The sequence below is a fragment of the Bradyrhizobium sp. 149 genome, assembly GCF_023073915.1.
In the GTDB taxonomy this organism is placed as follows: Bacteria; Pseudomonadota; Alphaproteobacteria; order Rhizobiales; family Xanthobacteraceae; genus Bradyrhizobium.
In genome coordinates, this window is the sequence record NZ_JADPKK010000022.1 from 1,403,598 (window position 1) to 1,516,286 (window position 112,689).

Below are 112,689 nucleotides of genomic sequence, written 5' to 3' on the forward strand. Positions count from 1 at the left end.
CCCCGGTCAACGATTTCGATACCTGCCTTGATCTCGTGACCGAGCTGCCGGCGCGGCTGATGAACCTCAGGGATTACGGCATCAAGATCGGAAACCCCGCCGATCTCGTCGTGCTCGATACGCAGGACAGCCGCTTCGCGATCGCCGAGCTGCCGGACATCGTGATGGGATTCAAGAGCGGCCGGCAGACTTTTGCGCGGCAACGGCCCACTCTGTTCAGACCCGGTTCTTGATCTGCTCTCAATGCATATCTGCATTGAGAGCGGCTGGTTTTCGCGCAGCTTCCGTTCGATGTTACCGGCGATCGTTCCAAAATTCCGAATCCGGTAGATTCCCGGATAGCAGTTTCTTGCTGATTCTCGATAGCTGCGCGCATTGCAAGTCCCGCGGTGCCGGCCAATAATAGGGCCTGCACTGAAGTCTGCATTCAACGGGAAGCATCGACATGTTCAGCGCATTCAGCAGCATCGACTCCATTCGCGCGAGAACGCCCAGCGAGGCCGCCGTGAAGCGGCTCGACGGCATCGGGCATGTGCTGTCGGACCTTGATCTGGCAAGCGTCCAGACGCAGGATGACCTGACGCGCATGCTCCTGACGCTCGATACCGCCGACAAGTGCATTCGGTCGATCCGCGCAGAATTCCGTACCGAAGCCGCCAGCGACCGGCTCGCCCGCAAGGCCGAAGACCTGATGGCGCTGATCGAACGCGCCCGCGACGAGCTCACTGGCTGTCGCACGGCAAAGTCCTGAGCAGGCGCCGCCTTATTTCTCGCGATTGATCTTCGCCAGGATTCGGTCCGCCTCGGTGCGCCAGTCGGCGCTGCGTGCGAACTCCTTGGTGCCTTTCGTTCCGAACAGGCCTTCATCGGCAAGGTCCGCCACCCAGGCCTGCCGCTCGGCGGTGCCCTGCGCGGACCACGGCGTCAGCCCCGCTTCACGCACGGTCTCGGCGACCTCCCGGACTTCCTCGGCGCGGCGGCGGCCATGCTCGATCACGCGCTGGAAGCAATAAGCGCCCTGCTTTTCCCAATCGATCGTGGGAAAGGTTTCCGCCAGTGAAGCCAGTACCGCATCCTCGACGCCATAGGCGCGCGCGGTGGTGAAGCTTTCGATGACCATGGCCTCTAGGCCCTTGATCATGATGCTGCGACACATCTTCACCGCCGAGGAAACACCGAGCTCGTCGCTCGCAACCTTTGCCGCAAAACCGATCGCGTTCAAGAGCGGCTCAAGCTCCCTGGCACCGGGACCACCGAGCAGCAGCGGCACCTTGATGCGATAAGGCGGTACCGATGTCATCACCGCGCCCTCGACATAGCGTCCGGCAGCGCCGTCGATCAGGGCCGCGGCGCGCTGCTTGGCGCTGGGAGACGCGGAATTGAAATCCAGGAACCAGGTGCCCTGATTGATCGCGGCCGCGCAAGCCTTTGCCGCCGGCACGGCCTGGCTCGCGGTGACCGCGGAGATGATGAAATCGGATCTGGCGGTCAGTTCGGCGTGCGAGGCTGCGAGCCACACGCCGATTTTTTCCGCATGCTCCTTCAGCGAAGCACCCTGCTCGCCTCCGAGCTTGATGTCATAGGCCGAGACCTTGATGTCCTGTTGGCGTAGATCCTCGGCCAAAATCCTGCCGACCTCGCCGTAACCGACCAGCCCGATCTGCCATCGCTTGGGATCACCCGCCATCAGTTCAGTCCTCGCGTCGTCTCGTCGAACAGCTCCTCAACCGCGTAGCGGCGCGGGATCAGCCCCTGCTGGTACGCGTAGTCGAGGATCAGCTCCAGCGGCTTTCTGTTGGCCTCGAACCCGAACGGCACGAGATCAGGTGTTGCCGCAGTGCCGATCTGTTCCTTGTTCCGCTTGAGCAGATCATAGACCGCCGCGACCACATCAGCGCGCGATCTCGCCAGCTGCTCGGTCACGACCACGAGATGGTTGACCGGCACGACGCCGCGACGCGCGTACCATTTGGCGGCTTCCGCGGCCGGATCGGGGAACAGCGTCTTCAGCTTGGGATCGCTCGAGGCCTCGCCGAGGACGGCGTCGAGCTCGCCGTCGAGCAGCATCTGGAGGATCTTCTTGTCCTTCGGCGCGCGCTCGGTGGTGTCGACATATTCGGCAACATGCGGGTCTTCGAAGGTGATCCAGCGGATCTTGTCGAGGTTGACGCCGCAATCGTTGGCGAGGATGCCCCTGATCCAGGCGCCGGTCGTGGTCGTGAACGATCGAATGCCGACGCGCTTGCCCTCCAGATCGCACGGCGCGAGCGTTCCATGCGCAGGATTATAGAGCGCGTAGGAATGCTGGAAGCGGCCGAGCATGGTGGCAGGCAGCAGCACCAGCGGCTTGTCATGCGCCTTCGCCATCAAATAGGTGACGATCGCCATCTCGCAGACGTCGAAGGCCTGCTCGCGCACCATCGGCTTGAACGCCATGTTGGTCGGCGTATACGCGATGAAGTCGAGATCGAAGCGGTCGGAGCGAAGCTCGCCGCTCTTCACCGCCTGGACATGGGGGTGACTGCCGAGCACGGCTTTCAGCTTGAGACGATCCATCGGCCCACTCCGCTTCTCATCTTGTTCTCTTCTTGGCTTCAGACGTCCTCGGGATTATCGACATAGACGAGCCCGGCCTTCCCCAAGGCCTCGCGCATGCTGTACATGTCGAGGCCCAGCTCGCCCGAAGCCAGCCGCTTGCGCTTGCCGCCTTCGTCCGCGTTGCGCTTCTTCGCCTTGTCGGCGACCTCGGCCGCGTAGCGCTTCGGCACCACCACGACGCCGTCGTCATCGGCCACGACGATGTCGCCGGGGTCGACGTTGACGCCGGCGCAGACCACGGGGACGTTGACCGAGCCGAGCGTGGCCTTCACCGTGCCCTTGGCCGAAACCGCGCGCGACCACACCGGAAAATTCATCTCGTGCAGCGCTCTGACGTCGCGGCAGCCGGCATCGATAATCAGCCCCTGCACGCCACGCGTCTGAAGCGAGGTCGCGAGCAACTCGCCGAACATCCCGTCCGTGTTGTCGGTGGTACAGCCGACGACGAGAATGTCGCCCTTCTTGCACTGCTCGACCGCGACATGGATCATCCAGTTGTCGCCGGGCTGTGCCAGCACGGTGACAGCAGGACCGGCAATCGCCGCGCCCGGCCACACCGGCCGCAGATAAGGCTTCATCAGGCCAACGCGCCCATAGGCCTCGTGCACGGTCGAGACGCCGTACTCCGCCATCCCGGCGGGATCGGCACGCTTGATGTTGCGAACGACAACCGGCTTCATGCCAAAACCTCCGCAACCGTCGGGAACAGGCGCTGATAGGCCTCGCCGTAGGTCATGGGCACGCCGGTGTTGCGGCTGCCCTGGATGCCGCGATTGAGCGCGACGCGCTCGTAATAGCCCCAGAGGTGTTTTTGCGCGGCCAATATCTGGAACGCTTCGTACTTCTCCTTCCAGACCTCGTCGATCTTGAGGAGCAGGTCCGGCTTGTAATTGCACTGCTCAGGCTGGTGCGGCTCGAACAAAAACACCGGCGGCGCCGAATATTGGTACTGCGCGCCGGGCTTATGGCCCATGGCCTGCGCGACCACGCGGGTTTCCTGCGCGAAATGCGCCGCATTGGGATGGTCGAAATTATAGGGGTCTTCCAGCGCGTGCGTCAGCACGAAGCTCGGGTTGAACTCGCGGTAGATGTCGACCATCCGGTCGAAATGCGCCTCGGTCAGCTTCAGCGGATAGTCGCCGCAATCGAAGAACTCGATCTCGGCGCCGAGCAGCTTTGCGGCACGCTCCGCCTCGTCCTTGCGACCGGCCTTGACCGATTCCAGCGTCGCGCCCTTTTCCTTCCAGGCAAACTGGCTCTCGCCGCGCTCGCCGAAGGACATGCAGACGATCTTCATGCGAAAGCCCTTCTTCGCATGCAGCGCGATGGCGCCGCCCGCGCGCCAGACGAAATCGCCCGGATGGGCCGTGATCACGAGACCTGTTTTCATGGGACAAACTCCCCTCTTTTGTTCGTAAGCGTCCTAAGTTCGTCAAGCCGCCGCGGCGGGTTCCTCGCGGTCGAGCACGCGCTTCAGGCGTTCGCCATCGAGCGCGCCTTCCCATTTGGCAATCGCGATGGTCGCGACCGCGTTCCCGATCAGATTGGTCGGCGTCAGCCCCTGCGACATCAGGCGGTGGATGCCGAGCACGAGTGCCACGCTCGTCACCGGGATGCTGCCGGTGGCGGATAGCGTTGCCGCCAGCACGACGAAGGCGGCGCCCGCGATTCCCGCCGCGCCCTTGGAGGTCACGAGCAGGATCAAAAGCAGCTCGATCTGCTCGGCGAGCCCGAGCGGCGTGTTGGTTGCCTGCGCCAGGAACACCGAGGCGGCAGCAAGGTAGAGGCAGGTGCCGTCGAGATTGAAGGAATAGCCGGTCGGGATCACCAGCCCAACGACGCTGCGCTCGCAGCCGGCCTGCTCCAGCTTGGTCAGCATCCGCGGCAGTACCGTCTCCGACGACGTGGTAGCGATGCAGATCAGCAGCTCTTCCCAGATGTAGCGGATCAGCTTGAGCAGCGAGAAGCCGCAGATCCGTGCCACCGGGCCGAGCGCCACGATGATGAAGATCACGCAAGTAAGATAGAAGCCGCCGAGGAGCTTGCCGAGCGAGGCCAGCGAGCCGACGCCGAACTTTCCGACCGTAAAGGCGATGGCGCCGAATGCGCCGATCGGGGCCGCCCACATCACGAAACCGACGACGGCGAACACCATCTTGGCTGCGATGTCGATGAGATTGACCAGCGGTGCAGCCCGCTCACCGAGCTGCACCAGCGCAAAGCCACAAAGCACGGAGATAAACAGAACCTGGAGGATGTTGCCCTCGGCAAACGCGCCGATGAACGTCGCCGGCACGATGTTCATCAGGAACGGCACGAAGCCGATCACGCCGGTCTGCTTGACATAGGGCTCGATCGCGCTGGCATTGATGGTGGCGGGATCGATGTTCATGCCGACGCCGGGCTTGAGCAGATTGACGGCGACGAGACCGATGATCAGCGCGATCGTGGTCATGATCTCGAAATAGACGATTGCCTTGACGGCGACGCGCCCGACACGGGCCATGTCGGCCATATGCGCGATGCCGTGGACGACCGTGCAGAAGATGATCGGCGCGATCAGCATCCGGATCGCCTTGATGAAGGCATCGCCCAGAGGCTGCATCTTGGCGCCCGCCTCGGGATTGACGATCCCAAGCGCGACGCCGGCCGCCATGGCGATGAGCACCTGGATCCAGAGCTCCTTCCACCAGGCGCGGCCGCGCGGCTTGTCGATCGCCAGCGCCGTCATTGGTCGAACTCGAACAGGCGCGCCGGATTATCGACGAGGATCTTCTGCTGATATTCCGGCTCCGGCGCGAACAGCGGGATCAGGTCGACGAGATCGCCGTCATTCGGCATCGCCTTGACGTTGGGATGCGGCCAATCGGTGCCCCAGATGACCCGGTCGGGCGCGGTCTCGACGATCTTTCGCGCGAACGGCACGGCGTCGGTGAACGGCGGGCCGGCCGAGGACACCCGTTCGGAGCCGCAGATCTTGACCCAGCACTTCTCGTCGCGCTCCATCAGCTCGATCAGGATCTTGAACGGCAGTTGATCGAGCCCGTCGGACGCCTTCACCCGCCCCATATGGTCGATGGTGTAACTCAGCGGCAATCTTGCCAGCATATCTGCATATTCAGGCAGATCGATCGCGTCGAAATGCAGATCGATGTGCCAGCCGAGCGGCGCCACCATCGCGATGACCCGATTGAACATGCTCTTGTCGGGAACGCCGCCGAGATGGCGGACGAAATTGAAGCGGCAGCCGCGGAAGCCGCCCTCGTGCAGCACGCGAAGCCCGCGTTCGGTGATGGTGTCGTCGATATTGGCAACCGCGCGATAGGCGCCGTTGCTCTGCGCGATGGCGTCAAGCGCCACCGTGTTGTCGGTGCCGTGCACACTGGCATTCACGATGACGGCACGCTCGACGCCGAGCTTGGCATGCAGCGCACGGAAATCCTCGAGCGGCGCATCCGGCGGCGTGTAGGAGCGGTCCGGCGCGTAAGGGTATTTCGCGCCGGGCCCGAAGATGTGGCAATGCGCATCGCAAGACAGCTTCGGCAGCCTGAACTTCGGCGTGCGCGTGTCCGGATCGGGCGGCGGAATGGTCGGCGTGTACATGATGCTCATCAGCTGAACTTGAACAGGCGCGCCGGATTGTCGACCAGCAGTTTTTGCCGGACCTTCTCATCAGGCGCGTAGTGGGGAATCAGATCGACGAGGTCGCCGTCATTGGGCATGATCTTGACGTTGGGGTGCGGCCAGTCGGTGCCCCAGATGACGCGATCGGGCGCATTGGCGATCAGCGCTTTTGCGAATGGCACCGCGTCGTGGAACGGCTTGCCGACGCTGGAGGCACGTTCGAGCCCGGTGATCTTCACCCAGCACTTCTCGTCCCTCTTCTGGAGATCAAGCAAGGCCGTGAAGCCGGCATCGTCGAGCCCCTTCGCGGCCTGAACCGTTCCCATGTGATCGATCACGTAAGGCGTCGGCAGCGCGGTGAGGATGGGCGCAAATTCGGCGATCGTGCCCGGCTCGAAATAGACGTCGATGTGCCAGCCGAGTTCGGCGACACGATGCACGATGCGCTGAAACTTGGTCATGTCGCCGACGCCGCCGAGGCGCTTGAGGAAGGCGAATCGGCAGCCGCAGATCCCGCCCTTGTCGAGCGCCGCCAGTTCCTTGTCGGTCATTTCGTCGTCGACGTTGGCGATGCCCTTATAGGCACCCTCGCTCTGGGCGATGGCGTCGGTGACGACGCGATTGTCGGTGCCGTGCACGGTCGCATTGACGATCACGCAGCGCTCGACGCCGATTGTCTCGTGCACGCTGCGAAACGCCTCCAGCGGCGCATCAGCCGTGTTGTAGGGACGCTTTTCCGCAAAGGGATAACGAGACGCCGGTCCAAAGATGTGGGCATGGCTGTCGCAGGATTTTGCCGGCAGCTTGAACGACGGCGTCTTCGGATTTGGATCCGGCGGCGCGATCGTCGAGATCGCCTTCGGCTCCGCCCCTTGCGCGTGCGTCTCGCTCACGAGCGTTGCGCCGGCCAGTCCGGTCAAGAGATGCAAGCAATCTCGCCTGTTCATGTCCTCAACACCCCGTCACTTAAGCACGCTTGCACATGGTCCGCTTGCGAGCGGAAGCGCGAGGCCGCGCCTCCTCTTGGGCGGTTTCTTTCAAGTCTTGCTGACGACGGGCCGCCGCCGTGCCGGCGCGGCCTGATCGAGCGCCGGCGCCTGGAACGCAGCGACGGTGGCCTGCACCAGCTGCTCGATGGCGCTGGCGGCATCGCTGCCGTCCGCCTCGCCGCGCGACAGGCGGGAGACGCGATCCGGCGTTACCAGCGAGTAGTAGAGCGCGCCGAGCAGGAAGTGGCTGCGCCAGACGATGTCGGTGCGCGGAACGTGCGGCAGGCTGTCGTGGATAGCATCGATGAAGGCGTGGCTGGTGTCGTCGAAAGTTTGCGCGATAATTTTTCGCGCGACCTCGTTGCCCTCCGCGGACATCACCGCGCGCAGCCGCGTGAACCGCGCCCCGCCCCCGGCAAGATCGCTGCCCGAGGTGAAGGCCGGCGCGACATAGGCCCGCACCACCGCTTCGAGCCGGTCCTGGAGATCACGCACGCGCTTGGCGGCCGCGAGCAGCTCGGAACGGCGCAAGTTCATCGGCCCGCAATGGCGCCGGTAGATCTCCAGCAGCAGGCCGTCCTTGGTCTTGAAATGATAGGTCACGCTGCCGGGATTGGCGCCGGCGGCCTGTGCGATATCGCGCACCGACACGGCGTTGAAGCCGTTGGTGGCGAACAGCTCCTCGGCCGCGGCGAGGATCGCCTCGCGCATGTTCGGCTTGCGGGCCGTTTCCTTGCTGGTGGGCTTGCGTACCATGTGATTTGTACTATCGTACAAAAGATCAGGTCTCGTCAACAAAAACCATGGGCAGCGTCCGGACGGCTCGAAAGACCGACGGTCCGCGCGCAAACGCCCGCAAGGAGTGCTGGAAAATGCTGGGTTTGAACAAGAATATCGGCGGCTTGATGCTGGGTGCCGGTCTGCTGCTGGCGGGCGGCGTCGCGCAGGCCGCTGACAATTATCCGAGCAAGCCGGTTCACATCCTTGTCCCTTATGCCGCCGGTGGCGCGGTCGACGTGCTCGCGCGCACGCTGAGTCAGGCGCTGGCGAAGACCTGGGGCCAACAGCCAGTGGTCGACAATCGCCCCGGCGCCGGCGGCATCGTCGCCTCGCAGGCACTGACGCAGGCCGCGCCCGACGGCTACACGCTTATCCTCGTCGCGAGCGGTCATCCCCTCAATCAGTTCATTTATCCGAGCGTGCCTTACGACACGTTCACGGATTTTACCGCGATCACCGAGGTCGCCTCCTCGCCGCTCGCGATCGTCGTCGCTAAGGACAGCCCCTATAAGACGCTCGGCGATCTCCTCGCTGCGGCGAAAAAGGAGCCGGACAAGCTTTCCTACGGCATGTCCGGCAACGGCACTTCCGCGCATCTCGCCGGTGAGCTGTTGAAGCACATGTCCGGCACCAAGATCGTCGCGATCCCCTATAAGGGCGGCGCGCCCGCGCTGACCGCCGTAATCGCCGGCGACATCCCGCTCAGCATCAATCCGCTTGCGGAAGCCATCGCCCAGCTCGAAGGCGGCCCGGTCCGCGCGCTCGCGGTGACCTCGGCCGAGCGGTCCAAGGCGCTGCCCAACGTTCCGACTGTCGCCGAGGCGGGCGTGTCAGGTTACGACGTCTCGGTCTGGTGGGGTGTTCTTGGTCCGGCCAAGATGCCGCCGGAGATCGTGGCGAAGCTCGAAACCGATCTGAAGGCGGCGCTGCAGGACCCGAACGTGCTGTCGACGCTCGGCAAGATCGGCGCAGCCCCGGTCGGCTCCTCGCCCGGGGATTTCGATGCCTACATGCATGCCGAGGCCACCAAATGGGAGCCAGTGCTGAAGGCCGCCGACATTCGCGCGCAGTGAGGTGCTCCACGCGAAGGATCTCTTTTGGGCACCTCGCGCGCGCCGCTCTGCTCGCGGTCGTGCGCGGCGCCACGAAGGCAGCGCGCGAGTAGGTCAATTGCGTGCGCTCGCCCGCATCTTTTCCGGCGCGGCGGGGCGTCGCACGAAATCAGTATCATCGCCGCCCCCTCCCGACGGGATCAGGATCGCGCGCTCGCGCGGCAGCGCTTCCGGCATCTCGTCGCGGATAAAGGCGATGAGCTTCTCCCTCATCTCGCAGCGCAGGTCCCAGGATTGCGGTGCATTCCTGGCGCTGACGAGGGCGCGAAGCTCGATGGTGCGCGAATCCGCGTTGATCACCTGGAGATTGACCACCTCGCCATCCCAGAGCTTGGACTGCTTCACCGCCTCCTCCAACCAGCAGCGGATCCGCGGCACGTCGGCGCGGTAGTCGACGTTGAGCGCGATCGTACCGATCAGGGACGCTGCGTCCCGGGTCCAGTTCTGGAACGGCTTTTCGATGAAGTAGGACAACGGCACCACCATACGGCGCCAGTCCCACAGCCGGATCACCACATAGGTCGAGGCGATGTCCTCGACCCAGCCCCACTCGTTCTCGATGATCACGGCATCCTCGATGCGGATCGGCTGGGTGATCGCGATCTGCAAACCCGCGATCAGGTTGCTGAGCAGCGGGCGCGCGGCAAGACCAACGATGATACCGGCTGCGCCGGCCGAGGCGAACAGGCTGACGCCATATTGCCTGACCGAGTCGAACGTCATCAGCGCGGTGGAGACCGTGATGATGACGATGATGGTGTCGGTGACGCGCTTGAACACGCGGATCTGCGTCACGTGCTTGCGCGCGACGAGGTTCTCGGTCACGTCGCGAAAGTTCCGCAGATAGCGCGCCGCGCTCATGTCGACGATCCGGATCGATATCCAGCCGATCAGCGCGATGAAGGCGACGATGAACACGCGCACCAGCGGCGTGCGGATGGTGTCATCGAGCGGTGCAAGCGGCAGAGCCAGCGCAACGGCAGCAAGACACATGGCCAGCCGGGCCGGCCCCGCCGTACGCTCGATGAACACGGCCAACAGAGCGAGGCGGGTTCCGAAGGCACGGTTGAGGAGCCATACCGCGACCCGATACAGGAACAATGCGAGCAGGATCGCGACGGCGATCAGGCTGAGACCGACGAACCACGACGGCACCCAGCCGAGCATCTCATCGATGTCGGCCAAAATCGCTTGCAGATTCATCCATGTCCCCGCGTTGCATCAGGCGTCCGCGCTCAACGCCTTCACAGCGGCTTCGCTCCCCCGCTCAGTGCAACGCAGCATCCCTCTGGTGCAACCTTCTCCGAACTGCGCTATCTCTAGACGATCATGACTCGACGGACCGGCAGCGCCGACCTTCCCCTTCACACCGGCCGGGTTCCCCCCTGGCTCGCGACCCGCATGGCTTCGCTAGGCGCGATCGTGACGCAGGCGATCGTGCATCACTACGGCCGCGACGCATTCCTCCAGCGCCTCTCGCATCCGTTCTGGTTCCAGTCGTTCGGTGCTGTCATGGGGATGGACTGGCACTCCTCAGGCATCACGACCTCCGTGATCGGCGCATTGAAGCGCGGGCTAGGCCCGCTCCAGGATGAGCTAGGAATCTACGTCTGTGGCGGGCGTGGTCAGCACTCGCGCAAGACTCCGGACGAACTGATGCAGCTCGGCGACCGCATCGGCTTCGACGGCGCAAAGCTCACGCGTGCGAGCAGGCTGGTGGCGAAGGTCGACAGCGCCGCGGTCCAGGACGGTTTTGACCTTTACCTGCACGGATTCTTCGTCACGGCCGACGCCAAATGGACCGTGGTGCAGCAGGGCATGAACGGCGACAAGCGGCAGGCCCGCCGCTATCATTGGCATTCCGAGGCGCTGAAGAGTTTTGTCGATACGCCGCACAGCGCGATCGACGGGCCGTTGCAAGGCGAGATCGTCAATCTCACCGACCATCGCGCCGCGATCTCGCGCAACGCGCAGCTCGCGCTCCTGAGCGATCTCGGCCCGGATCGCATCCTTTCCGAATTCGAGCGGCTCACCGGGATTGCGCCCGAGCCTGCGCAGGCGATGCTGCCGCATTTGATCATGCCCGCGCACCATGACGTCCGGCCCAAAGATGTGTTCGCGCGCCGCCTGCACGGCACACTCGCGGCCGCGGCCGAGCGCGGCCCGGTCGATTTTCCGGAACTGCTGCTGACGCCCGGCGTCGGCGCGCGCACCGTGCGCTCGCTGGCGATGGTAGCCGAAGTCGTGCACGGCGCGCCCTATCGCTTCAACGACCCTGCGCGCTTCTCGCTCGCCCATGGCGGCAAGGACCGGCATCCCTACCCGGTTCCGATCAAGGTCTATGACGAAACCATTCGCGTGCTCAAAGATGCGATCCAGAACGCAAAGCTCGGGCGCGAGGAAGAGATGCAGGCCATCAAGCGGCTCGACGACCAGGCACGGCGGCTGGAGCGCACCGCGCGCGGGCCATCGGTCGACGCCTACATCGCCGGAGAGCGTGCGGCCTCGCCCGATCTCGACGGCCGCTCCGTGTTCGGCTGGGAGCGCGATCTCGGGCCGACAAAAAAGCGGACCGGCTGAAAACCGGTCCGCAAGTTGCTCGGGAGGAACGCTTCGCTCAGGACTCCTCGCCCTCTTCATCCTCGCCGACGAGGCGGTTGGCCGAGTGATCCTGATATTGTTCGGTCTGGATGGACTTGCCGTCCATGCCGCGAATGTCCGAGTGCTGCGCCTTGTCGCGGTTGGACAGCACCATGTTGTCGCCGATCTTCTCCTTGGGCACATCCGTCATGGCGCCGGTGCCGTCGCCCTTGCCGTGCATACCCGCTCTGAAATGCGTCTTACTGCCATGCCCACCTGGCATCGGTCTCTCCTCTTGGGTTGATCGTCCCTGAAGCTCAATGCTTCTCTTGTGCCGGTGTCGGTTTCGGTGGCTTGTGGCCGCTCTGGCCGGCATCGTTGTGCTTGTTGTGGTCGCTCTCCTGGTTGAGACCGCCCCTGCTCACCGGAAACTCGCTCTGCCGCGCTTGCCGGTTGACGTGATGGACGGCGTTATCCTCGGGGTTCCGGCCGATCGTCTGGTCGAGCTGCCGTTGATCCGGAACGTCATCCTTCCGTTCGAGGATGCGCAGCTGCTGCTCATGCGTCTTGTTGCCTTGCATAGAAACCTCCAGTCGTCAGCGGCGGCGCCGGTGGGAGCCGCTGCGCGCGACGTCCTTGTCGATGCCACCGGCCGCGTTGACGTCGTTTTCGAGATCACCCTCGATCGTGTTCTCGCCCATGATCTCCTCGAGATCCTCAGGCGAGGCGCCCGCCATGGTGACGCCCTTGGATGCGCCGATCAGGGGATTTTCGTGCAGGTCTTTCTCGGTCGGGGTGTATAGCTTGGGCTGCTTGCTGCTCATCGTCGCTTCCTGCATTCATGATGTCGTAACAACAGGGGCCGAAGCTCGCCGTTCCTGTCGAAAGCACGACATCGCTATCATCCGTAAAGGAACGCCAGACATTGATCGCCGCACGCAAGAGCGCGTCGGTCGGTTGGATCTATTGCGCGGGAGACTTAGAGCGGGAGTTGGTCGATCGTCTGGAGATGCAGCACGCCGCGGCAACAAGCCTGCCGGGTCGCATCGCGAACAGAGGGCGGAACAGACGCCACCTTGTCCTTACAGATGGAACGAGGATGAAAGCCTAGCGCCGTTCCGGCAAGCGCGGCCCAGCCTTGCGCTGCCGCTGATTGGTGTAGGCGTCCCAATTGCTCCAGCTGCCGTTGCTGAGGCTTTGCAGGTCGGTGGTGAGCGGACGGCGCGTGCGCTTGTCGTAATCGGCGACGGCGCGCTCGGACTGCGCGATCTTGCGCTTGAGTTCCCCGATCGCCTTCTGGGTCTGGCCGTTCCGCTTCGAAGATGCAATCTCGCCCATCGTGAAGCGCGCGGTCTCGAGCGCCTTCAACTCGGCCCGGTTCTTCTTCAACTGAACCCGATGCCAGGCGATGTTGCTGTCGCTGTCCGCAACCATATGGGAACTCCGCTGATTCGTTCCCCCATAGTATCGCGTGCCGAATCGGCGCCGCAACGGGCGCCCGGCGGCGAAAATGCGATCTTATTGCGCGGGAGTTCCGGACCTAGCGCTCGGCGAAGGCCTTTTCGACCACGAATTGGGCCGGCTCGCCGTGGTTGCCCTCGATAAGACCCCGCTCGCCTAGGAGCACGCGGGTATCCGCCACCAACGCCGGGCTGCCGCAGATCATGACGCGGTCGTGGGCGGCTTCCAGTGCCGGCAGGCCGATGTCGGAAAACAGCTTGCCCGAGGTGATGAGGTCGGTGATGCGGCCGCGATTGCGGAAGGGATCGCGCGTCACGGTGGGATAGTAGATCAACTGATTGCGGATGCAGTCGCCGATCAGTTCGTCCTTCGGCAGCGTCTCGGTGATCATCTCGCCATAGGCGAGCTCCTTCACGTGCCGGCAACCGTGCAGCAGCACGACCTTCTCGAACCGCTCGTAAGTCTCGGGGTCCTTGATCACGCTCAGGAACGGCGCAAGCCCCGTACCGGTGCCGATCAGGTAGAGGTTGCGCCCCTCCTCCAGATTGTCGATGACCAGCGTGCCGGTGGCCTTGCGGCTGACGATGATCTCGTCGCCCTGCTTCAGATGCTGGAGCCGTGAGGTGAGCGGGCCGTCCGGCACCTTGATCGAGAAGAACTCCAGCGTGTCCTCGTAGTTGGCGCTGGCAACGCTGTAGGCCCGCAGCAGCGGCTTCTCGCCGACCTTGAGCCCGATCATGGTGAATTCGCCGTTGCGGAAGCGGAAGGTTGGGCTGCGGGTGGTCTTGAAGGAGAACAGCGTGTTGGTCCAGTGGTGGACGCTCAAAACGGCTTCCTGATTGAAATTGCTCATCTCACCCTTCCGTGGCGCGTGGTGGCGGTTTTCAAGGCGGCAGCTATGCGTCGTTTGTACACGATCATTTGTATACTAATGAATAATCCGGCTTGATCCCGCGGTCAAGGCTGCTCAAGATCGGAAGCGTTGCAGTTAAGGACAAGGACCCATTCCATGGCGCATGACGCACCCCAGGCCACCGGACCCTCGAAGCTCGTGATCCGAAATATCGGCCTGATCCTGTCCGGCGCGCTGGAAAAGCCGATCCTGGACGGCGACACCATCGTCGCCGAGAACGGCAAGATCACCGCGATCGGCCGCTTCAAGGACCTCAACACCGAAGGCGCGACCACCATCGTCGAGGCCAACGGCACCACGGTGGCACCCGGCCTGATCGACAGCCATGTCCACCCTGTTGCCGGCGACTGGACGCCGCGCCAGAACCAGATCGGCTGGATCGACAGCAATCTGCATGGCGGGGTCACCACGATGATTTCCGCCGGCGAAGTGCATATGCCCGGCCGCCCGCGCGACGTCATCGGGTTGAAGGCGATGGCAATCTTCGCCCAGCGCGCATTCTGGAATCTGCGGCCCGGGGGCGTGAAGGTTCATGCCGGTGCGCCCGTGATCGAATGCGAGATGGTCGAGGAGGATTTCCAAGAGTTGGCCGCAGCCGGCGTCAAGCTGCTCGGCGAAGTGGGCCTGGGCGGCGTCAAGGACGGACCCACGGCGCGCAAAATGGTCGGCTGGGCACGAAAATACGGCATCCAGAGCACGATCCACACCGGCGGCCCCTCGATCCCCGGCTCCGGCCTGATCGACAAGGACGTGGTGCTGGAGGCCGACACCGATGTGGTCGGTCACATCAATGGCGGCCACACGGCGCTTCCCGACGACCAGATCCGCTGCATCTGCGAGGGCTGCAAGCGCGGCCTCGAGCTGGTGCACAATGGCAATGAGCGCTCGGCGCTGTTCACGCTGCGCATCGCGCGTGAGATGAACGATCTGCACCGCGTCATCCTCGGCACCGATGCGCCGGCGGGCTCCGGCGTGCAGCCGCTCGGCATTCTGCGCATGGTCTCGATGCTGTCCTCGCTCGGCGACCTGCCGGCCGAGATCGCGTTTTGCCTGGCCACCGGCAACACGGCACGCATGCGCGAATTGGATTGCGGCCTGATCGAGGTCGGCCGCTCGGCCGATTTCGTCGTCATGGACAAGGCGCAGCATTCGGCCGGCAAGAACATCCTGGACAGCGTCCAGCTCGGCGACCTCCCCGGCATCGGCATGACCATCATCGACGGCATCGTGCGCACCCAGCGCAGCCGCAACACCCCGCCGGCCAGCAGGGTGCCGGAGGTGGTGGCGAAGTGAGGCAGCCGGAGCGGCTCGCCGCTCCGCATGGCTCCTCGACGGCGTCGAACGAGTTGCCGGCCTGCCGCCAAATGGTCATGAGACGCGGGAAGCGCGGAGATCAGCGCGGCTTGGCGATCTCACAACGCACGTAGATCTGGCGCTTGGCCTCGCCAACCGGGCCGTTGTCGATCACCAGCTTGCCATCCGCAGCGATGGAAACCCTGGGACTGGAGCGAAACTTTTCGCCTTCGCCTTCGCAGGCGAGCTTCATTTTCCAGCTGAGCTTCCCGTCCGCGATGATCTCGCCGGCGCGGCAACGCGTCTCATACCAGTAGAGGCGATTGCCGCCTTCGATGCTCATGCGGTTAGCGCTGTCCTGATCACGGCAATCCTTTTTGCTCGATGCCCAGAACCCCTCATACGCCTGCGCCGCCCAGGCGGGAGCACACTGGCCCGCCAGCACCGCGCTCATCCCCAGACCCATCGCAAACCGCGTCGCCGCTCGCATACCGACTAACCTCGAGAAGACCTTCATCGAGGTTAGTCGCGCCTCACCGCAGCTTGTTCAACAGCGCCATCAGCATCTCGCGTTCCTTTGCCTCGAGCGGCGCCAGCGTCTCCCGGGTGATCGCGAGCGCATTCGGCGCCACCTTTTCCGCCAGCTGCTGCCCCGCACGCGTCAGGCTGACCAGAAGCCGCCGTCCGTCCTCGGGATCCTGGCTGGTCTCGGTGAGACCGCGCGCCGTCAAACGATCGATCACGCCCTTGATGGTCGCGACGTCCATCGCCGTCAGGCGCCCGAGCTGGTTCTGCGAGCATGGCCCGGACTCGGCGAGCTTCGACAGCGCCGCCCATTGCGTCGGCGTGATATTGGTGCCGATCTCGCGAGAGAAGATCGCGCTGTGGCGCTGCCAGACCTGGCGAAGGATGAAGCCAACCTGCTCGTCGAGCACGTAGGACGACTTTGCCGGTTTGACGCTCTTCTTCACCGCCACGCTTCTCGCCATCCGCTCCCCGCCCCCTACAACGACAAATGCGCGTCGCGGATATCCGGACGCGCGTCGAGCTCGGCCATGGTGCCGCCGAAACAGATGCGGCCGCGCTCGATGATATAGGCGCGATCGGAGATCAGCCGCGCAAAGTGCAGATTCTGCTCGGAGACGACGATGCTGACGCCCTCCTTCTTCATGGTGAGGATGGCCTCGACCATCTGCTCTACGATCTTCGGCGACAGGCCCTCCGAGGGCTCGTCCAGCAGCACCAGCGACGGATTGCCCATCAGCGTGCGTGCGATGGTGAGCATCTGCTGTTCGCCGCCGCTCATTCGTCCACCCGGGCGATTTTTCATCTCACCCAGATTCGGAAACAGCGCGAACAGCTTTTCGCGGGTCCAGTGCGGGGCGTTTGGACGCTTCGGCTGGCGGCCGACCTCGAGATTCTCTTCCACCGTCAGATCGGTGAAGATGCGCCGCTCCTCGGGCACGTAACCAAGCCCATCCCGCACGATCTCATGTGTCGGACGCGCCGAGACGTCGTTGCCTTCGAACATGATCCGCCCCGAGCGCTGCGCGACGAGCCCGACGATCGAGCGGAACGTCGTCGACTTGCCGGCGCCATTGCGGCCGAGCAACGCCACCACTTCCCCCTCGCCGACCTCGAAGCCGATGTCGAACAGGATATGGGCCGGGCCGTAATGACTGTTGAGGTCTTGCACCGTGAGCTTCATGCCGAGGTTCCCTCGCGATGCCCGGCGTCGTAAAGCAGGCCCTCGCCGAGATAGACCGCCTGCACCTGCGGATTGCCGCGCACCTCCGCCGGCGAGCCCTCGGCGATCAGCGTGCCGCGGTTGAGCACGATGATCCGGTCGGCATGCTCGAACACCACGTCCATGTCGTGCTCGGTGAAGAGAACGCCGATCGATTTTTCCCGGGCGATCTGCGCGGTCAGCCGCATCAAATCGACGCGCTCGCGCGGCGCCATGCCGGCGGTCGGCTCGTCCATCAGCAGCAGCTTTGGCTGATTGGCGAGCGCGACCGCGAGCTCGAGCCGCTTGAGATCGCCATAGGCAAGCTCACCGCAGGGGCGATCCGCGTAACCGCCCATGCCGACCAGCTCGAGCAGTCGCCCGGCTTCGTCGCGGTCAAAATTCGGTGCCGAGCCCCAAAGATTGAACAATTGCTTTCCGTGCGAGATTAGTGCGACCTGCACGTTCTCGCGTACCGTCATGGTCGCGAAGGTCGCGGTGATCTGGAAGGTGCGGCCCACGCCCATCCGCCAGATCTCGCGCGGCTTCCTACCGGTTGTGTCCTCGCCGAGAAGGCGGACGTGGCCGGTATCAGGCTTGTTCTGTCCGTTGAGCATGTCAAAACAGGTGCTCTTGCCAGCGCCGTTCGGTCCGATCAGCGCCAGGATTTCGCCTGATCGCAGTGAGAACGAGACGCCGCGCACGGCGTGGACGCCGCCATAGGATTTGGTCAGTCCTTCGACCGCGAGAAGTGGGGGGGCGACGCTCATTCGGCGGACTCGATCGGCTTGGCAAGCAAAGGTGATCCCGGCGGCGATGTCTTCCTGCGACGCTGTGCCAGCATCTCCAACATGCCGACAATGCCCTTGGGGAAGACGACGACGATCAGAACGATGAAGCCGCCCAGCACGAGTTTTGACAGGTCGGTCTGGCTGACCAGCCAGATGTTCAAGGCCTTGTAGACGATGGCGCCGATCACCGCGCCCGACACCGTCTCCACACCGCCGAGCAGCACCATGACAAGCGCATCGACCGAGAGCGAGATGCCGAGATTGTCCGGGAAGACGCTGCCTTTGAGGTAGGCGAACAGCGCGCCGCCGATGCCGGCGGTCGTGCCCGCGATCACGAACGCCGTCCACTGGATGCGCTTGGCGTTGATGCCGACCGCTTCGCTCCGTAGCAGCGAGTCACGCGTCGCCCTCAGCGCATAGCCGAACGGCGAGAACACCATGGCCCGCAGCGCGATCGTCACGAGCGCCGAAACGCCGAGCGCCAGCCAATAGAAATGCGACGGGCTCGCCGCCCATTTTTCAGGCCAGATACTCAAGATGCCGTTGTCGCCACCGGTCACGCTCACCCACTGGAACGCGATCGACCAGACGATCTGCGCAAAGGCGAGCGTCAACATCGCAAAATAGACGCCGGAGAGCTGCACCGCGAAGAATCCGAACACGGCGGCGCCCATGCAGCCGAGCAGCGGACCGAGCAACAGGCAGCCGATCATCGGCAGTCCCGCCATCTTGGCGAGGAAAGCGACGCCGTAAGCGCCGAGGCCGAAATAGGCGGCGTGGCCAAACGAGGCGAGCCCGCCGACCGACATCAGGAAGTGCAGGCTGACGGCAAAGATCACTGAGATCGCGATCTCCGAGCCAACGGTCAGTGCATAGTTGCCGGCGAACAACGGCAACGTCGCCGCGACGACGAGCGCTGCGAGCGCAGCCAGCCGCTCATTCGACGTCAGCGGTCGCCAGGGATTGACGGTGAGCCCCGGCGTCTTGCGCGCCGGCGCCTCGGGCCTGCCGAACAGACCCCAGGGCCGCACGATCAGTACTGCCGCCATCACCAGGAAGACCAGGATGATGGAGATCTTTGGAAAGATCAGGATTCCGAAGGCGTTGAGTTCCGACACCAGCACCGCCGCGACGAAAGCGCCGATGATGCTGCCGAGACCGCCGATCACGACTACGACGAAAACCTCGACGATGATGCGCAAATCCATCGCATGATGCACGGCATCGCGTGGGATCTGGAGCGCACCGCCGAGGGCGGCGAGGAAAACGCCGACCGCAAACACTGATGTGAACAGCCATTTCTGATTGACGCCGAGCGCCGCGACCATGTCGCGGTCCTGCGTCGCCGCGCGCACCAGCACGCCCCAGCGCGTGCGCTGGAACAAGAGCCAGAGAATGCCGAGCACGACGGGTCCGAGCACGATGAGGAACAGGTCATAGCTCGGGATGTTCTGGCCGAAGAAATCGATCGCCCCCCTGAAGCCTGGCGCGCGGCGGCCGACGAGATCGTCGGGTCCCCAGATCAGGACGACGAGGTCCTCGACCATTAGGGTCAGGCCGAAAGTCGCGAGCAGCTGGAACAGCTCTGGCGCGTGATAGATGCGCCGGAGCAGCACCATCTCGACGATGATGCCGATCAGAGCCACCGCAAACGCTGCCGCGACGATTGCACCCCAGAAGCCGAATGCGCCTGAGAGGCGCTCCGTGAGCGTGAAGGCGATGTAGGCGCCGATCATGTAGAAGGCGCCGTGCGCGAAATTCACGATCCGCGTCACGCCAAAGATGATCGACAGGCCCGACGCCACCAGGAACAGCGACGCTGCGCTGGCGAGACCGGTCAGAAACTGTACGACGTAAAAGGCCATCAGCGGTCCGGGTTAAACATAAGTCTCAGTATTGGGCTTCATCCTTCGAGACGGCGCTACGCGCCTCCTCAGGATGAGGTTCGGGAACCTCATGGTGAGGAGCGCGGCAGCGACGCGCGTCTCGAACCACGAGGCCCCGGTCTCTCTTTGCATCAATCCTTCGGACGCAGCTTCTCGACTTCGGCATCACCAGGCAGATAGTCCGCGCCCTTCTTGTAAGACGAGTCCACCATCACGCCCTTGCCGTCCTTCAGCGCGGTCTTGCCGACATAGGCACCCAGCGTGGACTGGTGATCGATCTTGCGGAAGGTGATCTCGCCGAACGGCGACGGCATCGACAAGCCCTCCGCGGCAGCAATCAGCTTCTCCGGATCCGTCGAACCCGCCTTGGCCAGGATCGCTGCTGCAGACTTGATGGTCTGATAGCCGACGATCGAGCCGAGGCGCGGATAGTCGTTGTACTTGGCCTGATAGGCCTTCAGGAACGCGTCGTGCTCGGGCGTCTTGATCGAATACCAGGGATAACCCGTAACAATCCAGCCCTCGGGCGTCTCGTCCTTGAGCGGATCGAGATATTCGGGCTCGCCGGTGAGGAACGAGACGACCTCGCGTCCCTTGAACAGGCCGCGGGTGTTGCCTTCGCGCACGAGCTTTACCAGATCGGCGCCGAAGGTGACGTTGAGGATCGCTTCGGGATTGGCCGCTGCAACGGCCTGTACCACTGGGCCCGCGTCGATCTTGCCCTGCGGCGGCCACTGCTCGTCGACCCACTGGATGTCGGGCCGCTTCTCCGACATCAGCTTCTTGAACACCGCGACCGCGGACTGGCCGTATTCATAGTTCGGCGCGATCGTTGCCCAGCGCTTGGCCGGCAACTTGCTGGCTGCTTCCACCAGCATCGCCGCCTGCATGTAGTTGGAAGGGCGCAGGCGGAACGTGTACTTGTTGCCCTTGGACCAGGTGATGGCGTCCGTCAGCGGCTCGGCCGCGAGGAAGAACACCTTCTTCTGGTTGGCGAAATCGCTGACGGCGAGACCGATGTTCGACAGGAACGTACCCGTCAGCATCGCCACGCCCTCGCTCGACACCAGCTCGTTGGCCGCGGTCTGGGCATCCGCCGGCTTGCCGCCGTCATCCTTGGAGATGACGACCAGCTTCTTGCCGTTGATGCCGCCGGCCGCGTTGATCTCTTCGACCGCGAGCTGCCAGCCCTTGCGATAGGGCTCCGTGAACGCCGGAAGCAACGAATAGCTGTTGATCTCGCCGATCTTGATGTCCTGCGCCAGAGCCGAATGAGCCATGCCGCTCGCCAACAGCGCAAATGCCGCGCCGACGAAATAGTTCTTTGCTCGCATCCCAACCTCCACTTTTCTGAAAAGACTAACGCAGTCCGTCTTCGCCCTTGATCTCCGAAACCGTCAGCCCGCCGACGCGCGGCAGCGGACGGCCGCTGTCGGTGACGGCGACCGCGACCATGATCTCATTGGCGCGCGGCGCGTCGTTGATCTGCACTTCCATGCCGTCGAAATGACTACGCACGAAAGCTGCGTCCTTGTGACCCAGCGGAATGTCCAGCGTCGTGCCGGGTCCGCTGCGCTTCTTCGACGACGGGATCAGCGCAGCGCCCTTGCTCAGTACTTTACGCACCGGCGCGCCCATCTTCGGATGGAGGATGGCGGCCGCATGCTCCAACTCGCCATTCTCGCCGACGGCCGCGGCCTTGCCATAGCTCTGAGCCTTGGAACCGTCGATGCCGAGCGCGGCCACGGCGCGCTTCGACAAGAGCTCGCCGAGCTCCTCGCCGATCGCGATCAGCGGTGATAGGTCCTCCACATATTGTCCGGCAAACGGATTCTCGATCACGGCGATTGCCGCCGCACGCCGGGTCGGCGGCGAGACCTGGCGGCCCATCTCCATCTGCGTCTCTTCGACGACGGTGACGATCTTGCGGATGATCGCGCTCATGATTGTTTCCTTAAGTCTCTTCCCTGTTCAGGCATGAACCGCATTCTCCAGCGTGAGCGGGCGGGATCGCTGCCGTTCAATATCTTTGGTCCCGATGACAAGCATATCACCACAAAGCTGCAACACGGCCCGCTCGATCAATCCGCGATCGAATAATTGCCGTGCACATTCCGCGCCAGATTCGAGCGCGGTCTTGATCTCGTTCTGCGACAGTTCACCAACGTCACGGGTCACCAGCCGCGCGCCGAGATCACTGTCGGGCTGAAGCTCGCTTGCAGGCGTTCGGATGATGGCGGGATGGCCCGGCAGATCGACAGCGTTCGCAACGATCGTCGCAGCCGCATCGGCTTGCGATGCTGATCCCGCCAGCACGGTGACGGCATCGGCGATGCCAAGCGAAAAGCTGCGGCCGTGCCTTCCACTGGTCGCAATGCCACGCACGGGATCATCGAAATCCACCCTGATTGTCCGCATCACACCGTCGCGATCCGGCCGGTCCATCAGGCCAACCGAAAAATGCTCGCCCTCGCCGAGATGCAGGGCGATGTCACCGCCATTGTTGACATAGGCCCGGTCGAGCGATGCCGCGCCCAGAATCGCACCCAACACCTCCTCCGCCACGCTGCCGGCCACGGCGGCCATCGGCGTGACGAAGCCGTCAGCGGCATAGGGCGCCACCGCGGCGTGCATGCGACGCGCCACAACGCCTACCAACGAGGACCGCCCCTCGACGGCAGCCCGCAACTCCGGCAGTTCCGCGCAGAGCTCGTCGAGTAATCCCGTGAAGCGCCGAGCGGCCGCCTCATAGGCTGCACGCACCTCGCTCGGCTCGCCCCTCGCCTCAACGATCAGATCAATCGGTCCATCCTGCAAATGCAGCCGCCGGCCATCAGACAGCAACGCGATTTGCGGGAGCCTAGTCATGCCCGAGGTCCCGGAATCGGGTTCTGCCAAGGCAATTGGCGAACATCGTCGCCGCCCTGCACCTCTGACAGCGGCTTGACATAATCCATGTGCCCGCCGAGCGCAGCGTAATCGGACAATTTCATCGTGAATTCGATCGGCGCGACCAGTGCGGGTGTCGGCACGTAGCCGAACGCCCCCGCCGGCATCTGCGTCACGTCGACCATGTAGGTGATGCCGCCGCCCGGCCAGACATAAACAGGCGCGCCACCACTGGTGACGCGCGTCAGCGCGTCCTTCACCGAGCGCGTCAGCCGCACCGGATTGTCGGTGACGCCCGCCCGCAAGGAACCACCGGCGCCGGCCATGAACAGCACCGTACACAACGCCGGTTCGCAATTCTCCTGAATGCGCTCGACCGAGAACTTGAGGTCATCAGGCATCTCGGTCTCGACCGGCTTCAGGGCTTCGTCGAGCACGTAGTAGGACGAATGCTCTCCGGTCGTGGAGACCATCAGCATGGAGAGACCGGCCCTGGCTTCCTTGGCGTCGAACGGCCCGAGGATCGCGAGCGGATCGGAGATATTGGTGCCGCCCCAACCCGTGCCGGGATCGGCGACCTGGAAATAGCGGCCGGGCGTCGAGCGGCGCCCCTTCAGCTTGATGCCGGTGTCGGCGATGTCGAGCAGCTTGCCGGCCTGGTGCTCCGAGAGCACGCCGGTGATGTGGTCGTCGACCACGACGACCTCGTCGACCTTGCCGTGCCATTGCTTGGCGAACATGCCGATCGTCGCCGAGCCGCAGCCGACGCGCATGCGCTCTTCTTTCATGCCGTTGACGATCGGCGGCTGACCAGCCTGCACCACCACGCTCGCACCGCCGTCGATGGTGAGCTCGACCGCCTTGCAATTGGCGAGGTCCATCAGCGTGTCGCAGGTGATGCGGCCTTCCTTCTTGGAGCCGCCGGTCAGATGATGTACGCCGCCGAGTGACAGCATCTGCGAGCCGTATTCGCTGGTCGTGACATGGCCCACCGCTTCGCCCTGCGCCCGGACGGTCGCGGTCTCCGGCCCGAGATAGCGGTCGGTATCGATCTTCACCTTGACGCCGCAATAGGAGAAGATGCCTTCGGTGACCACGGTCACCATGTCGACGCCATCGACCTCCGCGGAGACGATGAAGGGCGCCGGCTTGTAGTCGGGATAGGTCGTGCCCGCGCCGATCGCCGTCACAAAGGTTGAAGGCTCGTGGACGATCCTGCCGTCCCAATCTTCGGTGCGGTTGAACGGAACGAGCTTTCCGCCATGCGAGACGGTGCGCTCCAGGATCACATGCGGATCGACGCGGACGAGCTTGCCGTCGTGATTGGCATAGCGATCGCAGGCGCCCGCCGCGCCCGGCTTGATGTAGCACATCACCGGACAGGCATCGCAGCGGATCTTGTCGATGGCGGCGCTCGTAGGTTCAGTCACCATGTCAAAGCCAGCCGACAGTGCAGTTATCATTTGTACACGAACGATGTTGCGCGCACTCCCGAAGGCTGTCAAGCGGCGGTGCGACGTAAAAGACAGGCCTGCCGCATAAAACCTCATTTGCCTATCCACTCTGTCCACAAAGAAGGCATTCGCGCTGCACTGCGGCATGCACGGCTTGCACGTTTGTGTACAAACGGTATCGTCGCAACGTAGGTTTTGAGCGTTCTTGGAATTTTCGCGAAGCATTGGCCGCGGCGTTCAACGAGTCGATTTGGGAAAGAGGATGACGCAGACACCGATCCGCCTCACCGTGAACGGCAGGATCCACGAGATCACTGCGGCGCGAGACACGCCGCTGCTCTACGTGCTGCGCAACGATCTCGCGCTCAACGGGCCGAAATACGGTTGCGGTCTCGGCGAATGCGGCACATGCACTGTCCTGATCGACGGCGCCGCGGCGCGCTCCTGCGTCATCCCTATCAGTGGCTGCATCGGCCGCGACATCGTGACGCTCGAAGGGCTCGGCACCCGTGACAAGCCGGATCTGGTGCAGCAGGCCTTCATCGACGAGCAGGCCGCGCAATGCGGCTATTGCCTCAATGGCATGATCATGACCACCAAGGCGCTGCTTGCGATCAACCCGCGGCCCACCGAACAAGAGGCGCTTGCGGCACTGCGCTACAATCTCTGTCGTTGCGGCACCCACGTCGAAATCCTGCGCGCCGTCATGCGCGCGTCTGGCCAGTTCGCCGAGGCCGGTGACTGATGGCCTCCCCTGTCTCGAACGGAGCTGAGCTGCAATCCGGCTCGCTCGTCGTCGTCCGCACCGTGGACGAGTGCACATCCGAGACGTTCGTTCGCATCACCGCGGACGGTTCGGTCACGGCCTACAACGGCCATGTCGATCTCGGCACCGGCATCCGCACGGCGCTTGGGCAAATCGTGGCTGAAGAGCTCGACGTCTCCTTTGCGCGCGTCGTCGTCGTGCTCGGCGACACCGCAATGGTGCCGAACCAGGGCGCCACGATCGCGAGCGAGACCATCCAGATCACCGCCGTTCCCCTGCGCAAGGCCGCCGCGCAGGCGCGACACTTCCTGATCGCGCGTGCGGCCGAGCGATTGGAGCTGCGGGCAGCCGATCTTAGAATCGAAGACGGCCTCGTGCGCGGGGACGACAATCGCAGTGTCAGCTATGGCGAGTTGATCGGCGGCGAGACCATTCGGCTCGAGCTTGCCGACGACGTCGCGGTCAAGGCGGTCGGCGATTACGCCATTGTCGGCCAATCGATGCCCCGCGTTGATCTGCCGGCCAAGGCCACGGGCGAGCTGACCTTCGTGCACGACATCCGAGTATCAGGCATGCTGCACGGCCGCGTGGTGCGCCCGCCCTATGCCGGCGTCGACGCCGGCCCGTTCGTCGGCACCAGCCTGATCGCCGTTGACGAATCTTCGGTGCGGGACATTCCCGGACTCATAGCCGTCGTGCATATCCGCGATTTCGTCGGCGTGGTCGCCGAGCGCGAGGAAGATGCGATCCGCGCAGCAGAGCAACTTGCGGTGAGCTGGAAGCCGACGCCTGATCTGACCGATCTCAACGATGTCGAGACCGCGCTTCGTGCCAACCCGTCGACGCCGCGCACGCTGATCGACAAGGGCGATGTCGGTGCTGCCATTGCCGGCGCGGCCAAGCCGATGCAGCGCACCTACGTCTGGCCCTATCAGATGCATGCCTCGATCGGCCCGTCCTGCGCGGTCGCCGACTTCCAGGACGGCAACATCCGCGTCTGGTCGGGCACGCAGAATCCGCACGTGCTGCGCGGAGACCTGGCGCTGCTGATGGAGCGTCCCGACAGCGAGATCGAGGTCATCAGGTTGGAGGCCGCCGGCTGCTACGGTCGCAATTGCGCCGACGATGTCACCGCGGACGCGCTGTTGCTCTCGCGCGCGGTCGGCCGGCCCGTACGCGTGCAGCTGACGCGCGAGCAGGAACACGCCTGGGAGCCCAAAGGCGCCGCGCAACTCATCGACGTCAATGGCGGCCTGGATGCGGACGGCGGCGTCGCGGCTTACGATCTCGCCACGCGCTATCCGTCGAATGCTGCACCGACCTTGGCGCTGTTGCTGACGGGGCGGATATCGCCGAAGCCGGACGTCCTCCAGATGGGCGACCGCACCGCGGTCCCGCCTTACGATTACGACCACATGCGTGTCGTCGCGCACGACATGGCACCGATCGTGCGCGCGTCCTGGTTTCGCGGCGTCTCCGCCCTGCCGAACACCTTTGCGCATGAATCCTATATCGACGAGGCCGCAGCCGAAGCCGGCGTCGACCCGATCGAATACCGTTTGCGCTATCTGAAAGACCAGCGCGCCGTCGATCTCGTCCATGCGGTCGCCGAGCGCGCGGGCTGGACGCCGCGGCCGGTGCGCGAAGAGAAAGACGGCGAGATCGTGCATGGGCGCGGCTTTGCCTATGCGCTCTACGTTCACAGCAAGTTTCCCGGCTACGGCGCGGCGTGGTCGGCCTGGGTCACCGACGTTGCCGTGAACAAGTCGACCGGCGATGTCAGCGTGACGCGCGTGGTCGCCGGGCAGGACTCCGGATTGATGATCAACCCGGACGGCGTGCGCCACCAGATCCATGGCAACGTCATCCAGTCCACCAGCCGCGCGCTGATGGAGAAGGTCTCGTTCGAGCGCGGCGCAGTCGCGGCGCGCGAATGGGGCGCCTATCCGATCATCCCCTTCCCTGACGTGCCCAAGATCGACGTGTTGCTGCTGCCGCGGGCGGACCAGCCGCCGCTCGGCGTCGGCGAATCTGCCTCGGTCCCGAGTGCGGCTGCGATTGCGAACGCAATCTTCGATGCCACCGGCGTGCGCTTTCGCGAGCCGCCGTTCACGCCCGAGCGCATCCTGAAAGGATTGCGCGGCGACGCACCGGCCACGCCGCAGGCGCTGCCGGCTCCCGCTACGCCACAACCACCCCGCATCTGGAGGAATCCGTTCGCCAAAGGCGCCGGCATCTTCGCGACAGTCGCGGCTGTCTGCACCGCCGCGATCGGCATCGGCGCGGCGCTTGTTCCAGGGCGCGCGATTGCGCCGATCGCGCCGCCCGATGCTTCTGTCTACTCCGCGGCGACGATCGCGCGCGGCCAGCAACTCGCCGCACTCGGCAATTGCGCGGAGTGCCACACCACGACCGACGGTGCGCTCAATGCCGGCGGCCGTGCCCTGGAGACGCCGTTCGGCACGATCTACGCGACCAACATCACGCCCGACGTTGAAACTGGTATCGGCGCCTGGTCCTATCCCGCCTTCGAGCGCGCGATGCGCGACGGGCTGCATCGCGACGGACGGCAACTCTATCCCGCCTTTCCCTACACGCACTTTGCGAAAACTGGCGATGCCGACATGCAGGCGCTCTACGCTCATCTGATGGCGCAGCCGGCGGTGCGCGCGACCCAGCCTGCGAATACGCTCGCCTTTCCGTTCAATCTCCGCCCGCTACTTGCTGGATGGAATGCGCTGTTCCACCGGAGCCGCGAGTTCAAGCCCGACCCTGCCAAGTCCGAGGTCTGGAATCGCGGCGCCTATCTCGTCGAGGGGCTCGGCCATTGCAGCGCCTGCCACTCGCCGCGCAACGCGCTCGGTGCCGAGCAGCGCAACGCCTATTTCGCCGGCGGTTTTGCCGAGGGCTGGGAAGCGCCGCCGCTGAGCTCGTTGTCACACGCACCGATCCCATGGAACGAGGACGAGCTCTACGCTTATTTGCGCACCGGCCATTCGCGCTATCACGGCGTCGCCGCCGGCCCGATGGCGCCGATCGTCAGGGACCTCAAGGCCCTGCCCGATCAGGACATCCGTGCGATGGCGGTCTATCTCAACTCGTTCAATGACACCGCAACCGAAACGCCGGACGCGCTCGCGTCACGTCTCGAAAGCGCGACGCAAGTCACCATCGCGTCCACCAGCGGCGCGCGGATCTATCAGGGCGCCTGCGCCGTCTGCCACGAGGTCGGCGGCCTGCCGCTGTTCGGAAGCCGCCCCTCGCTCGCGCTCAACAGCAATTTGCACAGCGCCACGTCGGACAATCTCGTGCAAATCGTCCTGCACGGCATCGCCGAGCCGGTGTCGAGCGAACTCGGCTACATGCCGGCATTCAAGAACAGCATGAGCGATGCGCAGGTGGAGGAACTCGTCACTTTCCTGCGCAAGCAGTTCGCACCGGACAGGCCGGCATGGACCGGCGTGCGTGAGACGATCGCGCGCGTGCGCACCTCAACTCACTAGGCGTGCTTCTTCACTTCCACCGGCGGCGTGCCGTGGGTGTGGAACGACTCGATCGTTTTCAGACCCCACGCCTGGCCCTTCTTGCGCTCCTCTTCCGTCCACACGATCGGCTTCCAGTCGGGCGCGAGGATGAGGCGCGCGCCGGCATTGGCGACTTCGACACGGTTGCCGCCGGGCTCGTAGACGTAGAGGAAGAAGGTCTGCTGGATCGCGTGCTTGTGCGGGCCGGTCTCGATGTGGATGCCGTTCTCCAGGAAGATGTCGGCGGCGCGCAAAATCTCTTCGCGGCTGTCGAGCGCGTAGGTGACGTGGTGGAAGCGGCCGGGGGTGCCGGAATGGTCGAGCGAATAGGCGAAATCGTAGCTCTTGTTCGACATCGTCAGCCACATCGCCGCTTCGCGGCCGTCGTTCAGCACGATCTGCTCGGTGAGACGGCAGCCGAGATAGTTCTCGAAGAACTCGCGGTTCGCCTTGATGTCAGTGGCGAGGCAGTTGAGATGGTCAAGGCGCCGGACGTTGACGCCGCGCGCGGGAAAGCGCTGCGCCTGGTTCTTCAGTGCGGGCTTCAGCTCGGGCGGCGCCTGATACCATTCGGTCTCGTAATAGAGCTCGACGATGTGGCCGTCAGGATCGCGGCAGCGGAAGGTCGGCCCCTGCCCCATGTCGCCGTCGATCCAGCCGATGTCGAAGCCGGAACCCTTCAGCGCCGCGACGCGGCGCTCCAGCGCCTGCTGGCTGCGCGCGCGCAGCGCCATGTGCTCCATGCCCGATGTCTTCGCCGCCGTCAGCTTGAGCGAGTAGCGCTCGTAATCGTCCCAGCCGCGCAAATAGACCGACTCGCCCTTTTGGCCGCTGACGGTCATGCCCATCACGTCGACGAAGAATTTCAGGCTCTCGTCCGGCTTCGGTGTCAGCAGCTCCATGTGGCCGAGATGAGCAAGATCGAGGATCGGTTCGGGCTGCATGGTGTCCTCCAAGGCGTGGCTTGCGATCCGCTGGTCCGGATCGCGCAATCGGGCTCAGGAACCGGCTCACGCGCCGGTGGGCGGCACTGAGGCCGCCGGTCCATTTGTACTAATGTACAAATGATTAGGTCCCGTCAACAAATCACCCGGGCCGCTGAGATCGAATGACGGGCCGTCCAAGATGACAATCGTCCCCCGACCGGCCTGACCGAGTAGCTGAATGGTAAAATCTTCCTTAACCACTCCCGGGCTCGTCGGACTGCGAAAAGCACCATTTTCCGGCCGCTTCTGCCCAAAAATATGTATTGGGAACAAACCTCGCAGCCGAATTGTCACGGATTTAATGAAGCGCCGGCGCCTGCCGCTTAACCGTTTGTCCAGCGACGGCTGCGCATAGTCGGGCAAAGCCCTTGCTCTTGTCAGGTTCATTCATTGTGACATCCTTTGGACGTGTGATTTCGGTTCGCGGATCGCTCGCCCGGGTCGGGCTGCTGGCTGAAAGCCGGCTGCCGATCTCGGAAGTTCGGGCAACCGTCGGCCGTTTTGTCAGCATCCGCTGCGCCAGCTCGGTCATCGTCGCGATGATCACCGAGGTGTCTTGCGAGAACATGTCGAGCGCCGACAACTTCATCGCCATCGCCTCGGTCGATCTGCTCGGCGAAATTCTCAATGCCGCCGACAAGGCCAAATTCCAGCGCGGCGTCACCAATTATCCGACCATCGGCGATTCCGTCGATCTGATCACGAGCCAGGAGCTGCGCACGATCTACGCGCCGACCGGATCGGACCAGATCAACGTCGGCTTTCTTCAGCAGGACCGCTCCGTCATCGCCTATGTCGACATCGAGGAAATGCTCTCCAAGCACTTTGCAGTGCTGGGGTCGACCGGCGTCGGCAAATCGACCGGCGTTTCGCTGCTGCTCAACGAGATCCTCAAGGCACGCCCGAACCTGCGCATCTTCCTGCTCGATGTGCACAACGAATATGGCCGCTGCTTCGGGGATCGCGCGCTGGTACTCAACCCGCGCAATCTGAAACTGCCATTCTGGCTGTTCAATTTCGAGGAAATCGTCGATGTGCTGTTCGGCGGCCGCGCGGGCGTGCCCGAGGAGCTCGACGTCCTCGCCGAGGTCATTCCGCTCGCCAAGGGCGTCTACACCCAGTACCAGAACGCCGACCGCATCGGCCTGAAGCGCATCGATCCCAAGCAGATCGGCTACACCGTCGACACGCCGGTGCCCTATCGCCTGGTCGATCTGATGTCGCTGATCGACGAGCGCATGGGCAAGCTCGAAAACCGCTCCTCGCGCATCATTTATCACAAGCTGATCTCCCGCATCGAGGCGGTCCGCAACGACCCGCGCTACGCCTTCATGTTCGACAACGCCAATGTCGGCGGTGACACCATGGCCGAGGTGATCAGTCATCTGTTCCGCCTGCCGGCCAACGGCAAGCCGATGACGGTGATGCAACTCGCCGGGTTCCCGGCCGAGGTCATCGATTCCGTCGTCTCGGTGCTCTGCCGCATGGCCTTCGACTTCGGCCTGTGGAGCGACGGCGTTTCGCCGATGCTGTTCGTCTGCGAAGAGGCCCACCGCTACGCCTCCGCCGATCGCAATGTCGGCTTCGGGCCGACCCGCAAGGCGGTGTCGCGCATCGCCAAGGAAGGCCGCAAATACGGCGTCTATCTCGGCCTCATCACCCAGCGTCCGGCCGAGCTCGACGCCACCATCATCTCCCAGTGCAACACGCTGTTCACGATGCGTCTTGCCAACGAACGCGACCAGGCGCTGCTGCGCGCCGCGGTGTCGGATGCGGCCGCGAACCTGCTCTCGTTCGTGCCCTCGCTCGGCACCCGCGAAGTGCTGGCGTTCGGCGAAGGCGTTGCGCTGCCGACGCGGCTGCGCTTCAAGGAGGTACCGCCGCATCAATTGCCGCGCGGCGAAGCCACCATCAGCAGCGTGCCCTCCGTTACCTCCGGTCACGACATGCATTTCGTCGGCGCCGTGCTCGAGCGCTGGCGCGGCGCCACCTCGCAGCGCGACGTGCCGAACGACCCAGTGTTCTCCGCGCCGCCCGCGAAGACGCTCTCCAACGTCGAAGCCCCGATGTTGCAACCGTCGATGGGGCTGGACCCGGACCGCTTCTCGCTGCTGAAGAAGCCGCTGCGGTAGCAGACACCACTTCCGCAACTCCGCTGTCATGCTCCGGCTTGACGGGGCATCCACCCAGTACGCCGCGGCTTCTCGATTAAATCACGACCGTCTCTGGAATACTGGATCGCCCGATTAAAGCGGGCGATGACAGCGAGTGTGTGGCACGCGCCCCCTGCATACTTCAGCACGTTGAGGCGGCCGCTCGCATCGACTATGGTTGCCGCCCCGACCAGGAATGATATCCAATGACAAAGCCCGCGCAACGCTTCCCCGCTCCCGCCCTCGACGCGCTCCCTGACGACATCCGCACGCGGCTTCTCGCCGTGCAGGAGAAGAGCGGCTTCGTGCCGAATGTGTTTTTGACGCTGGCCTACCGCCCGGACGAGTTCCGCGCCTTCTTCGCCTATCACGACGCGCTGATGGAGAAGGACGGCGGCCTCACCAAGGCCGAGCGCGAGATGATCGTGGTCGCGACCTCGGCGGCCAATCAGTGCCAGTATTGCGTGATCGCACATGGCGCGATCCTGCGTATCCGGGCCAAAAATCCGCTGATCGCCGACCAGATCGCGGTGAACTACCGCAAGGCCGACATCACGCCGCGGCAGAAGGCGATGCTCGACTTCGCGATGAAGGTCTCGGCCGATGCGCAGCGGATTTCCGAGGACGATTTCACCGCGCTCGCACCGCACGGCCTCAGTGACGACGACATCTGGGACATCGCCGCAATCTCCGCCTTCTTCGCGCTGTCGAACCGGCTCGCGAATTTTACCGGCATGCGGCCGAACGAGGAGTTCTATCTGATGGGACGCCTGCCGAAGAAATGAGCCCAAAGCTCCGCCCGACGGACGCCTGTGGTCTCACCAGCAAAATGCACGGAGCGTCGCGCCGGACTAGCGCTTCGCCATCAACTCGAGCGCCGGGGCAAAGCGCTCGGAAAACGTCAATGTCTTGGCACGGTGAACTGCGGCAAACGATGCCGAAATCCCTGCTGAAGCGACCACGAGCAAAGCAACGGCGAAAACCAGACGGCGCATTTCTGCCTCCTGTGTGAGCTCGACCACTCAGACAGATGGCACGGCATTGTTTCAGCGCCGCTTCGCGCGGACGAAAGATGGTTTCGCTCAAGAGACTGTGATGAGATTCGGTCGATCGAGCCGCATGTGTGCTGGCGCGAACGTTACGCCTAATCGTCCTCCGCCGGTCCGCACCAGCCGGGCAGATAGATCGCATCCTTGCCCTTGGCTGAGGACATCGCCTTCTCGAGCGCCTTGTCGAAATTGGCATCCACAGCCTTGCGCGACAGCTTTCGGCGCAGATAATCGGCCCACAGGAATTCGGAGAACGGCGTGGTGTCCTTGGCGAAGCCGCCCATGCGGCGCAGCTCGCCGGCGAGGCTCCGGAAGGGATCGTCCTTGAGATCGACGACGGATTTCGGCAAATCGCGGAACGGTCGCCTTTCGCCCTTGGCGTCGTAGGGATAGACCCAACGCTTGTTGTCCATCACGCCCCAGAACGCCTCGCGCTCGACCATCCTGAGATCGCCGACGATGGTGACCAGCACCTCCTTGACGCCCTCGTCGTGCAGCGCGCGGCCGAGATGATGATGGTCGATCACATAATAGCGCTCGTCGGGGCCGTGCACGACGGGGATCATGTGCTTGCCGAGCAGATCGGCCTGCTTCTTCTTGTCGTGCTCGCGCCAGCGCTTGCGCTTCTCCTTGACCTCACGCATCCCGACCGTCATCTGCGTCGGCCGCAGCGACAGGATCGACACCGGATGCACTCTCGGCTCGCGCGTATTGGTCATCGTCGAAGAGCCCTTCACATGGTTGCAACTGCGTGGGTCAGGTTCCCAGGAACTATGCCATTGGCCTCGCGCCGGCAAATGCATTCGGCCAGGCGGAAGTTATTGCATCGCACCCCGATCATTCATTTCGCGCCCCGCAGATAGTGCGAAAGCGCAATGCACGTGCGCGTTGAGAAGATTTTCTGCAACGCGTTCACCACGTATGCTATCTAAAAATCGCTGCTTCGGAGTGATCCCTGCACCATGAAAACCCAGCGGCCCATAAGCTCGGATGACGAGCACCGGGTGCTCCAGTTCAGGCCGCGCACCTCGCCTTCCCCGACGGGCTCCCGCGGCAACGGTGCCGTGCAGCCTCTGCGTGTCGCGCCCGAACCGCTCGACCTGTCGTGCTACGAGCAGCCCCGCACTGAACCGGACGATTTCCGCCATCGCATGCTCGCCAACATCGCGGCGCTGGCCTTCACCATCGCGCTCACCGCGATCGGGATTTGGCTCGCGGTAAGCATCGCCGACCTGCGCCGGACCCAGGATTGCGTGCTGATGGGCCGCCGCGACTGCGTCAAGATCACGACGCCGCACATCTAGGCAAGATTTCTGGCGAGGCCGCCGACGGTCCTTCGGCGGAAAGGGCTCAGCCCGGCATCCCCAGCCCTGTGCCCTGGCCTGTCCGGCTCCATTGAACTCAGGGCGGCGCTCCGATATACGGGCTTTCGACCCGGCCAGAGAGGGGTTGAGGGCGTCATCAGGGGCGCGACGCCCACCCACCGCGCCACTCTGGACAATCTGACAAATATCCGCAATATATCAAAGGCTTAGTGATGTCTTCCACATTCGATCAGGTCGCTACGATCATCGCTGAAACCTGCGACATCCCGCGCGACACGATCACGCCGGATAGCCACGCCATCGATGACCTCGGCATCGACAGCCTCGATTTCCTGGACATCGCGTTCGCGATCGACAAGCAGTTCGGTATCAAGCTGCCGCTTGAAAAGTGGACGCAGGAGGTCAACGACGGCAAGGCGACCACCGAGCAGTATTTCGTGCTGAAAAACCTGTGCGCCCGCATCGACGAACTGGTTGCGGCCAAGGGCGCGAGCGCCTAAGCGCGCGGTCATGCAACTCGAATACTTCCACATGATTGATCGCGTCGTCGACCTCAACGTCGACGCGAAGACGATTGTCGTCGAGGCTCAGGTCCCGATGGAGAGCACCATCTTCGAGGGGCACTTCCCGGGCTACCCTCTGATGCCCGGCGTGCTCCTGATCGAATCGATGGCGCAGGCCTCCGGCTGGCTTCAGCTTGGCGTGCTCAAATTCGAGCGCATGCCGATCCTGGCCGCCGTCAAGGAGGCCAAGGTCCGTGGCTCGGTCTTCCCCGGCGACCTCATGAGCATCGAGGCGAGCCTTGCCCATCAGGGCTCGGGCTACGCAGTGACCGAAGCCAAGATCAAGGTCGGCGGCAAGCTGCGTGCGAATTCGACGCTGACCTTCACGCAGATTCCCTTTCCCAATGCGGATATGCGCTCCCACATGGACGCGGTTGCCAAACGCGTCGGCTTTCCGCAACAGGCCGTATCGCCATGACTGACACCGCTTCGAAGTCCGGCCAGACGGAAGTCTGGATTACCGGCATTGGCCTGGCCACCTCGCTCGGCGAGGGCCTGGACGCCAACTGGGCCGCGCTTCAGGAGAAGCGCATCAATGTCGATGAGAAGGGCTTTGCGCCCTACATCGTGCACCCCCTGATGCCTGTTACCTTCGACAGTCAGATCCCGAAGAAGGGCGACCAGCGTCAGATGGAAGCCTGGCAGCGCATCGGCACCTATGCGGCCGGCCTTGCGCTCGACTCCGCCGGGATCAAGGGCAACAAAGACATCCTGTCGAAGATCGACATGGTGGTCGCCGCCGGCGGCGGCGAGCGCGATCTCAACGTCGACACCGGCGTACTCACGGCCGAGGCCAAGGGTGCCAACGCGCCCGGCTTCCTCAACGAGCGGCTGATGAGCGATCTCCGGCCGACGCTGTTTTTGGCCCAGCTCTCCAACCTGCTCGCCGGCAACATCGCCATCGTGCACGGCATTGGCGGCACCTCGCGCACCTTCATGGGCGAAGAGGTTGCCGGTGCCGATGCCGCCCGCATCGCACTGTCGCGCATCGCCTCAGGCGAGAGCGACATTGCGCTGATCGGCGGCTCGCACAATGGCGAGCGCAAGGACCTGTTGGTCCTCTATGAATTCGGCGACTTCAACTTGAAAGACAAGTTCGCACCCGTGTGGGCGCGCAAGGACCACGCCGGCTTCGCGCTCGGCTCGGCCGGCGCGTTTCTGGTGCTGGAATCGAAGGCGCACGCGGAAGCGCGCGGCGCAAAGCCGTTCGCAAAGCTGTCGAGCGTCGTTGCCGACCTCGCCCGGCGCAAGAGCCGCGGCGACATGGCCGCGACGCTGGAGAAGCTCTGGGCGAAGTTGCCGAAGCGCGATGGCAAGGGTGCGATCATATCCGGTGCGACCGGCGCGGAGCCGGCGACATCGGAAGAGCGAGGCTTCCTGAAGGGCCACGCCGAGTTCCCGGTGCGATCGACCGGTACGATGTTCGGCCACACCATGGAGACGCAATTCCCGCTCGGCATCGCGCTCGCCGCGCTGTCGATCTCGCGCGGCGCGCTGTTTCCGCCGAACGACTCTATGGGCACCGAGATTGAAATGCACGAGGCGCCCACCCAGATCGTGGTGGTGGGGGCCGGACACTGGCGCGGCGAAGGCATGGCGCTGGTCGAGGCGGTAAGCTAAAGCGCGTTGCGCTTTGGCAGGTTATTGTTTGGGCATGATCTCGGAAAACCGCATCACATTTTTCCGGAGCACGCTCCAGCTCAAGCGGGGATCGACATGACTGCACCACGCGACAAACTCGGGCGCCCCGTCGTCGTCGTCACCGGCATGGGCATCATGACTTCGCTCGGCAACGGCAAGGCCGACAATTGGGCGAAGCTCGTCTCCGGCGAATCCGGCATCCGCACCATCACGCGCTTTCCGGTCGACGGTCTGAAGACCACGATGGCTGGCACGGTGGATTTCGTCAGCGTCGATCCGTTCTCCTCCACCGGCCTGTCCGAGCGGATGGCCGAACTGGTGACGCAGGAAGCGCTGGACCAGGCGGGCATCGGCGCCAAAGCGGATTTCCCGGGTCCTCTCTTCCTTGCGGTTGCACCGGTCGAGGTCGAATGGCCGCAGCGCCGCGAGCTCGGCCGCGCCGTCGGCAAGCTCGACTTTAATTACGACGATCTGCTGCGCATCTCCGGCGGCGGCAAATACAGCGCCTATCATCACCGCTTCATGTTCGGCTCGGTCGCGGCCTACCTCGCCGAGACCTTCGGCACCAAGGGCTCGCCGATCTCGCTGTCGACGGCCTGTGCTTCGGGCGCGACCTCGATTCAGCTCGGCGTCGAGGCGATCCGCCGCGGCGAGACCGACGCCGCGCTGTGCGTGGCGACGGACGGCACCGTGAATCCGGAAGCGCTGGTGCGCTTCTCGCTGCTCTCCGCGCTGTCGACCCAAAACGACCCGCCGCAGGCGGCGTCCCGCCCCTTCTCCAAGAACCGCGACGGATTTGTCATGGCCGAGGGCGCAGGTGCGCTGGTGCTCGAAAGCCATGAAGCCGCCACTGCGCGCGGCGCAAAAATCCTCGGCGTGATCGCCGGCTGCGGCGAACTCACCGATTCCTTCCATCGCACCCGCTCTTCGCCCGACGGCAAGCCGATCATCGGCTGCATGAACAAGACGCTGGCCGATGCCGGCATGACGCCGGACCAGATCGACCACATCAACGCGCACGGCACCGCGACGCCCGAGAACGACAAGATGGAGTACAATACGACATCGGCCGTGTTCGGCGAGCTCGTCACGAAGATTCCGGTCACCTCCAACAAGTCGATGGTCGGCCACACCATCTCGGCTGCCGGCGCGGTCGAGGCGATCTTCTCGCTGCTCACGCTCGAACATCAGCGCATCCCGCCGACGATCAACTACGACACTCCGGACCCCACGATCCTGTTCGACGTCGTCGGCAACAAGGCACGCGATGCCCGCGTCACGGCTGTGATGTCGAACTCGTTCGGCTTCGGCGGCCAGAACGCCTCGCTGATCCTGACCCGCGAACCGGCCTGACCGGACGCATGGCGCGGCTTCCTGCGAGCACCAAGGCCCGCGCGCGGGAGACAGCCAAGTCGCTCGGGGGAAGCCTGATCGGCGCTGCCACCGTCGGCATGCTGCGCACCACGCGCTACTTCGATCCGGTCAAGACCTCGGACTTTTTCGCACGCGTCACCAAGCTGATCGGGCCACGCTTGCGCGAGCACCGCATCGGCCGCGCCAACCTCACCGCCGCCTTTCCGGACAAGTCGCCCGAGGAAATCGAATCCATCCTGATGGGCGTGTGGGACAATCTCGGCCGCGTCGGCGGCGAATTCGCCCATATGGACCATGTCTGGGATTATGACCGCTACCATCCAGAGAAGAGCCGGATCACATTGTCGCCGCGCAGCATCGAGCTATTCGATCAGATCCGGGACGACGGCAAGCCGGCGCTGATCTTCGCAGCCCATCTGGCCAATTGGGAATTGCCGGCGCTCGCCGCCGTCGCGCATGGGCTTGATGCGGCGATCCTCTATCGCCGGCCGAACATTGCGTCTGCCGACCGCATCATCCAGGAGATGCGCCAGGTCAACATGGGCACCCTGATCCCGGCGGGCCGCGACGCGCCGCTGCGGCTCGCGCAGGCGCTGAAGGACGGCAAGCACGTCGCCATGCTGATCGACCAGTATCTCACGGGTGGCGTTGAGGTCACCTTCTTCGGCCGCAAGACCCGCGCCAATCCGATGCTGGCGCGCCTGCTCCGCCAGGTCGAATGCCCGATCCACGGCGTCCGCATCATCCGCCTGCCTGGCGGCCGCTTCACGGCGGAGCTGACGGAAGAAGTCCAGCCGGTGCGCGACGCCGACGGCAGGATCGACATCCAGGGCACGACGCAGGCGATCACCAACGTGGTGGAAGGCTGGGTGCGCGAGCATCCGGAGCAGTGGCTTTGGCTGCATCGCAGGTGGCGATAGCAACCGTGGCCCCTCACCGTCCCGTCTTCACCTTCGTCCACAGCCGATTGATGATCCGCTGGGTCGCCGGCTCGCGCGCGGTGATGACGAACAGCTTTGCGAGCGTCGCCTCGTCCGGATAGATGTTCTTGTCGTTCAGGATCTTCGGATCGACCAGCTTCTGGCTGGCGAGATTGCCGTTGGCGTAGGACAGGAAGTCCGTGTTCTTGGCGGCCACGTCTGGACGGTAGAGATAGTTGATCAGCTCGTAGGCTTCCTTGACGTTCTTGGCATCCGCGGGGATCGCGAGATTGTCGAAGAACATCTGCGCACCCTCTTTGGGAATCGCGTAGCCGATCTCGATGCCGCCTTTGGCTTCGGCGGCGCGGGCACGGGCCTGCATGATGTCGCCGGACCAGCCGACCACGAAGCAGATCTCGCCGGTCGCAAGCGCGCTTAGATATTCGGACGAATGAAACTTGCGCACCGAGGGCCGGACCTTGGCCACCATGTCCGCGGCCTTCTCGAGGTCGGCCTGCTTGGTCGAGTCCGGATCGAGCCCGAGATAGTTCAAGGCCGCCGGGAAGATGTCGTCGGCGGAGTCCAGCATGTGCACGCCGCAGTCTTTCAATTTTGCTAAATTCTCCGGCTTGAACACGATGTCCCAGCTGTCGATCTTCGCATCCGCTCCCAGAATCTGCTTCAGCTTGGCGACGTTGTAGCCGATGCCGGTCGTGCCCCACATGTAATTGGCAGCGTAGACGTTGCCGGGATCGTAGATCGCGAGACGTTCGCTCACCACGGGCCAAGCATTGGCGAGGTTCGGCAGCTTCGCCTTGTCGAGCTTCTGAAAGATGTTCGCCTTGATCTGGCGCTGGAGGAAATAGGCCGTCGGCACCACGACGTCATAGCCGGACTTGCCGGCCATCAGGCGGGTCTCCAGCGTCTCATTGGCATCAAAAGTGTCGTAGACCACCTTGATGCTGGTCTCCTTGGTGAAGGCCTCGAGGACGTCAGGCGCCACGTAGTTCGACCAGTTGTAGAAGTTGACGACCCGCTCCTCGGCCCCGGCGAGACCTGGGAGCAACGCCAGCGCCGCGGCGAACGCGAGACCAAGGCGAGCCCCTGAGCGGCTGGCGTTCGTCATCTTTGATCTACCTCTTGCGCCCGCGCACCGCGTCCGACAGCCGCTCCAGTGCGGTGTCGAGCGTCTCGTCCTTCTTGGCAAAACAGAAGCGCACCACCGACGTCACGGGGTCCTGCTCATAGAAGGCCGACACAGGGATGGCCGCGACCTTGTAGTCCTTCACGATCCGCCAGCAGAATTCAGTATCGCTCTCGTTGAGCCCGAGCGGCGACAGGTCGACGGTGAGGAAGTAGGTGCCCTGCGACTTCAGCACGGGGAAGCCGAGGCTCTCCAGTCCCTTGGCGAGACGGTCCCTGCTCCGCGTCAGGTCCTTGCGCATCGAGAGGAAGTACTCGTCGGGCTTGCCGAGGCCGTAGGCGACGGCGGCCTGGAGGTTCGGCGCGGTGGTGAAGGTCAGGAACTGGTGCACCTTGGCGGCAACGCGCAGCAGCGGCGGCGCGGCGCAGACGAAGCCGATCTTCCAGCCCGTCAGCGAGAAGATCTTGCCGGCCGAGCCGACCTTGATGGTGCGCTCGCGCATGCCGGGGATGGTGATCAGCGGGATGTGCTTGTGCTCGTCGAAGGTGACGTGCTCCCAGACCTCGTCGCAGATCGCGATGACGTCGAACTCCTGGCAGTAGCGCGCCAGCAGCTCGAGGTCCTCGCGCGGAAACACCACCGCGGATGGATTCAGGGGATTGTTGAAGAGCACCGCCTTGGTCTTTGAATTGAAGACGCTTTTCAGCATCTCCTCATTCAGCCGCCAGTGCGGCGGCTCGAGCCGGACCAGGCGCGGAATGCCGCCGGCCTGGCGGATGATCGGCAGATAGGAATCGTACACAGGCTGGAAGCAAACCACCTCGTCGCCGGGCTGGACTACGGCGAGGATGGCCGAAGTCAGGGCCTCGGTGCCGCCGGAGGTCACCATCACCTCGCTCATCGGATCGAGCTCGAGGCCGTGCCAATGGCTGTAATGGGTCGCGATCGCCTGACGCAGTTCGGGCAGGCCCATCATCGACGGGTACTGGTTGTAGCCGTTCAACGAGGCGTCGGCCGCGGCGCTGCGGATGTCCTCGGGGCCGGGATCATCAGGAAAGCCCTGCCCGAGATTGATGGCGGCATTGTCGCGCGCGGCCTGCGACATCGCCTCGAAGATCGTGACGGGAAGGTCGGCGAAGACCTTGTTCAGGGAAGAGCTTTTGGACATCGGCCGGTCAGCCACCGACCTTGCTGGGAAGACCCGCCGCCTTCCAGCCCAGCATGCCGCCGGCCAGATGCTTGTCGTAAGGCAGGCCCGCCGCCTGCGCCGCGAGCGAGGCCGTCACCGAGCGCTTGCCCGAGCGGCAGGCGAACACGACCTCCTTGCCGGCGGGATCGGGAATTGCCTTGGGATCGAAGGTCGAGAGCGGCACGACGACGCCGTAGGGATAGGCCTCGGCTTCGACCTCGTTCGGCTCGCGGACATCGACGAGGAGATAACGGCCCTCCGCGACACCCTTGGAGACCTCGTCCGGGGTCAGATCCTGTACCTGGTTTGCCATATCATCCTCCAACGTCGCGGGCCGCATGCCGGGGCGAACCCGGCCGGCGGCAACCTCGCCTCTCGGTGAGCGAAAATCAAGCGCTACAAAGGCTTGGGCTCAGCCCTGCGAGTTAAGGCTAAATTGGAGCAACTTGAAGTGAGACCTCAACTGGAGGATCAGACCGTCGCTTTAGATCGTCGCTTTAGATGGTCACCTGGGTGCCGACCTCGACAACGCGGCCAGAGGGAATCTGGAAATAATCGGTGGCGTCATTGGCGGAACGGCTGAGCGAGATGAACAGCCGGTCCTGCCAGCGCGGCATGCCGGAATGGGCGGCCGGCTTGAGCGCCCTGCGCGACAGGAAGAACGAGGTCGACATGATGTCGAACTGCCAGCCGAGCTTGCGGGCGATCGCCAGCGCCTTCGGCACGTTGGGCGATTCCATGAAGCCGAACTTCAGCGTCACCTTGGAGAAGGTCGGGCTGATCTGCTCCAACCTCACCCGCTCGGCCGGATCGATGCGCGGGGTCTGCGCGGTTTCGATGGTGAGTATGACGTTCTTCTCGTGCAGCACCTTGTAGTGCTTCAGACTATGCATCAGGGCGGTCGGGGCGCTGAGGGGATCGCTGGTCAGGAACACGGCCGTGCCAGGCACGCGTTGCGGCGGCCGCTTCTCCAGCATCGCCACGAGGTCGGCGAGGGGGAATTCGAGCTTGCGCGACTTCTCGAACAGCAACCGGCTGCCGCGCCGCCACGTGTACATCAGGATGATCATGAGAGCGCCGAGTGCCAGCGGCACCCAGCCGCCCTCGAACACCTTGAGCAGATTGGCGGCGAGGAAGGTGAGGTCGAGGAACAGGAACGGAGCGATCAGGGCGGCAGCCGTGAACGGCGACCATTTCCAGACCTTCCAGATCACGACGAAGCCCATCATCGCCGTGACCACCATGGTCCCCGTAACGGAGATGCCATAGGCCGAAGCCAGCGCGCTGGAGGAGCGGAACAAAAGGACCAGCAGCACCACCGCGAGCAGCAGGAGCTGGTTGATGCGCGGGATGAAGATCTGGCCCGAATGGGCTTCAGACGTATGGCGAATTTCGAAGCGCGGCAACAGACCGAGCTGGATTGCCTGGCGTGTCAGCGAATAGGCGCCGGTGATGACGGCCTGGCTCGCGATCACAGTTGCGGCGGTCGCCAGCACGACCATGCAGCCGCGGAAAAAGCCTTGCGGAAAGAGCTGGAAGAACGGGCTCACGATCGCACCGGGATCGCCGAGTACGAGGGCGCCCTGCCCCAGATAGTTCAGCGCCAGCGACGGCAGCACGATGGATAGCCAAGCGATCTGGATCGGCCGCTTGCCGAAATGGCCGAGGTCGGCATAGAGCGCCTCGGCACCGGTAACCGCCAGGAACACCGCGCCCAGCGTCACGAAGCCGATAATGCCGTGGTGGAACATGAAGGACGCGGCGTAGAGCGGGTTCAGCGCGTATAGCACCTGCGGCTGCTCGATAATCGGGTGGATCGCCGCCGCCGCGATGACCGCGAACCAGACGCACATGATCGGGCCGAAGAAGGCGGCGACGCGAGCGGTACCGCGGGACTGCACGGCAAACAGACCGACCAGGATGATCACGGTCAGCGGCACAATGTAGGGCTCGAAGTGCAGGGTGACGTCCTTCATGCCTTCGATCGCCGACAGCACCGAGAGCGCCGGCGTGATCACGGCGTCGCCGTAGAACAGGGCGCCGGAAATAATGCCGAGCAGGACGATGGTGGTTCCGCGCGTGCCGACGGCGCGCTGGGCCAGCGCCATCAGCGCCAGCGTGCCGCCCTCGCCGTTGTTGTCGGCGCGGAGCAGGATCACGACGTATTTGAGCGTCACCACGACAATGAGCGCCCACAGGATCAGCGAGAGCACGCCGAGCACGGCCGCCGGCGTCGGCACCCCCTCCGCACCGGAAGCCGCCATCACCGCCTCGCGGAACGCGTAGAGCGGGCTGGTGCCGATATCGCCGTAGACCACGCCGATGCTGCCGAGGGTCAGCGCACCGAAACGGGCGGTGGTGTGGGCATCGCCATGCCCATTGGCCGCCGCCGTTTCCGGTGCGGAAATCGCTACGTCACTTGTCATGGGAGAGCCTGGTGGCCTCTAAAATGCTTCACTGCACAATGGCAGAAGGGCGCGCGGCTTATAGGCCTGCGCCAAGGGCATAGCCTAGCCTGATTTCGGACCTTAGCCATGCAAATTTGCATGACTCGGCCAATCGCGTTCAAATGGTGACCTGGGTCCCGACTTCAACCACCCGTCCGGTGGGAATCTGGAAGTAGTCGGTGGCGTCGTTGGCGGACCGGCTCAGCGCGATGAACAAATGGTCCTGCCAAAGCGGCATGCCGGACTGCGCCGAAGCCTTCAGCGAGCGCCGCGACACGAAGAACGACGTCGACATGATGTCGAACTGCCAGCCCTGCTTGCGCGCGATCGCGAGCGCCTTGGGCACGTTCGGCTGCTCCATGTAACCGAAGCGCAGGCGGACCTTGAAGAACTTGTCGCTGATCTTCTCCATCCGGAAACGCTCCGATAGATCAACCCGCGGCGTATGCGCGGTCTCGATGGTCAGGATCACGTTGTGCTCGTGCAGCACCTTGTTGTGCTTGAGATTGTGCAGCAGTGCGGTCGGCACGAAGGAGGGATCGCTGGTCAGGAACACCGCAGTGCCCTTGACGATGTGCGGCGGCCGTTTCTCCAGGCTCCGGATCAGATCGTCCAGCGGCACCTCGATCCGGCGCGTTTTCTGGACCAGGATCCCGGATCCTCGCCGCCAGGTCCAGATGGTCCCGGCCATGACCACCCCGAACAGCAGCGGCACCCAGGCGCCTTCGAGCAGCTTCAGAAGATTCGCGCTGAAGAAGCTGATGTCGACCACGACGAAGGGCACGATCACGGCTGCGGCCGTCGCGGCGCGCCAGTTCCACAATTTCCAGATCACGATGAAGCCCATGATGCCGTCGGCAACCATGGTGGTGGAGACCGCAATGCCGTAAGCCGAAGCCAGATTGCTGGGGGTGTGGAACAACAGCACCAGCAGCATCACGCCGATCAGAAGCAGCCGGTTTACCCGCGGCAGATAGATCTGGCCCGCATGAGTTTCCGAGGTGAAGCGCACCTCGAAGCGCGGCAGGAGGCCGAGCTGCACCGCCTGATAGACCAGCGAATAGGCCCCGGTGATCACCGCCTGGCTCGCGATCACGGTCGCCGCGGTCGCAAGTCCGACCAGCGGCAGCACGAAATGCTCGGGCACCATGCGGTAGAAGGAGTGCTCGATCGCGCTGGGATCGGACAGCACCAGCGCGCCCTGACCGAAATAGTTGATCAGGAGCGAAGGCAGCACGAAGAACATCCAGGCCGACTGGATCGGCTTGCGGCCGAAATGGCCAAGATCTGCGTAGAGCGCCTCGCCGCCGGTCACCGCCAGGAACACGGCGCCCAGTGTCACCAAGCCGATCGTGCCGTGCGACAGCAGGAATTGCAGCGCGTAATAGGGATTGATCGCTGCCAGCACCGACGGATCGTCGGCGATGTGAACGATGCCCAGCACGGCAAGAACGGTGAACCACACCACCATCACCGGCCCGAAGGCCGAGGCCACCAGCGCCGTCCCCTTGCTCTGGACGGCGAACAGCAGCGCCAGGATGAGAACCGTCAGGGGAACGACATAGTGCTCGAAGGCGGGCGTTGCGAGCTTCAAACCCTCGACCGCGGACAGCACCGAGATCGCCGGCGTAATCATGGAATCGCCGATGAACATGGAGGCGCCGACCACGCCGAGCGCCATCAGGAACCAGCTTCGTCGCCCGAGCGCGCGCTGACCGAGCGCCATGAGGGAAAGCGTGCCGCCCTCCCCGTTGTTGTCGGCGCGCAGCAGCAGCAGAACATATTTGGCAGTAACGACGATAAGCAGGGCCCAGAGGATCAGCGAGAGCACGCCGAGCACCATGACCCGCGAGACCGGCTGGCCGTGCGCCGCTCCCCTGACTGCCTCATGGAATGCGTAGAGCGGCGAGGTGCCGATGTCGCCAAAGACGACGCCGATGCTCCCGAGCGTCAGGCCCCAGAAACCCGAGGTGACCGGCCCGTCCTGAGCTTCGGTCGATGTGATGCTCGCCGTCATGTGAAACTGGAAACGCTTCTGCCCGAGAATTGATCCGGCGCCTTTTGACGGTTCCGGCGCACCTGTCAATCGGCACACCACCACCATAGCAGGCGCCGGGGCAGATGCTGTGACGGCGGAGCAACGGTCGTCGCCAACGCGACGACGTGCCTCAGGTAAAATGGTAGCACACGAGCCCTGAGCCTTTCCGTTCCGATTGAAGCGGGACGGGCTCTACATTCTTGTTTTGTCGGGTTTTCTTCGCGCGAACCAACGTCCACTTCGCTCAAAACGCTCTACGGCTTCAGATTCGGCGGCAGCGGCGGATCTTCGCGCATCAGGGTGATGGTCACCCGCCGGTTGGCCGCGAGCGAGGGATCGTCCGGAAACAGCGGCTGGGTGTCCGCCTTGCCGGAGACGGCGAAGACGTGGGCGCCCGGCAGGCCCTCGCGTTCGAGGATCTGACGCACGGCATTGGCGCGGTCGGCCGACAGATCGAAGGCGCCGTAATCGCTGCGGGTCGGCACGAATCCAGCCGCGGTATGGCCGGCGATGGAGACGCGCAGCGGCGTCGCCTTGAGCGGGACAGCGAGCTTCTCGATCAGGCGACGGGTGCGGTCATAGGGCACCTTGGAGCCGTCGGCGAACATCGAGCGGCCGTCCTGGTCCACGATCTCGAGGTTGAGGCCCTGCTTGGTCTCCTCGAACATGATGTGCTTTGATATCTCGGTCAGTTCAGGCATGTCCTGCAATGCTTGACGCAGCGAGGCTGCCGCCAGCGCAAAATTGCGATCGACCTTGATCTTGGCCCCGGAGATGCGGTCGTGATCCTCCTGGTCCGGCGTCGGCGTGTTGGAGGACTCCTCAGGCTGGATGTGGTCGACGTTCTTCAGCCGCGCGCGGGTCGGCAGGCCGTCGGATTCTATGATGCCGGCGTAACGCGCTTCGCTCTGGACGCCGAAGGCCTCGCGCATGGAGCCTGCAACGATCTTCAGCTTGTTGGCGTCCTGGGTGGAGAATGCGACCAGCATCACGAAAAACGCCAGCAGCAAAGCCATCAGATCGGCAAACGTCACGAACCAGCCATGGCCGCCATGTGCTTCTTCGCGTTTCTTCTTGGCCATGGGTCAGATCCCGGCGTCTGGCGTTACGCCGGAACCGGCTCGCCTTCGGCGTGGCGGTGCTTCTCGGGAAGATAGGCCAGCAGCATTTCGCGCACCAAAGTCGGGCTCTTGGAGTCGCGAATCATCAGAATGCCGTCGATGATCAGCGTGCGATTGGTTTCCTCGTCGATCAGCTTGCCATGCAGCTTGTCGGCGATCGGCAGGCAGAGCAGGTTCGCGACCAGCGCACCGTAGAGAGTTGCCAGCAGGGCGGTCGCCATGAACGGGCCGAGCTTCGATGGATCGGACATGTTCGAAAACATCTGCACCATGCCGATCAGCGTCCCGATCATGCCGAACGCAGGCGCGCAGTCACCGACGGCGCGGTAGATCTTGCTGCCTTCGTTGAGATGCAACAGGAAATTGTCGCGGTCGCGTTCCATATTGTCCCGAATGAAATCGAGGTCGTAGCCGTCGGCGACGTAGCGGATGCCCTTGGCGAGGAACGGCTCGTCGGTCTCGACCTTTTCCAGCCCCACCGGGCCCTGCTTGCGGGCGATCTCGGCGATGCGGGCGAGTTCGTCGACCAAATCGTGCGCCGACAGCCGGCTCATCGTGAAGGCGAATTTGAGGCCGAGCGGCAGGCCGTGCATCAGCACCGAGAGCGGGAAGCGGATCATGGTCGCTGCGGCCGATCCGCCGAAGATGATGATCATCGCATGCTCGCTGATGAACATGTGCAGATCGCCGCCCAGCAACACCATCGTCGCGATGACGACAATGCCCGCCACGAGGCCGGCGCCTGTCATGATATCCATGGGAGACTCCAACGCGCACACAACAACGGCCGTCCTGGCCGATGGCGCGGCCCAACCCCGAACCGCATCGGAAACCCTAGTGAGCCGCGATTAAAGACGCGTAAAGGTTAAGTTGAGCCGGCGCGCCTGGCGGGCGCACGCGCTGAAAGGTCCCGGCTTTGCTGATCGCCGACGGGAATTTCAACGTTTTACTAACCATAAGGCCCGCGCGCCCCCTTCACTCAAGGCTGTGCGCGCGCGACCCCTTCGGCTGCGGCCCTGCGCCACATCGAGGGCGACGGATCAGTTGGTATTCTGGAGGGGGGCCGGCACGCTCATGGCGGAAGGGATCGCAATGGTGACGCTGTTCAGTCTTCTCACCGCGCTTCCCGCAGTGCTGGCGCTCCACATGCTCGAACCCCAGATCGTCCTGCCGGCGTTCAGCGTGCTGCTGTTTATCGAGGCGGCCTTGGCCGTGATCGCAGCGCGCTTGATCCACATCCCGGACAATGCGGAAGATATCACCCTGTGGGATTTTGCCGGCGGCTTCACCCTGATCGGATGCGCTGCCGCGGTGCTCGGCGAGCCGGATCAGGCCGCCCTGTTCTTGACGGAACAGGGCGGCCCGCGAGCGGGGTCGCAGCCGTAGATCGTTCCAGTCCGGCCGTTAGTGAATCTCCGCCGAGCGCTTCAGCGCAGCCTTCAGCTTCTCCAGCGAGAAGTCGGGGCTGCGGGCGATCTCGAGGATCGGCGTCTCGCGGCGGCCGCAGAGCTCGGCGGCCTCGGGCAGCTTTGCGGCGATGTCGCGCGGGATCACGATGGCACCGTGCTGGTCGGCGTGGATCAGATCGTCGGACTTCACGGTCATGCCGGCGACGCGGACCTCGCCGCCAAAGCTCTCCGCATGCACCCAGGCATGCGACGGACCGATCGAGCCGGCCAGCGCCTGGAAGCCAGGTGCCCATTGCGGGATATCGCGGATCGAACCGTCGGTGATCACGCCCAGGCAGCCGAGCGCCTTGTGCACGTTGCTCTGCACCTCGCCCCAGAACGCACCGTAACCGACGTCGGGACCGTCGATGTCCTGGATCACCGAGATGCGCGGACCGTGGCCGGTGCCGACATATTCGTAATATTCGATGCGGCGCTTGGACTGCTCTTCCGGCGGCAGCGAATTTTTCAGCACCGAGCGGATCGCGACCGTGCGGGCGTAACCGACGATCGGCGGCAGATCGGGGAACGGGCAGACCAGCGGCTTGGTGGTGTAGCCGATCAGCCGGCGCTCCGGCGCCACGATCTCCATGGCATTGCAGATCGTCGGCGTGTCATATCGGCCCAGCGCTTCGAGGACGGAAGCAGGCAGCGGCCCGGTCGCGGTATCGGTCACGGCATTCTCTCCCAGATTGGCGGCCGCTGTTGGCGCGGTACCGCCGGCACCGGGCGATATAGCCGAGATCGGGGCTCAACCCAACTCAGGGCGCTTCATGGCAGATATCCAAGTCTTGCTGTTTCAAGTGTTGCTGTTTCAAGTCTTGCCGCTCAATGCAGGCTTCCGGGCCGGTCATCGCCCTCGTGCGGCGGCTCCGACAGGTTTGCCCGCGTCGGTGCCGATGGCGGCGACGAGACCTCGCCTCCCGCCGGCGCGGTGGCTTCCATCGCGCGCGCCTGGTCGCGATAGGATTTGTAGCCGAGCGGCAAAGCGAGCAGATACAGCACCGTGCCGATCGACAGCACATGCCAGGGATAGGCGATCAGCAGCGCGATGAAGACGATCACCGCGACGAACGCCGGCAGCACCAGTTCGGGCGGCACGCGCATGCGCTTGGTCTTGCCGGAGAACACCGGCAGGCGCGACACCATCAGAAAGGCGATTAGCAGGGTATACGCAGCCGTCACCGCCGCAGGCAGCCGGCCGAGATCGAGGAACGCGACATAGATCGGAAGCAGCACCGTGATCGCGCCGGCCGGCGCCGGCACGCCGGTGAAGAAATTGGCGGCGAAGGCCGGCTTGTTGGGATCGTCCATGGTGGCATTGAAGCGTGCCAGCCTGAGGCCACCGGAGATCGCGAACACCATCGCGGCGATCCAGCCGGCGTTGCCGAGCTCGTGCAGCTGCCAGAAGTACAGCATCAGGCCGGGCGCCACGCCGAAATTGACGAAGTCGGCGAGGCTGTCGAGCTCGGCGCCGAATTTGGACTGGCCCTTGATCATGCGCGCGATGCGGCCGTCGATGCCGTCAAGCGCCGCTGCGAACACGATGGCGTAGACCGCGAGCGACATCCGCCCCTCGATCGAGAGCCGGATCGAGGTCAGGCCTGCGCAGATCGCCAGCAGCGTGATGACGTTGGGCACCAGCATCCGCACCGGGATCGGTCGGAACCGCCGGCGGCGCACATCAGGATCTTTGAAGTCATAGGCCGTCATGGCTCGTCCTCACCTTGGGGCGAGATATAGCAAGCCGCGTTCCCCTCCGCCATTGCGGCGGAAGGTCCCCTGGACCGACTTATTGGTTAATTGGCGCGGTAGGCGCGACTCGGGTCGTCTCCGGCGAGATCGGCCAGAATCGTCTCGCCGGCGATCGCGGTCTGGCCTTCCGAGACCAGCGCCTTGGTGCCCACCGGCAGATACACGTCGAGCCGCGAGCCGAAGCGGATCAGGCCGAAACGCTCACCGGCGCCGATCACCTGGCCCTCTTTGACGAAGCAGACGATGCGCTTGGCGACCAGCCCGGCGATCTGGACCACGCCGACCCGCGCCGTCGGCGTCGTGATGACCAGCGAGTTGCGCTCATTGTCCTCGCTCGCCTTGTCCAGCTCGGCATTGATGAACAGCCCGGGGCGGTAGGCGATACGGTCCACCCGGCCCGCGATCGGGCTGCGGTTCACGTGGCAGTTGAACACGCTCATGAACACCGAGATGCGCGGCAGCGGCCGGTCGCCGAGCCCGAGCTCGGCCGGCGGCAGCGCCATGGTGATCATCGAGACGCGGCCGTCGGCCGGCGACACCACGAGCCCCTCGCGCACCGGCGTCACCCTGACGGGGTCGCGGAAGAACAGCGCGCACCACACGGTCAGGATGGTGCCGATCCATCCCAAAGGCGACCACAGCCAGAACAGGATGAGGCTTGCCAGCGCAAAGCCACCGATGAAGGGATAGCCCTCCTTGTGGATCGGCGGGATCTGACGCTGGATCGAATCGAGAATGGACATCGCTATCTGCCGCTCAGGGTTGATGGCGCAGGTCGTTCCGCGCGGTGGAGTTGTTTAGGCCAGAGTTGGGACCGGAGACAAGGTCACTCCGCCGCCGCAGGTGTCGTCAGGGCGTCGGCGACCAGGGGTGGCTCCCGGTTGGGCGTCTCGCCGGAATCGGCCATCCTGGCCAGTTTCTCGCGCGCCGCCTCCGCCTCGCGCTGCCTGTTCCACATGCTGGCGTAAAGCCCCGCCTCCGCGAGCAGTTTTGCGTGGGTGCCGCGTTCGGCGATGCGGCCCTGGTCCAGCACGATGATCTCGTCGGCGCCGACGATAGTCGAGAGCCGATGGGCGATCACCAGCGAGGTGCGGTTCTTCGCGACGCGCTCGAGCGCGCCCTGGATCTCGTGCTCAGTGTGGGTGTCCAGCGCGGAGGTCGCCTCGTCGAGCACCAGGATCGGCGGCGCCTTCAACACGGTGCGCGCGATCGCGACGCGCTGCTTTTCGCCTCCGGATAGCTTGAGGCCGCGCTCGCCGACCTGGGTCTCGTAGCCCTTCGGCGCCATGCGGATGAAATGATCGATCTGCGCCAGCCGCGCGGCCTGCTCGACCTCGGCATCGCTGGCGTCCCAGCGGCCGTAGCGAATGTTGTAGCGGATGCTGTCGTTGAACAGCACGGTGTCCTGCGGCACCATTCCGATGGAGGCGCGCAAGCTGGCCTGCGTGACTTCCCGAATGTCCTGGCCGTCGATCAGGATCTTGCCGCCGGAAATGTCGTAGAGGCGAAATAAAAGGCGTGAGATGGTCGACTTGCCCGCACCTGACGGGCCGACGATCGCGACGGTCTTGCCGGCCGGCACCTCGAAGCTGATGCCCTTGAGGATCGGGCGCGCAGGCTCATAGGCAAAGCGCACGTCTTCGAAACGCACCGTGCCGGCCGAGACCACCAGCGGCTTCGCGTCCGGCGCGTCCTTGATCTCGGCCTCGCGCCCCAGCACGTTGAACATCTTCTCGATATCGATGATGGCCTGCTTGATCTCGCGATAGACCATGCCCATGAAGTTCAACGGCTGGTAAAGCTGAATCATCATGGCGTTGACCAGCACGAAATCACCGACCGTGTTGGTGCCGTTGCGCACGCCGATCGCGCACATCAGCATGGTCGCAGTGAGTCCCAGCGTGAAGATCACGGCCTGCCCGGTGTTGAGCACGGCAAGCGAGGTATAGGCCTGGACGCTCGACTCCTCGTAACGCGCGACCGATCGGTCGTAGCGCTGCGCCTCACGGATCTCGGCGCTGAAATATTTGACGGTCTCGTAGTTGAGCAGCGAGTCGATGGCCTTGGTGTTCGCCTCGGTGTCGGCATCGTTCATCTTGCGGCGGATGCCGATCCGCCACTCGGTCGCGATGTAGGTGTAGTACATGTAGACCGCGACGGTGACGAGGGTCGCAAGCACGTAACGCCAATCGAACTGCCACAGCAGCACCGCCATCAGCAGCGACACCTCGACGATGGTCGGGATCAGCTGCAGGATCACCATGCGCACGATGACCTCGATACCCTCCCGGCCGCGCTCGAGCACGCGCGTCAGGCCGCCGGTCTTGCGCTCCAGATGAAAGCGCAGCGACAGTTCATGCATGTGGATGAAGGTGATGGTGGCGAGCTTGCGCACCGCGTGCATCGCGACGCGGGCAAAGATGCCGTCGCGCCATTGCGTCAGCACCGCCATCACGATGCGCATCACGCCGTAGCTGGCGGTCAGCAGCAATGGCGAGGCGATCACCCAGAGGTGCCAATTGTCGGCCTGAACCGGCGCGGTGTTGGCGCCGGTCAGCGCGTCGGTCGCCCATTTGAAGCTGAAAGGAACCGTCAGCGTGATCAGCTTGGCCGCGAGCAGCAGCACCATCGACCAGACCACGCGCATCTTCAGGTCAAAACGGTCGCCTGGCCAGATATAGGGCCACAGATGCGCCAGCGTGCCCATCAGCGTGGCCCGCTCCAGCGGTCCCCCGGCAGGATCAGGAACGTTGGGGCGGGCGGGCGATTGAGCTTGGTCCATCAAGAAACCTGAAAAGCCCGCGGAATGCGGGCTGAGTTGCCATTAACGATTTTCCTTCGTCATATAGAGACTTACCGATGCCCATGCACCCCGCCAGATGGCGAATCTTCGATTGTTCGTCGTCGTTTACCGGTAGATTTCCGGAAGTCCCGAATCACCGATTGGGCTTGACGCCTCTTCGCTGCAATGCATCATGACACTAATGAGCATCATCAAAACCGTCTGCGTCTATTGCGGCTCCGGCCCTGGAACCAATCCCCGCTTCACCGAAGGCGCCAAGGCGTTCGGCAAGGCGCTCGCCGAGAACAACATCCGTCTGGTCTATGGCGGCGGCTCGCTCGGCCTGATGGGCTCGGTCGCGACCTCCGTGCTCGATCACGGCGGCACCGTCACCGGCATCATCCCCGACTTCCTGCGGATGCGCGAGAACGCGCTGACGCGCGTGCAGGAGATGATCGTCACCCCCGACATGCACGAGCGCAAGCGGCTGATGTTCGAACGCTCTGATGCCTTCGTGGCCCTGCCGGGCGGCGTCGGCACGCTGGAGGAGCTGGTCGAGCAACTGACCTGGAAGCAGCTCGGCCGTCACGCCAAGCCGGTGCTGCTGGCCAACATCGATAATTTCTGGGAGCCGCTGTTCTCGCTGCTGTCGCACATGCGCCAGACCGAATTCATCCGCGCCGGGCTTTCGGTCGACATCCTCAAGGCCGATCGGATCGAGGAGATTTTGCCGAAGCTGAAGGCGGCCGCGGCACAGATCGAAGATGCGGAAAAGCAGATCGCCCCGGAAATGGCACGCAAGCTTTAGTCCGCAGGAAACGTCACCGCCTCGATCCGGTTGCCATCGGGGTCGATGACGAAGGCGGCGTAATAGCGCACGCGGTCGTGCGGGCGGATACCCGGCGCCCCGTCGGACGCGCCGCCGGCGGACAGCGCGGCAGCGTGAAATGCATCGACCTCGGCGGTCGTCTTGGCCCGCAGGCAGATATGCACGCCGCTCTCCGGCGTGACGTGCGGCATTTCCTCGCGCAGATTGATCCAGAATTCGGGATAGGCCTTGCCAAAGCCGACCGTGCGCGGCCGCGTGACGACGCGCGTGAGCCCGAGGGCCGCGAGTATCGCTTCGTAGAAGCGAGCGGAGCGATCGAGATCGCTGACGCCCACGGAGATGTGGTCGATCATTGTTTATCTCCCCTCTCTCCTCGTCATTGCGAGCGGAGTGAAGCAATCCAGAATCTTTCCACCGAGACAGTCTGGATTGCTTCGCTTCGCTCGCAATGACGGCGTTTGCGGCGCCGTCGACGCCCTACGCCGGCGCGCCCGACTTCACCAGCTTGTAGATCACCGAATCCATCAGCGCCTGGAACGAGGCGTCGATGATGTTGGGGGACACGCCGACCGTGGTCCAGCTGTCGCCGTTCTCGTCCTCGCTCTCGATCAGGACGCGCGTGACCGCGCCGGTGCCGCCGTTGAGGATACGGACGCGGTAGTCGATCAGCGTCAGGCCCTCGATGTATTTCTGGTACTTGCCGAGATCCTTGCGCAAGGCCACGTCGAGCGCGTTGACGGGACCGTTGCCTTCGGCGGCCGAAATCAGATGCTCGCCGGCGACGTCGACCTTGACCACCGCCAGCGCCACGGTGACGCGCTCGCCATGCGAATTGTAGCGCTGCTCGACATTGACGTCGAATTGCTCGACCTGGAAATAATGCGGCACCTTGCCGAGCGTGCGCCGCGCCAGCAGATCGAACGAGGCGTTGGCGGATTCATAGGCGTAGCCCTGCGCCTCGCGCTCCTTCAATTCCTCGACCAGCCGCGTCAGCTTCGGATCGCTCTTCTCATAGGCGATACCGGCGCGGTCGAGCTCCGCAATGACATTGGAGCGGCCGGCCTGGTCGGACACCAGCACCTTGCGGTGGTTGCCGACCAATTCAGGCAAGACGTGCTCGTAGGTCTGCGGATCCTTCAGCACGGCGGAGGCATGAATGCCGGTCTTGGTGACGAAGGCGCTCTCGCCGACATAGGCCGCATGCCGGTTCGGCACGCGGTTGAGCATGTCGTCGAGCGTGCGCGACACCTTGACGAGGGTTGCGAGCTTCTCCGCCGTGACGCCGATCTCGAATGCGCCGGCAAACTCCGCCTTCAGCTTCAAGGTCGGGATCAGCGAGCAGAGATTGGCGTTGCCGCAGCGCTCGCCGAGGCCGTTCAGCGTGCCCTGGATCTGCCGCGCGCCAGCGCGCACCGCCGCGAGCGAATTCGCCACCGCCTGCTCGGTGTCGTTATGGGCGTGGATGCCGAGATGATCGCCGGGGATGTGCTTCACCACTTCGGTGACGATAGCCTCGACCTCGTGCGGCATGGTGCCGCCGTTGGTGTCGCACAGCACCACCCAGCGCGCGCCGGCTTCATAGGCGGCCTTGGCGCAGGCGAGTGCGAACGCCGAATCCTCTTTGTAGCCGTCGAAAAAGTGCTCGCAGTCGAGCATGACCTCGCGGCCGGCGGCCTTGGCCGCCGCGACGCTGTCGCGTATGGAGGCGAGGTTCTCTTCCTTCGTCGTCTCCAGCGCAACGCGCACCTGATAGGCCGACGCCTTCGCCACGAAGCAGATCGCGTCGGCTTTTGCTTCCAGCAGCCCGGCCACACCGGGATCGTTGGAGACCGATCGCCCCGCCCGGCGTGTCATGCCGAATGCCGTGAAGCGCGCATGTGCGAGCTTTGGCTTGGTGCCGAAAAACTCGGTGTCGGTCGGATTGGCGCCGGGATAACCGCCCTCGACATAGTCGATGCCGAGTTCATCGAGCATCTGGGCGATGATCTGCTTGTCGGTCAGCGTGAAATCGACGCCATTGGTCTGCGCGCCATCGCGCAGCGTGGTGTCGAACAGATAAAGACGCTCCTTGCTCATTGCAGCGCTCCCGACGTGGGTCCGTTGCCGAGCGTCTTCTGCATGGTGGTGTTGGCCAGCCACTCGTCATTGACGGTGATGCTGTTGCGCTGCATGGCGACATAGCCGCGCTTGGCGAAAAAGCCCTGCGCGTTGTCGCTGGCGTCGACCGTCAGCTTGTCGGCGCCGCGGCCACCCGCGAGCTTTTCCAGCGCATCGACGAGCATCGTCGCAAGGCCCTGCCCGGCTACGGCCGGATGCACATAGAGCATGCGAATATGATCCTTGCCGCGCAGCGAGGCAAAGCCCACCGGTGATCCCTCCAGCGTTGCGATCAGGGTCAGGTCGGAGGCGAGCCGCTTGCCGAATTCTTCGTCCTCCGCCGCCGCCATCCAGGCCTGCTGCTGCGCCTCGTTATAGTCGTCGCCGGTCAGTTCTTCGATGCTGGCGGTGAAGATCGCGGCGAGAACCGGCACGTCCTCCGCCAGGAAGGGCCGCAAGCCAGGCTTTGGGAGTGCTTGTGCCATCGTCTTCACCACATCCCATAGAGTTTCAGCGCCAGCGCCACGGCGGCGCCGAGCAGCAGGATTTTCAGCGCGATGTAATAGAGCCAGTGCCGCGGAAAAGGCGTGTCGGGCCGCTTCATCGCGCGACCTCCCACGTCGTCCCTTGCTTGGAGTCCTTGATTGCAACGCCCATCGCGGCAAGCAGATCGCGGATACGATCGGACTCCGCAAAATCCTTGCGCGTGCGCGCCGCCGTTCGCTCCGAGATCAGGCGCTCGACCTCCTTGGCATCGACACCGCTCGCCTGCTGCTTGCGTCCTTCCCACTGCGCGGCGCTCTCGGAGAGAAAACCGAGCAGACGCAACGAACCCGCGAGGGCACTCACATCGCTGCCGCGCAGGCCATGCAGTGCCGCGATCGCCAGCGGCGTGTTGAGATCGTCGAGCAGCGGCTCGACCACTGAGGAGGCAGGCTTGCCGGGCGCGACGTCAGCCGCGGCTCGATACCAGTCGTCGAGCGTCTTCGCGCTCTCCTCTAGCGACTTCATCGTCCAGTCGATCGGGGAGCGGTAATGCGTCTTGAGCATGTTCAGGCGCAGCACTTCGCCCGGCCAGTCCGCGAGCAACTCGTGAATCGTGACGAAGTTGCCCAGCGACTTCGACATCTTCTCGCTCTCGACCTGCAGGAAGCCGTTGTGCATCCAGTAGTTCGCCATGCGCTCCCGGTGGAAGGCGCAGCAGGTCTGCGCGACCTCGTTCTCGTGATGCGGAAACACGAGATCGATGCCGCCGCCATGAATGTCGAAGTGCTCGCCGAGATGCTTCCAGGCCATCGCCGAGCACTCGACGTGCCAGCCCGGACGGCCGTGCGCGGCGATGCCGGCCGGCGACGGCCACGACGGCTCGCCGGGCTTGGACGGCTTCCACAGCACGAAGTCGGTGTTGCCCTTCTTGTAGGGCGCGACATCGACGCGGGCGCCCGCGACCATCTCGTCCAGCGAGCGATTGGACAGTGCACCATAGCGCGGCAGCCCGGAATCGGCTGCGTTCATCGCCTGCGGTGAGAACAGCACGTGATCCTCCGCAACATAGGCAAAGCCGCCGGCAACCAACCGCTCGATGATCTCGCGCATCTCGCCGATATGCTCGGTCGCCCGCGGCTCGACAGTGGGCCGCAGGCATCCGAGCGCATCGACGTCGGCGTGAAACTGCCGACCCGTCTCTTCTGTGACCTTGCGAATGGCCTCGTTCAGCGGCAGGCCGGGAAGATCACGCGCGGCGCGGTCGTTGATCTTGTCGTCGACGTCGGTGATGTTGCGGACATATTTGACGTGCGCCGCGCCATAGAGATGGCGCAGCAGCCGGAACAGCACGTCGAACACAATCACCGGCCGGGCGTTGCCGATATGGGCGAAGTCATAGACGGTCGGTCCGCAGACATACATGCGGACGTCCTTCGCATCGAGCGGCACGAAGGTGCGCTTTTCCCGGCCCAGCGTATCGTAAAGGCGAAATTCCATATGGATACCCGTCGGCTGTTGGCCGGGCGTCCAGGGCTCTCAATGGTTTTGAGAAAAGACGGCTCCAGCCAGCGAATCGCTAGCTAATAATCTCGCGGCAGATGGCGCAAATAGCGAGGAGACCGTTCATGGGCGACATATGGGCCACCCAGGACCCTTGCGTCAAGAGAGCCGCGGAAATGCCGGTTTGTCTCCGCAATGCGCGGCGCCCCCGCCTTGATGGTTCATCATCCTTAACCATTTGAGCCCACTCTGGAACCGGCGGTTCCTCCTTTTTTTGCCCCCGGTGTTTTCATGCGATCATTGCTCGCGCTCATTTCCTGCGCCTCCCTCCTTGCGGCATCCAGCGCTCTCGCCGAGACCCGCGTCTTCATCATTCCCAACCAGGCGGACGGCTACGGCGTCGATCAGTGCTTGGCCAGAAGCGACAAATGCGGCGCACAGGTCGCCCGCACCTACTGCCAGTCACGCGATTTTGCCCAGGCTTCGGCCTATCGCCGGGTCGATCCCGACGAAATTACCGGCTCTGTCCCCAAATCCGGCGCAAACTGCTCCCATGGCCATTGCGACGAATATGTCGCAATCACCTGCCAGCGCTGAATTCGCTCGGAACTGGCGTACTTTAGGCCCGATCCTTGGCCTCTGAAACGACGTGACGATGCCGCAGGAAGCGGCTATGGGAGGGCGCGCTTCGGCCCCCCAGATCACGCGGGGCCGTGACCTCGCTAGAATGGCGGATATGCCTGAATTTTTGTCTCTCTCCCGTGCTCGCTCGATCCTTGCCTGCACCGTGCTTCTGAGCACGGTCGTGCTCGCCAACGGTGCTTTCGCACAGGCCGGTCCGCCCGGACCGCCGCCTCAGCCCGGCCAGAACGGGCTCGGACCCAATCCGATGTGCGCGCGCCTGGAGGGCCAGCTCGCCGGCCTCGACCGTGGCGGCGGCGGTGGTGATCCCGCGCGCGAAGACCAGATCCGCCGCTACCAGGAGTCCCAGACCAGGCAGCAGGCCGAGCTCGACCGCGTCACCATGCAGGCCAAGCGCATGGGCTGCGATTCCTCCGGCTTCTTCTCGCTGTTCAACGGCCAGTCGGCGCAATGTGGTCCGGTCAACACCCAGATCCAGCAGATGCGCGCCAATCTGGACCAGATCACCGGCAATCTCGAACGCCTGCGCGGCGGCGGCCCCGGCGGCTTCAGTCCGGAGCGTGACAACCAGCGCCGCTCGGTACTGGCGGCGCTGGCGCAGAACAATTGCGGCCCGCAATATGCCAACGCCGCGCAATCGCAAGGCGGCAACTTCCTGAGCAATCTGTTCGGCGGCAACAATCCCAACAATCCGCAAGGCGTGCCGCCCTCCGATCTCGGTCCGCAATCGGGCACCTATCGCACCGTGTGCGTGCGCACCTGCGACGGCGCTTACTTTCCGGTCTCGTTTGCGACCGTGCCGGCGCGCTTCCCCGATGACGAGAAGACCTGCAAGGCGCTATGCCCGGCCGCCGAAGCCGTGCTCTACAGCCACCGCAATCCCGGCGAAGACATGAACTCCGCCGTCTCCACCAGCGGCCAGCCCTACACGGCGCTGCCGACCGCGTTCAAATTCCGCAGCGAGTTCAACCCGTCCTGCTCCTGCAAGGCCGCGGGCCAGACCTGGGCCGACGCGCTCAAATCCGCCGACGACAAGGCGTCGGCCGAGCAGCAGGGTGACATCATCGTCACCGAGGAGAGCGCCAAGAAGATGCAGCAGCGGCAGCTCACCAAGGGCACGCCCGCCAATGGCAAAAAGGGTGCGACTCCGGCACCGGCGACGGCTGGCGCGCCGGCCGCAACGCCGCCCGCGGATACCGGCACCCCTGCCAGCTCCGAGAACAAGCCGATCCGTTCGGTCGGCCCGAGCTTCCTGCCGCAACAGCAGAAGTAGGATTACCCCTCGAACGCGTCGATCGACGCTTTGCTCCCACGCGACACCAGCGTCTCGTCCGGGGCGGCGAGCTGCTCGCCTTTGTCGCGAAAACGGTTGGTGATGGGATAGCGGCGGTCGCGGCCGAAATTCCTGGCCGTCACCTTGACGCCGGGCGCGGCCTGGCGGCGCTTGTATTCAGCGATGTTGAGGAGATGGTCGATACGGGTCACCGTCTCGCGGTCGAACCCGGCTGCGATGATCTTGTCGAGCGGCTCTTCGCGCTCGATGAGACGCTCCAGGACGGCATCGAGCGCGTCGTAAGGCGGCAACGAATCCTGATCGGTCTGGTTCTCGCGCAGCTCCGCGGTCGGGGGACGCGTGATGATGTCGGGCGGAATGACCTCGCCCGCTGGCCCTAGCGCCCCCTCGGGCTTCCACGAATTGCGCAAGCTTGCCAACCGAAACACCTGCGTCTTGTAGATGTCCTTGATCGGATTGAAGCCGCCATTCATGTCGCCATAGAGCGTGGCGTAACCGACCGACATTTCCGACTTGTTCCCGGTGGTCACCACCATCAGCCCGGTCTTGTTGGAGATCGCCATCAGCAGCGTGCCGCGGGTCCGGGCCTGGAGATTTTCCTCGGTGATGTCAGGCGGAAGGTTCTTGAAGACGCCGGACAGGATGGTCTCGAAGCCGTTGACGGCTTCCGCGATCGGCAGGACCTCGTAGCGGATGCCGAGATGGCCGGCGAGCTCGCCGGCGTCCGCAATCGAGCTCGGCGCGGTGTAGCGATAAGGCAGCATCACGCCGTGCACCTGATCGGCACCGAGTGCATCGACCGCAATCGCCGCGCAGAGGGCAGAATCGATGCCGCCGGAAATGCCGAGCAGCACGCCGGGAAAGCCGTTCTTGGCGACGTAATCACGCAAGCCGAGCACGCAGGCCGCGTAGTCGGCGTGGTCGCCCTCGGGCTGCTCCGCGACCGGACCGGTGCAGCGCCAATCGCCGCCGTTTCTGGTGAAGCGCAGTGTGGTGATGCTCTCAGCGAACGCCGGCAATTGCGCTGCGAGAGAAAGGTCGCCGTTGAGCGCGAAGGAAGCGCCGTCGAACACGAGTTCGTCCTGGCCGCAAACCTGGTTGAGATAGACCAGCGGCAGGCCGCTCTCGGTGACGCGCGCGACCGCGACCGACAAACGCACGTCCGCCTTGTTGCGGGCGTAAGGAGATCCGTTCGGCACAAGGATGATCTCGGCGCCGGTCTCGGCCAGCGTCTCGACCACGTTCTCGTAGTCCTCGGATTCCTCCAGCCAGATGTCCTCGCAGATCGGCACACCGATGCGCACGCCGCGCACGGTGACGGGGCCGGCCGCAGGGCCACGCGAAAACAGCCGCTTCTCGTCGAACACGCCATAATTCGGCAGATTGCATTTGAAGCGCAAGCCAGCGATACGGCCGCCTTCGAGCAGCGCGCAGGCATTGTAGAGCCTGCCGTCCTCGACCCAGGGCGTGCCGACCAGCACGGCCGGCCCGCCATCGGCGGTCTCGCGCGCCAGCGCCTCGACTGCGGCGCGGCAGGCAGCCTGAAAGGAAGGCTTCTGCACGAGATCTTCCGGCGGGTAACCGGCAATGAACAATTCCGGAAACAGCACGAGATCGGCGCCGTCGGAAGCTGCCTGCACGCGCGCCGCGCGCACTTTCGTGGCATTGCCGTCGATGTCGCCCATGGTCGGATTGAGCTGGGCGAGCGTGACCGCGAATTCGTTGAGACGTTCGGTCATGGCCGCCGCGCTCCCATCAAAGCATGATCCGGAAAAGCGTGAAGCGACTTTCCGAAAAGATCATGCTCAAAACAACAAGCTAAAGCGCGCTTGGCGCTTTAGAGGAACCCCAACCGCTCGACGATGGCGACGATCCAGAACGCGCCCGCCATCAGGAGCGCAACACCGACCGCGGCCGAGCCCATGTCCTTGACCAGTCCGATCTGCTTGTCATGATCCAGAGTCAGCCGGTCGGCAAGCTTCTCGATCGCGGTGTTGAGCAACTCGACCACCAGCACGAACGCAACCGCACAGATCAGCTCGACCGCGCGCATCGCGGTCGCGCCGACAAACCACGCGAGCGGCAGCGACAAAAGGAGCGCAACGATCTCCTCGCGGACGGCCTGCTCCGAGCGGAACGCAAAGGCCAGACCGTTACGGGAATTGATCGTGGCCTTCCAGATCCGCAGCAAGGTCTTACAGCCCCGCTGCGACCGGCATCGGCCTGACCTTGCCGGCGCGCTCCTGCTTGAGCAGCTCCGCGACCAGGAAAGCCATGTCGATGGATTGCTCGGCATTGAGCCGGGGATCGCAGACCGTGTGATAGCGGTCGTTGAGATCCTCGTCAGTGATCGCGCGGGCGCCGCCGATACACTCGGTGACGTCCTGGCCGGTCATTTCCAGATGCACGCCGCCGGCGTGCGTGCCTTCTGCCGCGTGGATGGTGAAGAACGACTTCACCTCGGACAGGATGCGGTCGAAGGGGCGCGTCTTGTAACCCGACGTCGACGTGATGGTGTTGCCGTGCATGGGATCGCACGACCAGACCACCACTTTGCCCTCGCGCTTCACGGCGCGGATCATGTTCGGCAGGTGCTCGCCGACCTTGTCGGAGCCGAAGCGGCCGATCAGCGTCAGCCGGCCCGGCTCGTTGTCGGGATTGAGCACGTCGATCAACTTCAAGAGTTCGTCGGGCTTGAGCGACGGGCCGCATTTGAGCCCGATCGGGTTCTTGATGCCGCGGAAATATTCGATATGGCCGTGGTCGAGCTGGCGGGTGCGGTCGCCGATCCAGATCATGTGGCCAGAGGTCGCGTACCAGTCCCCGGTGGTGGAATCGACGCGGGTCATGGCCTGCTCGTAGCCGAGCAGCAGCGCCTCGTGGCTGGTGTAGAAATCGGTGGCGCGCAGCTCGGGGTGGGCCTCGAGATCGAGGCCACAGGCGCGCATGAAGTTGAGCGCATCGGAGATGCGGTCGGCCAATTCCTTGTAGCGGCGGGACTGCGGACTATCCTTGAGGAAGCCGAGCATCCACTGATGCACGCTGCCGAGATTGGCGTAGCCGCCGGTAGCGAACGCACGCAGCAGGTTCAGCGTCGCCGCCGACTGGCGATAGGCCATCAGCTGGCGCTGCGGATCAGGGACGCGCGCCTGCTTGGTGAAGGCGATGTCGTTGACGATGTCGCCGCGATAGCTCGGCAGCTCGACACCATCGATCTTCTCGGTCGACGATGACCGGGGTTTTGCGAACTGGCCGGCGACGCGCCCGACCTTCACCACCGGGACGGCGCCGGCATAGGTCAGCACCACCGCCATCTGGAGCAGCACGCGGAAGAAGTCGCGGATGTTGTTGGCGCCGTGCTCGGCAAAGCTCTCGGCGCAGTCGCCGCCCTGCAGCAGGAAGGCCTCTCCGGCCGCGACCCGCGCCAGCGCCTTCTTCAGATTGCGCGCTTCGCCCGCGAACACCAGCGGCGGAAAGGTCGCAAGCTGCGCCTCGACGTCGGCCAAGGCCTTGGCGTCGGGATAATCGGGCACCTGTAGCACGGGCTTGCTGCGCCAGGACTCGGGCGTCCACCGCTCGGACATCGCAATCTCTCCGTGAAGCAAAAAGTGCAACCTGATCTGTGGGTTGCGAGGGTGGCCTTATACACAGGCTGGCCACCGGCCGCCAGTTGTAAATCCATTTGGCACTGCAAAGCCTTGCGGGGAAAGCCAAATTCGCATTTGCTGGGAAACGGCGAGAAACTGGCAGGATACCTTCTGCCCATGGACGCGGCACTGGAGGACGTTTTCATCGACGAGATCAGCTTCCCGGCGACCGACGGGTATGCGCTGACCGGCACCCTGTTCCTGCCGCGGGGAACCAAGCGCCATGCAGTGCTGATCAACTCCGCCACCGCCGTCCCGCGGAAAATCTATCGCGGCTTTGCCTCCTATCTCGCCCATCGCGGCTGCGCGGTCCTGACCTACGACTATCGCGGCATCGGCGACTCCCGGCTGCCGGCAATGGTCGGCTACAACCAGCCGAAATCGTTGGTCGGCTTCAAGGCCTCGATGTCGGACTGGGCCGCGCTCGACGTCACTGCGGCGGTGCACTGGATGCGCGAGCGTTACACCACCCTCCCCTTGGCCTATGTCGGCCACTCCTTTGGCGGTCAGGCGCTCGGGCTGATCGCGAACAACACGGACATTTCACGCGCCGCGTTCGTGGCCTCGCAAGCGGCGACCTGGCGGCTGATGACGTCGCCGGAGAAATACCGCGTCTTCGCCTTCATGAATTTTGTCGGCGTGCCGCTCGCCCATGCGCTTGGCTATGCGCCGGGCTGGGCCGGCATCGGCGAGGATTTGCCCAAGGGCGTCTTCCTGCAATGGGCCGAGTGGGTCTCGAGCCCGCGCTATCTGTTCGATTCAAAGCTGCCGGCGCTGGAGAATTTTGCCAAATTCAAGGGCGAGCTGCGCACGCTGTGCTTCTCCGACGACCCCTGGGCGACACGGCCCGCGGTCGAGCTGCTCGCGAGCGGATTCACCGCGATCAAGCCGGAGGTGCTGACCGTCAGACCGTCGGAGGTCGGCGCCAAGGGAATAGGCCATTTCGGCTTCTTCCGCCCCGAGCACCGCGACACGCTGTGGCGCGGCGTGGCGGAATGGATTCAGGGCGAGTGAGGCGCTAGCGGATGATCGTCGTCAGAGACGAGTAACGCCTGTTCGGCTTGGCCTCGCCCGGCGCGAACTGCGCGAAGGCCTCGCTGACCCGGACCGCCGGCGGCGTGTCGCCGGCGAAACGAAACTCCTTCGGCCGCGGCGCGTAGAAGCTGGCGCGGTAATAAGTGTCGTCGAAGCGCGCCTCGCCGACCCCGAATAGTGCGTCGCAGGCGAACAGGAGCGCATACACCCCTGCCACCGCGACGACGATCTCCCTGAGAACTGACATGCCGATCCCCATCCTTTTGCAGGCAGGATGCACGCCGGTTCCAAAGCCGGGGTTTAAGGCCGCACGGTTCTTGTGCGCAGGGTTTGCCGCGGCTGAGCGGAATGCAGACAATCTTATCGATCTCGAAAAAAGAGCCCGCCTGACCAGGTGATCAGGCGGGCTCCAGGCTTGGCCGCTCGGGAGGTATCAGACGGCCAGGTTCATCCACACAGCCTTGGGCTCGGTGAAATTGTCGAGCGCGGCGGTGCCGTGCTCGCGGCCGAGGCCGGAGTCGCGCTCGCCGCCCCAGGGCAGGCGCACGTCGGTATAGCCATAGGTGTTCATCCAGACCGTGCCCGCGCGCGCGCGCTTGGCGAAGCGCTGCAGCTTGCCGATGTCGCGGCTCCAGACGCCGGCGGCGAGGCTGTAGGCCGTGCCGTTGGCGATCCTCAGCGCATCGGCCTCGTCCTTGAACTTGATGACGCTGACGACGGGGCCAAAGATCTCCTCCTGCGAGATCCGCATCTCGTGCGCGACATTCGCGAACACGGCGGGGCTGATGAAGTAGCCGCGATCGCCGACCTTCTCGCCGCCGGTGACGAGGGTCGCACCCTCCTTCCGGCCGATGTCGACATAGTCGAGGATCGACTTCATCTGCTTCTCGGAGATGACGGGACCGAGCACCGTCTTGCGGTCGAGCGGATCGCCGATCCTGAGTGACTTCGCGCGCGCCGCAAGTCGCTCGACGACCTCGTCATAGGCCTTCTCCTGCACCAGCACGCGAGAGCCGGCCGAGCAGACCTGGCCGGCATTGAAGAAGATGCCGGAAGCCGCAGCTTTCGAAGCCGCTTCGAGATCGGCATCGTCAAAGATGACGTTGGCCGACTTGCCGCCGAGCTCGAGCGAGACGCGCTTGAAGTTGCTTGCGGCGCCCTTCATGATTCCGCGGCCCACACCGGGAGAGCCGGTGAAGGTGACCTTGTCGACGTCAGGGTGATTGACCAGCGCGTCGCCGACGACGCGGCCGGGGCCACTGACGACGTTGAAGACGCCCGCCGGCAGGCCGGCCTCAAGCGCGAGCTCGGCGATGCGCAGCGCCGACAGCGAGGTCAGCTCGGCCGGCTTCATCACGATGGTGCAGCCGCAGGCCAGCGCCGGCGCAAGCTTCCACATCCCGATCATCAGCGGGAAATTCCAGGGCACGATCGCCGCGACCACGCCGACCGGCTCGCGCACGGTGTAGGTCAGGGCGTCGTCGCGCACAGGCACGACGTCGCCGCTGATCTTGTCAGCCCAGCCGGCGTAGTAGATCAGCGTGTCGACGGCGGCCGGGAAATCCTGGCGCAGCGTTGCCGAAATGGGCTTGCCGGCGTCGATCGATTCGATCTCGGCGATCTCGTCGCCGTGCTGCTTGAGCAGCTCCGCCCAGCGCAGCAGGATCTGACCGCGCTCGGAGGCCCGCATCGTCCGCCACGGGCCTTCAAACGCCCGCCGCGCGGCGGCGACCGCATGCTCGACATCGGCCTCATTGCCTTCGGCGACGATTGCGATGACCTGCCCGGTGGCCGGATTGAGCGACTTGAAGGTGCGGCCGGAACTGGCCGCGACGCGGCGGCCATCGATCAGCAGATGCTGCGGTGGGGACATGAACTCGGTCGCCGGCGAGTGTGCAAAGTCATATGCAACAGACATCATATTTCCTCCAGTTCTGGTATACCAGAGTAGGTGCCTATTGACCGGAGTAAATATGATATGATTTGCAAATGGGCGCCCCATATATGAAGCGTAGTTCATAAGGACAAGAGATGCTTCAGATCGAGATCGAGGCCGTCTGGCGGTTTCGCCGCGAGGGCAATCCGCGTACCGCCATCATCATGCTCGGCGTCCTCAACGAAATCAGGAGGACCGGGAAGATCACCAGCGCGGCCAAGGACGCACACCTCTCGTATCGCCACGTCTGGAATCTGATCGAGCAATGGTCGGAATTCTTCGGCACGCCGCTGGTCGAAACCCAGCGCGGCAAAGGCTCGAAACTCACGCCGTTCGGCGAGCGACTGGTGTGGGCGGGCGAGCGCATGCAGGCCCGGCTCGGACCTCAGCTTGAGAATCTGGCGCAGGAGCTGGCGAGCGAGATCAAGCCATTCCTCGAACAACGCCCGTCGGTGATCCGCGTTCATGCCAGCCACGGCTTTGCGGTCGCAAAACTGCGCGAATTCCTCGACCGCGAGCCCGGCATCGGCGTCGATCTGCGCTATGTCAGCAACCAGCATTCACTGGTCTCGCTGGCGCAGGGGGCCTGCGACCTCTCCGGCCTGCATCTGCCGCACGGCGCGCTACGCGCCCAGGGCATCAAGGCGGCGCGCGAATGGCTCGACCCGCGCGAGGATCGCATCATCAACTTCGTCACACGCGAAATGGGATTGATGGTCGCGCGCGGCAATCCGCTGCGCATCGCTTCGCTGGATGATCTCACCGGACCAAAAGTCCGCTTCGTCAACCGCGACCACGATTCCGGCACGCGGCTTCTGTTCGACCAGCTGCTCGCGGCAAACGGAATTGACGAGAGCCGCATCAACGGCGCGCAGCAGATCGAATTCACCCACGCCGCGGTCGCGGCCTATGTCGCGAGCGGCATGGCGGATGCGAGTTTCGGCGTCGAAGCCGCCGCCCGGCATTTCGGTCTCGATTTCATCCGGCTCCTCACCGAGGATTATTTCTTCGTCTGCAAGCGCGCGTTCCTGGACACCGGGCCGATGCAGCGCATCCTGGAGATCATTCGCAGCGCCGATTTTCGCGCGGCCGTCGCCACCCTGCCCGGCTACGTGCCGTCGGACACGGGCACTGTCACCGGCGTGAAGGCGTTTCTGGAGATGCACGCCGTGCGATGATGCCGCCCGGCGCGCTCGCTTTGTCGGTGCCGGTCAGGTCGCCGGCTCGCCCTTCAGCGCCGAGATCACCTGCTCGCCTTGCGCGGTCAGGCGGTACGTCACCAGCGGACGGCTCGACGGTGGTTTTCGCGCGAGCTCGACGATGTAGCCGCGCACCATCAGGGCTTCAAAGCTGCCGTAATCTCCGTACATGCTGATCTGGTTGTGCCTGAGCAGCTTGAACTCACGCAAGAGACGTATCTCGTTACCCGACAGCAGCGAGCGGCGCACGCGCTGAACGAACCGCGCACGCTGCTCGAACCAGGCCTGGTCCGGCAGTTCGTGCGAGGCCGGTGCCGGGTCCCGTTCGCAGGGACGCGCGTCCTGCGCAATTTCGACCCTAACCTGCGGCAGGCACGGCATGCTGCTGCTGACAACCGCGTCCTTCGCGATGTCGAGCAACGCGAGCGGCCAGCGCCGCTTGTTGTCGACCATCACAGGCGGAGGCACGACGTTGTCGCGCACCAGCTGTTCGAAGCGTCCGGCGGTCACGCCGACATAGGCCGCCGCGCGACGGCGATCGACCAGGCGGGTCTCCCGCGCCACCTCGCAAACAATGTTCTCGTCCACCCCAAATCCCCTGGCGCCTCGTTGCGCAGGCACGGCGCCCCAGCCAAGCCGCGGCGAACCTAGGTGGAACCAGCGCTCTCGAAAAGCACAGAATTTCGTACATGTTGATGCCGTTTCGGCAACAGCTATAGTTCGGCCCGCGGGTCCCATGCGCTTTCACTCACCGGCCATCCAGTACTTCCATGCCGTCCGCCGCACCGGCTCGATCCGAGCCGCGGCGCGCGTGCTGAACGTTGCCTCGTCGGCCGTAAGCCGGCAGATTCTCAAGCTTGAACAAGAGGTTGGATCACCTTTGTTCGAACGCTCGGCGCGCGGCCTGACGCTGACGACGGTCGGCGAGATGTTGGCCCGGCACGTCATGAATGTGCTCCAGACCTCGACCGCTTCCGCTCGGACGTCGCGTCTCTGTCGGGAGCCTGGCACGGCACCGTCAGCATCGCCTGCATCGAGTCGCTCACGAAGTCGGTGCTGCCGGACCTGATCGCCTCGCATCGCACCCGCGCCCGGCGTGTCAGCTTCACCACGGAGGTGAAGGGATCGTCGGATGTGCTGGAAGCCCTGAGCCGCGGCGAGGCGGACATCGGCATCGCCATGGCGCTCCGCCATCCGCCGGACCTGCGGCAGGTCGCCTTGAAACGGTTTCGCCTCGGCGCCGTTGTCGCACGCGAGCATCCGCTGGCGCGCCGCAAGATGGTCACGCTGCCCCAATGTCTCGCCTTTCCCGTCATCCACGCGCTGCCGGAGCTGTCGATCTATCATCTGCTCCAGCCGCTGATCGCGCAGCTCTCCGAGACGCCGGAGCCGGCCATCCAGGCCAACTCGATCGATCTGATGCGCGAGCTCGCCGCGCGCGGCGTCGGCGTCGCGTTCCAGACCCAGCTCGGCATCGGCAGGCTGTCGCGCGACAGCCGGCTCGTCTTCCTGCCGCTCGATAATGCCGGCAGCCCGGTATGGTCCGACCTCGGCATCTACGTTCGCGCCGAGCGCACCCTGCCCGCCTACACGGACTCCTTCCTCCAGGACCTGGTGCGCGAACTCGGCGAGCGCGAGCGGCGGGAAAACGCGGCGCACCCGCAGATCGCCTGAACAAACAAAATCAACTTTCGATGCGCTTCGACGTGATCACGCCGGCAGTAGTTTTCCGGAATATAGCCGATGGGTGACCATTGATACCTTCCTCGGACCTGCTCAACTTTGACGCCGCAAGGATCCCGAAATGCCGCCACGCCGGCTCAAGCCTTCGCGAGTCCTCGGCATCGAGCGTTTCTCGGATTTTGGCGAGTTTCGCGCCAATGAGGTGCTCGGCCTCGGCATCAGCACGCCGCTCCATCCGCGCGAATTCTCTCTGTCTCGCGCCATCCTGCCGCTCCAGGATGGGCTGTTCGTGCTCCAGCGCTCCTTTGCACGGCGGTTCGAGGCCGAGATCGGCACCGACAATGGCGTCGGCCTCGTTGTCCCCCTCACCTTTCACTCCATCGCCAACGGCCGCGAGGTCGATAGTTCAACGATTGCCGTCATGCACGGCAAAGCCCCCGTCAACGCGATCGAGCACCATCCCAACACCTACCTGATGCTGCGCTTCAACTCGGACATGCATCATCGCGGCTGGGCGGATTTCGACAGGGGCATCGCATATGTTCGCGCGCAGGACGATCCGATGGCGCGCTTGCGCGCCGCTATCCTCGAGATGTTCTCGCTGGCCTCGGCGTGCAACGATCCCCGGCAATTCGAGGCGCTCAACCGACCGATCCAGGAGACGCTGCTCGCCTGCCTCGACGACACCCTGGCACCGGCCGGCGGGCTGGCCGCGCGACGCGGATCGTTCGCCAAGCACCGCAAGCTGGTCGCACGCCTCGACGAAATGGTCGTGTGGTCCGGCAGCAAGGCGCTCTACAGTGACGACCTCGCCTCTGCGCTCGGCGTATCCGTGCGCACGCTCCAGACCGCCACGCACGCGGTGCACGGCATGAGCCTGCACCACTATCTGCGCCTCAAGCGGCTGTGGTCCACGCGCATCCAGCTCATGGTCGGAGGCGACGGCATGAGCGTCAAGGCCGCAGCACTCGGCAACGGCTTCTGGCACCTTGGTGATTTCTCGCGCGGCTACAGATTGGCGTTCGGCGAGACACCCTCCGAGACGCTGGCACGGGGCCGACGTCCCTGAGCGCAGCCTTCGGCCTTTGAGAGGCCGTCTGTCACGCTCAGCCGTGGCCGGCTCCCTTGCGTTGACCGCTCTCGCTGAGGCGGTCGACCCAGGCGATGCCGATCGCGGAGATGATGAAGGTCAGGTGGATCAGCACCTGCCACATTACGCCGCTCTCTGTGAAATTGCTCCGCGTCGTGCCGAGATTGCCCGCCTCGATAAAGGTCCTGAGCAGCGAGATCGAGGAGATGCCGATGATCGCCATCGCAAGCTTGATCTTGAGCACGCTGGCATTCACGTGGCTGAGCCATTCCGGCTCGTCCGGATGACCACTGAGGTTCAGGCGCGAGACGAAGGTCTCGTAACCGCCGACGATCACCATCACCAGCAGGTTCGAGATCATGACGACGTCGATCAGCCCGAGCACGACAAGCATGATCTGCTGCTCGCTGGCGTCGAACGAGTGCACGACCAGGTGCCAGAGCTCTTTCAGGAACAGCAGCACATAGACGGCCTGCGCGACGATCAGGCCGACATAAAGCGGGACCTGCAGCCAGCGCGAGCCAAAGATGAGTTGGGCAAACGGGCCGATTTGCGGCGCCGGCAAGGAATCCGCCGAAGGTGCTTTGGGTTCGGACGTCATTGATCACTCCGGATTGCAGGCAAGAAGCGTTGCCTTACAGGCTTGCGATGACGGGCGCGAGCTCGAGCGAGCCGCGATAGATCATCTCAAAGGCGACGTAGACGATGATAGCGAGGCCGACATAACCGATCCAGCGCTGCTTCTGGAGCACGCGGCCGAGCAAATCGGCGGCGACGCCCATCAGCGCGACCGACAGCAACAGGCCGAAGGCGAGGATGTAGGGATGCTCGCGCGCGGCGCCCGCGACCGCGAGCACGTTGTCGAGCGACATCGAGACGTCGGCAGCGACGATCTGCACGGCTGCTTGACCGAAGGTCTTGCGTGGGACAGGAGCAGCGCCGCCGCCGCGGCTGAACGCGAGCTCGTTCGCATGCGCGGCCTGCTCGCGCAGCTCGCGCCACATCTTCCAGCACACCCAGAGCAGCAGCACGCCGCCGGCAAGCAAGAGGCCGATCACTTGCAGAAGCTGGGTCGCGACGCCGGCAAAGACGATGCGTAATGCGGTGGCGGCCATGATGCCGACGACAATGGCGCGCCGGCGCTGCTCGGCCGGAAGGCCGGCGGCGGCAAGGCCGATGACGACGGCGTTGTCGCCGGCGAGCACGAGGTCGATCAGGATGACCTGAAGCAGCGCGGTCAGCGCTTCGGTGGTGATGATTTCAGTCATGATTGATCATTTTTTTGGTGGGGACGGATCGAGCCATTGCGGCTTCTTCCGCTCGACCCAATCCAAAACCTTGGCGCGCGAGGAGCGCAGCGCCGGCACGTCTTCTGCGAGCAAAGCGAGGCCGAGCGGCAGCATCCAGATGCCGAGCACCGGCAGGAAGGAGAGCACGCCACCGACAATGAGCAGTGCGCCCGAAGGGATTCTCACCCAGCGGCTGGACGGCTTGAGCAGATAGGTGACGGTGTCGCCGATGCGCGGCGGCAGGCGATGGACGAGCTTGTCGAGGCGCGGGTCGCCGCCGGCCATCTGGCCGGTGGTGCCCTTGGCCTCCGTGCTATCCTCGTCCGACGCTACACTCATGCTCACTCCTCGGCGGCTATGCGCTGTTCGGCACGTACCGTGCCGGGCGCCACCCGCTTTGCGCGCGGCAGCACCAGCGTTAGCAGGCGCAACAGCTTGATTGCCTGCAGTTCATGGGGATGCACGTCCTCGTCCGCGGCCGCGACGCGCTCCGACAATTCCATGAGATGAGACGACAACGGCAGGTCCGAAACCGGACGCAAATTGTCGATCACCACATTGGCGAAATCCGGCTCCTCGAGTCGTTCGGCAAGCTCGTCGAACGTCGCGTAGAGCCGGTCGTCCGAGATGTGCGGCGCCAGCTTGCGATCCCGGATGAACCGGACGACCTCGTCGCGTTCGACCGGCGAAACTTGCCGGTCGGCGACTGCAACCAGCGCGCCGACGATCACCAGCGCCACCGCTGCCTGCTCGTTCAGGCTGGACGGCTCGGTGATCTCGATCTCGATCGGATTTGAATGCTTGGCGTCAGACATCGTTGCTCCCTTATCTTGCGAAATGACCGCACGGAGCTGCGATGGGGACGATTGGGTCGGAGAGACTCTCAAGAAGGCCCGACGATCGGCCGATCCATCGCATTCGCGCGGGACAGGTCATCCGACATCACGAGGTTTTGCCGACAGCGTCGGCTTCCTCGCCAGAGGGGCCCGGATTCTTGTTCCTTTCACACATAAAGACGGGCCAGTCGGAATCAAGGCGATGAGACTGCGACCAGCCGCCGCATCGGGTTCCGTGTTGGTCTATTTGGCACGCGCGTCGTCATTGCGACGGAGCCGTCTCACCCCACCCGCTCGACAAGATGCGCCCGCGAGGGCGACGGTTCGAACCTGTCGCCGAAATACTGCGTCTCGTGCGCCACCTGACCGTCACAAAATTCCATGATGCTCACCACGTAAGACGGCACCCCGTCATAGGTCAGCACGAATTCACTCACCCAGAGATCGTTGCCGCCGACGATCCGCCGAACCGTGAAGCGCTTCTTGTTCGGCTGCACGAACCGACTCTGCTGGATATTCCTGCGACCGCGGATGCGCTCGCCGGATTGCGGATAGTCGAGCACCGCGTCCTCACGATAAATATCGTGCTCGGCCTCGAAATCATTCGCATCCGAAGCGTCCCAATGGCGCTGGAGCGCGGCCAGCTTGCCCTGATCATCCATCGTGATCTCCCGTCTTTGCGGACTATGTTCCCGTTACGCCATCTCAGATTGGCGCGCAGGCAGCCGGCGACAAGGCTTGCTCGCAACCTCTAACAACGACTAACGAGCCAAAAACCTGGTCCGGATGCAAGGATGACCATAGAGCCGCGCAGTCACGATCGGGAACACGCAATGGCACGTCTGCTTTCGGTCAATGTCGGCCTGCCGCGCGACGTCGCCTGGCATGGTCGGACCGTCCACACCGGCATCTGGAAGTCACGGGTCAAAGGGCCGCGCAGGGTGCGCCGGCTCAACATCGATGGCGACGGCCAGGGCGATACGGCCGGTCATGGCGGCGAACATCGTGCCGTCTTCGTCTATCAGGACGACTCCTATCGTTACTGGCAGGAGCATCTGGGTCGATCGAATCTGGTCCATGGCCAGTTCGGCGAGAATTTTACGGTCGAGGACCTCGCCGACACCAACGTATGCATCGGAGACCGCTACAGGATCGGCGCTGCCCTGTTCGAAGTGACGCAGCCGCGCGTCACCTGCTACCGGCTCGGCATGCGCATGGACGAGCCGAACATGGCTGCGCTGCTCGTCAGGCACGGCCGCCCCGGGTTCTATTTCCGCGTGATCGAGGAAGGCGACGTCGAGGCCGGGGACGAGATCGCGCAGGTCGCCGCCGGGCCCGAGCGCATGAGCGTGTTCGAGATCAACGCGTTGCTCTACATGCCGCCTCATCCGCGCGAACGGCTGGAGCGCGCGTTGCGGATTCCCGCGTTGAGCCGCGGCTGGCACCGTTCCTTCGAGGCGCTGCTCGAGCAGCAGCGCAAGGAGAACAAGGCCGCGGGAAACGCCGGACTTGGGCCGGCGGCGAGCCCATCTCCGGCCTGGCGCGGGTTCCGGCCGTTTCGCGTGGCGCGCAAGATCGCCGAAAGCGGCAACGTGACGTCGCTGATCCTCGAACCCGTTGACGGACAGTCAGTGGCGGCCGCCCTGCCCGGTCAGTTCGTCGTCATCAGGCTCGAGCCTTCCGCTGCGCAAGCGATGACGCGCAGCTATTCGCTGTCGAGCGGCTCCGATGCCGCGTCTTATCGCATTAGCATCAAGCGCGAGGCGCACGGCGCCGCCAGCCATTACATCGCCGACGAGCTGCCCGCCGGCGCGCCCGTGCAGCTCGGTGCACCACGTGGCAGTTTCACGCTACGAGCAGGGGCGCGGCCCGTCGTCCTGCTGAGCGCCGGCATCGGCGTCACCCCGGTGCTCGCAATGCTTCACGCGCTCGCTGCGGAAGCGACGACGCGGGATGTGTGGTGGCTGCACGGCACCCGTAACCGGCGCGAACATGCGTTCGCCGCCGAGGCGCGCGGACTGTTGGCCCGGCTCGCTCGCCATCACAGCCATATCTGCTACAGCGCACCCGATCCGGCCGATCGCCTGGAGGCGGACTTCGACACCGCCGGCCATCTGGATGTGCGCCTGCTCGAGAGGCTCAACGTGCCGCGCGATGCGGACTTCTATCTCTGCGGACCGTCCGCGTTCATGAGCGATCTCACGGCGGGCCTGGCGAATTTGGGCGTCTTGCCCGATCAAATCCACACCGAATTGTTCGGCGCCAGGCCAGCCCTAACGCCCGGCATCGCGGCTTCGCCGTCAACGCCGGCACATATGCCGGTCGGCGTCCCCGGCCCCGGCCCGATGGTTTCGTTCGCCCGCAGCGGCCTCAATGTCTGCTGGGGACCATCCTACGCCAGCCTGCTGGAGCTGGCCGAAGCATGCGACGTCCCCGTGCGCTGGTCGTGCCGGACCGGCGTCTGCCACAATTGCGAGAGCGGGCTGATCGCGGGAGCGGTCAGCTATGCGCCGGATCCGCTCGACGGACCGGCGGACGGCAACGTCCTGATCTGCTGCTCGCGGCCCCGAAGCGATGTCGTGATTGATCTGTGAAACTGGGAGAGCCTTATGCGACCTGACATCATACCGGGAGCAAGCTTCCCGGATTACGAGCTCAGCGACCACACCGGCAAGCACCGAAAGCTCTCCGAGCTGCAGGGTGGCGACCCCATGGTGCTCGTGCTCGGCCGCGGCGGATTTTGTCCGAAGGATCGCCGCCAGGCCGAAGGGTTGCTGCAACTCCATCGCGAGATGGAGGTGGGCTATTGCCGGATGGTCACGATCACCACCGACAACATCACCCAGACCCGCGAATATCGTAGCGGCGTCGGAGCACACTGGCCCTTCCTCTCGGATTCGCGGCGCCTCGTTCAGAAGGATCTCGACGTCGCCGAATACACCGACCCCGTCCACAATCCGATGATTCCGCACGTGATCGTGCTGGAGCCCGGCCTCATCATCCACAAGATCTACAACGGCTACTGGTTCTTCGGCCGTCCGACCGTCGAGGAGCTTCGTCAGGACCTCAGGGCGATCAGCATGAGGTGCCGGCCGGATTGGGACATCGCGGCGCCCGGCCTCAGGGCGCTGTGGGACCAGGGCCGCAAGGAGCATTTTTATCCCTACGGCAAGGCTTACGTCGAAACTCTCGGCGAACGGGATTAGAACCACATTCCGACATCGTCCGCTCGGGCGAATGCCGGCTTGAATGTGGATGATCCGGATGAAGACCAATCCCGCTCCCGGTGCCGGCCGCATGGGCGCGCGCCAGATCTACGAAGCCCTGAGGGATCAGATCATGGCGCGAGTGTACGGGATCGACGGATTGCTGCCGTCCTCGCGCGCGCTGGCCGGCGAGATGGGCGTGGCCCGCTCGACCGTCACCGTCGCCTACGAGCAGCTCGCCGCCGAAGGTTTCATCGAGACACGCCATGGCGCGCGGCCGCGCGTGGCCCGCGCCGTCGTCGAGCGGGGACGCACGCGCATGGCGTCGCGGCCCTCGGCGCGGAAGGTGCGGCTGTCGGCGTTCGGCGAACGGCTGCTTCAAGACCCGCCGCGCTGGACCGAGCCGCCGCGCGGCCACGTCGCGAACTTCCGCTATGGCGAGCTTGCGTCGTCGGATTTCCCGGTGCTGGCATGGAAGAAGGCCGTGACTGCTGCGATGGCCCGCAAGCCCGAGCGGCTGGCCTATGACGACCCCCGAGGCGCGCTGCGGCTGCGGACCGCGCTTCAGGGCTATCTGTGGCGGTCGCGCAGCGTCCGCTGCGAGGTCGATCAGATCGTCGTCGTGAACGGCTCGCAGCAGGGCCTCGACATCTGCGCGCGCCTGCTGCTCGACGCCGGCGACCGCTTCGTGATGGAGGATCCCGGCTACCAGATGGCGCGGCACACTTTTGCGGCGACGGGCGCCGAGACGATCCCGATCCCCGTCGATGCGGATGGACTGGAGACGGCGCGGCTCGACGGCGTCGAAGCCCGCCTCGCCTATGTCACGCCGTCGCATCAATATCCGCTTGGCGGCGTCATGCCGATCGGACGCCGGCACCAATTGCTCGCCTGGGCCAGGACAAACGACGCCTGCGTGATCGAGGACGATTACGACAGCGAGTATCGCTACGACACCAAGCCGATCCCGCCGCTGCATACGCTGGAGGGTGGCCACAACGTGATCTATCTCGGCACCGTCTCCAAGACGCTCTCTCCGACCTTGCGGATCGGCTATCTGGTGGTGCCCGCCGCCCTGCGATCCCTGTTCGCTGCCGCCAAGCAGATCACGGACCGGCACACGCCGCTGATCGAGCAGGACGCCCTCGCTTCGATGCTCGAAAGCGGCGCGTACGACAGCCACGTCAGGCGCGTGCGCCGGCGCAACGCCGAACGCCAGCGGGCGCTGCTCGACGCACTTCGCCGCCGGTTCGGGGATCGCGTCCGGATCGAGGGCACGGCCGCCGGCCTGCACATAGTGGCGTGGTTCGATGATCTGCCGCAGAAGCGTGAGGACGCGTTGATCAAGGCGGCGCGCGCCAGGGGCATTGGCATCTATCCCGTCTCGGCATTGTTCGTCGGACCTCGCCGACCGCGGAAGACAGTCGGCCTCGTTATGGGCTATTCGGCGCTGGAGGTCGCACAGATCGAGCGCGGCTGCAGGCTTCTCGCGCAAGCCGTCGCCGAACTGGACTGATGAAATATACAATAACTGGCAGTTTGTCACAGACCAGATTCCGGCTATCTTCAGACCGACACCAGAGATAGACCATGTACATCCCTCCCGCCTTCCAAGACGACATCGACAGCATCCGGGCGACCATTCGCGGCGCCCGCCTCGCCAGTCTGGTCACGGCCACCATCGAAGGCCCGGTCGCCACGCCGCTACCGCTCTTTCTTGACGAGAGCGAAGGCGAGCATGGAGTGCTGTACGGGCATGTGGCGAAGGCCAACCCGCAATGGAAGCTGCCGCCGATCGGAGATGCGCTGGCAATCTTCAGCGGTCCCGACGCCTATGTGACGCCGTCCTGGTACGCGACCAAGCAGGAGACCGAAAAGGTCGTCCCGACCTGGAACTATGTCGCGGTGCATGCCTACGGCCCGGTCGAATTCTTCCAGGAGCCCGAGCGCCTGCTCGACACCGTGACGCGGCTCACGAACAGGCACGAAGGATCGCGTGCCAAGCCGTGGGCCGTTACGGATGCCCCCGCCGATTTCATCGCCGCGCAGCTGCGCGGAATCGTCGGCGTGCGCATTCCCGTCGTGCGGTTCGAAGGCAAGCGCAAGATGAGCCAGAACCGTCCCGAGGCCGACCGCGTCGGCGTCGCACAAGGTCTCGCGGCGAGCGAGAGCGCGCATGATCGGGAGGTTGCGCCCCTCGTCCCGGTCCCGATATGAGCGAGGTTCGGCGCGCCAAGGCGGGCATGTAAGGAGGACCGGAACCATCCCGGCGTCAGGCTCGTTGGTGCGTCTCAGCATGCATTCACCGCCTGACAGGAACCCTCATGTGCCGATGGATCGCATACCGGGGCGAGACCACGTCTTTCGAGCCCTACGTCACCGAGCCAGAGCATTCGCTGATCGCGCAGAGCATCCGCTCGCTCCAGTCGACGGCGGGCTCGAATGGCGACGGCTTTGGTCTCGGCTGGTACGGCGAGCATCCGGAGCCTGGGCTTTATCGTGAAACACGCCCGGCCTGGTCGGACGAGAATCTCCGCTACCTCTGCCGCCATCTGCGCTCGCATTTGTTCTTCGCCCATGTGCGCGCCGCCACCGGCACGGCGGTGACGCGGCAGAATTGTCATCCCTTTGCCTGCGGCCAGTGGATGTTCATGCACAACGGCTTCGTCGGAAGCTGGAATCGCCTGCGGCGCAAGGTCGAGGCGCTGATCCCCGATGCCTACTACCCCTCGCGGACAGGCACGACCGATTCGGAAGCGGTGTTTCTCGCCATGATGGGCGCGGGTCTCGAGGCCGATCCGCTCGGCGCAACGCATCGTGTGCTGCGATCCCTCGTCGGCCTCGTCAACGAAGGCGAGCTTCGTGAGCGGCTACGCTTCACCAGCGCCATCGCCAACGGCCGGGATCTCTATGCCTTCCGGGTTGCCGTCAACGACGCCGCCAACACGCTCTATTTCCGCGAGGCTGGCGGCCAGGTCATCGTCGCGTCCGAGCCGTTCGACAAGGAAACGGACTGGACGGAAGTGCCCGCGAATCACGCGCTGGTCGCGCGCGCGTCCGAGAGCGCGAAGATTGTTCCGTTCGACCTTGCAATTTCCAGTGTGGCCGACGCGGAACCGGCCCCTGCCAGAAGGATTATCGCCCGCAGGTAGTACTTTCGCCGGGCGGGACGATGACATTTGCTTCAGACGTTTTGAAACTGCTGCGGCTCGATTCCTCGGACGACAAGCAGCACCTCGTCATTCGCTCGGCCGGCGGACGCGGCAAGGCGGCGGAATATTCGTTCGGTATCGAGGAAGAATACTTCCTCGCTGATCGGCGAACTTTCGAAGTTGCGATCGAAACTCCCAACGCACTGTTCGAATCGGCGAACTGGTCGACCGGCGGCCAGGCGATGCGGGAGATGTTGCAGTCCCAGCTCGAGGTCGCCACCAACGTTCACGTCGACGTCACCGACGCGCGCGAAGAGCTTCGCTTCCTGCGCCGCGAAGTCGCGAACGTCGCGGCACAATACGGCTTCGCGATCATGGCCTGCGGCACGCATCCGACGGCGGTCTGGCGCATGTCACAGCCGAGCCCCAAGCCGCGCTACGAGGAGATGATCGAGGATCTGCGCAGCATCGGCCACCGCAACCTGATGTGCGGCATGCATGTGCACGTCCAGTTGCCCGATCCCGAAAAGCGCATGGCGGTGATGCGAGCGATGCTGCCGCATCTGCCGCTGTTCATCGCGCTGTCGGCCTCCTCCCCGTTCTGGAATTCACACAAGACCGGACTGAAGGGCTATCGGCTCGCCGCCTATTCCGAGCTGCCGCGCACCGGCCTGCCCGAATTGTTCGAGAGCAGGCAGGATTACGACGAATATGTCGGCGCGTTGCAGCGCTCCGGCGTGATTCCGGATGAAAGCCACATCTGGTGGGCGATGCGCCCGTCGATGAAGCACCCGACCCTCGAGCTGCGCGCGCCCGATACCTGCACCTTCGTCGACGATGCCGTTGCCATTGCCTCGCTCTATCGCTGCCTGACCCGCTATCTCTACCTGCGGCCTCATCTGTCGAAACAGATCACCGCGGTCGAACGCGCGATTGCGGTGGAGAACAAATGGCGCGCCCAGCGCTACGGCACCGATTGCATCTTTGCCTCCAAGGACGGGCCGGTCACGATCTCCGAGCTGCTCTCCCGCGTGATCGACGACGTCGCCGGGGACGCAGCCGCGCTGAACTGCGCCGACGAGGTCGAACACTGCCGCACCATTGTCGAGCGTGGCAGCTCGGCTGAATTCCAGCTTCGCGCCTTCCGCGACAATGGGGAGGACATCGCCGCCGTGTCGCGCTGGATCGCAGACGCGACCGTCTCGGGGACGAGCGTCCCGGCCGCAGGCGTCCCTGCGCCGTCATAGCGCCCGCGCAAGCTTCAGGAGCAGCAATGTCGTTCCTGAATTCGGAAGGTCGCGGAGAGAAGGCATGAATCCGGTCAAATGTTGCGCTGGCTGCGGTCATGGACTCATTCCGATGCTCTCGGCCAAAGGACGTGCGGAGCTCAGCTGCCTGTGGTGCGAACTCATCGACGCGCGTGCAGTGGACATGGCGAAGTGGGCTGACAGCCCGTACGGCAAGCCCGATCGGACCGTCCGTCGATCCTTCGAATGAACGGCTTCAGACACCCGGCCGCCGGCATTTAATGATCCACGCGGCTGCACGTCCGCGCCAGAATGCCGACAAATTAGACAAGACACGTCTCGTCACCAGGCTTGCAGAATTGGCGAATATGGCCATGCAGGCTGGCGAAGCGTGTCATCTAACCTCAGGTGCAACCTCGATTTTTCCTCCGCTGGCGGCGGGCCGGAGAGCCTGCGTGCCGCGCGGCGCCCCGACTGGCCCAAAAATCGCAAGGCAGCATCAGGCCTGATTCCCTGCTCCCCCACGAATGGAGCAGCAAATTGCGTGCGCCGAGAAACCGGGTGAGCGGCCCAGATCGGACAATGCCATGAACGTGCATGCCGCCGGCGATCTCAAATTCACCGGCCTCACCCGTCCGGACGGCGCGCCCCTTCGCCTCAACGCTCAGGATTTCGTGGCGATCGATCGCGACCGGAATGCGAAGTTCGAGGCGACGTACCGGCCGCAAGCACTCTACAATCGCGCCAACGAAGGCTTTCACGCCAACAACGAAACCTTCCTGCTGCACGAAGTCGCGACCAATCTGCCGATCTACCGTCCGGACACCGGCCCTACCGATTTTCACCTGCATCTTCCGCCGGGCGGCTTTCAGCTCGTGTTGGTCACCTCGGGCGTGTTCACCTTCGACTATGACGGGCGCTTCTACAATGTCGGCCCCGGCGCGGTGATGCTGCAAAGTGCGATCGTGCACCGCCAGCTGTTCTACACCTGGTCGGGACTGTCGACCGAAGAGAACCTGAAGACGCCGCAGACGGTGGTGCCGGATCCGATCTCCATGGGCTATTCGGGCAAATTCCTCGAAGCCTTCATCACTGATCCGACGACTTTTCCAAATCCGACCATCGTCGGTCCGGACCAGATAGACGAAGCCGAGACGCCGCGTGTGGCCTGGAGCCACTCTCTGCACGATCGCCCGGTCGATGCAGGTTTCTGGCTTCAGGACCCCTTGGCGCTCGACGCGCTGTTCAAGCCGCTGACCGACGGCCCGGTCAAATCGCCTATGCCAATCTTTGTGCGCGATATCGGGATCGAGGCTCCGAGCGGCCATCTCGTCACCGGCCACATCATCGCGACCGACCCGCGTGGCCAGTCACTTTTGCCGAAGAGCACATCGACAGCCGCGGACGCCGCCAGTTTTGCCAAGGGCGAGGTTGCAATCTATCGCGTCATTCGCGGCACGGCCGAATTCAGGAACAAGGCTGGTGAGACTTTCGAGCTCGCGGCCGGCGACGTGGTGACGGCGGGCAAGAACGCGATCTGTCTCACAGGTGTCGGTGAGAACACGCAGGTCCTTCGGCTCGGCCTTCTCACAGGCATGAACGACCTCCGCAGCTGGACGCCGACGCAACGCGACGAGATCGACGGCCTCGCCGGTCAAATTATCACGCAGAAGGACATCCGTCCCCTGCGGACCGAGGGCAAGCCGGTGGGGTATCTCTACGGCTGAGCGGGGTTACTCCGCCGCCTGACGCACGTGGCGGGCGGTCGGGGTGCGCATGGTGACGAGCTCCTCGGCCGCGGTCGGATGCAGCGCGATCGTCGCGTCGAAATCGGCCTTGGTCGCCTTCATCTTCACCGCAATCGCGACGGCTTGCGTGATCTCGGCCGCGGCATCGCCGACGATATGACAGCCGAGCACGCGGTCGGTCGAGCCGTCGACGACGAGCTTCATCAGCACGCGGGTATCGCGGCCCGACATCGTCGCCCTGATGGGGCGGAACGTCGTCTTGTAAATGTCGACTTGGCTGAATTGCGCGCGCGCCTCGGTCTCCGTGAGGCCGACGGTGCCGACCTCCGGCTGCGAGAACACGGCGGTGGGGATGTTGGCGTGATCCACCTGCACCTCGCGCTTGCCGAATACGGTGTCGGCGAACGCATGACCTTCGCGGATCGCGACCGGCGTCAGGTTGAAGCGGTGGGTGACGTCGCCGATCGCATAGATGCTGTCGACAGAACTCTTGGAGAAATGGTCGACCGCGATGCCGCCATTCTTCGGGTTGATGGCGACGCCGGCCTTCTCCAGACCGAGGTTGGCCACCGCAGGATGCCGGCCGATCGCGAACATCACCTGGTCGGAGGCGAGGCTCGATCCGTTCGACAGATGCGTGGTGAATTCCTCGCCGTGCCGATCGACTTTCGTCACCGTGCAGCCGGTGAGGATGGTGATGCCCTGCTTCTCCATCTCGGCACGGACGTGCGTGCGAACGTCCTCGTCAAAGCCGCGCAGGATGTTGTCGCCGCGATAGATCACGGTGACGTCGGAGCCGAAGCCGGCGAAGATGCCAGCGAATTCCAGCGCGATATAGCCGCCGCCCTGGATCACGATCCTCTTCGGCAGCTTGGTCAGGTGAAACGCCTCGTTGGAGGAGATCACGTGCTCGATGCCGGGAATCGAAGCGCCGTGATTGGGCGCGCCGCCGGTGGCGATCAGAATGTACTTTGCGGTGATCTTCCGATCGTTCTCGAGCAGGCGGACGGTGTGCTTGTCCTCGATCAGCGCGCGGCTCTTGACGATTTGCGCGCCCGACTTCTCGACATTGGCGGTGTAGGCCGCCTCCAGACGCGCGATCTCCTTGTCCTTGTTGGCGATCAGCGTCGGCCAGTCGAAGCTGGCGGGCGGAACGGTCCAGCCAAAACCGGCGGCGTCCTCGATCTCATGACGGAAATGCGAGCCGATCACGAACAGCTTCTTCGGCACGCAGCCGCGGATCACACAGGTCCCGCCCATGCGGTACTCTTCCGCGATCATCACACGGGCGCCGTAACCGGCCGCGATGCGGGCGGCACGCACGCCGCCCGAACCGCCACCGATGACAAAGAGGTCGACGTCGAATTCAGCCATTGTCCACTCCGACCTCTTTCAAAGATCTCTCATCAGATAGGAACTGTCAGATCTCCTTGCCACGCTTGCGCATCTCGGCGCGGAAGGCCCCCATCACGGTCTCGGAGAAGTTCTGGGCCCAGGAGTTCATGAAAGCCATGCTCAGCCCGATCGCGCGCGGCTCGGCTTCAATCAGCTTCTTGCCCAGCGGCGACTTGTAGAAGGTGACGAGGTCCTTCAGTTCCTGCTCGGTGAACTCGCTGGCATAGACCTGCGCCATACCTTCACCGATCTCCTTTTCGCGGCCGGTCAGCTGCTGGTTGACGATCCCGGCGACCTCGGTGAGATCCTTCTGGTAGTTGAGGTTCTGCTGGATCAGCGCGATCTTGGTCTTATCGACCAGGCCGGGCACGGCGTTGGCGTACATCGCACTGGCGTTCTTAATCGTGAGGATCTCCTTGGCCGCCGCGACCGCTGCCGGCGACGATTTGGCCGGCTGCTGAGCCACGACCGGGACCGCGCAGAAGGCCAGTCCCACAGCAAGGGTCGCGGCCGGCAAGAATCTGAAAACACTCTTCATTCCTAGTCTCCTTTCGGCTTTCGCCGTTCAATCACGCGAATTCCCTCGCCACCCGCCAAAACAGCCGAGCTGGCCAAGCCGATGAACAAACCATGCTCGACGACGCCGGGGATCGCGCTCAACGCCGTGGCGAGGCGGGCGGGATCCTCAATCTTTTCGAGCTGGGCATCGGCGATCCAGTGGCCGCCATCGGTGACGAAAACGTGGCCGTCCGTGCCCTTGCGGACCGCCATCTGCCCGGAAACGCCGCATTGCGCAAACGCCTTCTCGATCGCGCGACGCGTTGCGCCGAGCCCGAACGGGATGACTTCGACCGGCAGCGGAAAGCGGCCCAGTGTCGGCACCCATTTGGTGTCGTCGGCAATCACGATCATGCGATCCGAGGCGGCCGCCACGATTTTCTCGCGCAAAAGCGCACCGCCACCGCCCTTGATCAGATTGAGTTCGGGATCGATCTCGTCGGCGCCGTCGACGGTAATGTCGAGATGATCGATCTCGTCCAGTGTGGTCAGTGGCACGCCGCAGCGCAACGCATCGAGGCGCGTCGCCTCCGAGGTCGGCACGCCGATCACTTTGAGCCCGGCGCGGACCCGCTCACCGAGCAGCTCGACGAAATGTTTTGCGGTCGAGCCGGTGCCGAGCCCGAGCTGCATGCCGTCACGGACATCCGCGAGGGCGCGCGCCGCCGCCTGCCGCTTCAACTGGTCCATATTCACGTTTGCGCCCGCCCCTGAATTACGCGTGTGCTGCCGGAAAGGCTCGCGGCGGCCTGTGTAGCCTCGTTTTCCATCGGAGAACAGGGTCTGGGGCACAGGCCTTTTGAGACGATCTTATAAGGTGATCTTATGGCTTCGGCCCTTGCGCGGGCTAGGCCGGGCCGGTAGCGCTGGACCATGACCTCCTCCCACACCATCGTCTTCGATCTCGACGGCACGCTTGTGGATACGGCGCCCGACCTGATCACCGCGCTCAATTACGTGCTCGACCGCGAAGGGCTGCCGCCCGTGCCGATGGCCTCGGCCCGCAACATGATCGGCGCCGGCGCCCGCAAGCTGATCGAGCGGGGACTGGAGGCCGAGGGTCGCAGCGTCATGCCCGCCGACATGGACCGACTGACGGCCGACTTCATCGCCTATTACGCCGACCATATCGCCGTCGAATCCCGGCCCTTCGAGGGGCTGGAGGCCGCGCTCGACCATTTTGCCGCCCAGGGCCATCGCCTCGCGGTCTGCACCAACAAGCTGGAATGGCTGTCGAAGCGGCTGCTGGACCAGCTCGACCTGAGCCGGCGCTTCACGGCGATCTGCGGCGCCGACACTTTTGGCGTCCAGAAGCCCGATCCGACCATTTTCCGCGAAACGGTGGCGCGGGCCGGCGGCGAGGTCAAAACCAGCATCATGGTCGGCGACGCCGGACCCGATGTCGGGGTGGCCCGCCGCGCCGGAGTTCCCGTGATCGGGGTCAGCTTCGGCTATACGGATGTGCCGATCGCCGAGCTGAAGCCGGACCGGCTGATCCATCACATGCGCGACCTGCCAGCCGCCGTCAGCAGCCTGATGACTGCGCAGACGCCTCTCAAATCGCTGATATAGCTTTGTTATTTCGCGGAACCCTGCGTTAACCATCTACTAACTATGCGCGGCCCGCCGGTTGCTCGCTCGGAACGACGCCCCTAAGTTTGCCCGGGGATGTGGCGGTTCGTCGCAGTAAAAGTGGATGGTCATGCGTCGTGTCATCGCGATTGCGTTAGCTGGGGCAACCCTCCTGGGGCAACAAGTCTTGCCGGCTGCTCTTCGATGTCTTGGGACATGTTCAAATCGGCGCCGCCGACCGTCCAGATCCGGCTCGAATCCAATCCCGCGGGTGCTGACGCCACGACCTCGCTGGGTGCGGGCTGCAAGACCCCCTGCTCCGTCTCGGTTCCCGCCCCCGACGCCCTCCTTCACGGTCGCTTTCGCGCTGCCAAAATACCAGCCGGCGAGCGTGCCGGTGAACGTCATCAAGAATCCCGGCGATTTCACTACGCTCGCCTCGGTCACCACCGATCCGAACCCGGTTTTCGCGGAACTCCAGCCGGCCACGCCAAAACCGGTCCGCAAGCCGCACCGGCCGAAGAAGCCGAAACCGGCGGCGCCCGCCGCTGCCCCGGCGGCTGCCGCCGCACCGGCCGCGGGCTCGCCGTTCCCCGATCCGAACGCGGGCAAGCGCTGACCTCCGTTATCCCCCAATTGTCTCTGACGCCTCCGATGCTTAGATTGCTTCCATGGCACCGCTGAAGCAAAGCTGCGCCCGTCGCCGCAAGTGACAAGGCATTTGGTATGAACGGACTTTCCGCGAACCCCCGCGCCGCGCTGTCGAGCGCGATGACCGATCCGTTCGGACGGACCATCTCGTATTTGCGCGTGTCAGTCACCGACCGCTGCGACCTGCGCTGCTTCTACTGCATGTCGGAAGACATGACGTTCCTGCCCAAGGCGGACCTGCTGACGCTGGAGGAACTTGACCGGCTCTGTTCGGCCTTCATCGCCAAGGGCGTAAAGAAACTCCGCCTCACCGGCGGCGAACCGCTGGTCCGCCGCAACGTGATGACGCTGGTGCGCTCGCTGTCGCGGCATCTTTCGAGCGGCGCGTTGAGCGAGCTGACGCTGACCACCAACGGCACCCAGCTTGCGAAACACGCAAAGGAGCTCGCCGATTGCGGCGTCCGCCGCATCAACGTCTCGCTTGACACGCTGGACCCGCAAAAGTTTCGCGAGATCACCCGTTGGGGCGAGATGGACAAGGTGCTGGAAGGCATCGAGGCCGCACGCGCTGCGGGCCTGGCGGTCAAGATTAACGCTGTGGCGCTGAAGAACCTCAACGAGGACGAACTTCCGGGCCTGATGCGCTGGGTCCACGGCAAAGGCATGGGGCTGACGCTGATCGAGGTCATGCCGATGGGCGAGATCGGATCGGGACGGATCGACCAGTATCTCCCGCTGTCGCTGGTGCGCGCGCGCCTCGCCCAGCAATTCACGCTGACGGATCTGGCCGAGAGCACCGGCGGGCCGGCGCGCTATGTCAGCGTCGCCGAGACCGGCGGCAAGCTCGGCTTCATCACGCCGATGACCCACAATTTCTGCGAATCCTGCAACCGCGTGCGTGTTACCTGCACCGGAACGCTGCACACCTGCCTCGGCCACGAGGATGCCTCCGACTTGCGCAAACCTCTGCGTGCATCGGAAGACGATTCGCTGCTTGCGGATGCGATCGACCGCGCCATTGGGCTCAAGCCCAAGGGCCACGACTTCATCATCGACCGCCGGCACGACCGCCCCAGCGTCTCCCGGCACATGAGCGTCACCGGCGGCTAGCATCGGCTGGCCGGCCGCGGCTTATTCCCCTTAACTATCAACAAACTTCCGATTGACTGGCGGCACGCTCGCTGGTTTGGTGCGGCAGCCTCATGCCTGCGCGGCGAGACAAGCCAACGCGCCACTCGGCGCAGTCAAGACGGCCGGGGCATATCGGGGAGGACCAATCTTGCAAGCGCTCCTGAAGCTGAGCAATGGAATTGACGCGTTCACACGTTGGACCGGCAAGCGTCTGGCTTGGCTGATCCTGCTCGCCGTCGTCATTTCGGCGCTGAATGCGATCATTCGAAAAACGTTGGACACCTCCTCCAACTCGTGGCTCGAGCTGCAATGGGTGCTTTTCAGCATCGTGTTCCTGCTGTGCGCGTCCTGGACGCTGCTCGATAACGAGCACATCCGGATCGACATCTTCAACAGCATGATGCCGAAGAAGGCGCGCAACGTCATCGACTTGATCGGTCACCTGTTCTTCCTCATTCCGCTGACCGTCGTCATGATGGTCACGGGAATTCCCTTCTTCCTGCGCTCGCTCCAGATCAACGAGCAATCCGGCAACGCTGGCGGCCTGCCGCAATGGCCCGCAAAAGCCCTGATCATGGTCGGCTTCGCCCTCCTGTTCGTTCAAGGCATCTCCGAGCTGATCAAGCGAATTGCGATCATGCGCGGCATGATCCCGGATCCTCACGAGTCGCAGGTGTCCGCACTGGAGGCCGAAGTCGAGCACCTCGTTGAAGCGATCGAAAAGAAGTAGCCGTTGGCGACGGTTTAGGGGGAAGTCATGACCGCGTTTCTCATCGCCAATATGGCGCCTATCATGTTCGCGACGCTCGTCGTCGTGCTGCTGCTCGGCTATCCGGCGGCATTTTCGCTCGGCGCCGTCGGCCTGTTCTTCGCCATCATCGGCGTTCAGCTCGGGCAATTCCACCCGGACTTTCTCCAGGCCCTGCCGGAGCGCGTCTATGGGGTCATGAACAACGACACGCTGCTCGCCATTCCCTTCTTCACCTTCATGGGACTGGTGCTCGAGCGTTCCGGCATGGCCGAGGATCTGCTCGACACCATCGGCCAGTTGTTCGGCACGATCCGCGGGGGCCTCGCCTACGCGGTGGTGTTCGTCGGCGCCCTGCTTGCGGCGACGACCGGCGTCGTGGCAGCTTCGGTGATCTCGATGGGCTTGATCTCACTGCCGATCATGCTGCGCTACGGCTATGACCGCCGCGTGGCGACCGGCATCATCGCGGCCTCCGGCACGCTGGCGCAGATCATTCCACCCTCACTCGTCCTGATCGTGATGGCGGACCAGCTCGGCAAGTCCGTCGGCGACATGTATGAGGGCGCGTTCATTCCGGGCCTGGTGCTCGCAGGCCTCTACGCGGGGTACGCTTTTCTCGTCACCCTGATTTTCCCGAACGCCGCCCCGGGCCTGCCGAAGGAAGCTATCGGCTTCCGCGAGGAGAGCGGCGACCGAGGTCTGAAGTCGCTTGGCGTGCTGTTCCTCGCCAGCTGCGTGTTCGGCTGGTTCATGATGCGGAATTCGGAGACTCACGGCGCGGACTTCGTCGTGCTCAGCATGTTCTTCGGCATCCTCTTCGCGTTCTTCGTCGCCCTCGCGAACTGGGCCATCGACAAGCTCACGGGCTTCCGTTTCCTCTCGAAGATGGCGCAACAAACCACCTTCGTCATGGTGCCGCCGCTGTTCCTGATCTTCCTGGTGCTGGGCACGATCTTCATCGGCGTCGCGACGCCCACCGAAGGCGGCGCCATGGGCGCAGCTGGCGCCCTCATTCTCGGCGCCATGAAACGGCGGCTGACCTGGGACCTCGTTCGTCAGGCGGTCGAATCGACGGCAAAGCTCTCCGCCTTCGTCGTCTTCATCCTGGTCGGGGCCCGCGTATTCTCGCTCACCTTCTACGGCGTCAGTGGCCACGTCTGGGTCGAGCACCTGCTGACCTCCCTGCCCGGTGGCCAGATCGGCTTCCTGATCTTCGTCAACGCGTTCGTGTTCGTGCTGGCGTTCTTCCTCGATTTCTTCGAACTCGCCTTCATCGTGATCCCGCTGCTCGGGCCCGCGGCGGAGCATCTCGGCATCGACCTGATCTGGTTTGGCGTCATCCTCGGCGTCAACATGCAGACGTCGTTCATGCACCCGCCGTTCGGATTTGCGCTGTTCTATTTGCGCTCGGTCGCGCCAAAGGAACGTTATACCGATCGCGTCACCGGCAAACGCATGGAGCCGGTCACGACGGGACAGATCTATTGGGGCGCGGTGCCGTTCGTGGTCATCCAGGTCGTCATGGTGCTGCTGGTGATCATGTTCCCGTCGATGGTGATGCACTACAAGGGCGTGCAGTCCACCGTCGATCCCAACAGCATCAAGATCGAGATTCCGCAGATCGATCTGCCGCCGCTCGACTTCGGCCAGCCGAAGCAATAGAGCGTTTTCGAGCGAAGTGGATACCGGTTCACGTGAAGAAAACGTGTCAAACAAGAATCTAGAGCTATCGGTTCTGATTCAATCAGAACCGATAATGCTCTCGCGCCCGTCCCGCCCGCAAAAATGAACCCGGAGCTTTCGCTCCGGGTTTTTTCGTTTGGCGATCGCGCCTGGCGATCAGCTCTGCGAGTTGCGTGCCATGAAATTGTCATAGCCGACTTCGGCGACCTGGAACCACTGATATCCGTTGTTCGAGAACGCGGTCAGCGATTCATACACCTTCTTGAAGTCCGCGTTGCTGGCCGAGACTTCGGTGTGCAGCTCCTTTGCGGCCTTGAAGCAGGCTTGCATGACCTCCGGCGAGAACGGATGCAGCTTGGCGCCGGCCGCGAGCAGGCGCCGCAACGCCTGTGGATTGGCTTGGTCGTACTTCGCCATCATCCAGTTGTTGGCGTAGTGCCCCGCCTGCTCGAGGATGCTCTGATAGTGCTTCGGCAGCGCATTCCACTTGTCCTGGTTGACGAAGGCGAGCAGCATCGGCCCGCCTTCCCACCAGCCCGGGAAGTAATAATGCGGCGCGACCTTGACGAAGCCGAGCTTCTCGTCGTCATACGGTCCAACCCATTCGGCGGCATCGATGGTGCCCTTCTCCAGCGCCGGATAGATGTCCCCTCCGGCGATCTGCTGCGGCACCGCGCCGAGTTTGGCCATCACCTTTCCGGCGAAGCCGCCGATGCGGAATTTCAAACCGTTGAAGTCCTGGGGCGTCTTGACCTCCTTGCGGAACCAGCCACCCATCTGACAGCCGGTATTGCCGGCAAGCAGCGAGACGACGTTGTACTTTTTGTAGAACTCGTTGAGGATATCCCTGCCGCCGCCCAGCATGTACCAGGCTTGGTTGATGCGCATGTTCGGCCCGAACGGCACGGCCGAGCCGAAGGTGAAGGTCGGGTCCTTGCCGAAATAATAATAGGACGCGGTGTGGCCGATTTCGCAGGTGCCGTTCTGCACGGCATCGAGCACCTGAAGGCCCGGCACGATCTCGCCGCCGGCAAATGTCTGAATCTGGAATTTGTTGTCGGTCGCTTCCGCGACCATCTTGGCCATCATCTCGGCGCCGCCGTAGAGCGTGTCGAGTGATTTCGGCCAGCTCGTCGGCATCCGCCATTTGATCTCGGGCATCGACTGCGCGATCGCGGGAGCGGCGAGCGTCGCGGCACCCGCCGCACCAAGCCCGGTTACCTTGATGAAATCTCTTCTTTTCATGATTTCCTACCCTGATGGATTGTGAGGATGGGCCTTCTTGCCGAGGCTTGGAGCCAGCATGGAACAAGTGCCGCCCGATTTCCATCCCGACGATGGTGAGGGACAGAAAATGTCCCGCTCCCCGCCATCCGGTCCTGCGACTTTAGGCCTAGACGGCCAGCGACGCGCCGGGCGCGTGACAAGCGCCGGAAAGGCGGGCATATCGGGCCATCCTCCAGCCCGGAGCCGCCGCGCATGCCTCGATCGCACTTTGTTCCCGCCCTCGCTCGCCCGCTGATCGCATCGCTCTGGCTGGCATATGCCGCAACGATGGCGCATGCCGAGCCGATCGCCGACATCCATGCGCTGGCGCAAAAGGAGCAGCAGCCGTTGCTCGACACGCTACGCGATCTCGTCAACATCGAATCCGGCAGCAAGGACGTCGAAGGCCTGAACCGGATCGCCGAGCGCGTTGCCGGCCAGCTCAAGCAGCTCGGCGGCACGGTGGAGATCCTGCAACCCACCGACGTCTATCGCCTCGACGACACGCCCGAGAAGATCGGCCCTGCCGTGCACGCCGTCTTCAAGGGCAGCGGCAGCAAGAAGATCATGCTGATCGCCCACATGGATACGGTATACCTGAAGGGCATGCTGAAGGATCAGCCGTTCCGCATCGACGGCGACAAGGCCTACGGCCTCGGCATTGCCGACGACAAGCAGGGCGTCGCACTCATCCTCCATAGTGTGGCGCTGCTGCAGAAGCTGGGCTTCCGGGATTACGGCACGCTCACGGTGCTCACCAACGGCGACGAGGAGATCTCCTCGCCGGGCTGGCGCAGCAGCATCACCAGCTTCGCCTCGGATCAGGATGTGGTGTTCTCGTTTGAAGGCGGCGGCACCGACGGCACGCTGCGCCTCGCCACCAGCGGCATCGGCTCGGCCTATCTCACGGTGCAGGGCAAGTCGTCGCATGCAGGCTCCCGGCCCGAGGGCGGCGTCAACGCGCTGTACGAACTCTCGCACCAGGTGCTGCAGATGAAGGACCTGTCCAAACCCGAGCAGGGCCTGAAACTGAACTGGACGGTCTCCAAGGCCGGCACCAACCGCAACGTGATCCCCGCCGAGGCTACCGCCCAGGCCGACGCCCGTGCGCTCAAGGTGGCGGATTTCGACGAGCTCGAGAAGACACTGCAGGAGAAGATCAAGAATCACCTGCTGCCCGAGTCCAAAGTCGACCTGAAATTCGAGGTGCGTCGTCCGCCGCTCGAAGCCAATGACGCCTCACGTCGCGTCGCAGCTTACGGCAAGACGATCTACCAAGAACTCGGGCTGTCCCTCAAGGTCGACGAGAAGGCGACCGGCGGCGGCACCGACGCCGCCTTTGCCGCCCTCAGGACTAAAGGAGCCGTGGTGGAAGGCATGGGCCTGTCGGGATTCGGCGCGCATTCCAATGACGCCGAATATGTGCAGCTCAGCAGCATCGTGCCGCGTCTTTATTTGACCACGCGCATGATCATGGATCTGTCCACCGGCAAGCTGAAATAGCGGCATCCTTCTTCCGCTCCGTCGAAGCCTTGGCCAAGGCGGATGTGGGAGAAAGTGGCGCGTCAGTGCCGCACCGCGTTCAAATCAACGTCGCCTGACTTCTCCGCCAGCCTGAACCGCAGCGTGAACTGCGCCCCGCCGCCCGGAAGATTCTCCACCGCAACCGTTGCCGCGTGATCATCAGCGACGGCGCGCACGATCGAGAGCCCGAGGCCGGCGCCGTCGCTGCGCTGGCGGTCGGCGCGCCAGAAGCGCTGGAAGATCAATTCGCGTTCGGCCTGCGCAATTCCCGGGCCGCAATCGCGCACGCGCACCGAACCGTCTTCGCTCACATCGACATCGACCGACGTGTCTTTCGCCGTGAACTTGATGGCGTTTTCGGCGAGGTTGAAGATCGCGCGCTGGAGCATCACGGAATTGCCGTGGATCAGCACCGGCACCTCGGTGCCCCTCAGCGCAATGTCCTTGTGCTGCGCGATCGCGAACGGCGCAATCGAACCGACCACTTCGGCGCAAACGGCGCGCAAATCCGCGGTCTCGCCGGGATCGAGCACCAGCGTGTCGAGCTCGGCGATCTCCAGCAGCTGGGCGACGATGCGGCTCATGGCTTCGATGTCGGCATGCAGCGCCTGCCGTGCAGCGCCGTCGCCCAGCGTCTCGATCCGCGTGCGCAGGATCGTGAGCGGCGTGCGCAATTGGTGCGCGGCGTCGGCGGTGAACTGCCGCTGGACCCGAAAGCCGTCCTCGAGCCGATCGAGCGCCTGGTTGACCGCGATGACGAGCGGCATGATCTCACGCGGGATCTGCTCCGTCGGCAGGCGGATGTCGGTGCGCGCCGGGCCGATATTGCTCGCCTCCTCGGAAGCCTTCCACAGCGGCGCGATCGCGCGGCGGAAGATGATGATGTCGATGGCGAGCAGGACCAGCAGGATCGGAATGGTGATCCATCCGACCCGCCGGAAGAAATTCGACACGATGTCGTCGATGATGACGTCGCGGTGCGCGAGGTCCTCCGCGACGCGAATGCGTATCACCTTGCCGTCGATGGCGCGGGTGACGCCGGCGCCGGAAATCGTCTCGGAGAGCGGCGGCGCAGCTGCGGCCGTGCCGGTCTTGCGCCGCGACGAGAACAGCAGATGTCCCTCGGCATCGCGAATGTCGTACTGGTAGCGACCATAGGCCTCCGAATAGAGGCCCCTGAGGCTGTCGGGGAGGTTGAACGTCAACAGGCCGTCGGGCTGGGCAACGATGCGCTCGGCCAACACCTCGGCCTGCGCGCGCATGGCATCGCGATGCAGCTGGTCGATCTCGGAATTGAGCAGCCAGAACAGCACCAGCGGCAGGAAGATCGCGACCACCGCGACCGCCACGATGTGCAGGAACACGATGCGCCAGATCAGCGATTTGAACGTCGGCGACCTCGCATGGATCCCGGCGCGGAATCCGGCACGGGATCCGATCTGGCCCACGCTACTTCTCCTCGGCCATGAGATAGCCGACGCCGCGGATGGTGTGGATCACGACCTTGGCGCCGTGCTCGGCGAGCTGCTTGCGCAGCCGCGAGACGTAGACCTCGACCGCATTGGAGGCGACCTCGCCGTCGAGCCCGAAAATGTGATCCTCGACATTCTTCTTCGGCACCACCCGCCCCTGTCGGCGCAGCAGGATCTCCAGCACCGAGGTCTCGCGCGCGGAGATGATGCGCGGCTGGTCGTCGACGAAGATCTGGCGACTTTCGGTGTCGTAGACGAGATTGGCGAGGCGCAGCGAGCGGCCGAGCAACTGACCCGGCCGGCGCAAGATCGCCTCCAGCCGCGCCACCAGCTCCTCCATCGCGAACGGCTTTGCGAGATAGTCGTCGGCGCCGCTGCGCAAGCCGTTGACGCGATCCTGCAAGCCACCGCGCGCGGTCAGCACCAGCACCGGCAGCGGCTCCATCTGCCGGCGCAGCTCGCGCAGCACCGACAGGCCGTCGCCGTCGGGCAGTCCGAGGTCGAGGATCATGGCGGCATAGCTGACGCTGCTCACCGCCTCGCGCGCCTCGGCGGCGCTGCGGACAATGTCGCTCTCATAGCCGGCCGCCGACAGCCCGCCTGCAACGAGCCGCGACAGCTCCGCATTGTCCTCGACGATCAGTAGACGCATGGCATTCCCGTCGGATGCTCCGGTGCAGGCACGGCCCGCGCCGCATCTACGATCTCTTCCACCATCCGCACGATTTCGGCCAGAACAAAAGCGAGCCCGGTTTCGCTTTTAACCCCGTCAGGTTGGTGTAAGCTAGCCCTGCGCGTGCCCATATGGCCGCGCATGTCGGCTGCTGGGCTGCAGGCAAGAATCGGCGGCTCGATCAAACGTTACCGCTTCTGACCCAATCTGGCATCGAGCGTCCCACGGCTATTCGCCGGAACGTGAACCCCTGTCACACTTGCGATCCGCGGCTAGCCCTGGGCTTTTTTGGATAACGATGAAGCTGTTCTCAAAGAGGAGGAAGCTGCAATGCGTGAACCAAACCCTGAAAAGCTGAACGCGCTGGTAGGAAAGCTGGTTGGCGACCTCGGCATCGCGCTTGGCGGCGCAAGCATACTGCTCGGCGATCGCCTCGGGCTCTACAAGGCGATGGCGGACGGTGCCGTGATCACTCCGTCCGAGCTTGCGAAGAAGACCGGCCTGCATGAGCGTTACCTGCGCGAATGGCTGTCCGGGCAGGCCGCCTCCGGATACATCGACTACCATCCGGAAAAGAATGCGTTCTCACTCTCGGCGGAGCAAGCCATGGCGTTCGCCGAAGAGGGTTCGCCAGCCTTCTTTGCCGGCGCATTCGATGTCGTGCAGTCCACCTATCTCGATGAACCCAAGGTGGCCGAAGCGTTCCGAACCGGGAAAGGCGTTGGTTGGCACGAGCATTCGAAGTGTCTTTTCTCCGGCACCGAACGCTTCTTCAGGCCGGGCTATAACGCCAATCTGGTTTCGAACTGGATTCCGACGCTCGAGGGTGTCGAGGCGAAACTGAAAGCCGGCGTGACGGTGGCCGATGTCGGATGCGGCCATGGCGCCTCTACGATTGTGATGGCGCAGGCCTACCCCAATTCAGAGTTTTTCGGGTTCGATTACCACAAGCCTTCGATTGAACGCGCGAAGGTCCTGGCGCAAGAAGCGGGAGTTGGAGACCGCATCACGTTCGCGCAGGCCAGCGCCAAGGACTTTCCAGCGAAGGACTACGATCTGGTGGCCTTCTTCGATTGCCTGCATGACATGGGCGATCCCGTGGGTGCAGGCAAGCATGTCAAGGAAACGCTAGCCAAGGATGGATCGTGGATGATCGTCGAACCGTTTGCTCATGACAATCTCAAGGACAATCTCAACCCGGTCGGATGCGTCTACTATCACGCCTCGACATTCATCTGTACGCCGGCATCACTGTCTCAGGAAGTGGGCTTGGGGCTCGGCGCGCAGGCCGGTGAAAGCAGATTGCGTCAGGTCGCGACCGAAGCGGGCTTCAGGCGCTTCCGCCGCGCCACCGAGACGCCGTTCAACATGATCTTCGAAGTGCGTTCTTGACCGATCCGACAGTCGCTCGGTCCTGCAAGCCGCCGCGCGCTAAGGACAGATGCCCTGGCGTCGCGGCGCGCGCTAGCAACTTCCAAGTCGGTATCGCATTGGTCCGTGCCCTGACGAAGTGAGGAGCTTGCCGGTGATAACGATTCCAGAACTGACGTCCCAGGCGCTCGGTGCGTTCCTGATCTCGGAGACAAGAGGCCGCTTCGGCTCGTCGCATGCCACCTTACCGGAATTGCTCCCCTACGCGGCAAAGCTGGCCCTGGAATGTATCGGCAACAGCGATGCATTATACCACAACGTCGAGCACACAATGTTGGTCACGCTGGTCGGGCACGACATTCTGATCGGCCGCTCCCTCCTGAGGCCAACGACGGCGAGCGATTATGCTCACTTCATCCTGGCGTGTCTGATTCACGACATCGGCTACGTCCGGGGAATAATCCATGGAGACCAAGAGGGAGCCTATGTCGTTGATAGCACCGGCCGAACGGTTGAGTTGCCGATCGGCTCCTCCGATGCAGCGCTTGCACCCTATCACGTGGACCGTTCGAAATTGTTCGCCCTGGAGCGTCTCGACGCAGTCGACCACATCGACGCTGCTCGCGTTGCCAGGGCCATCGAATATACCCGCTTTCCGTATGCAGACGCACCAACGAGCGAACTCAAGGATGACTTGGACGAGGAGGAAGGTTTGCTGCTGCGCGCCGCTGATCTGATTGGTCAGCTCGGCGATCCAAACTACATGAAGAAATCAAATGCGCTCTTTTATGAATTCGAGGAGATCGGACTCAACAAATCGCTCGGATACGCCACGCCCGCGGATGTGGTGTATAAATACCCACAATTCTACTGGACCAAGGTTGCACCCCAAATCCAGGCCGCGATCCGCTGTTTGAATGTAACCTCGAGCGGACGGCAATGGATCAGCAGCCTATATGGCAATGTCCTACGCGCTGAGCGAGAAGTCAGACTGTCTGGCCCACAGCTTTAGATCGGCACTCCCAAAGGATGGTTTGCGGCAAAATGGCCCGCACAGCCTGACACGGCACCGTGATCGGCTACTCGTCCCCTATTGCACGCGCGGGTTTGCCACCGTCGGAGGCCCTTCGCCGGGGGCCCTCGCGCGGACTCGTAGGTCTGCTTTTGATCAAGGAACCAACTCCCCTGCATCTCCGTTTGCTTCGGCTGCAACATTTCTCATTTGCATGGGGCATCGTGCAGACCACCTGAGGTAATGCACATGCGGATTGCACGAGGAACACGTTCCGGCTCGTTTCTGTCCAACTGTCTGACCACCTTCACGCGACATCCGGGTGCCACCGCGTTCGCAGCCGCAGGTGCCCTCCTCGCAGCTACCGCAATCGTAAACCGGCGGCTCGCGAGCAAGGCCCAACGCGATAATCCTCCGCAGGGGCGGTTCATCGACATGGAGGGAGTTCGCCTGCACTATTTGGAACGAGGTAGAGGCAAACCCCTGGTTCTGTTTCACGGCAACGGCAGCATGATCCAGGATTTCGACTCGAGTGGGTTGATTGATCTCGCAGCCGAGAACTACAGGGTCATCGTGTTCGATCGGCCGGGTTTTGGGCATAGCTCGCGGCCGAGGCATGTCGTCTGGACCCCGGAATCCCAGGCGGACCTGTTCAAGAAGGCGCTCGATCGACTGGGCGTCTCTCAAGCAATTGTCTTGGGTCATTCGTGGGGAGCGTCGGTTGCGGTTGCGCTGGCGATCAGACATCCTTCGTTCGTGCAGGCTCTCGTGCTGGCCTCGGGATATTATTTCCCAACTCCCCGCTCGGACAGCGCGGCGTCGGTGCTTTCCGCCATACCGGTGCTCGGGGACGTCATCAGCTACACTATTTCCCCGCTAGCCGGCCGGATGATGTGGCCCGCGCTGCTGCGCAAGCTGTTTGGCCCCCGGCTGGTCCCGAACAAGTTCGCGGGCTTCCCGAAAGAAATGGCGCTCCGCCCGTCACAGATGCGGGCGGCGGCGGCCGAAGCGACGATGTTGATCCCCGCCGCATTCTTAGGCTCGAAGACGTACGGAGAACTCAAGATGCCGACGATCATTGTCGCGGGCCAGGGCGACCGTCTGATCGATATCAAGCAGTCGGTCAGGCTCCATGGCGAGGTCAAGCAGAGCAAATTGCGCCGGATCGACGGAGCGGGGCACATGATTCATCATTCCGCAACTGCTGACGTTATGGCGGCCATCGACGAAGCCGCTGCCGAGGCCGTGTTGATCCATGGGAGGGAAAGCCCCGGCGTACAACACGCCCAAGAGACCTCCGGCGCCTGAGGCGGATTGCTGGCGAGAAAGCGGCAGTCTGGTCACTTCCAAACGCACCGGCGGTACCGAGTTGGTACTAGTCTCGTCATTGGCAAGACGTAGTTACCCCAGAGAGCTCGACGCGATATACTATCTGTCTATCGCCGGTCGGCAGAGGTGCCGATTTGGCTGGATAAGCAGGAAAGCAGAGCACAATGTTTCCTGGCCACGTGACTATGCCCTTGTGGCACGAAAAACACCTCCGGGCTGCAACTCGCGCCGCCGGTGTCGCTCTATGGTCCTGGAACGTTGACACTGACGCCATCACCATGGATGAGCCCGCGTACGACCTTTGGCAGGTATCCAAGGGCGAGCAGAAAATTACGTTTGAGATACTTTCCAAAAACATCCACCCAGCCGATCTCGAGAGGGTCAGATCAGCATTTGCGGCCACTCGCGCAGTCGTAGGCTCTTACGAGATAGATTTTCGTATTCTAACCGGAAGCGATATCCGTTGGATTTCCGCTCGGGGCCAAGGAGACGACGCCGACATAGCGGATCGAACCATGTTCGGTATTTTTCTGGATGTGACCCAACGCAAGCAAGCTGAGGAAGCCAACGAGCTACTAGCGGGCGAGATGAGCCACCGGCTGAAAAACCTTCTCACCGTCGCAACGGCGCTTACGCAAATTACCTCGCGCTCGGCAGCATCAAAAGAAGATATGGCCCAGGAACTGACCAGTCGCCTGATCGCGCTTGGACGTGCTCAGGACCTTGTTCGCCCGGTACCAGGACGAAATAGAGGCGGGACGCTTCTTGGAGACCTCATCTCTGTTCTGCTTGCACCGTACGACGAGAAGGGAGCCAGCGTTCGTATTCGCGTCTCGGTCCCCAAGATGAACGTGGGAGAGGGTTCCAGCACAGCACTCGCCTTGGTGATGCACGAGCTAGCAACCAACTCTGCGAAATACGGTGCGCTGTCGCTTTCGAGTGGCACATTGGACGTATCGTGCAACGCCCACGAGGACGAGGTCGCGGTCAAGTGGACGGAACGGGGTGGTCCCCCTGTTGTCGCTCCAACAAAGCTCGAAGGCTTCGGAAGCCAGTTGGTGCACCGAAGTATGGCCGCCCAGCTTGGCGGCGCTGTAAGTTTTGACTGGTCGGAAGAGGGTGTGGTGGTCATCCTGCGAATGAGTAAAGACCGTCTTGCGAGTTGATGTTCAGCTGATTTCCCGCGCACGCTCCTCTCGCCGGTGTCAGCGACTGGGCTGACCTGACTTCGCACGATGCTCCTGAAGAGCTGCTCTGAGTTCAGCCAGCTGATCGCCTGTTGCACCCAGCTCTGCGTCGGCCCGATCTGTCGGCAAGTCCATGTAAGCGACTGGCTGATCGAACTGACTCGCTGTGAAGTCATACCTTAGGCCGTCGATCCGATTGTAAAAATGGTCGCCGGCCGGCAGAGGCGTCTTCAGCAAGTCGCCGCCGAACAGTTCGTGAACGAGAAGCGAGGTGACGTTGCATTGCCCTGCCGCCAGATTGTTCACCGTCCATTGGCTCGCGGTTGCCAACGACCAGGCTTTGCGCAGCGCGCGTTGAACCTCATCGGGATCGAAGCTCATCGTCACTCCCAGGGATCGGCACCGAAGCAATAATTTCGGATTATACGATTATGCCTTTCTGCCACTGTTTTGCCCGACGAGTCAAACGTCCTGCCTGAAGCACTCGCTTGGTGCTCCCGGGCACACACCCGCCTTGGCTCCCAAAATGCGGAGTTGCCTCCGACCGCGCGATGATCGGGCCTGCCTGCAATTAGCTCCATCGCATCAAGCTGTTGGCTGCACTCACAGCGCCTTGTCTCCTCACCCCTCGTCTACTGTGCATGGGGTTGTTTTTCAGCTTTTTGTTGGACGCCCCGCTCGTACCGGGGACGACGCCGCTCCGCAGGCTCCACGTCCCCTACTCGATCGCGCCAAAGAAAAGCCCGGCCTCGCGAACGAGACCGGGCGTGTCGCCTTCCGACGTCTTGCGAAGATCAGCCGCGGGTGCGCGAGCGGATCATGAAGCTGTCGTAGGTGTATTCGGCGACCTGCCACCACAGATATTCGTCGGAGCGGTAGGCCTGCATGGCGTCGATCGACTTCTTGAAATCAGGATTCTTGGCCGAGATCTCCGCCCACAATTCGTTGGTTGCCTTGAGACAGGCTTCCAGAACTTCGTTGGTGAACGGACGAAGCTGCGTTCCGCCGGCCACCAAGCGCTTCAGGGCGCCGGGGTTCACCATGTCGTAGCGTGCCGCCATCCAGGTGTTGGTGTTGACGGTCGCGTTGGTGAGGATCGCCTGGTAGCTCTTCGGCAGTTCGTTCCACTTGTCGATGTTGGCGAAGGCGTGAACGGTCGGACCACCTTCCCAGAAACCCGGATAGTAGTAGTATTTGGCGACCTTGGCGAAGCCGAGCTTCTCGTCATCGTAGGGGCCGACCCATTCGGCCGCGTCGATGGTGCCCTTCTCCAGCGACGGATAGATGTCGCCGCCGGCGAGCTGTTGCGGCACCACGCCGACCTTCTGGAGCACCTGGCCGGCAATGCCGCCGATGCGCATCTTGAGGCCCGAGAGGTCGGCAACGGTCTTGATCTCCTTGCGGAACCAGCCGCCCATCTGGGTGCCGGTGTTGCCGCAAGGGAAGCCCATCACGTTCGACTTCTTGAAGAACTCGTTGGCGAGCTCGTTGCCGCCGCCCTGGTACAACCAGGAATTCTGCTGGCGCGCGTTGAGGCCGAAAGGCACCGACGCGAAGATTGCGAAAGTCGGGTCTTTGCCGACGTAATAATACGACACGGTGTGGCACATCTCGACGGTGCCCTTCTGCGTCGCGTCCAGCGCCTGCAGGCCCGGAACGATCTCGCCCGCCTGGAAGACCTGGATCTGAAACTTGTTGTCGGTCATCTCGGCGACGTACTTCGCCATCTGCTCGGCACCGCCATAAATGGTGTCGAGCGACTTCGGGAAGCTCGACGTCAGGCGCCACTTGATCTCGGGCGAGGACTGCGCGATCGCTGGCGAGGCCACCGCGGCGGTCGCCGCCGCGCCGGCTGCCGACACTTTCAGGAAATCACGACGCTTCATCTTCAGTCTCTCCTTGTTGGGGCGTTTCCCCTAACTTCCTCTTTGCTGCCGCTCATTCCGGCGACGCGCTTTTGGGCCGCGTCGAACCGAAGGGGCTTGACTGCCGTGGGCCTTTAACACGGAAGCCCCGCTTTCGAAACGCGACATTGGCATGACAGGGCTCTACGAAAGTCGCATGTCCCCAACGAATGGACGCACGGGCCGGGTCAGGCCGCCGCGATGACGCCCTTGAGCTGATCCCGCACCTGTCCCGCAATGGCGCGATAGATCGCCGCATGGGGACCGTCCGGCTCGCTGTCCACGACGGGCGTGCCGGCATCCGAGGTGGCGCGAATCGCCATGTGCAGGGGGACCTCGCCCAGGAACGGCACCCCGAGCTTCTCGGCCTCGTGGCGCGCGCCGCCATGGCCGAAAATGTCGGATTTCGTGCCGCAATGCGGGCATTGGAAATAGCTCATGTTCTCGACGATGCCGAGCACGGGCACGTTGACCTTCTTGAACATCGCAAGCCCCCGCCTTGCGTCGATCAGGGACAGGTCCTGCGGGGTCGAGACGATCACGGCGCCCTTCAAGGGGACGTTCTGTGCGAGCGTGAGCTGGGCATCACCGGTGCCTGGCGGCATGTCGACGACGAGGACGTCGAGCGCGCCCCATGCGACGTCGCGCAGCATCTGCGTTACCGCCGACATCACCATCGGCCCGCGCCAGATCATCGCGGTCTCTTCTTCCACCAGGAAGCCGATCGACATGATGGCCACGCCAAAGCGCTTGAGTGGAATCATCTTGCGCTCGTCGTTCAGCTCCGGCTTGTCGTGCAGGCCCGTCAGCCGCGGCACCGAGGGGCCGTAGATGTCGGCATCGAGCAGCCCGACCTTGAGGCCGAGATCGCGCAGGCCCAGCGCAAGATTGAGCGCGGTGGTGGACTTGCCGACGCCGCCCTTGCCCGAGGCGACCGCGATCACGGCCCCGACGCCCGGAATCTCGGACTGCCGCGCCATCGGCGACTGGGCGCCGCCCTGTGGCGGCGGCTTGTGGGCATGGACCGGCTGCACGCCCGGGGTGCCGCGGCTGGGAGTTGGCGGCGGTGGCGGCGCACCGGCCTTGCGCTCGGCGGTCAGCGCCACCATGACGGTGGTTACACCGGGAATGGCGCGCACCGCGGCTTCGGCCTCGGCCCGGATGGACTCCCAGGCTCGCGCCTCGGCGGCATCGACATTGATCGAGAAGAACACCTTGCCGTCGGCCGCGCTGATCGCGCTCAGCACATCGGCATTGGTGAGCGCGACCCCGCGGGGCGACTTGATCCTGGCGAGGCTGTCGAGAACCTGTTGCTGCGTCACGCTCAAAGCGCATCTCCTGAACAGAGCATGATCCGGAAAAGTGTGGAGCGGTTTTCCGACCAGATCATGCTCAAGGCTTTAGGATGCCCCATTAGAGCGGAAACGCCCAAAAGGCTACTGCCTGCCGATATCGTCAGCCATCTCGGCGGGCGCCGCCCCCTGCTCCAGGGCCGCCTCGTAATTGAGCTCGATCATGACCCCGTTGGGGTCGTGGACGAAGATCTGCCAGAGTTCGCCGCCGGGCACCTGGCGGGAGTCGAACTTCATCCCCTTTGAGGCCAGCCGCTGCTTCATGCCGTCAAATCCGCGGCTGGCGAAGGCGACGTGGTGGACAACGCCGGAATCCGGCTTTTGTGGCTCAGCAGTCGGAGAAATATCGACGAGGTGCACCACCGGCTTGCCCTCGCTGTACATCCAGGCACCCGGGAAGGCGAAATCCGGCCGGGCGCCTTTTTCCAGGCCCAGCACGTCCTCGTAGAAGCTGACGGTCGCGGCCAGATTCCGGGTCCGGATGTTGAAATGATCGAGCACGCCCACGCTTACGCCGCCCATGCCTTCGCTCCCTTTTTTTGAAGTCCTTAGGTCCGCCATCCTAGCACAGGCGCGAGCCAAACGAAGCCGTTGCCCTCCGGCCTCAAGGGTTTATGGTGCGCGCGATCTGCCGCAATGGCGGAACCCGGCGCCCCTCGCCGGGCAAGAACCGTAAAACCCAAACTACGGACAAGGTACTCCAGATGGCTAAAGTCGCTTTCCTCGGTCTCGGCGTGATGGGCTTCCCCATGGCCGGACACCTCGTGAAAAAAGGGGGCCATGAGGTCACCGTCTACAACCGCACCGCGGCCAAGGCGAAGGAGTGGGCGGACAAGTTCGGCGGCAAGACCGCGGCGACCCCGAAGGCTGCGGCCGAGGGCCAGGATTTCGTGATGTGCTGCGTCGGCAACGACAACGATCTGCGCGCGGTCACGATCGGCGGCGACGGCGCGTTTGCCGGCATGAAGAAGGGTGCGACCTTCGTCGACCACACCACCGCTTCCGCCGAGGTCGCACGCGAACTCGATGCAGCCGCCACCAAGGCCGGCTTCAAGTTCATCGACGCCCCGGTCTCCGGCGGCCAGGCCGGCGCCGAGAACGGCGTGCTGACGGTGATGTGCGGCGGCGCCCAGGATGCCTATTCCGGCGCTGAGCCGATCATCACAGGTGCTTATGCGCGGATGTGCAAGCTGCTCGGACCCGCGGGCTCCGGTCAGCTGACCAAGATGGTCAATCAGATCTGCATCGCCGGCCTCGTCCAGGGCCTCTCCGAGGGTATTCACTTCGCCAAGAAGAGTGGCCTCGACGTCGCCGCAGTGATCGAGACCATCTCCAAGGGGGCCGCGCAGTCCTGGCAGATGGAGAACCGCTACAAGACCATGAATGACGACAAATACGATTTCGGCTTCGCGGTAGAATGGATGCGCAAGGATCTCTCCATTTCGCTGGCCGAAGCCCGCCGCAACGGCGCCAATTTGCCGGTGACCGCGCTGGTCGACCAGTTCTACGCCGAGGTCGAGAAGATGGGCGGCAAGCGCTGGGATACGTCGAGCCTGCTCGCGCGACTTAATCGCTGACACCTGACGAAGTGGTCCTGCCTTGCTGATCGCACTCGCCGCAATCTTCGTCCTCGCCTATGCGGCGATCGCGCTCGAGCACCCGATCGGGGTGAACAAGAGTGCGTCTGCGCTACTCGGCGCGGGCGTGCTCTGGACAATCTACGCGCTCGCGACCGGCGACCACACGCTGGTGGGCCGTCAGCTTGACGAGTCCGTCGCCTCCACCGCGCAGATCGTGTTCTTTCTGGTTGGGGCGATGACCATCGTCGAAGTGATCGACGCCCATGACGGTTTCGAAGTCATCACCTCGCGCATCAGCACGACCAGCCAGGTCCGTCTGATATGGCTGATTGGCTTCGTGACCTTCTTCCTCAGCGCAATCCTCGACAATCTGACCACCACCATCGTCATGGTCTCGCTGATCCAGCGGCTGATCGCCAAGCGCGACGATCGCCTGCTGTTCGCCTCCCTCATCGTCATCGCCGCAAATGCCGGCGGTGCATGGACCGTGATCGGTGACGTCACCACGACCATGCTGTGGATCGGCGGACAGATTTCGCCCCTGAAAATCATGGGCGCGGTGTTCCTGCCCTCGCTGCTCAACCTGCTGGTGCCGCTCGCATTCATCAGCTTTTCGCTTCGGGGCAAGACCATCGCACCGCCGCCGAAAGAGGACGGATTGCAGCGCGTCGATCCGTTCGAGCGGAACGTGATGTTCTATCTCGGACTCGGCGTACTGATCGCGGTTCCCGCCTTCAAGACGGTCACACACCTGCCGCCCTTCATGGGCGTCCTGCTCGGGCTCGGCATCGTGTGGCTGGTCGGCGAGATCGTTCATCGCAACAAGGATGAGCATGTCCGCGGTCCGCTCACGCTTGCGAATGCGCTGACGCGGATCGACATGGGCTCGATCGTGTTCTTCCTCGGCATCTTGCTCGCAGTCGCCTGCCTCGAACATGCCGGCCTGCTCTCCATGCTGGCCAAATGGCTGGACGCCGCAATTGGCCGCCAGGACATCATCGTGATCGTGCTCGGGTTGCTCAGCGCCGTCATCGACAACGTGCCGCTGGTCGCCGCGACGATGGGCATGTACGACCTGGCGCATTATCCGGCCGACAGCTTCCTGTGGGAGTTCATCGCCTATTGCGCCGGCACCGGCGGCTCGATCCTGATCATCGGCTCGGCCGCAGGCGTCGCCGCCATGGGGCTCGAGCGCATCGAGTTCCTCTGGTACGCCCGCCGCATCGCCGTTCCCGCGCTCGCCGGCTATCTGGCCGGCGCCGTGGTGTACATCGCGCAGCATGCGGCGCTGCATTGAGCGGCTCAGGCCGGATCCAAAATTAACGCCGGGTTAACGTAATTCTTTAGCTCCTTAAGTCACCTCTTAAGGATTTCTTGCCAGAGATAGACAATGCAGAAGGCCCGTCTCGCGCGGGTAGGAATTGTTGTTGTGCGATGAGTAAACCCGCTGAAAAGCCCGAGGTTGTGCAGCTTCCGGCCGAGCCGGTGAGCGCGCCGTCGGCGAGCCATCGCCGGGCTGCGGCACAGCGAGTGCGCGAGGCGCGCGATAAGTTAACGTCGACCAGTGGAACCCGGCCGGCTTTCGATGCCGAGATGCTGCGCCACTATGCCCAGACGCGGCTGTCGGCCTCCTACGTCGTGATGCTGCTGGTGGTGGCAACGGGCGTGCTGTTCGGGCTGTGGATGCAGCCGATCCCGGCCGCGGCCTGGACCGCCGGCATGCTCTGCATCCATGCCGCCATGATCCGCAGCTGCCACCGCTTCCTGGCCGAACCCGCCTCGCCCGCGGCAACGCGCGCATGGCAGACGCGCTTCGTCGTGCTCGACCTGCTCTATGGTCTTTGCTGGATTGCGATCCTGATCCATCCCGTGCTCGACATGATCACGGAAACGCTGATGATGTTCCTGATGCTGTTGGTAATCGCAGTATCGAGCATGCTGGCCGCCAATCTGCCGATCGCCGCCCTTGCCGCCACCGCGCCGGTCGCGGTCGCGATGGCGCTGAGCTTTGTGATGACCGGCTCGCTGGACAATTACATCCTGGCCGCGCTCGCGCTCGCCGCCGAAGGCTATTTCGTGCTGCTGGCGCACCGCCTGCACTCTTCGACCTTCGCCACGCTCGAGGCGCGCGCCGAGAAGGACGCGCTGATCGGCGAGCTCGAACAGGCCAAGGCGATCTCGGACGAAGCGCGCCATCGCGCCGAATCCGCCAACGTCGCCAAGTCGCGCTTTCTCGCGCAGATGAGCCACGAGTTGCGCACACCGCTGAACGCGATCCTCGGCTTTTCCGAGGTGATGAAGAGCGAGATTTTTGGCGCGCATGCCGTGCCGGTCTACAAGGAGTACTCCGGGGACATCCACAATTCCGGCGTCCACCTGCTCAACCTCATCAACGAGATCCTCGATCTGTCGCGGATCGAGGCCGGCCGTTACGAGCTCAACGAGGAAGCGGTCTCGCTGGTCGGCATTGTCGCCGACTGCCATCATCTGATGAAGCTGCGCGCCTCGAGCCGCGGCATCACCATCCACGAGGTGTTCGAGCAGGCAATGCCGCGGCTCTGGGCTGACGAGCGCGCGATCCGCCAGGTCGTGCTCAATCTGCTCTCCAACTCGATCAAGTTTACCCCGCAGGGCGGCGAGATCTGGCTCAAGGCGGGGTGGACGGCCTCAGGTGGACAATATCTCTCGGTGAGGGATACCGGCTCCGGAATCCCCGAGGACGAGATCCCCGTCGTGCTCGCCTCGTTCGGCCAAGGCTCCAACTCGATCAAGTCGGCCGAACAGGGCGCGGGTCTCGGCCTGCCGATCGCCAAGAATCTGATTGACCTGCATGGCGGTACGTTCACGCTGAAATCGAAGCTGCGCATCGGCACCGAAGTGATCGTCACCTTCCCGCCGGAGCGCGTGATGAGCGCACTGGCGCCGATGTCGGATGATTCTCCGCCACTGCAGCCCGAGAGTTCCGCGGTAGCGGACGAGAAACGCCGGCCCCGTCGCAAGCCGATCATGAGCGCAGGCACGGGCTCGTAACGAGATGCTTGCAGACATGCCCGACTATCTCCCACTATGCCCCAATGAGCAAAGAAACCCCGTGCGTGGCCGTCTGCATGATCGATCCCAAGACCAGGTTGTGCTTCGGCTGCGGACGCACGTTGCCGGAGATCGCGCGCTGGCACGCCATGGCGAGCGCGGAACGGCTCGCGGTCATGGCGCTGTTGTCGGCGCGCATGAGTCAGGCTGGACTTGCGCCGATCGCAGGATCGCCGAAACGCATTTGACCGGCCTGCGCGCATCTGGAGGTGCGCAATGATCCGCTTCCTGCTCGTTCTCATCACGCTCGCCGGCACGGCAGGTGCCGTCGTCGCCTATGGCGATTCCGACCAGATCGCGCGCGCGAGCAGCAAGGTCTCGCATATCTTTCGCACACAGATCGCATCGCCCGCCCCTGCCGTGCAGATTCAGCGCGGCCAGGGCGGCGAATTCGCGCTGCGCGCGAAGATCAACGGCGTGGCCGCACCGATGGTGATCGACACCGGCGCGACCTCGGTGGTGCTGACCTGGGAAACCGCGAAGGCGATCGGGCTGCCGCTCGAGATGCTCGAATACGATGTCGACCTCGAAACTGCGGGCGGCCATACCAAGGCGGCCCGCCTCACGCTCGACCGCCTCTCCGTCGGCCACCTCGTGGAGAAATCGGTGCCGGCCCTCGTCGTGCAGCGCGGGCAGATGAAGACTAATCTGCTCGGCATGAGCTTCCTCGATCGCCTGGAGAGCTGGGGCGTGCGCGCCGACAAGCTGATGCTCACCGGCTATCCGGAGCTCCAGCCCAATCACCGCCGCTCGCGCCTGGCGGTGGACTAGGGTCCTACGAGAGCTACGCCGCCACGTCCGACAGACGCGATCACGCGGGCTGCCATCCACCACGGCTGCAACATCAGGCGGAGCCCTGCGAAAGCGTGTCAGTGTGGCACTTGCCCTATTTACAAACCAACTGGTCGGTTTATAATGAGAGGCGGTCCCGGGCCGGGGTTGGATGAGCGCTGCTCCCATGAGGGAGCTGGCCAAGTGAGAGACTGAGAATCATGATTGCAAGAGCCGTCTTACGCCGCACAATGTGCACCCTGTCCTTTGCCGCGGCGTTCGCCGTCGGCGACACCTGCGCTGCGGACCTGGCGGCGCGCTATGCGGCGCCCTCCTCCGCCTACACGGCACCGCAGCCGGTCTATTCCTGGACCGGCCTCTATGCGGGCCTCAACGCCGGCTATGCCGAGAGCGGCGACGACGCCTTCAACAATCTCGTCGGCACGAGCGGCGGCAAGGTCAAGGGCGCCTTCGGCGGCGCGCAGATCGGCTACAACTACCAGCTCTCGCCGATGTTCGTGGTCGGCATCGAGAACGACTTCGAAGGCGGAGACATCAAGAATCACGACTCGCTCAACAGCGCCGCGGTGAGTCTGCCTTGGTACATGAGCGGCCGCGCCCGCGCCGGCATCGCGACGATGGATTCGCAGCTGCTGTTTTTCGGGACCGCGGGTCTTGCCGCCGGTCAGCTGAAGGATGGCCCGATCAACAAGATGAAGATGGGCTGGACCGCCGGCGGTGGCGTCGAATGGGCATTCCTGCCGAAATGGTCGGCCAAGGCCGAATATCTTTATACCGAGTTCAAGCACGACGATTTGCCGGACTGGAACGCCGCCAAACTCCACACCTTCCGCGTCGGCGTGAACTATCATTTTGATCTGTTCCGCTGAGGCGGATCGCGGAAGAGCCGGATTTTGCGAATCCGGCTCTTCGTATGGACTACGGCTAGGCCGCCGCCGCCTCCGCCGGCGCGCGCGCACCGACACGCGCGATCGCATCGCGCAGCACATCGAGGCCGGCGCCCGGCTTCACCCCTTGCTCGGCAAGATGGCGGCGGAAGGCGCGCGCGCCGGGAACGGCGTGGAATGCGCCAACGAAATGCCTCGTCATGGAGTGCAGCCGCGTGCCCCGCGCGAGCTGCTGTTCGATATAAGGCATCATCGCCTCGAGCGCATCCTGCATCGAGGCATGCGGCGCCGCCTCGCCGAAAATGTCGGTATCGACCGAGAGCAGCCGCCATGGCTCCTGATAGGCGGCCCGTCCGAGCATCGCGCCGTCAACGTGATCGAGATGTGCTTTTGCCTCATCGACGCCGGGAATGCCGCCGTTGATGATGACGGGCACATCAGGCATCGCGCACTTGAGGCGATAGACGCGATCATAGTCAAGCGGTGGGATCTCGCGATTCTCCTTCGGCGACAAACCATTGAGCCACGCTTTCCGGGCATGCACGATCAGCGCATTGCAGCCGGAGGTGACGACCGCGCGCGCAAGCTTGTCGAGCGCGACTTCCGGATCCTGGTCGTCGATGCCAATGCGGCACTTCACGGTGACGGGCACGGCAACCGCACGCTTCATCGCCTCCACGCACCTCGCCACGAGATCAGGTTCCGCCATGAGGCAAGCGCCGAAACGGCCGTCCTTCACGCGGTCGGAGGGGCAGCCGACATTGAGGTTGATCTCGTCATACCCGAACTCCTCGCCGATCCGCGCCGCCAGCGCCAGCTCGCGCGGATCCGACCCGCCGAGCTGAAGCGCCACCGGGTGCTCGACCACGTCGAACCCAAGCAGCCGCTTCCGGTCACCATGAATGATGGCGCCAGTGGTCAGCATCTCCGTATAGAGCAGCGCCCGCCTCGTCAGGTGACGGTGGAACACCCGGCAATGCCGGTCGGTCCAGTCCATCATGGGCGCCACGGAAAAGCGATAATCTTGATATTTCAATCTGTTACTCTAAGTTTTCAATGGACTAGATCAGGAACGTGTGCGCTTTGTGTGCACTCCAAACTAGCCAAAATTACACACGTTTGTACTGCGCTTGATCTCTCGGTGCACACGTAGCGCACACGAAATCGGGGGTGGAGTGCACAGACGATGCCGATCTTTACCAAGCTGGGCTCGGGAAGCTGGCGCGTCCAGGTCAGAAGGAAACGCCAGTACGTCGCGAACACGTTCGTCCGGCGACGCGGTGCCGAGGCGTGGGCCATCGAAGCGAACGTTCCATTATCGAGGAACCCCAATCCGGCGCTCAAAATCCCAGGAGCAACCGCGCATCTTCTCCTTCTCCGGTCTGATCGCACTGCATCTGGACGATCTTGCACAAGTCGGGAAGCCCGTTCGACGATCAAAGTCTATGGTGCTCAAGGCACTCAAGACCTCGCTCGGGCGGGTAAACCTCAAGGACATGACACGCGAGAGATTGATTGAGTTTGGACGGAAGCGAGCGGCGCAAGGCGCAGGGCGGCCACCCTGGCAATTGATTTCTCATTCATTCGCACGATCCTACTCCATGCTGCGGCGGTCCATGGCATCAATGTCTCTGTCGAGAGCGTTGAAGTGGCTCGGGCAGCACTCAAACATCTCGATCTAGTCGGAAAATCAAACGAGCGCGATCGCCGACCCACTCTAGACGAGCTTGATCGACTGATCGGGTACGCAGAGTCTAACCCCCAGCAACTTTCGCTTCGCTGTCGCAGCGGCAATGCGCCAGGCTGAGTGTGCGAGCTGCCAGTCTCAATTCGATGAGATCATCATTCCGAGCCACCGGCGCATTACGGGTGACAGTTCGTTCGAACTGACGCCATCTTTTATCTTCCTGGAAAGCAGGCTCGGTAGGCCCAAAGTTTCGTTTGAGCGCCCATACGTTCGATCTGGTCCAGTGTGCCGAGGCCAACGCGCCCCGACGTCTCGCCATCGCCGGACCGGAACTGATTGATGCCGCAGCACGCGAGGGACCGCCGATCACCTCATAGGTTGCGCCTATCTCGATCCGATTCTTCTTACCGACAGGCTGCAATCGGTTGATCTGCGCTTCCGGCAACTGAAGGCGGGAGACGACGCGCTCGGTCTTGGCCATCGGGCGAAAACGACTTCAGGGCGTTCATTTTGACCGTATCTCCATCGCGTTGCGCGATATGACCATAATTGGCGAGCCGCACCAGCATGCGGGTATCGACGCACAGTCGCAGGCCTGCGCGCAGAGACCGCCGCTCGAGCAAGACGCGGCCCCAGCGCTTCGTCACATCGGTACCATCACAGGGCTCTCGGCGAACGGCTTGTCGTATAGGAAGACTCAACGGTGCCGGCACCGACGCAGTTGATGCGGACTTTCTCGTTGGCATGATCCATCGCCATCGCGCGATCGCCGCCGCGCGCTGGCATCCCGAGGCTAGCTCCTCTGGGCCACTATCTAATTGCTCGCGCTTTCAGCGAAGAACGATCCACCTTGCCTGTTGCGGCCGATGGCAGGTACTCGTTGAGAATAAACCTTTCCGGGATCATGTAGCGCGGCGCTAAGCGAGCCACGTGGTGCCGAAGTGTGGCCTCATCCACTAATTCGCCTGGCCTCCGATTGACGAATGCCACCATCAGATTACCAAACCGAGCGCCTGGCACTGCCACGACGATCGATTGCGCGACGCCGGGCGCGGCTGCTGCGAGACTCTCTACCTCGTTAGGATTTACTCGATAACCTCTCGTCTTGATCTGATGATCCCCTCTGCCCAGCAGATACAGCACACCATCACGGAATTCCGCAAGATCGCCTGTTCGAAAGTATTGCCTGCCCTGCCTTTCGATGAAGAAGTGGGTATTCTCCTGATTGAGATAGCCCTTCATTACTCCTGGGCCAGAGACGCACACCTTTCCCGATTTACCGAGCTGCGGGATAAACTCGCCGGCGCCGTTCAACAGTTCGAGGTCGACAATTGGTAAGATACAGCCGGCCGGAACGTCCTCCTCTTTGCTCAGAAACTCGGGCGTTATTGGAGAATAGGTCAGTTCACGTGCCTCGGTTGAACCGTAAGTCCAGTGAATGCTGCATCGGGGAGCTTGCGGCAGAGCGACCTTATGTGGCCGGCTCTCATCGCCTCACCAGCAAAGCTTACCGGCATTGGTTTCCTGATTGATCAGGCCGTGACCGGCGACGTACAGCACAACAGTGTCGGCGTCACCTTGACGAGCCATCCGATCGGGTGGGCTTCCGGCCGCATGGTGCAAGCCCGCCGGCCGCCTGCAGCCCCGCTGCGCTATCCGCATCGCCTCGCGGATATCCAGGCCCTTCCTCCCAGCCTTGCCCCATTCGCGACCACCGCAAACGGGGCACTTTTTTTGATCGCGTAGTTCGTGGACGACCAGTAGGGAGACGCAGCATCGCGGCGATCCGCCAGCGCGCCGCGCATAGGGCGCACGCTAGCCAGGGCTGGGAGATCGGTCCGCGGAATCACCAACCCGTGCTTGACCCGCGGCCGCGCGTGTGTACGATGAGAGCAATTATAAATTGCAAAATATACTCGGATTTCTTTTGCGGGCGCTTCAACAGCCTGCGGGTCACCTTTTGGATGACGGTTATGATTTCGCGTACTTGCCTGATCGACGGCGTGAGGCTGCGTTTCCTGCAGCGAAGAGCCGGTCGGACTGGAATCCTTCTGATCCATGGGAACTCCTCCTGCAAGGAGGTGTTCGCCAAGCAATTCGCGGATCTCGCCAAGACGGACTTCGGCATCGTCGTGCCCGATCTACCCGGACACGGCGAGTCGGACGATTCCGACCGACCTTCGAGCACCTACAGCTTCCCCGGTTACGCTCGCATCCTGAACTCCTTGATGCGTCGGTTGGGCTACGACTCCTTTCACGCTCTGGGATGGTCCCTCGGGGGACATATCGGAATCGAAATGTGGGCTCGCAATCCGGCAGTAGAATCGTTGCTCATCACTGGAACTCCGCCGGTCCGGCTAAATCCGACGAGCGTAAACGAAGGCTTTCGCTGGACAGGCGCTACGGCCCTAGCAGGCAGAAGGCACTTTCGGTCAGAAGATATTCGCCGCTACACGAAGGCAATGATGGGTGAGCGGCTCGGCTCCGAGCATTTGCTCGCGCGAGCGGCGAAGCGAACCGACGGAAACGCACGCTTTTGGATGGTGACGAATGGCCTGGCGGGGCGCGGGGTCGACGAGATCGAT

The 112,689-nt window shown here is 63.7% G+C and carries 112 protein-coding genes and 2 pseudogenes (2 of these 114 running past the window's edge); 48 read left to right on the top strand and 66 right to left on the bottom strand.

Translation table 11 applies throughout. The features are described from left to right. Together IVA88_RS24405 and IVA88_RS24410 are read left to right on the top strand one after the other, a co-directional pair. On the top strand, positions 1-233 hold the 3' portion of the coding sequence (locus IVA88_RS24405; protein ID WP_247499702.1) for an amidohydrolase family protein. 1,009 nt of this gene lie to the left of the window's left edge; 233 of the gene's 1,242 nt are visible here — the last part of the coding sequence; its start codon lies beyond the left edge, outside the window; it ends in the stop codon at positions 231-233. A 212-nt stretch (positions 234-445) separates the two neighbouring features. Beyond that, complete coding sequence (locus tag IVA88_RS24410; RefSeq protein ID WP_247499703.1) at positions 446-751, top strand: hypothetical protein; 306 nt, start codon at positions 446-448, stop codon at positions 749-751. 12 nt (positions 752-763) lie between these two features. Here IVA88_RS24410 and IVA88_RS24415 read toward each other — a convergent pair whose 3' ends face one another. The 8 genes from IVA88_RS24415 to IVA88_RS24450 form a co-directional block, all read right to left on the bottom strand. Continuing rightward, positions 764-1,687, bottom strand: a complete 924-nt coding sequence (locus tag IVA88_RS24415) for an NAD(P)-dependent oxidoreductase (RefSeq protein ID WP_247499704.1) — start codon at positions 1,685-1,687, stop codon at positions 764-766. Then, complete coding sequence (locus tag IVA88_RS24420; RefSeq protein ID WP_247499705.1) at positions 1,687-2,556, bottom strand: hypothetical protein; 870 nt, start codon at positions 2,554-2,556, stop codon at positions 1,687-1,689. The genes IVA88_RS24415 and IVA88_RS24420 overlap by 1 nt, the downstream gene beginning before the upstream one ends. A 38-nt stretch (positions 2,557-2,594) precedes the next feature. Next, a complete protein-coding gene (locus tag IVA88_RS24425; protein WP_247499706.1) occupies positions 2,595-3,278 on the bottom strand; it encodes a 4-carboxy-4-hydroxy-2-oxoadipate aldolase/oxaloacetate decarboxylase in 684 nt (227 codons plus the stop codon). Continuing rightward, a complete protein-coding gene (locus IVA88_RS24430) occupies positions 3,275-3,988 on the bottom strand; it encodes a PIG-L deacetylase family protein (RefSeq protein ID WP_247499707.1) in 714 nt (237 codons plus the stop codon). Before IVA88_RS24430 ends, IVA88_RS24425 begins: the two co-directional genes overlap by 4 nt. Before the next feature lie 42 nt (positions 3,989-4,030). Continuing rightward, positions 4,031-5,329: a C4-dicarboxylate transporter DctA gene (dctA, locus tag IVA88_RS24435; RefSeq protein WP_247499708.1), complete on the bottom strand. Its 1,299-nt coding sequence runs from the start codon at positions 5,327-5,329 to the stop codon at positions 4,031-4,033. Beyond that, the gene (locus IVA88_RS24440; RefSeq protein ID WP_247499709.1) at positions 5,326-6,210 is read right to left on the bottom strand and encodes an amidohydrolase family protein; all 885 of its coding nucleotides are present in this window, start codon (positions 6,208-6,210) and stop codon (positions 5,326-5,328) included. The genes dctA and IVA88_RS24440 overlap by 4 nt, the downstream gene beginning before the upstream one ends. Continuing rightward, entirely contained in the window at positions 6,210-7,169 is a 960-nt protein-coding gene (locus IVA88_RS24445; RefSeq protein WP_247499710.1) for an amidohydrolase family protein, read from the bottom strand. Before IVA88_RS24445 ends, IVA88_RS24440 begins: the two co-directional genes overlap by 1 nt. Before the next feature lie 90 nt (positions 7,170-7,259). Then, positions 7,260-7,967, bottom strand: coding sequence for a TetR family transcriptional regulator (locus tag IVA88_RS24450; RefSeq protein ID WP_247499711.1), 708 nt, complete (start codon positions 7,965-7,967; stop codon positions 7,260-7,262). Positions 7,968-8,083: 116 nt separating this feature from the next. Here IVA88_RS24450 and IVA88_RS24455 point away from each other — a divergent pair, with 116 nt between their 5' ends. Beyond that, on the top strand, positions 8,084-9,064 hold the full coding sequence (locus IVA88_RS24455; protein WP_247499712.1) for a tripartite tricarboxylate transporter substrate binding protein: 981 nt from the start codon (positions 8,084-8,086) through the stop codon (positions 9,062-9,064). Positions 9,065-9,157: 93 nt separating this feature from the next. Here the strand turns inward: IVA88_RS24455 and IVA88_RS24460 are convergent, their stop codons facing one another. Beyond that, positions 9,158-10,306, bottom strand: a complete 1,149-nt coding sequence (locus IVA88_RS24460; protein WP_247499713.1) for a mechanosensitive ion channel family protein — start codon at positions 10,304-10,306, stop codon at positions 9,158-9,160. Positions 10,307-10,432: 126 nt separating this feature from the next. Here IVA88_RS24460 and IVA88_RS24465 point away from each other — a divergent pair, with 126 nt between their 5' ends. Then, positions 10,433-11,683, top strand: a complete 1,251-nt coding sequence (locus IVA88_RS24465) for a DUF763 domain-containing protein (protein WP_247499714.1) — start codon at positions 10,433-10,435, stop codon at positions 11,681-11,683. A gap of 37 nt (positions 11,684-11,720) precedes the next feature. On the opposite strand, the gene IVA88_RS24470 is transcribed toward IVA88_RS24465, so the two are convergent. From IVA88_RS24470 to IVA88_RS24490, 5 genes are all read right to left on the bottom strand, one after another. Next, positions 11,721-11,966 (bottom strand): hypothetical protein, encoded by a 246-nt coding sequence (locus IVA88_RS24470; RefSeq protein WP_247499715.1) that lies wholly within the window; start codon positions 11,964-11,966, stop codon positions 11,721-11,723. A gap of 34 nt (positions 11,967-12,000) precedes the next feature. Then, positions 12,001-12,264 (bottom strand): hypothetical protein, encoded by a 264-nt coding sequence (locus tag IVA88_RS24475; RefSeq protein ID WP_247499716.1) that lies wholly within the window; start codon positions 12,262-12,264, stop codon positions 12,001-12,003. A 15-nt stretch (positions 12,265-12,279) separates the two neighbouring features. After that, the gene (locus IVA88_RS24480; RefSeq protein WP_247499717.1) at positions 12,280-12,507 is read right to left on the bottom strand and encodes a hypothetical protein; all 228 of its coding nucleotides are present in this window, start codon (positions 12,505-12,507) and stop codon (positions 12,280-12,282) included. A 283-nt stretch (positions 12,508-12,790) separates the two neighbouring features. Beyond that, a complete protein-coding gene (locus IVA88_RS24485; protein ID WP_247499718.1) occupies positions 12,791-13,117 on the bottom strand; it encodes a hypothetical protein in 327 nt (108 codons plus the stop codon). A gap of 106 nt (positions 13,118-13,223) precedes the next feature. After that, positions 13,224-13,997 (bottom strand): ferredoxin--NADP reductase, encoded by a 774-nt coding sequence (locus IVA88_RS24490; RefSeq protein ID WP_247499719.1) that lies wholly within the window; start codon positions 13,995-13,997, stop codon positions 13,224-13,226. A gap of 156 nt (positions 13,998-14,153) precedes the next feature. Between IVA88_RS24490 and IVA88_RS24495 the strand changes: the two genes are divergently transcribed. Beyond that, complete coding sequence (locus IVA88_RS24495) at positions 14,154-15,350, top strand: amidohydrolase family protein (protein WP_247499720.1); 1,197 nt, start codon at positions 14,154-14,156, stop codon at positions 15,348-15,350. Between the two features lie 100 nt (positions 15,351-15,450). Here IVA88_RS24495 and IVA88_RS24500 read toward each other — a convergent pair whose 3' ends face one another. The 9 genes from IVA88_RS24500 to IVA88_RS24540 all read right to left on the bottom strand — a co-directional run bounded on the left by IVA88_RS24500 (position 15,451) and on the right by IVA88_RS24540 (position 24,075). Continuing rightward, positions 15,451-15,840 (bottom strand): hypothetical protein, encoded by a 390-nt coding sequence (locus tag IVA88_RS24500; RefSeq protein WP_346657651.1) that lies wholly within the window; start codon positions 15,838-15,840, stop codon positions 15,451-15,453. A gap of 43 nt (positions 15,841-15,883) precedes the next feature. After that, positions 15,884-16,339: a MarR family transcriptional regulator gene (locus IVA88_RS24505; protein ID WP_247499722.1), complete on the bottom strand. Its 456-nt coding sequence runs from the start codon at positions 16,337-16,339 to the stop codon at positions 15,884-15,886. A 14-nt stretch (positions 16,340-16,353) separates the two neighbouring features. Next, positions 16,354-17,058 carry an ABC transporter ATP-binding protein gene (locus tag IVA88_RS24510; protein WP_247499723.1) on the bottom strand — a complete coding sequence of 235 codons (705 nt, stop codon included), beginning with the start codon at positions 17,056-17,058 and terminating at the stop codon, positions 16,354-16,356. Beyond that, positions 17,055-17,846: an ABC transporter ATP-binding protein gene (locus tag IVA88_RS24515; RefSeq protein WP_247499724.1), complete on the bottom strand. Its 792-nt coding sequence runs from the start codon at positions 17,844-17,846 to the stop codon at positions 17,055-17,057. Before IVA88_RS24515 ends, IVA88_RS24510 begins: the two co-directional genes overlap by 4 nt. Beyond that, a complete protein-coding gene (locus IVA88_RS24520) occupies positions 17,843-19,732 on the bottom strand; it encodes an ABC transporter permease (protein WP_247499725.1) in 1,890 nt (629 codons plus the stop codon). The genes IVA88_RS24515 and IVA88_RS24520 overlap by 4 nt, the downstream gene beginning before the upstream one ends. Positions 19,733-19,884: 152 nt before the next feature. Next, the gene (locus tag IVA88_RS24525; protein WP_247499726.1) at positions 19,885-21,087 is read right to left on the bottom strand and encodes an ABC transporter substrate-binding protein; all 1,203 of its coding nucleotides are present in this window, start codon (positions 21,085-21,087) and stop codon (positions 19,885-19,887) included. Between the two features lie 25 nt (positions 21,088-21,112). Continuing rightward, positions 21,113-21,697, bottom strand: a complete 585-nt coding sequence (locus IVA88_RS24530) for an amino acid synthesis family protein (protein ID WP_247499727.1) — start codon at positions 21,695-21,697, stop codon at positions 21,113-21,115. 27 nt (positions 21,698-21,724) lie between these two features. Next, on the bottom strand, positions 21,725-22,621 hold the full coding sequence (locus IVA88_RS24535) for a UPF0280 family protein (RefSeq protein ID WP_247500404.1): 897 nt from the start codon (positions 22,619-22,621) through the stop codon (positions 21,725-21,727). Next, the gene (locus IVA88_RS24540; protein WP_247499728.1) at positions 22,618-24,075 is read right to left on the bottom strand and encodes a 6-hydroxynicotinate reductase; all 1,458 of its coding nucleotides are present in this window, start codon (positions 24,073-24,075) and stop codon (positions 22,618-22,620) included. The genes IVA88_RS24535 and IVA88_RS24540 overlap by 4 nt, the downstream gene beginning before the upstream one ends. Before the next feature lie 283 nt (positions 24,076-24,358). Between IVA88_RS24540 and IVA88_RS24545 the strand changes: the two genes are divergently transcribed. Beyond that, on the top strand, positions 24,359-24,841 hold the full coding sequence (locus IVA88_RS24545) for a (2Fe-2S)-binding protein (RefSeq protein ID WP_247499729.1): 483 nt from the start codon (positions 24,359-24,361) through the stop codon (positions 24,839-24,841). Further along, positions 24,841-28,365 (top strand): molybdopterin cofactor-binding domain-containing protein, encoded by a 3,525-nt coding sequence (locus tag IVA88_RS24550; RefSeq protein ID WP_247499730.1) that lies wholly within the window; start codon positions 24,841-24,843, stop codon positions 28,363-28,365. Before IVA88_RS24545 ends, IVA88_RS24550 begins: the two co-directional genes overlap by 1 nt. Here the strand turns inward: IVA88_RS24550 and IVA88_RS24555 are convergent. Then, complete coding sequence (locus tag IVA88_RS24555) at positions 28,362-29,330, bottom strand: catechol 2,3-dioxygenase (RefSeq protein ID WP_247499731.1); 969 nt, start codon at positions 29,328-29,330, stop codon at positions 28,362-28,364. The genes IVA88_RS24550 and IVA88_RS24555 overlap by 4 nt on opposite strands. Before the next feature lie 340 nt (positions 29,331-29,670). After that, positions 29,671-29,961, bottom strand: a complete 291-nt coding sequence (locus IVA88_RS24560; protein WP_247499732.1) for a hypothetical protein — start codon at positions 29,959-29,961, stop codon at positions 29,671-29,673. On the opposite strand from IVA88_RS24560, the gene IVA88_RS24565 reads away from it, so the two are divergent. Beyond that, entirely contained in the window at positions 29,939-31,504 is a 1,566-nt protein-coding gene (locus tag IVA88_RS24565) for an ATP-binding protein (RefSeq protein WP_247499733.1), read from the top strand. The two genes, IVA88_RS24560 and IVA88_RS24565, sit on opposite strands and share 23 nt — an antisense overlap. Before the next feature lie 227 nt (positions 31,505-31,731). Then, positions 31,732-32,310 carry a peroxidase-related enzyme gene (locus IVA88_RS24570; RefSeq protein ID WP_247499734.1) on the top strand — a complete coding sequence of 193 codons (579 nt, stop codon included), beginning with the start codon at positions 31,732-31,734 and terminating at the stop codon, positions 32,308-32,310. A gap of 66 nt (positions 32,311-32,376) precedes the next feature. Here the strand turns inward: IVA88_RS24570 and IVA88_RS24575 are convergent, their stop codons facing one another. Together IVA88_RS24575 and IVA88_RS24580 are read right to left on the bottom strand one after the other, a co-directional pair. Then, complete coding sequence (locus IVA88_RS24575) at positions 32,377-32,520, bottom strand: hypothetical protein (RefSeq protein ID WP_247499735.1); 144 nt, start codon at positions 32,518-32,520, stop codon at positions 32,377-32,379. Between the two features lie 149 nt (positions 32,521-32,669). Next, positions 32,670-33,293 carry a ParB-like protein gene (locus IVA88_RS24580; protein WP_247499736.1) on the bottom strand — a complete coding sequence of 208 codons (624 nt, stop codon included), beginning with the start codon at positions 33,291-33,293 and terminating at the stop codon, positions 32,670-32,672. Between the two features lie 243 nt (positions 33,294-33,536). Between IVA88_RS24580 and IVA88_RS24585 the strand changes: the two genes are divergently transcribed. The 6 genes from IVA88_RS24585 to IVA88_RS24610 all read left to right on the top strand — a co-directional run bounded on the left by IVA88_RS24585 (position 33,537) and on the right by IVA88_RS24610 (position 38,397). Beyond that, entirely contained in the window at positions 33,537-33,878 is a 342-nt protein-coding gene (locus IVA88_RS24585) for a hypothetical protein (RefSeq protein WP_247499737.1), read from the top strand. 233 nt (positions 33,879-34,111) lie between these two features. Further along, positions 34,112-34,399, top strand: a complete 288-nt coding sequence (locus tag IVA88_RS24590; RefSeq protein ID WP_007592476.1) for an acyl carrier protein — start codon at positions 34,112-34,114, stop codon at positions 34,397-34,399. Positions 34,400-34,409: 10 nt separating this feature from the next. Then, positions 34,410-34,880 carry a 3-hydroxyacyl-ACP dehydratase FabZ family protein gene (locus IVA88_RS24595; protein ID WP_247499738.1) on the top strand — a complete coding sequence of 157 codons (471 nt, stop codon included), beginning with the start codon at positions 34,410-34,412 and terminating at the stop codon, positions 34,878-34,880. Further along, the gene (locus IVA88_RS24600) at positions 34,877-36,082 is read left to right on the top strand and encodes a beta-ketoacyl-ACP synthase (RefSeq protein ID WP_247499739.1); all 1,206 of its coding nucleotides are present in this window, start codon (positions 34,877-34,879) and stop codon (positions 36,080-36,082) included. The genes IVA88_RS24595 and IVA88_RS24600 overlap by 4 nt, the downstream gene beginning before the upstream one ends. Positions 36,083-36,178: 96 nt before the next feature. Further along, complete coding sequence (locus IVA88_RS24605) at positions 36,179-37,456, top strand: beta-ketoacyl-ACP synthase (RefSeq protein ID WP_247499740.1); 1,278 nt, start codon at positions 36,179-36,181, stop codon at positions 37,454-37,456. Positions 37,457-37,464: 8 nt separating this feature from the next. Then, complete coding sequence (locus IVA88_RS24610) at positions 37,465-38,397, top strand: lipid A biosynthesis lauroyl acyltransferase (protein WP_247499741.1); 933 nt, start codon at positions 37,465-37,467, stop codon at positions 38,395-38,397. A gap of 13 nt (positions 38,398-38,410) precedes the next feature. Here IVA88_RS24610 and IVA88_RS24615 read toward each other — a convergent pair whose 3' ends face one another. The 7 genes from IVA88_RS24615 to IVA88_RS24645 form a co-directional block, all read right to left on the bottom strand. After that, positions 38,411-39,523, bottom strand: coding sequence for a polyamine ABC transporter substrate-binding protein (locus IVA88_RS24615; RefSeq protein WP_247499742.1), 1,113 nt, complete (start codon positions 39,521-39,523; stop codon positions 38,411-38,413). A gap of 7 nt (positions 39,524-39,530) precedes the next feature. Continuing rightward, positions 39,531-40,709 carry an aminotransferase gene (locus IVA88_RS24620; protein ID WP_247499743.1) on the bottom strand — a complete coding sequence of 393 codons (1,179 nt, stop codon included), beginning with the start codon at positions 40,707-40,709 and terminating at the stop codon, positions 39,531-39,533. A gap of 7 nt (positions 40,710-40,716) precedes the next feature. Next, positions 40,717-41,043: a rhodanese-like domain-containing protein gene (locus IVA88_RS24625; RefSeq protein ID WP_015686918.1), complete on the bottom strand. Its 327-nt coding sequence runs from the start codon at positions 41,041-41,043 to the stop codon at positions 40,717-40,719. 184 nt (positions 41,044-41,227) lie between these two features. Beyond that, a complete protein-coding gene (locus IVA88_RS24630; protein ID WP_247499744.1) occupies positions 41,228-43,156 on the bottom strand; it encodes a potassium transporter Kup in 1,929 nt (642 codons plus the stop codon). Positions 43,157-43,295: 139 nt separating this feature from the next. Next, positions 43,296-45,194, bottom strand: a complete 1,899-nt coding sequence (locus tag IVA88_RS24635; RefSeq protein ID WP_247499745.1) for a potassium transporter Kup — start codon at positions 45,192-45,194, stop codon at positions 43,296-43,298. Positions 45,195-45,469: 275 nt separating this feature from the next. Then, positions 45,470-46,297, bottom strand: a complete 828-nt coding sequence (locus IVA88_RS24640; protein ID WP_247499746.1) for a flagellar motor protein MotB — start codon at positions 46,295-46,297, stop codon at positions 45,470-45,472. A gap of 23 nt (positions 46,298-46,320) precedes the next feature. Then, on the bottom strand, positions 46,321-47,094 hold the full coding sequence (locus IVA88_RS24645) for a MotA/TolQ/ExbB proton channel family protein (RefSeq protein ID WP_247499747.1): 774 nt from the start codon (positions 47,092-47,094) through the stop codon (positions 46,321-46,323). 334 nt (positions 47,095-47,428) lie between these two features. On the opposite strand from IVA88_RS24645, the gene IVA88_RS24650 reads away from it, so the two are divergent. Further along, the gene (locus IVA88_RS24650; protein ID WP_247499748.1) at positions 47,429-47,722 is read left to right on the top strand and encodes a hypothetical protein; all 294 of its coding nucleotides are present in this window, start codon (positions 47,429-47,431) and stop codon (positions 47,720-47,722) included. Between the two features lie 18 nt (positions 47,723-47,740). Here the strand turns inward: IVA88_RS24650 and IVA88_RS24655 are convergent, their stop codons facing one another. The 4 genes from IVA88_RS24655 to IVA88_RS24670 all read right to left on the bottom strand — a co-directional run bounded on the left by IVA88_RS24655 (position 47,741) and on the right by IVA88_RS24670 (position 52,321). Further along, on the bottom strand, positions 47,741-48,460 hold the full coding sequence (locus IVA88_RS24655; protein WP_211399723.1) for an RraA family protein: 720 nt from the start codon (positions 48,458-48,460) through the stop codon (positions 47,741-47,743). Positions 48,461-48,612: 152 nt separating this feature from the next. Beyond that, positions 48,613-49,497, bottom strand: a complete 885-nt coding sequence (locus tag IVA88_RS24660) for a phosphatidylcholine/phosphatidylserine synthase (protein ID WP_247499749.1) — start codon at positions 49,495-49,497, stop codon at positions 48,613-48,615. Between the two features lie 86 nt (positions 49,498-49,583). After that, positions 49,584-50,288, bottom strand: a complete 705-nt coding sequence (locus IVA88_RS24665) for a phosphatidylserine decarboxylase (protein ID WP_346657652.1) — start codon at positions 50,286-50,288, stop codon at positions 49,584-49,586. A 77-nt stretch (positions 50,289-50,365) separates the two neighbouring features. Continuing rightward, positions 50,366-52,321: an ABC transporter ATP-binding protein/permease gene (locus IVA88_RS24670; RefSeq protein WP_247499751.1), complete on the bottom strand. Its 1,956-nt coding sequence runs from the start codon at positions 52,319-52,321 to the stop codon at positions 50,366-50,368. A gap of 202 nt (positions 52,322-52,523) precedes the next feature. Between IVA88_RS24670 and IVA88_RS24675 the strand changes: the two genes are divergently transcribed. Next, complete coding sequence (locus IVA88_RS24675; RefSeq protein WP_247499752.1) at positions 52,524-53,129, top strand: TIGR00730 family Rossman fold protein; 606 nt, start codon at positions 52,524-52,526, stop codon at positions 53,127-53,129. On the opposite strand, the gene IVA88_RS24680 is transcribed toward IVA88_RS24675, so the two are convergent. The 4 genes from IVA88_RS24680 to cysS all read right to left on the bottom strand — a co-directional run bounded on the left by IVA88_RS24680 (position 53,126) and on the right by cysS (position 57,230). Beyond that, entirely contained in the window at positions 53,126-53,503 is a 378-nt protein-coding gene (locus IVA88_RS24680) for a VOC family protein (protein WP_247499753.1), read from the bottom strand. The genes IVA88_RS24675 and IVA88_RS24680 overlap by 4 nt on opposite strands. A 124-nt stretch (positions 53,504-53,627) precedes the next feature. After that, positions 53,628-55,226: a citramalate synthase gene (cimA, locus tag IVA88_RS24685; protein ID WP_247499754.1), complete on the bottom strand. Its 1,599-nt coding sequence runs from the start codon at positions 55,224-55,226 to the stop codon at positions 53,628-53,630. Continuing rightward, the gene (locus IVA88_RS24690) at positions 55,223-55,732 is read right to left on the bottom strand and encodes a GNAT family N-acetyltransferase (protein ID WP_247499755.1); all 510 of its coding nucleotides are present in this window, start codon (positions 55,730-55,732) and stop codon (positions 55,223-55,225) included. The genes cimA and IVA88_RS24690 overlap by 4 nt, the downstream gene beginning before the upstream one ends. Positions 55,733-55,847: 115 nt before the next feature. Beyond that, entirely contained in the window at positions 55,848-57,230 is a 1,383-nt protein-coding gene (gene cysS / locus IVA88_RS24695) for a cysteine--tRNA ligase (protein WP_247499756.1), read from the bottom strand. 294 nt (positions 57,231-57,524) lie between these two features. Here cysS and IVA88_RS24700 point away from each other — a divergent pair, with 294 nt between their 5' ends. Continuing rightward, entirely contained in the window at positions 57,525-57,830 is a 306-nt protein-coding gene (locus IVA88_RS24700) for a hypothetical protein (protein ID WP_247499757.1), read from the top strand. A 130-nt stretch (positions 57,831-57,960) separates the two neighbouring features. Next, the gene (locus IVA88_RS24705) at positions 57,961-59,148 is read left to right on the top strand and encodes a DUF2865 domain-containing protein (RefSeq protein WP_247499758.1); all 1,188 of its coding nucleotides are present in this window, start codon (positions 57,961-57,963) and stop codon (positions 59,146-59,148) included. Positions 59,149-59,150: 2 nt separating this feature from the next. Here the strand turns inward: IVA88_RS24705 and IVA88_RS24710 are convergent, their stop codons facing one another. From IVA88_RS24710 to IVA88_RS24720, 3 genes are all read right to left on the bottom strand, one after another. Further along, positions 59,151-60,908 carry an NAD+ synthase gene (locus IVA88_RS24710; RefSeq protein WP_247499759.1) on the bottom strand — a complete coding sequence of 586 codons (1,758 nt, stop codon included), beginning with the start codon at positions 60,906-60,908 and terminating at the stop codon, positions 59,151-59,153. A 98-nt stretch (positions 60,909-61,006) separates the two neighbouring features. Further along, the gene (locus IVA88_RS24715) at positions 61,007-61,360 is read right to left on the bottom strand and encodes a diacylglycerol kinase (RefSeq protein WP_247499760.1); all 354 of its coding nucleotides are present in this window, start codon (positions 61,358-61,360) and stop codon (positions 61,007-61,009) included. A 4-nt stretch (positions 61,361-61,364) separates the two neighbouring features. Beyond that, positions 61,365-62,753: a 3-deoxy-7-phosphoheptulonate synthase class II gene (locus tag IVA88_RS24720; RefSeq protein ID WP_247499761.1), complete on the bottom strand. Its 1,389-nt coding sequence runs from the start codon at positions 62,751-62,753 to the stop codon at positions 61,365-61,367. Between the two features lie 180 nt (positions 62,754-62,933). Between IVA88_RS24720 and IVA88_RS24725 the strand changes: the two genes are divergently transcribed. Beyond that, positions 62,934-63,830 (top strand): alpha/beta fold hydrolase, encoded by an 897-nt coding sequence (locus IVA88_RS24725; RefSeq protein WP_247499762.1) that lies wholly within the window; start codon positions 62,934-62,936, stop codon positions 63,828-63,830. A 4-nt stretch (positions 63,831-63,834) separates the two neighbouring features. Here IVA88_RS24725 and IVA88_RS24730 read toward each other — a convergent pair whose 3' ends face one another. Both IVA88_RS24730 and IVA88_RS24735 read right to left on the bottom strand, forming a co-directional pair. Then, positions 63,835-64,098, bottom strand: a complete 264-nt coding sequence (locus IVA88_RS24730; RefSeq protein ID WP_247499763.1) for a hypothetical protein — start codon at positions 64,096-64,098, stop codon at positions 63,835-63,837. Positions 64,099-64,284: 186 nt separating this feature from the next. Beyond that, on the bottom strand, positions 64,285-65,769 hold the full coding sequence (locus IVA88_RS24735; protein WP_247500405.1) for an aldehyde dehydrogenase family protein: 1,485 nt from the start codon (positions 65,767-65,769) through the stop codon (positions 64,285-64,287). Positions 65,770-65,882: 113 nt separating this feature from the next. On the opposite strand from IVA88_RS24735, the gene IVA88_RS24740 reads away from it, so the two are divergent. Then, on the top strand, positions 65,883-66,965 hold the full coding sequence (locus tag IVA88_RS24740; RefSeq protein WP_247499764.1) for a substrate-binding domain-containing protein: 1,083 nt from the start codon (positions 65,883-65,885) through the stop codon (positions 66,963-66,965). 33 nt (positions 66,966-66,998) lie between these two features. On the opposite strand, the gene IVA88_RS24745 is transcribed toward IVA88_RS24740, so the two are convergent. Next, complete coding sequence (locus IVA88_RS24745; RefSeq protein ID WP_247499765.1) at positions 66,999-67,574, bottom strand: hypothetical protein; 576 nt, start codon at positions 67,572-67,574, stop codon at positions 66,999-67,001. Between the two features lie 148 nt (positions 67,575-67,722). Here IVA88_RS24745 and IVA88_RS24755 point away from each other — a divergent pair. Beyond that, positions 67,723-68,660, top strand: a pseudogene (locus tag IVA88_RS24755) (LysR family transcriptional regulator). 130 nt (positions 68,661-68,790) lie between these two features. Further along, positions 68,791-69,738, top strand: a complete 948-nt coding sequence (locus IVA88_RS24760) for a helix-turn-helix domain-containing protein (RefSeq protein ID WP_247499768.1) — start codon at positions 68,791-68,793, stop codon at positions 69,736-69,738. Positions 69,739-69,775: 37 nt separating this feature from the next. Here the strand turns inward: IVA88_RS24760 and IVA88_RS24765 are convergent, their stop codons facing one another. The 5 genes from IVA88_RS24765 to IVA88_RS24785 all read right to left on the bottom strand — a co-directional run bounded on the left by IVA88_RS24765 (position 69,776) and on the right by IVA88_RS24785 (position 72,546). After that, the gene (locus IVA88_RS24765) at positions 69,776-70,360 is read right to left on the bottom strand and encodes a TIGR00645 family protein (RefSeq protein ID WP_247499769.1); all 585 of its coding nucleotides are present in this window, start codon (positions 70,358-70,360) and stop codon (positions 69,776-69,778) included. A 34-nt stretch (positions 70,361-70,394) separates the two neighbouring features. Continuing rightward, a complete protein-coding gene (locus IVA88_RS24770; RefSeq protein ID WP_247499770.1) occupies positions 70,395-71,027 on the bottom strand; it encodes a TerC family protein in 633 nt (210 codons plus the stop codon). Positions 71,028-71,033: 6 nt separating this feature from the next. After that, complete coding sequence (locus tag IVA88_RS24775) at positions 71,034-71,387, bottom strand: hypothetical protein (protein WP_247499771.1); 354 nt, start codon at positions 71,385-71,387, stop codon at positions 71,034-71,036. A gap of 2 nt (positions 71,388-71,389) precedes the next feature. Next, positions 71,390-71,863 (bottom strand): TerB family tellurite resistance protein, encoded by a 474-nt coding sequence (locus tag IVA88_RS24780; protein WP_247499772.1) that lies wholly within the window; start codon positions 71,861-71,863, stop codon positions 71,390-71,392. Between the two features lie 302 nt (positions 71,864-72,165). Beyond that, entirely contained in the window at positions 72,166-72,546 is a 381-nt protein-coding gene (locus tag IVA88_RS24785) for a nuclear transport factor 2 family protein (protein WP_247499773.1), read from the bottom strand. A gap of 171 nt (positions 72,547-72,717) precedes the next feature. On the opposite strand from IVA88_RS24785, the gene IVA88_RS24790 reads away from it, so the two are divergent. The 7 genes from IVA88_RS24790 to IVA88_RS24820 all read left to right on the top strand — a co-directional run bounded on the left by IVA88_RS24790 (position 72,718) and on the right by IVA88_RS24820 (position 81,216). Continuing rightward, complete coding sequence (locus IVA88_RS24790) at positions 72,718-74,478, top strand: MOSC and FAD-binding oxidoreductase domain-containing protein (RefSeq protein WP_247499774.1); 1,761 nt, start codon at positions 72,718-72,720, stop codon at positions 74,476-74,478. 15 nt (positions 74,479-74,493) lie between these two features. Continuing rightward, entirely contained in the window at positions 74,494-75,090 is a 597-nt protein-coding gene (locus tag IVA88_RS24795; RefSeq protein WP_247499775.1) for a redoxin domain-containing protein, read from the top strand. Positions 75,091-75,139: 49 nt separating this feature from the next. Next, complete coding sequence (locus IVA88_RS24800) at positions 75,140-76,606, top strand: PLP-dependent aminotransferase family protein (RefSeq protein ID WP_247499776.1); 1,467 nt, start codon at positions 75,140-75,142, stop codon at positions 76,604-76,606. A 74-nt stretch (positions 76,607-76,680) separates the two neighbouring features. Then, positions 76,681-77,307, top strand: coding sequence for an FMN-binding negative transcriptional regulator (locus tag IVA88_RS24805; protein ID WP_247499777.1), 627 nt, complete (start codon positions 76,681-76,683; stop codon positions 77,305-77,307). A gap of 107 nt (positions 77,308-77,414) precedes the next feature. Next, positions 77,415-78,242, top strand: coding sequence for a class II glutamine amidotransferase (locus IVA88_RS24810; protein WP_247499778.1), 828 nt, complete (start codon positions 77,415-77,417; stop codon positions 78,240-78,242). Between the two features lie 20 nt (positions 78,243-78,262). Beyond that, positions 78,263-79,489: a carboxylate-amine ligase gene (locus IVA88_RS24815; RefSeq protein WP_247499779.1), complete on the top strand. Its 1,227-nt coding sequence runs from the start codon at positions 78,263-78,265 to the stop codon at positions 79,487-79,489. Between the two features lie 587 nt (positions 79,490-80,076). After that, a complete protein-coding gene (locus tag IVA88_RS24820) occupies positions 80,077-81,216 on the top strand; it encodes a glucuronate isomerase (protein WP_247499780.1) in 1,140 nt (379 codons plus the stop codon). Between the two features lie 6 nt (positions 81,217-81,222). On the opposite strand, the gene gor is transcribed toward IVA88_RS24820, so the two are convergent. From gor to rpiA, 3 genes are read right to left on the bottom strand one after another with little or no spacing between them, the layout of a single operon-like run. Then, positions 81,223-82,611 carry a glutathione-disulfide reductase gene (gene gor, locus IVA88_RS24825; protein ID WP_247499781.1) on the bottom strand — a complete coding sequence of 463 codons (1,389 nt, stop codon included), beginning with the start codon at positions 82,609-82,611 and terminating at the stop codon, positions 81,223-81,225. Positions 82,612-82,657: 46 nt separating this feature from the next. Further along, positions 82,658-83,170 carry a DUF2059 domain-containing protein gene (locus IVA88_RS24830; protein ID WP_247499782.1) on the bottom strand — a complete coding sequence of 171 codons (513 nt, stop codon included), beginning with the start codon at positions 83,168-83,170 and terminating at the stop codon, positions 82,658-82,660. A gap of 2 nt (positions 83,171-83,172) precedes the next feature. Beyond that, complete coding sequence (gene rpiA, locus IVA88_RS24835) at positions 83,173-83,886, bottom strand: ribose-5-phosphate isomerase RpiA (RefSeq protein ID WP_247499783.1); 714 nt, start codon at positions 83,884-83,886, stop codon at positions 83,173-83,175. Between the two features lie 177 nt (positions 83,887-84,063). Here rpiA and IVA88_RS24840 point away from each other — a divergent pair, with 177 nt between their 5' ends. The 5 genes and pseudogenes from IVA88_RS24840 to IVA88_RS24860 all read left to right on the top strand — a co-directional run bounded on the left by IVA88_RS24840 (position 84,064) and on the right by IVA88_RS24860 (position 88,957). After that, a complete protein-coding gene (locus tag IVA88_RS24840; RefSeq protein WP_247499784.1) occupies positions 84,064-84,762 on the top strand; it encodes an HAD-IA family hydrolase in 699 nt (232 codons plus the stop codon). Between the two features lie 130 nt (positions 84,763-84,892). Next, positions 84,893-85,381 (top strand): annotated as a pseudogene (locus IVA88_RS24845) (hypothetical protein). Between the two features lie 107 nt (positions 85,382-85,488). After that, positions 85,489-86,523: a GTP 3',8-cyclase MoaA gene (moaA, locus tag IVA88_RS24850; protein WP_247499785.1), complete on the top strand. Its 1,035-nt coding sequence runs from the start codon at positions 85,489-85,491 to the stop codon at positions 86,521-86,523. Positions 86,524-86,692: 169 nt separating this feature from the next. Beyond that, positions 86,693-87,274 (top strand): TRAP transporter small permease subunit, encoded by a 582-nt coding sequence (locus IVA88_RS24855; RefSeq protein WP_247499786.1) that lies wholly within the window; start codon positions 86,693-86,695, stop codon positions 87,272-87,274. 27 nt (positions 87,275-87,301) lie between these two features. Next, complete coding sequence (locus IVA88_RS24860; RefSeq protein WP_247499787.1) at positions 87,302-88,957, top strand: TRAP transporter large permease subunit; 1,656 nt, start codon at positions 87,302-87,304, stop codon at positions 88,955-88,957. A gap of 177 nt (positions 88,958-89,134) precedes the next feature. On the opposite strand, the gene IVA88_RS24865 is transcribed toward IVA88_RS24860, so the two are convergent. After that, positions 89,135-90,223, bottom strand: a complete 1,089-nt coding sequence (locus IVA88_RS24865) for a TRAP transporter substrate-binding protein (protein WP_247499788.1) — start codon at positions 90,221-90,223, stop codon at positions 89,135-89,137. A 234-nt stretch (positions 90,224-90,457) separates the two neighbouring features. Here IVA88_RS24865 and IVA88_RS24870 point away from each other — a divergent pair, with 234 nt between their 5' ends. Further along, the gene (locus IVA88_RS24870; protein WP_247499789.1) at positions 90,458-91,747 is read left to right on the top strand and encodes a M20/M25/M40 family metallo-hydrolase; all 1,290 of its coding nucleotides are present in this window, start codon (positions 90,458-90,460) and stop codon (positions 91,745-91,747) included. Between the two features lie 62 nt (positions 91,748-91,809). Here IVA88_RS24870 and IVA88_RS24875 read toward each other — a convergent pair whose 3' ends face one another. Together IVA88_RS24875 and IVA88_RS24880 are read right to left on the bottom strand one after the other, a co-directional pair. Beyond that, a complete protein-coding gene (locus IVA88_RS24875) occupies positions 91,810-93,216 on the bottom strand; it encodes an ATP-binding protein (protein ID WP_247499790.1) in 1,407 nt (468 codons plus the stop codon). Position 93,217: 1 nt separating this feature from the next. Next, positions 93,218-93,892, bottom strand: a complete 675-nt coding sequence (locus IVA88_RS24880; protein WP_247499791.1) for a response regulator transcription factor — start codon at positions 93,890-93,892, stop codon at positions 93,218-93,220. A gap of 351 nt (positions 93,893-94,243) precedes the next feature. Here IVA88_RS24880 and IVA88_RS24885 point away from each other — a divergent pair, with 351 nt between their 5' ends. The 4 genes from IVA88_RS24885 to IVA88_RS24900 all read left to right on the top strand — a co-directional run bounded on the left by IVA88_RS24885 (position 94,244) and on the right by IVA88_RS24900 (position 98,791). Then, positions 94,244-95,305 carry a class I SAM-dependent methyltransferase gene (locus IVA88_RS24885; protein WP_247499792.1) on the top strand — a complete coding sequence of 354 codons (1,062 nt, stop codon included), beginning with the start codon at positions 94,244-94,246 and terminating at the stop codon, positions 95,303-95,305. 133 nt (positions 95,306-95,438) lie between these two features. Further along, the gene (locus tag IVA88_RS24890; RefSeq protein WP_247499793.1) at positions 95,439-96,296 is read left to right on the top strand and encodes a metal-dependent phosphohydrolase; all 858 of its coding nucleotides are present in this window, start codon (positions 95,439-95,441) and stop codon (positions 96,294-96,296) included. 249 nt (positions 96,297-96,545) lie between these two features. Beyond that, the gene (locus IVA88_RS24895; protein ID WP_247499794.1) at positions 96,546-97,604 is read left to right on the top strand and encodes an alpha/beta hydrolase; all 1,059 of its coding nucleotides are present in this window, start codon (positions 96,546-96,548) and stop codon (positions 97,602-97,604) included. Positions 97,605-97,810: 206 nt separating this feature from the next. Next, positions 97,811-98,791, top strand: coding sequence for a sensor histidine kinase (locus IVA88_RS24900; protein WP_247500406.1), 981 nt, complete (start codon positions 97,811-97,813; stop codon positions 98,789-98,791). 39 nt (positions 98,792-98,830) lie between these two features. On the opposite strand, the gene IVA88_RS24905 is transcribed toward IVA88_RS24900, so the two are convergent. The 4 genes from IVA88_RS24905 to IVA88_RS24920 form a co-directional block, all read right to left on the bottom strand. After that, complete coding sequence (locus IVA88_RS24905; protein ID WP_247499795.1) at positions 98,831-99,193, bottom strand: hypothetical protein; 363 nt, start codon at positions 99,191-99,193, stop codon at positions 98,831-98,833. A gap of 413 nt (positions 99,194-99,606) precedes the next feature. Beyond that, the gene (locus tag IVA88_RS24910; protein ID WP_247499796.1) at positions 99,607-100,698 is read right to left on the bottom strand and encodes a TRAP transporter substrate-binding protein; all 1,092 of its coding nucleotides are present in this window, start codon (positions 100,696-100,698) and stop codon (positions 99,607-99,609) included. 206 nt (positions 100,699-100,904) lie between these two features. Further along, a complete protein-coding gene (locus tag IVA88_RS24915; RefSeq protein WP_247499797.1) occupies positions 100,905-102,044 on the bottom strand; it encodes an Mrp/NBP35 family ATP-binding protein in 1,140 nt (379 codons plus the stop codon). 108 nt (positions 102,045-102,152) lie between these two features. Beyond that, positions 102,153-102,590, bottom strand: coding sequence for a VOC family protein (locus tag IVA88_RS24920; protein ID WP_247499798.1), 438 nt, complete (start codon positions 102,588-102,590; stop codon positions 102,153-102,155). A gap of 182 nt (positions 102,591-102,772) precedes the next feature. Between IVA88_RS24920 and IVA88_RS24925 the strand changes: the two genes are divergently transcribed. From IVA88_RS24925 to IVA88_RS24950, 6 genes are all read left to right on the top strand, one after another. After that, positions 102,773-103,645 carry an NAD(P)-dependent oxidoreductase gene (locus IVA88_RS24925; RefSeq protein WP_247499799.1) on the top strand — a complete coding sequence of 291 codons (873 nt, stop codon included), beginning with the start codon at positions 102,773-102,775 and terminating at the stop codon, positions 103,643-103,645. 22 nt (positions 103,646-103,667) lie between these two features. Further along, on the top strand, positions 103,668-104,945 hold the full coding sequence (nhaD, locus tag IVA88_RS24930) for a sodium:proton antiporter NhaD (protein WP_247499800.1): 1,278 nt from the start codon (positions 103,668-103,670) through the stop codon (positions 104,943-104,945). Positions 104,946-105,082: 137 nt separating this feature from the next. Next, on the top strand, positions 105,083-106,678 hold the full coding sequence (locus tag IVA88_RS24935) for a HAMP domain-containing sensor histidine kinase (protein WP_247499801.1): 1,596 nt from the start codon (positions 105,083-105,085) through the stop codon (positions 106,676-106,678). 44 nt (positions 106,679-106,722) lie between these two features. Next, positions 106,723-106,926 carry a DUF1289 domain-containing protein gene (locus tag IVA88_RS24940; RefSeq protein ID WP_247499802.1) on the top strand — a complete coding sequence of 68 codons (204 nt, stop codon included), beginning with the start codon at positions 106,723-106,725 and terminating at the stop codon, positions 106,924-106,926. 28 nt (positions 106,927-106,954) lie between these two features. After that, positions 106,955-107,509, top strand: a complete 555-nt coding sequence (locus IVA88_RS24945; protein WP_247499803.1) for a TIGR02281 family clan AA aspartic protease — start codon at positions 106,955-106,957, stop codon at positions 107,507-107,509. 221 nt (positions 107,510-107,730) lie between these two features. Further along, positions 107,731-108,399, top strand: a complete 669-nt coding sequence (locus IVA88_RS24950; RefSeq protein WP_247499804.1) for an outer membrane protein — start codon at positions 107,731-107,733, stop codon at positions 108,397-108,399. Positions 108,400-108,454: 55 nt separating this feature from the next. Here the strand turns inward: IVA88_RS24950 and dusA are convergent, their stop codons facing one another. From dusA to IVA88_RS24965, 3 genes are all read right to left on the bottom strand, one after another. Beyond that, positions 108,455-109,453, bottom strand: coding sequence for a tRNA dihydrouridine(20/20a) synthase DusA (gene dusA / locus IVA88_RS24955; RefSeq protein ID WP_256466822.1), 999 nt, complete (start codon positions 109,451-109,453; stop codon positions 108,455-108,457). Between the two features lie 718 nt (positions 109,454-110,171). Further along, the gene (locus tag IVA88_RS24960; protein WP_247499805.1) at positions 110,172-110,585 is read right to left on the bottom strand and encodes a hypothetical protein; all 414 of its coding nucleotides are present in this window, start codon (positions 110,583-110,585) and stop codon (positions 110,172-110,174) included. 329 nt (positions 110,586-110,914) lie between these two features. Further along, entirely contained in the window at positions 110,915-111,568 is a 654-nt protein-coding gene (locus IVA88_RS24965; RefSeq protein WP_256466849.1) for an AMP-binding protein, read from the bottom strand. Positions 111,569-111,577: 9 nt separating this feature from the next. Between IVA88_RS24965 and IVA88_RS24970 the strand changes: the two genes are divergently transcribed. Further along, positions 111,578-111,850: a hypothetical protein gene (locus IVA88_RS24970; protein ID WP_247499806.1), complete on the top strand. Its 273-nt coding sequence runs from the start codon at positions 111,578-111,580 to the stop codon at positions 111,848-111,850. A 227-nt stretch (positions 111,851-112,077) separates the two neighbouring features. Next, positions 112,078-112,689 carry the 5' portion of an alpha/beta hydrolase gene (locus IVA88_RS24975; RefSeq protein ID WP_247499807.1) on the top strand. The gene runs 204 nt beyond the window's last position, so only the first 612 of its 816 coding nucleotides appear in the window; its start codon is at positions 112,078-112,080; the stop codon falls past the right edge of the window.

Coding starts and splice junctions, on each gene's coding strand:
- IVA88_RS24410 (WP_247499703.1), top strand. CDS start 446: ATGTTCAGCGCATTCAGCAGCATCGACTCCATTCGCGCGAGAACGCCC.
- IVA88_RS24415 (WP_247499704.1), bottom strand. CDS start 1,687: ATGGCGGGTGATCCCAAGCGATGGCAGATCGGGCTGGTCGGTTACGGC.
- IVA88_RS24420 (WP_247499705.1), bottom strand. CDS start 2,556: ATGGATCGTCTCAAGCTGAAAGCCGTGCTCGGCAGTCACCCCCATGTC.
- IVA88_RS24425 (WP_247499706.1), bottom strand. CDS start 3,278: ATGAAGCCGGTTGTCGTTCGCAACATCAAGCGTGCCGATCCCGCCGGG.
- IVA88_RS24430 (WP_247499707.1), bottom strand. CDS start 3,988: ATGAAAACAGGTCTCGTGATCACGGCCCATCCGGGCGATTTCGTCTGG.
- dctA (WP_247499708.1), bottom strand. CDS start 5,329: ATGACGGCGCTGGCGATCGACAAGCCGCGCGGCCGCGCCTGGTGGAAG.
- IVA88_RS24440 (WP_247499709.1), bottom strand. CDS start 6,210: ATGAGCATCATGTACACGCCGACCATTCCGCCGCCCGATCCGGACACG.
- IVA88_RS24445 (WP_247499710.1), bottom strand. CDS start 7,169: ATGAACAGGCGAGATTGCTTGCATCTCTTGACCGGACTGGCCGGCGCA.
- IVA88_RS24450 (WP_247499711.1), bottom strand. CDS start 7,967: ATGGTACGCAAGCCCACCAGCAAGGAAACGGCCCGCAAGCCGAACATG.
- IVA88_RS24455 (WP_247499712.1), top strand. CDS start 8,084: ATGCTGGGTTTGAACAAGAATATCGGCGGCTTGATGCTGGGTGCCGGT.
- IVA88_RS24460 (WP_247499713.1), bottom strand. CDS start 10,306: ATGAATCTGCAAGCGATTTTGGCCGACATCGATGAGATGCTCGGCTGG.
- IVA88_RS24465 (WP_247499714.1), top strand. CDS start 10,433: ATGACTCGACGGACCGGCAGCGCCGACCTTCCCCTTCACACCGGCCGG.
- IVA88_RS24470 (WP_247499715.1), bottom strand. CDS start 11,966: ATGCCAGGTGGGCATGGCAGTAAGACGCATTTCAGAGCGGGTATGCAC.
- IVA88_RS24475 (WP_247499716.1), bottom strand. CDS start 12,264: ATGCAAGGCAACAAGACGCATGAGCAGCAGCTGCGCATCCTCGAACGG.
- IVA88_RS24480 (WP_247499717.1), bottom strand. CDS start 12,507: ATGAGCAGCAAGCAGCCCAAGCTATACACCCCGACCGAGAAAGACCTG.
- IVA88_RS24485 (WP_247499718.1), bottom strand. CDS start 13,117: ATGGTTGCGGACAGCGACAGCAACATCGCCTGGCATCGGGTTCAGTTG.
- IVA88_RS24490 (WP_247499719.1), bottom strand. CDS start 13,997: ATGAGCAATTTCAATCAGGAAGCCGTTTTGAGCGTCCACCACTGGACC.
- IVA88_RS24495 (WP_247499720.1), top strand. CDS start 14,154: ATGGCGCATGACGCACCCCAGGCCACCGGACCCTCGAAGCTCGTGATC.
- IVA88_RS24500 (WP_346657651.1), bottom strand. CDS start 15,840: ATGCGAGCGGCGACGCGGTTTGCGATGGGTCTGGGGATGAGCGCGGTG.
- IVA88_RS24505 (WP_247499722.1), bottom strand. CDS start 16,339: ATGGCGAGAAGCGTGGCGGTGAAGAAGAGCGTCAAACCGGCAAAGTCG.
- IVA88_RS24510 (WP_247499723.1), bottom strand. CDS start 17,058: ATGAAGCTCACGGTGCAAGACCTCAACAGTCATTACGGCCCGGCCCAT.
- IVA88_RS24515 (WP_247499724.1), bottom strand. CDS start 17,846: ATGAGCGTCGCCCCCCCACTTCTCGCGGTCGAAGGACTGACCAAATCC.
- IVA88_RS24520 (WP_247499725.1), bottom strand. CDS start 19,732: ATGGCCTTTTACGTCGTACAGTTTCTGACCGGTCTCGCCAGCGCAGCG.
- IVA88_RS24525 (WP_247499726.1), bottom strand. CDS start 21,087: ATGCGAGCAAAGAACTATTTCGTCGGCGCGGCATTTGCGCTGTTGGCG.
- IVA88_RS24530 (WP_247499727.1), bottom strand. CDS start 21,697: ATGAGCGCGATCATCCGCAAGATCGTCACCGTCGTCGAAGAGACGCAG.
- IVA88_RS24535 (WP_247500404.1), bottom strand. CDS start 22,621: ATGACTAGGCTCCCGCAAATCGCGTTGCTGTCTGATGGCCGGCGGCTG.
- IVA88_RS24540 (WP_247499728.1), bottom strand. CDS start 24,075: ATGGTGACTGAACCTACGAGCGCCGCCATCGACAAGATCCGCTGCGAT.
- IVA88_RS24545 (WP_247499729.1), top strand. CDS start 24,359: ATGACGCAGACACCGATCCGCCTCACCGTGAACGGCAGGATCCACGAG.
- IVA88_RS24550 (WP_247499730.1), top strand. CDS start 24,841: ATGGCCTCCCCTGTCTCGAACGGAGCTGAGCTGCAATCCGGCTCGCTC.
- IVA88_RS24555 (WP_247499731.1), bottom strand. CDS start 29,330: ATGCAGCCCGAACCGATCCTCGATCTTGCTCATCTCGGCCACATGGAG.
- IVA88_RS24565 (WP_247499733.1), top strand. CDS start 29,939: ATGTCGAGCGCCGACAACTTCATCGCCATCGCCTCGGTCGATCTGCTC.
- IVA88_RS24560 (WP_247499732.1), bottom strand. CDS start 29,961: ATGAAGTTGTCGGCGCTCGACATGTTCTCGCAAGACACCTCGGTGATC.
- IVA88_RS24570 (WP_247499734.1), top strand. CDS start 31,732: ATGACAAAGCCCGCGCAACGCTTCCCCGCTCCCGCCCTCGACGCGCTC.
- IVA88_RS24575 (WP_247499735.1), bottom strand. CDS start 32,520: ATGCGCCGTCTGGTTTTCGCCGTTGCTTTGCTCGTGGTCGCTTCAGCA.
- IVA88_RS24580 (WP_247499736.1), bottom strand. CDS start 33,293: ATGACCAATACGCGCGAGCCGAGAGTGCATCCGGTGTCGATCCTGTCG.
- IVA88_RS24585 (WP_247499737.1), top strand. CDS start 33,537: ATGAAAACCCAGCGGCCCATAAGCTCGGATGACGAGCACCGGGTGCTC.
- IVA88_RS24590 (WP_007592476.1), top strand. CDS start 34,112: ATGTCTTCCACATTCGATCAGGTCGCTACGATCATCGCTGAAACCTGC.
- IVA88_RS24595 (WP_247499738.1), top strand. CDS start 34,410: ATGCAACTCGAATACTTCCACATGATTGATCGCGTCGTCGACCTCAAC.
- IVA88_RS24600 (WP_247499739.1), top strand. CDS start 34,877: ATGACTGACACCGCTTCGAAGTCCGGCCAGACGGAAGTCTGGATTACC.
- IVA88_RS24605 (WP_247499740.1), top strand. CDS start 36,179: ATGACTGCACCACGCGACAAACTCGGGCGCCCCGTCGTCGTCGTCACC.
- IVA88_RS24610 (WP_247499741.1), top strand. CDS start 37,465: ATGGCGCGGCTTCCTGCGAGCACCAAGGCCCGCGCGCGGGAGACAGCC.
- IVA88_RS24615 (WP_247499742.1), bottom strand. CDS start 39,523: ATGACGAACGCCAGCCGCTCAGGGGCTCGCCTTGGTCTCGCGTTCGCC.
- IVA88_RS24620 (WP_247499743.1), bottom strand. CDS start 40,709: ATGTCCAAAAGCTCTTCCCTGAACAAGGTCTTCGCCGACCTTCCCGTC.
- IVA88_RS24625 (WP_015686918.1), bottom strand. CDS start 41,043: ATGGCAAACCAGGTACAGGATCTGACCCCGGACGAGGTCTCCAAGGGT.
- IVA88_RS24630 (WP_247499744.1), bottom strand. CDS start 43,156: ATGACAAGTGACGTAGCGATTTCCGCACCGGAAACGGCGGCGGCCAAT.
- IVA88_RS24635 (WP_247499745.1), bottom strand. CDS start 45,194: ATGACGGCGAGCATCACATCGACCGAAGCTCAGGACGGGCCGGTCACC.
- IVA88_RS24640 (WP_247499746.1), bottom strand. CDS start 46,297: ATGGCCAAGAAGAAACGCGAAGAAGCACATGGCGGCCATGGCTGGTTC.
- IVA88_RS24645 (WP_247499747.1), bottom strand. CDS start 47,094: ATGGATATCATGACAGGCGCCGGCCTCGTGGCGGGCATTGTCGTCATC.
- IVA88_RS24650 (WP_247499748.1), top strand. CDS start 47,429: ATGGTGACGCTGTTCAGTCTTCTCACCGCGCTTCCCGCAGTGCTGGCG.
- IVA88_RS24660 (WP_247499749.1), bottom strand. CDS start 49,497: ATGACGGCCTATGACTTCAAAGATCCTGATGTGCGCCGCCGGCGGTTC.
- IVA88_RS24670 (WP_247499751.1), bottom strand. CDS start 52,321: ATGGACCAAGCTCAATCGCCCGCCCGCCCCAACGTTCCTGATCCTGCC.
- IVA88_RS24675 (WP_247499752.1), top strand. CDS start 52,524: ATGAGCATCATCAAAACCGTCTGCGTCTATTGCGGCTCCGGCCCTGGA.
- IVA88_RS24680 (WP_247499753.1), bottom strand. CDS start 53,503: ATGATCGACCACATCTCCGTGGGCGTCAGCGATCTCGATCGCTCCGCT.
- cimA (WP_247499754.1), bottom strand. CDS start 55,226: ATGAGCAAGGAGCGTCTTTATCTGTTCGACACCACGCTGCGCGATGGC.
- IVA88_RS24690 (WP_247499755.1), bottom strand. CDS start 55,732: ATGGCACAAGCACTCCCAAAGCCTGGCTTGCGGCCCTTCCTGGCGGAG.
- cysS (WP_247499756.1), bottom strand. CDS start 57,230: ATGGAATTTCGCCTTTACGATACGCTGGGCCGGGAAAAGCGCACCTTC.
- IVA88_RS24700 (WP_247499757.1), top strand. CDS start 57,525: ATGCGATCATTGCTCGCGCTCATTTCCTGCGCCTCCCTCCTTGCGGCA.
- IVA88_RS24705 (WP_247499758.1), top strand. CDS start 57,961: ATGGCGGATATGCCTGAATTTTTGTCTCTCTCCCGTGCTCGCTCGATC.
- IVA88_RS24710 (WP_247499759.1), bottom strand. CDS start 60,908: ATGACCGAACGTCTCAACGAATTCGCGGTCACGCTCGCCCAGCTCAAT.
- IVA88_RS24720 (WP_247499761.1), bottom strand. CDS start 62,753: ATGTCCGAGCGGTGGACGCCCGAGTCCTGGCGCAGCAAGCCCGTGCTA.
- IVA88_RS24725 (WP_247499762.1), top strand. CDS start 62,934: ATGGACGCGGCACTGGAGGACGTTTTCATCGACGAGATCAGCTTCCCG.
- IVA88_RS24730 (WP_247499763.1), bottom strand. CDS start 64,098: ATGTCAGTTCTCAGGGAGATCGTCGTCGCGGTGGCAGGGGTGTATGCG.
- IVA88_RS24735 (WP_247500405.1), bottom strand. CDS start 65,769: ATGTCTGTTGCATATGACTTTGCACACTCGCCGGCGACCGAGTTCATG.
- IVA88_RS24740 (WP_247499764.1), top strand. CDS start 65,883: ATGCTTCAGATCGAGATCGAGGCCGTCTGGCGGTTTCGCCGCGAGGGC.
- IVA88_RS24760 (WP_247499768.1), top strand. CDS start 68,791: ATGCCGCCACGCCGGCTCAAGCCTTCGCGAGTCCTCGGCATCGAGCGT.
- IVA88_RS24765 (WP_247499769.1), bottom strand. CDS start 70,360: ATGACGTCCGAACCCAAAGCACCTTCGGCGGATTCCTTGCCGGCGCCG.
- IVA88_RS24770 (WP_247499770.1), bottom strand. CDS start 71,027: ATGACTGAAATCATCACCACCGAAGCGCTGACCGCGCTGCTTCAGGTC.
- IVA88_RS24775 (WP_247499771.1), bottom strand. CDS start 71,387: ATGAGTGTAGCGTCGGACGAGGATAGCACGGAGGCCAAGGGCACCACC.
- IVA88_RS24780 (WP_247499772.1), bottom strand. CDS start 71,863: ATGTCTGACGCCAAGCATTCAAATCCGATCGAGATCGAGATCACCGAG.
- IVA88_RS24785 (WP_247499773.1), bottom strand. CDS start 72,546: ATGGATGATCAGGGCAAGCTGGCCGCGCTCCAGCGCCATTGGGACGCT.
- IVA88_RS24790 (WP_247499774.1), top strand. CDS start 72,718: ATGGCACGTCTGCTTTCGGTCAATGTCGGCCTGCCGCGCGACGTCGCC.
- IVA88_RS24795 (WP_247499775.1), top strand. CDS start 74,494: ATGCGACCTGACATCATACCGGGAGCAAGCTTCCCGGATTACGAGCTC.
- IVA88_RS24800 (WP_247499776.1), top strand. CDS start 75,140: ATGATCCGGATGAAGACCAATCCCGCTCCCGGTGCCGGCCGCATGGGC.
- IVA88_RS24805 (WP_247499777.1), top strand. CDS start 76,681: ATGTACATCCCTCCCGCCTTCCAAGACGACATCGACAGCATCCGGGCG.
- IVA88_RS24810 (WP_247499778.1), top strand. CDS start 77,415: ATGTGCCGATGGATCGCATACCGGGGCGAGACCACGTCTTTCGAGCCC.
- IVA88_RS24815 (WP_247499779.1), top strand. CDS start 78,263: ATGACATTTGCTTCAGACGTTTTGAAACTGCTGCGGCTCGATTCCTCG.
- IVA88_RS24820 (WP_247499780.1), top strand. CDS start 80,077: ATGAACGTGCATGCCGCCGGCGATCTCAAATTCACCGGCCTCACCCGT.
- gor (WP_247499781.1), bottom strand. CDS start 82,611: ATGGCTGAATTCGACGTCGACCTCTTTGTCATCGGTGGCGGTTCGGGC.
- IVA88_RS24830 (WP_247499782.1), bottom strand. CDS start 83,170: ATGAAGAGTGTTTTCAGATTCTTGCCGGCCGCGACCCTTGCTGTGGGA.
- IVA88_RS24840 (WP_247499784.1), top strand. CDS start 84,064: ATGACCTCCTCCCACACCATCGTCTTCGATCTCGACGGCACGCTTGTG.
- moaA (WP_247499785.1), top strand. CDS start 85,489: ATGAACGGACTTTCCGCGAACCCCCGCGCCGCGCTGTCGAGCGCGATG.
- IVA88_RS24860 (WP_247499787.1), top strand. CDS start 87,302: ATGACCGCGTTTCTCATCGCCAATATGGCGCCTATCATGTTCGCGACG.
- IVA88_RS24865 (WP_247499788.1), bottom strand. CDS start 90,223: ATGAAAAGAAGAGATTTCATCAAGGTAACCGGGCTTGGTGCGGCGGGT.
- IVA88_RS24870 (WP_247499789.1), top strand. CDS start 90,458: ATGCCTCGATCGCACTTTGTTCCCGCCCTCGCTCGCCCGCTGATCGCA.
- IVA88_RS24880 (WP_247499791.1), bottom strand. CDS start 93,892: ATGCGTCTACTGATCGTCGAGGACAATGCGGAGCTGTCGCGGCTCGTT.
- IVA88_RS24885 (WP_247499792.1), top strand. CDS start 94,244: ATGCGTGAACCAAACCCTGAAAAGCTGAACGCGCTGGTAGGAAAGCTG.
- IVA88_RS24895 (WP_247499794.1), top strand. CDS start 96,546: ATGCGGATTGCACGAGGAACACGTTCCGGCTCGTTTCTGTCCAACTGT.
- IVA88_RS24900 (WP_247500406.1), top strand. CDS start 97,811: ATGCCCTTGTGGCACGAAAAACACCTCCGGGCTGCAACTCGCGCCGCC.
- IVA88_RS24905 (WP_247499795.1), bottom strand. CDS start 99,193: ATGAGCTTCGATCCCGATGAGGTTCAACGCGCGCTGCGCAAAGCCTGG.
- IVA88_RS24910 (WP_247499796.1), bottom strand. CDS start 100,698: ATGAAGCGTCGTGATTTCCTGAAAGTGTCGGCAGCCGGCGCGGCGGCG.
- IVA88_RS24920 (WP_247499798.1), bottom strand. CDS start 102,590: ATGGGCGGCGTAAGCGTGGGCGTGCTCGATCATTTCAACATCCGGACC.
- IVA88_RS24925 (WP_247499799.1), top strand. CDS start 102,773: ATGGCTAAAGTCGCTTTCCTCGGTCTCGGCGTGATGGGCTTCCCCATG.
- IVA88_RS24935 (WP_247499801.1), top strand. CDS start 105,083: ATGAGTAAACCCGCTGAAAAGCCCGAGGTTGTGCAGCTTCCGGCCGAG.
- IVA88_RS24940 (WP_247499802.1), top strand. CDS start 106,723: ATGAGCAAAGAAACCCCGTGCGTGGCCGTCTGCATGATCGATCCCAAG.
- IVA88_RS24945 (WP_247499803.1), top strand. CDS start 106,955: ATGATCCGCTTCCTGCTCGTTCTCATCACGCTCGCCGGCACGGCAGGT.
- IVA88_RS24950 (WP_247499804.1), top strand. CDS start 107,731: ATGATTGCAAGAGCCGTCTTACGCCGCACAATGTGCACCCTGTCCTTT.
- IVA88_RS24960 (WP_247499805.1), bottom strand. CDS start 110,585: ATGGCCAAGACCGAGCGCGTCGTCTCCCGCCTTCAGTTGCCGGAAGCG.
- IVA88_RS24970 (WP_247499806.1), top strand. CDS start 111,578: ATGTGGCCGGCTCTCATCGCCTCACCAGCAAAGCTTACCGGCATTGGT.